Below are 113,348 nucleotides of genomic sequence, written 5' to 3'. Positions count from 1 at the left end.
GGCGCTCCTGGGTCTCAACGAGCTTCCCGTCCTGTTTCGCCCAATCAGCCGGGTTGATGGGTGTTTCCAGGAGACGCGTCAAGCTCTCGGTGGAGAGTGTGAAGGCTGTCGACGTGCCGTTGCTGCGGTTCAGGTTCAGCACGAGTTCGCCGTCCTCGGCAACGGAGGTCCACCCAGAAGGTGTGGTGATGGCGTCCTCGAGCTCAGGATCCAGCGCGACCGTGAGGGGGCTCGGTGCGGAATCGTTGAGGACATCCCGAAGCACCTGAAGACGTTCTCCAAGCGTGCGAGCTTGTTCCTCGGCGGTAGGTGTGGGGCGGCTTGCCGTTCGATACTCGTTCAGGCGGCGGGTCGCCAAAGGAATCGCCCGGGCGATGAGCGCGCGCCATGCAACGTAAAGGTGGTCCAGCGAACTGTCGCGGTGTCTGATGTTTTCGAAGTCTGCGAGATGCGTGTTCTTGAATAGCACGATGGCGAAGACCAGGTTGTTGTTGATGTCAGGAAGAGCGCGCTTCGCGACAACGAGCTCCTGCCGATACACCTCGAATTCGTTGCGGATGTTGTGAATCATTCGCATGTCGGCGACGTGCCTGGCGGCCAGTCGGATCAACGCCGGCTTGATCTTGAAGTCCGGGCTCTTCATCGCCTTTGACATGACGTCTCGCGCGTTGTCTGGGCTGATGAACGGCACGACAGGGATGACCACGTCAAAGAATTTGGTGCGACTGGCTCGCTTCAGTGCCTCCTTGACGCGGTCGGAGAGCGCAGCGTTGATGTCCAGCTCCGAGGCTTCGGCGCCAATCTTCTCGAACACGCTGTCGCGGATCGCGTAGACGAAGACAATGCGTCGCTTGAGCTGATGAGACTCATTCAGCAAGTTGTTAAGCGCGCGTAGGGTGTCGAAGATCTCGGCATCTTCGAACCGGTCGATGTCCTCGATGAGCACCAGGCTCGTCCCAGTCGCCTCAAAGAAGTAGACGATCTCATCTAGGTATGCGTCGAAATAGGTTTCTGATTTCTTGGCTAGTGTCACGGTCGTAATCGCCGCGTTCACGGAGGCGCTCATGAGCGGGCGCGAGCGTGCGACGAGCACAGCAAGCCACGTTGCGCCCACTATGAGGATCGCCGCGACCATGTATGCGAGAGCGTGGCGCCACCACCCATCGAACCAGCTTGTGATGAGGGGGTGCAGTGGGCCAAGAGCGAAGAGGACCAACGCGATGCTCAGCCCGATGACCAAGGCGCTTCGCAGTCCACGGAACCGGGGCGGCACGCTTGCACGGTGAAACCGAGTTCGCGGGACTTCGAGCACCGCGGTTCGGTAGAGGAGTTGCTTGACTATCTCCTTCTGGATGAGGTTCACCTGTGAGGTTGGCGACGAGGCATCCTCATCGTCGGGCACGCCCCGCGGAGCGATGGTGGAGAGCGCGAGGGTGACCGTCTGATCCCGATATCGGGGGTGAGTCTTGAGGTGCTCAAGAACGCTGCTCTTTCCCGTCCCGTAAGCACCAGTGAGCGCGATATTTCGGCTGCCGTCGTGAGCGATTGCGCGCTCGAGAAGGTCGAAGTACAGCTCGTGACGAGGGGGATCGAACATCGGCGCCAGGCTGCCCAAGCGCAGGGTCTGCCCAGTTCGAGGGAGAGCACCGTCGGCACGGTCATCATCGGCTGATGTCGAGATGAGATTGTCTGGCATGGCGACATCGTATTCTCAATGCGGCATGTCGAACGGAAGCGATCTGCTCAGGATCTACCCGTTGCGGACTGTCCGGCCCATTGCCCATCGCGAGTTCCCAGGCCCGTTGCGTCGCGCGCGGCATCGTGCGGTCGAGGGTTCCGGTTGAGCGTCGCCGAGCGCCTGGTGTACGTAGACAGAGACCCTGTTGTCGACTCGGAAGCAGAGATCAGAGCTGAAGTTCCTGTAGACCGCCGCACGCTCCGGTGCGCTTCAGCCTCTGACGGATCACGTACTCAACCTCCGCGAAACATCCGGTCTCGATCTACCCGCGTCCATTCGTTGCCACCCGAGCCGGGGTGCGTTTTGGGCCGAGGAGATTCGCATCGATGCGGAGCTTCTCCGCTCTAAGCCGCGTGCGGCGAGGTGAAGATCCGCGCCGATGAATAGGTCTTCCGCTGCTGGGTGTGGGGGAATGCCGTCGGGAATCAGTCACTGCTGCTTAACAATCAGGGTCGGCCTGAACTGGACCTGCATTTCGAGGCGATCCGGAGCCGAAGCGTAGCGGCACACGTGTAGGTCGAGACGCGGGTGGCGTCGGTCGATGAAGTGAATGTTTCGTACGGCTGAGCACGATTATGCGACATGAGAAAGGCCATAGTCGCATGGCTTCTCGCAAGGCTGGACACGTGGGAACAGAGCCGGCGACATGGACTGCGGAGTGGGAGAGCCTCGCAGTGGCGCTTGCTCACAACCTGTAACGAGCTCGTTTTGCGAAGGATCTGAGCCAGGAAGCTGTGGCTTATCAAGTGGGGCTCGCATGGTACACATACCAAGCTCGCGAACGCGGGCAGTCTCAGTCGCTTCACCGATGAATCCGACTCTGCGAGTGATGGTCGCGGTGTCTCAGGTGCGTGAGGTCCCCGTGAGTGATTTGCTTCCTCCGCAGGCCCCAGATGCGACGACCCCGGTAGCACATCATCGCTCCCGGGGCTGGCTTGCGGATTAGCGCTGGGTTCGAGCGCTAGAGCGCAAACGGCGGGACAAGCATGCGGTTCAACTCGGCAAGCTTGCGTCATGGTAGATAGCGGAGATGTCGAGGGCCGGTCCCAGCGACGCCGCTTCGGAGTCGAGGTGTTTCGGTGCGGAGGGCTTCACGGTCTTCATGGGCGTCGACGAGAACGCCGATGTCGGAGACCTGACGATCCGTGCGCTGGCAGGATGCGAGATCCGCGACGATCGACGTCTCGCGAAGAACGTCCGCAGCGTCTGGCTCCGCTTCCCGCAACCGCTGAAGCAGGGTGAGTCGGCGATGACGGAGACCGTCGTCACGCAGGATGATGGAGCGCCTCTCGATCTGGACACAGACTACGAGGTCGCCGCGGAGCAACGACTCGAGGAGATCCTGATCTGGGTGCGCTTCGCCCCCACTGAGGTACCGCGTCGATGCTGGGTCTATTTCAGCGAACGGGGCATGAGCCATGAGTGGCCCGTCGAGGTCGATGCCACCGCATCCGTGCACTACCGGCAGCGGGACTTCGGCCCTGGCGCCATCGGCATCCGCTGGGCCTGGTGAGCGGGCTCTCGATAGCAGCTCGTCGATGTCGCGACGATCCGCAGCGACGTGAAGCTGACCCCAGGATCCCTGTCTCCGATCGATTTTGACTCGCGGCGATCGGTTTTTCGCCAGTTTGCCCTCGGAGAACGGGTGGGGAAACCATGTCCGGTCTACTGGCTGCAAGGCGGTCCGATCCGGGCCGTTCTGACGCCACTGGGGAGTGCGTCGCGGGGGACGAAGACTCACGGTGTCATCAGCCGCATCGGCTGACGACCTGATCGAAGCATCACCACGGCCTTCCCTTGCCCGACAGCATGGAGATTGCAGATGACTTCGGAACATCCCACGAGCGCCCCGCAGCAGCGGATCACGCGCCGCACGATCGTGAAGGGCGCGGCCTGGTCGATCCCCGTGATTGCGGCTGCGACGGCCGCACCCATGGCGGCGGCGAGCGGCACGGCCTGCCCCTCTCTCAGCTATTACTGGGGAGGGACGGTCCACGACGACTGGACCAACCTGACCACCGGACGCGACAAGGACAAGACGACGTCCTCGACGACCGGAACGATGTATCTCAAGTTCGGAAATGACGCGCCGGGCGGCTGGCCCGCACTCTCGTTCTCGTCCGCGCAGACCGTCACCATCGACGTCCTTTCGATCACGTACAGCTACACCTTTCCCTGGAAGGTTGCGTCCTGGACATCCATCCCCGCGGGCTGGCAGCTGACCAGCAGCACGCATGTCGGCGCGAACTGGGTGTACGAGTTCACGCGCACAGGTCTTCCGGCCAGCACCGTTGTGACGTCCAACACCGCTCCTGGTACGACGGCGATCCCTTTGTCGGCTGCCGCGACGGGCACGACCGACATGTCGACGGTGCCGGTCGGGTACGACGTCAGTTCTGAGCCTTACTCGATCTCGATGACAGTGACGTACGTGCCGCACTTCACGCAGTCCCCGAGCTGCACGATGTCGAACGGGGAGAACGACGGTGTAGTACGCGTCCGGACGGGCCAGTTCAGCGGCATCATGGTGTAGTTCTCCCGGGAGTCGCGTAAGGGTGAGGCGATCAGGTTCTCGTAGAGCTTGACTCCGGCGCTCCAGCGCGCAGGATGTAGGCATCACCCGGCTTGCCGTCATGGCTGTCGTGTCGGCGCGTCCTGATACTCGTCCACCATGTTCGGTGTCTGCGCCGCAGACCTGCGGCTGAGCCGCATGGTCCGTCTGATTCGAAGGTCAAGATGTCCAGTCAATCGCCGCCAGGGGCGCCGACCGCAGCTCTCGAAGCTCTCGGTTGGCGCCCCGTGGGTGCGCCTCCGCTGCATGTGTCGGTGGAACGTACGGCTTCGACGACCTGGCTTGTCGCCCGGAGCCGGGTGACGCCGTGCTCGCTCGCCGCTCGCCCCCTCGCGTCAAAGGTGCAGAGGGTCCTCGTGTGCGTCGATGGCGAGGTCACGCTCACGCGCGGATCCGAGGATCCTTTCCGCTTGACGCGTCAGCAGATGGTGGTTGTCGACGGAGCAGGCCCGCTGACCGCCTCGGCTTCGGCGACGTGGGGATGGTTCGAGTGGCAACTGAGCACCCCTTTTCATTCGGTGAGGCGCCGTGATCTCTTCATGCAACCCCTCAGCCTCACCGACGACACCTTCACTCTCGTCGCCAACACCACGAACGTCTTCTGCGCGCAGCCTGGTCTCTCGAGTTCGCCGGGGGCACGGGCGCTGACGGGCGCGTTGAACACGACGTTGTATGCCGCGGTGCTCGACGGGCTCGGCTTGCCGATGTCTCTCTCTCTGACGAACTTCGAAGTGCTGAAACGAGCATTGGATCTCATCGAGGCCCGGCATCGCGATTCCACATTCACCATTCGTGAATTGGCGGCCGCCCTGTCCGTGCACCAATCATTCCTGAACCGGTTGTTCGCTCACATCGACACGACCCCGCGACGGGCGCTGGAGGCGACTCGGGTCGACTCGGCCCGGTCGCTTCTGGAAGGGACACCACAGCACAGCCGCGAAACCATGGACAACGTTGCGCATGTCGCCGGATTCGCATCCGTTCAGCAGATGAGATCGGCCCTGCGCCGATCTCATCTGGATCCGCCAGACGCCTAGCCGCCTACTGGTCGTTCCAGGTCGCGCTCAACCGCCCGCCACGGGCTGGGTCTCGTAGACGTCGATCGTGCCGCCCATGGCGGTGTGCGGGTGGCCTTCGAGCAGGGCGGCGATCTCGTCGTAGGAGTCCGCCTTGAGCAGGGAGTAGCCGCCCACGGTGGGGTCGGCGCCGGGGGAGACCGCCGCGGTCGGGTCGCCGAAGTTGACGATGGCGTCGCCGGCGCGTGCGGCCCAGCCGTTCCAGGCGTCCATCATCTCGGCGGCCTGCTCGGGCGTGGGCTCAGGCATCGCCGCCATCGCGGCGGGGTCAGCGCGGTAGATCAGCAGGTAATTGGTCATGGTGTGCTCCTCGAGTTCGGGTCGTGCGTTCCCGTGTCCGTCGTGATCGGCCACGGACACGCTGAGCATCCCGCAGACACCGGCGCGGCGGAAGATCCGGGCCTGCATTCATAGCGTTCTGCGAGGGAGCCTGCCGATCAGCTCATCCGGGTCCAGATGACGTACACCAGGATGGCCGCGACGATGGCGCCGCCGATGATCGCCGAGCGGGTCTTGGACGCCTGCTGCGCCGACGCCTTCTGCTTGGTCCGGGCGCGACGCACAGCGGCGGAGTCGGCGCCCAGCACCCGCTCCATGGCGGGGATGTTGGTGCGGTAGATCTTCAGCGCCTCGCGATGCCGTCCGAGCGCGATCAGTGTCTCGGCTCGATCGTCGGTCGCGTCGAGTGTGATCGCGTGCTCGGCGCCGATCGTGCGGGCGCCGGTCTCGGCAGCATCGTCGTAGGCGGTCAGAGCCTCCGGGAAACGCCGGGCCTCGGCCAGACGGCGGCCGAGCCAGATCCGCAGCTGCACGGCCCGTCCGGGGTCGGATCCGGCGCCGTCGGCGATCTGGATCGCCCGCTGCTGCACGGGGATCATCGCGTCCACGAGGCCCAGGTGCGAGAGGACGAGACCGTGGTCGTTCAGCGTGTCGGCGAGCGCCCAGTGGTCGCCGGGCAGGAGCCGCTCGATCTGCGGCACGATGCGCGCGTAGGCGTCGGCGGCCTCGCGGTACGCGCCGAGCCGCTTCGAGCACTCTGCGGCGCCGCGCTCGGCCCTCAACCAGTCGATGCCTGCGGTGTCGCTCAGCGCGTCGCGGGCGCGGCTGTACTCGACCAGGGCATCGCCGTAGCGGTTCTGCCGGGCGAGGTGGTCGGCATAGCGCAGCGCGGCGAGCCCGGGCGAGGTGGCGCCCTCATCGGTGGCTCCCTCGGCCGAGGCGAACCCGGCCCTGACCTGATCGGCGAGCGTGTCACGATCCTGCTGCGCGTCGCCGAGGCGCGCGAGGATGCCGTCCAGATCGCGGATCCGGCGCAGCGTCTGCGGATCCGTCTCGCCGAGGACGATGCGCGTCTCGGCGACGACCCGCTCCGCCAGCTCCCTGGCACGGGGCAGGTCGCCGGCGTCGGCGACGGTCCCGGCAAGGGCGGAGAGGGTGCTGAGGGTGTGCGGATCGTCCGCGCCGAGCGCGGCCGTGCGCCGCGCGAGAACCGACTCGAAGCGTCGCGCCGCCTCCGCGTAGCGGCCGAGGTGCCGCTCCTCCTGCGCGCGGTTGTGCAGGGTGATCAGGGTGTCGCGGTTCTCGGTCCCGAGGATGCGCGACTGCAGCTCGTAGAGCCGGTCGTAAGTGGCGGCGGCTTCGGCGTCCCGCCCGAGCTGGCACGCGGCCAGGGCGAGGTTGCCGATCACGCGGGAACCCTGGGCGGTCTCGGCGGAGCCCTCCGCCTCGAGCTGTGCGAGTACGGGTCGCAGCAGCGCCTCGGCCTCGGCCGCGCGGTCGCTGCGCAGATACACCGCGGCGAGGTCGATCGCGTGGCCGACGTCGCCCGAGGCGTCGTAGAGCGCGCGCATCTCGGCGGCCGCCTCGTCGCTGCGCCCCAGATCCTGAAGGGCGAGCGCGCGGGCGTCACGCAGCTCGGAGATGATCCGCGGTGAGGCGCCGTCGTGCTGCGCGATCTCCACGGCGTCGGCGAGCAGCGCCTCGCCCTCGGCGTTGCGCCCGATGCCGCGGAGCGTGGCGCCGAGCGCGTACCGGGACTGCGCGAGCCTGGTCGCCGCCGTGCGGCGGTCCTCCGGGCTGGACGCCTCTGCGGCCAGCCCGAGCTCCAGCGCGAGCGATCGCTCGAACTCCGCGAGCGCCTCGGATCCACGGCCGGCATCGCGCAAGTCGGACCCGAGATCGTCCCGCACGTCGATCTCGCTCCGGCGCCCCGCAGCACCGAGGTCGCGGAGACGGTCGGCACCCGCGCGCAGCGCATCCAGGGCTTCGGAAGAGTGCGGTGCGTGCCAGCGGGACAGGTCCGTCCAGGCGTGTGCGATCTCGTTCGCGAGGTGCTCGGGCGACGCGAGGGACGGATCCGGATCCGTGCCGGGCGGCTGGCTCGCGGCGGTCGCCTGATCGGCCGACGTCAGTCCCTCGCACGCGTGATCGACGTGCGAGCACCGTGCGACGGCGGTGGCGAGGCCCGACTCGGTGAGCGCGGGGGAGGGGACCTCTGCGCGAGCGTCGCCCAGCACGCGGGCGAGGACGTCGCGCGCGCGGAGTGCGAGCGTGGCGCGCGGTGCGCGATCCGCCGTGTCGTCGACGATCCCGCGGGCCTCCGCGATGAGCGCAGGCCACAGTCCTTCCCGGTTCTCTCGGTCGAGTTGCACCTCGACCGCCATCATCCGGGATGCGAGCACCTGGTCGGCGCCGGGGCCGAAGCGCGCGGTCTCCAGCACGGCGATCCGACGCACCAGCGGCAGCGGATCGTCTGCGGTCGCGCCGTCACGGGCCAGCACCCGCAGCGTCGTGGCGCGGAACTTCATGGCGTCCAGGGTGAGCGCCTCGTCCTCCCCGCGCTGCCGCTGCAGCGCGGGGATCAGCAGGGCGAGGTCGGCATCGGCTCCGGCGGCGTCGCCCGACCAGTACCTCGTCCTCGCACGCCACCACCACGCGTCCAGAGTCGACGGTGCGTCGAAGCCGAGGAGCGCCCGGCGGCCGTCCAGCACCTGACCCCAGAGCAGGGCGGACTGCTCGTCCTCGTCGATCCGGGACAGCTCCGTCGCCTTCGCCGCGAGCGCCGTCAGGTGGTTCTCGCCGCGCTCGTCCGCGGCCGCTGCGCGAGCGATGAGCAGGTCGTAGGCGTGCAGTCCCTCGGCGGGGTTCATCCGAGTGAGCAGCTGCGCCCGCCGGTCCAGCAGCCAGAGCACGCGGCCGTGCGCACCGCCGAGCGTCTGCTCGCCCTCCGCGATCAGCGCGTCCAGCGCAGCGACGACAGCGGAGGAAGCCGGCCCCTGTCCGACCATCTGCTCCGCGGCGCGGGCATACAGCCGGTCGTCGAGGAGCTGCTCGCGGTGCTCGTCCAGGTGCCCCTGGTCGGCGAGTGCGCTTTCGCAGACCTCCGCGAGCGTGCGGTACAGCTCCCTGGCCTCGTCCGAGCGGCCGAGTTCGTCCAGACCGTACGCGAGCCCGCGCAGTGCGCTGCGGTGGGCGTCCCCGCCCTCCCCCTCGGTCATCAGTGCCTCGGGGAGCAGCCCCCGGAATGCCTCGAGGGCCTGGGTGATGCGCACCGGATCCTGGCTCGAGACGTCGGACCACGCGGACTGGAGCGCATCTGCCATCACGCTCTCGACAGTAGAAGGCCGCGAGGCGGCGGGCAACTCGCCCACGCCGTGCGGAACCTGGGAGTGCGTCAGCCGAAGGATCCGACGACGATCGAGAGATCGTCGTGGATCTTGCCGTCGAAGTCGGATCGGGTGCGGAGTCCCTCTTCGCCGGCACGGATCTCGGCGGCCAGTCCGTCGAGTTCTCCGGATGCGGCTCTGAGAGCGAAGGAGGGCAGATCGTGCGCGTCCACGAGCTGGAACCCGCGCGTGCCACCATCGGAGGCGGCGATCACAGCCGCGGTGTCGTCGATGGCCTGACGCCCGATGAGGGCCTGCTCTGCGACCTTCGGATCCGTCTGCGCGCACCAGAACCCGTCAGGGGAGTTGCGGCACTCTTCGAGAGCTCGCCAGCGGAGCACTGCCCGTTCGTCCGGATGGGCATCTGCTGCAGCCGTGCGCGCGGACAGCAGCTCTCGGGTGCGCCGTGCCACCGAGCGTTCGATGCGGTCATCGGTGATCTCGTGCGCGCGGCCCGACACGTCCAGCACCACGATCGACGCATCGCAGAGCACGAGATGCTCGATCTCCGCGCCGTCGACGCGCCAGGCGGCGACCGTAGCGCTCGGCGAGCCGCCCTCGAACGTGCACGATCCGGCGTGCAGCGCGGTGACCTCGGCGATCGCTCCGGCAAGGGCGTCGCGCATCGGCGTGCCGCGATCGACCAGTCGCGCGCAGAACGCGTCGGCGAGGCGGCGCGCGTACCAGGCCACGGTGTGCGTGCAGCCGCGACGCAGGTCTGCCGGGATCCCGGCGCCGTCGACGACGACGCCGATGCCGGCGGCCAGCGCGATCGCATCCTCGTTCTCCCGGTCGGCAGAGGCGGGAACGGTGAGGGAGGTCGTTCGCACGGGCATTCCGATCAACCCTGCGGGTCGATCAGGACCAGGCCCTGCTTCGTGTCGGACACGGTCACCCACCCCGGACCGAACAGGTAGGTCATGCCGTAGCCGTCCTCGTCCTGGCTGAGCGAGGCACGCGGATCCGCCGTGATGTACACGCCGCGGGCGCTGTCCTCGCGGATCCAGCCCGACGCGACCAGTTGCTCCTGGCGGGTCTTCGCCTCGGCACCGGCGATCGGCGCCCAGCCGTAGAGCAGGCCGCGGTCGGAGGCGATGGCCGGATCCGACCACAGGCACTCGATGCCGCCGGGCACGGGGTCGGGGCCGAAGGCGAAGTCGCGCTTCATCGCCGCCCAGCCCTGCTTGTGCAGGGCGGCGACCGTGTCCGAGGGGATCAGGGTCTCGCAGCTCATCGAGGCCGGCGGCGTCGCCGGGGTGTCGGAAGAGGGCGGGGTCGTCGTCGGTTCCGGGGCGATGCTCTTCGCGTCGGACGTGGGCTTCGTGCTCGGGGCGGGGGAGGGGGCGCCCCCGCTGCACGCCGTGGCTGCGGTGAGCACGCCGACGGCGAGCCCCAGCGGCAGGATCACGCGTGCGAGGAGGCGCATCAGGGGCCGGCCGGGCTCTGCTGTCCGACCGTGTCGGGCTGCGCGGCCGGCGCATGCAGCTGATCCAGGAAGGCGGAGTGCAGCACGCCGTTGGTGGCGAGTGCCGAGCGGCCTGCCAGCGTGGGCGTGCCGTCGAACGCGGTCGCCGTGCCACCCGCCTCTGCGACGATCGCGAACGCCGCCGCGATGTCGTACTCCTTGACGTCGAACTCGGCCACCATCTCGAGGCGCCCCTCGGCGAGCATCATGTACGAGAACACGTCGCCGTAGGCGCGATCGCGCCATACCCGGCGGCTCAGGGCGACGAGCGCGTCGAGGTGCCCGGCCTCGTCCCACTGCGCGATGCTCTGGAAGCTCACGCTCGCATCATCCAGGCTGGCTACGTCCGAAACGCGGATCGCGCGCGGCTCGGCATCGGTCGACGCCCACGCGCCGAGGCCGGGGGCGGCCCACCAGCGCCGGCCGAGCGCGGGCATGCTGACGACGCCGATCTTGGCCACTCCGTCGATGGCGAGGCTGATCATGGTGCCCCAGATCGGCACGCCGCGCAGGAAGTTCGCGGTGCCGTCGATCGGGTCGATGACCCACTGCCTGTGGGCATCGCCGGACGTACCGAACTCCTCGCCGAGGATCCCGTCTTCGGGGCGCTCGGCCTGCAGGATCTCGCGGATGGCGCGCTCGGTCGCCAGGTCGGCATCGGTGACGTGGGAGCGGTCGGCCTTGAGCGACACGTTCAGGTCGGCGGCGTCGAAGCGCGGCAGCGACTGCGCATCGGCGGCATCGGCAAGGCGGAGAGCGAGGTCGAGGTCACTCTGGAAGTCTGCGTCGGCGCGGGTCTCAGTCACGTCTCAAGGATATGCGGCGTCAGGGTCCGCACCCGGGGCGAACGGGGCCCAACGCGCACTCCGGGCGGACGACACGCCAGGGATGCACACGGACGCGGCGTCGATTTCGCTTCCATCGGATCCGCTGGTAATGTGATTCCTCGGCCGGGGAACTGGCCCGCCACGCACCTCTAGCTCAATCGGCAGAGCAACTGACTCTTAATCAGTGGGTTCTCGGTTCAAGTCCGAGGGGGTGCACTGAATCGCCCTGATAGATCTCGCCATCTATCAGGGCTTTTCTGCGTCTGCGATCCGTTCGCATCCCCGTGGCCGCGTGATACCTGGGGGCACTGCAAGCGGAAGCCCCGCGATCCCGCGCCGTTCCCACGCGTGATCGCCTTCAGTCGTCCACGCCGCTCTTTGTTGAGGAGCGTCCGGCGCCTTCTTGCCCGGTGACGTTCAGCGTCCGTCGCCACAACCGCGTCATGGATCGACGAGTGGCGCGTCTTAGTACGTGCGAGAACTCTCGTGCCGTCCCGGTCACGGGCGGGAACTGGGGAACAACTGGGGAGGGCATGTGCCCATGAAGAGTGAGAACAACGCGCCGGAACGAGCAGGTGTCCCGCGCAGGACGGTCATCAAGGGTGCCGCGTGGGCGGTGCCCGTCATCGCCGCCGCCACGGCGCTGCCGCACGCGGCCGCCTCTACCGCGTGCGCCGTCACGGTGCCGGCGTGGTCCGGATGGAGCAGCGGCAACACCGGCAACTTCTCGGCGGGCACGTGCGGAAATCCGCAGCCCGAGTCGAACGGGATGTGGTGGCAGTGGTGCGATGCGAGCACGACGTCGAACTACACGCTGACCAAATGCGCCACCGTGACGATGGTCGCAGGAAAGACCTACACGATCACCTTCACGACCCAGGCCAACAGGTCGAACCCGCTGCCCGATTCGCCCGCCAACCTGGTCCTCGCCATCGGCGGAGCACAGGCCTGGGCGGGATACACGGTCGGCTCCACGGGAAAGAGCGCCAATCCCGGAGGCGCCAACGTCCACCAGCTGACCACGGCCGGCAACGGGAGCAACTTCACCAACCAGACCTGGACGGTCTTCTACACGGCTCCGACGAGCGGCGACGTGCTGATCTGCTACACCTGGACGGCGTTCCAGCGCACCTCCGCGAACGGAAGCGCGTCGACGGACGACATCGGAACCTCGCTGCCTGCGATCACCTGCAGCTAGCGCTCCAGAACCCGGTCGAAGAAACGCGAGAATTCGCGTCATCGATCGGGCTTCGCGGCGTCTTACCTGTGCATGGCTAGGGCGCCGTCGAGAATCCCAGAGTCTCGACGGTGCTTTCCCACTAGCCCTGCCGCCATTGGGGGATGGCGGGTGCGGCCGGACTGTCCCCCGGCCGCACCGTTCCCCGATCGCAGGACCGCTGCGGCCGGCGAGGATCGCGGTCGGCCCGAGACCTCGCCGTCGCCGGTCGCGCTCAGTAGACTCGCGCCATGACCGATGGGGATGGGACCGCCGAGAGCCCCTGGCAGCTGCACACGGCGCCGGGTTCGAGCGAATACACGATGCACCGCGCGGGCGACGAGCTCGTCTGCCAGGTGGGCTCGACCACGCTGCGCTACCAGTCGAGGGCGATCGAGGATCTGCACGCCTGGCTGGTGGCCCAGGGCGACTGGGTCGCGCTGGGCGCCGCGGACGAGCAGAAGCCCGCGGCCGAGGGAACCGTGGAGGCGTTCGGCCGCGCCGAGGACAATCCCGTCGGCGGATGGTACGGCCTCCGCAAGGGCTATCGCGGGCGTTTCGGCATGTACCTGCCGCCGCTGCTCGAGCAGCTCGGACTGGTGGAACTGGAGCACAACGCGCGGAACAACCGCGTGCGTGCGCTCTGAGCGCGCTCCCGCGAGTTCAGGCGACCCGCACGGACAGCAGCTGATATCCGTCCGGCACCTTCGCCTCGAGCGCGGCCATGTCGTCGGCTTCGATCTCCTGCACGCCGTCGCGGCGCACGATCGTGCCTTCCGCGGTGAGGATCGTGTCCTTCTTCGCCATCGCGACCGGGGCGGACGCGATCTGCCACCCCTCCGGAGTCTCGGCGGCGAGCAGATCCTGGATCTCGTCCAGCTCCTCGGCCTGCACGGTGTGGGTCTTGGACTCGACGGGGCGCATGAGACCGATCAGCATGTCTCCAGCGTAGAGCCCGCCGCCGACGACGAAGCCCGCCCCGCGCACCGTTGTGCGGGACGGGCCGTTTCGCGGCACCCGTTCGGGTCGGGTGCGGATCCTCAGGCGGCGTCGCCGATGAGGATCGCCTCCGCATCCTCCGCGGCGTCGTGCGAGCCGCGATCGATGTGCGCGAGCGCGCGACGGCCGAAGAGCACCACGAGCGCGGCGATCAGCACAGAGACCCCCGCGAACAGGTAGGGGACGGTGTCACCCCAGAGGTGCGACAGGAGCGCCGCGAGGGGAGGAGCCACGGCGCCGCCGATGAAGCGCACTGCGGAGTAGGCCGACGAAGCGACCGAGCGGGGCAGATCCGTCGCCTCCATGACAGCCTCGGTGAGCACCGTGTTCATGATGCCGAGCAGCAGACCGCCGACGATGATGCAGATCACGAGCGCCATCGGAATCGCCACCAGGATCCCGGCCACGATCAGATCGATCGCCAGCAGCGGCAGCACGAACAGGATGATCCGGGTGATCGGCATCCGGCGCAGCAGGATCGGCGCCACCCAGACGCTCGTGACCGCGAGCGCGATGCCCCAGCCGAAGAAGGTCAGGCCGATCCCGATCGCGCTGAATCCGAGCGGGAACGGGGAGAACGCCAGCAGCACGAAGAAGCCGATGTTGTAGAACAGCGCAGCGATGGCCAGCACGCCGAGCGCGGGACGTCCGAGCGCCTTGAACGGCGCTGAGAAGGGCACGGGCTCGCGCTTCTCGAACGGGCCGCGGAGCAGCGTCAGTACGGCGATGAAGCCGATCGCCATGAGCACGACGACGCCGAAGAACGGGCCCTGCCAGGCGACCTCGCCGAGGAGTCCGCCGAGCAGCGGGCCGATCGCGATGCCGAGGCCGAGGGCGGCCTCGTAGAGGATGATGGCGGCACTGGATCCGCCGCTCGCGGCTCCGACGATGGTCGCGAGCGCGGTCGAGATGAACAGCGCATTGCCGAGACCCCAGCCGGCGCGGAAGCCGATGATCATGTCGACGCTGCCGCTCAGGGCGCACAGCAGGGCGAACACCACGATGAGCGAGAGACCGATGAGCAGGGTCGCCTTGGCTCCGATGCGGCTGGAGATCCAGCTCGTGAAGAGCATCGCCACGCCGGTGACGAGCAGGTAGCTGGTGAACAGCAGCTCGGTCTGCACCGGCGTCGCCTTGAGCGATCCGGCGATCGCGGGGAGGATCGGGTCGACCAGCCCGATACCCATGAACGCCACGACGCAGGCGAAGGCGACCGCCCAGACCTGTGCGGGCTGTCGCCAGATCGATACCGAGGAACCGGTGGAATTCAACGTGCTGTCCTTTCCAGAAGCGAATGCGTGTGCAGGATCTCGGCGGCGCGGGAGAGGTGCTCCCAGTCCGCATCGTCGAGGTCGCTGAATCGCGGAGCGAGGATCCGCTGGATCTCGTCGCGCCAGGCGTGCAGGGCGGTGCGCCCCTCCGCCGTGATCGTGACGACCGTGGCGCGGGAGTCCTCGGGGTCGGGGGAGCGCAGCACGAGACCCTCGTGCTCGAGCTGGCCGAGCATCCGGGTCATCCCGGGCTGCGTCGTGCGACTGGCTCGCGCCAGCTCGCCGACCCGCTGCCCGTTGTCGCCGTCGAGCAGGCTCAGGGCCCGCCACTGCGCCGCAGGAGCATCGTTGCCGGCCTCCTGCGCGGCGATCCGGGTGAGCGCGTGCGTCGAGAAGACGATCGACTGCAGGATCTCTCCGTGATTCATACCAGAAGTATATATCCGCTGGTATGTAATTGGCAAGGGGCCACTCAGCGTGAGGCGCGGCCGGCGATCCGGGCGGAGAGCTGATGGGCGTGCGCGAGCAGGGTGCGCCCGAGCGTGGGCAGGCGATCGGGGCCGAACCGGAACTCCACACCAGTGAGGCTCAGCGCCCACTCCGGACGGCCGTCGCGGTCGAACACGGCGGCGCCCATGCCCCAGCTGCCCTCGACGATCAGGCCGGGGTTCACGGCGTACCCCCGCGCCTTCGTCTCCGCCAGACGTCGGCGCAGCGGAGTCTGGGCGTGCGTGCGCCCCCAGCGCTCGCCGAGTTCGGGGTGGCGTGCGAGGTACGCATCCACATCGTGGTCAGGCAGGAACGAGAGGATCGCGAGCCCGGCGCTCGCGACGCCGAGCGGGAACCGGACGCCCTCGCTGAGCACGAAGGAGCGGATGGGGAAGGCCCCCTCCTCGCGCAGCAGGCATACGGTCTCATCCGCCCTGCGCACCGAGAGGAACGCGCTCTCCTCGGTCTTCACGGCCAGGGAGCGCACGATGTCGCGCGCGAGCTCGGTGATGTCGTATCGCGCTGCGGCCACTGTTCCCATGAGATAGAGCTCCGGGCCGGGCATCCAGAGAGCGGTCTGCGGATCCTGATCGACGAGGCCCTCCGCGCGCAGTGCCGACAGCAGCCGGTGCACGGTCGAACGGCTGAGCCCCGAGGTCGCGGCGAGCCGCTGCAGCGCGGCGCCGTCGGGGGAGGCTGTGACGAGGCGGAGCAGCTCGGCGGCGCGCGCGATCGCCTGGGCTCCGGGGACGGAGCGCTTGGCCGAAGGGGTCTGTTCCATGATGTGGACGCTACCGACGGCGATGCCCACATCGCAAGCATGGGCTTGAACCCCCTGCCGACCGGGCGCACAGTGGAACGTATCCCACACGAAGGAGTGGCGCGTGATCGACAAGAAATGGGCTTCCGCGGCGGACGCGGTGGCCGACATCCCGGACGGGGCCTCGCTCGCCGTCGGCGGATTCGGGCTCTCCGGAAACCCGAGCGCGCTGATCGAGGCGCTGCTCGCGCAGGGCACGTCCGGCCTCAGCGTGGTCAGCAACAACTGCGGCGTCGACGACTGGGGGCTCGGGCTGCTTCTCGGCGCGCAGCGGATCCGCAAGATGACCTCGTCCTACGTGGGGGAGAACAAGGAGTTCGAGCGCCAGTTCCTGTCCGGTGAGCTGGAACTCGAACTCACGCCGCAGGGCACGCTCGCCGAGAAGCTCCGCGCCGGCGGATCCGGCATCGCCGCCTTCTACACGCAGACCGGCGTCGGAACCCAGGTCGCGGAGGGCGGGCTGCCGCGACGCTACGCCGCGGACGGGTCCGTCGCGATCGCGTCGCCCGCCAAGGACGTGCGCACCTTCGAGATGCACGGGCAGCCGCGCGAGTTCGTGCTCGAGGAGGCCATCACCACCGACTTCGCGCTCGTGCACGCCGCGCTCGGCGACCGGCACGGCAACCTGATCTTCAACAAGGCCGCACGCAACTTCAACCCCCTCGCCGCGATGGCCGGCTGCATCTGCATCGCCCAGGTCGAGCGGCTCGTCGAGCCGGGGGAGCTGGATCCGGATCAGGTCCACCTGCCCGGTGTATACGTGCACCGCGTGGTCGAGGTCGGATCCGACATCGAGAAGCGCATCGAGCGGCGCACCGTGCGCCCTTCGACCGGTTCCGGGAACGGGGAGGCCTGACATGGCGCTCACACGCGACGAGATGGCGGCGCGCGCCGCGCGCGAGCTGTCCGACGGCTCCTACGTGAACCTCGGCATCGGGCTGCCCACGCTCGTGCCCAACTACGTGCCGGAGGGCGTGACCCTCGTGCTGCAATCCGAGAACGGCATCCTCGGCGTCGGCCCCTATCCCGCGGAGGACGCGGTCGACCCCGACCTCATCAACGCCGGCAAGGAGACCGTCACCACGTTGCCCGGCGCTGCGTTCTTCGACTCGGGACTCAGCTTCGGCATGATCCGCGGCGGCAAGATCGACGCCGCGATCCTCGGCGCGATGCAGGTGAGCGCCACCGGTGATCTCGCGAACTGGATGATCCCCGGGAAGATGGTCAAAGGCCCGGGCGGCGCGATGGACCTCGTGCACGGCGCCGGCCGCGTGATCGTGCTCATGGAACACGTCGCCCGCGACGGCTCCGCGAAGATCGTGGACGAGTGCTCGCTGCCGCTCACGGGCCGCGCGGTGGTGCATCGGATCATCACGGATCTGGCTGTGATCGACGTCACGCCCGACGGTCTGCGGCTCGTGGAGCTCGCACCAGGGGTGAGCGTGCAGGATGTGAAGGATGCGACCCAGCCGACGCTGCTGGTCGCGGAAGGACTGGAGTGATCATGAGTGCAGACGACATCGTCATCGTTGCGGCGGCGCGCACGCCGCAGGGGCGTCTGAAGGGTCAGCTGGCCTCCTTCACGGCGCCGCAGCTGGGATCCCTCGCGATCCGCGGCGCGCTCGAGCAGGGCGGGGTCGACCCTGCGGAGATCGACGCCGTCATCGTCGGGCAGGTGCTGGCCGCGGGCTCAGGGCAGAACGCCGCGCGTCAGGCCGCGATCGGAGCGGGCATCGGATGGGACGTGCCATCGCACTCCGTCAACAAGGTGTGCCTGTCGGGGCTGACCGCCATCATCGATGCTGCGCGGATGATCCGCACCGGAGACGCCCTCACGGTGGTCGCGGCCGGCATGGAGTCGATGACGCGGGCGCCTCACCTGATGATGGGCTCGCGCGACGGCTGGACCTACGGATCCGTCGAGGTGCTCGACCACATGGCGTACGACGGGCTCACCGATGCCTATGACAAGGAGAGCATGGGTGCGTCGACCGAGCGCCACAACCCGCGCTTCGGGCTCACCCGCGAGGCGCAGGACGAGGTCGCAGCACGGTCGCACCAGCGCGCGGCCGCGGCTCGCGACGCGGGCGTTTTCGAGGGCGAGATCGTGCCCGTCAGCGTGCCCCAGCGGCGCGGCGAGCCGGTGGTCCTCACATCGGACGAGGGCATCAGGCCGGAGACGACCGTTGAGACGCTCGCGGGGCTGCGCCCGGCGTTCGCCGAGGGCGGCTCGATCACGGCCGGCAACTCCTCGCAGATCTCCGACGGGGCCTCAGCGGTCGTCGTGACCACGCGCGCCAACGCCGAGGCCAAGGGCTGGCCGGTGCTGGTCGCGGTCGGAGCCAGCGGTCAGACCGCCGGCCCCGACAACTCTCTCCAGGAGCAGCCGGCGAACGCCATCCAGCGGGCGCTGGACAAGCAGGGGATCACCGCCGCGGATCTGGACCTTGTCGAGATCAACGAGGCCTTCGGGGCCGTGGTCGCGCGCTCCGAGGCCGCGCTCGGCCTGGATCCGGAGATCGTCAACGTGCACGGCGGCGGGATCGCGATCGGCCACCCGATCGGCGCGAGCGGCAACCGGCTCGCGGTGCACATGGCGCACGAGCTCGTGCGCCGGGGCTCTGGAACCGCGGTGGTCGCGCTGTGCGGCGGCGGCGGTCAGGGTGAGGCGCTCATCCTCACGCGCTGAGGCGACAGCGCATGGCGGCGTCCGGTCCTCCCCGCGGAGCGCCGCCCCGTAGGATCGGCGCATGACGACGATCCGGGCTCTGACGGCGGCCGACCGCGACGACTGGCTGCCGCTCTGGCAGGCGTACCTGACGTTCTACGAATCGGTCCTCGCCGAGGACGTCACCGCGTCGACCTTCGCGACGATCGTGGATCCGGCGGGAGACATCCAGGGGGCGATCGCCCGCGACGACGACGGCCGCGCGGTCGGGATCGTGCACTGGTTCGCGCATCCGGCGACGTGGTCGAGGACGGGCTACACCTACCTCGAGGACCTCTTCGTGGATCCGTCCGTCCGTGGAGGCGGTGTCGGACGCGCGCTGATCGCGCATGTGACGGACGCCGCCCGCGCCGCCGGCAGCGACAAGGTCTACTGGCTCACCGCGGAGGGCAATGCCACCGCACGTGCGCTCTACGATCGGGTCGCCGAGCGCAGCGGATTCATCCACTACCAGATCGATCTCGGCTGACAGCCTCACCCGGTCCCTGAGCCCGCCCGATCCGGTCCCTGAGCCTGTCGAAGGGTGCTGCCGGGTCAGGCCTTGTCGGCCTTGCGCTGCGCCTTGAGCTCGGCCTTGAGCTCCTTCTTCGCGCGCTTGAACTGCACGGGTGCGACGGGGGAGTCGTAGGAGACGGACTCGCCGCGCTCGTCCCGGCGGTAGTCGACGATCGCGCCGACGGCGAGGACGATCGTGATGCCCCAGCTCAGCCACGCCAGCACGGCGCGCCAGGTGATCGGTGCGTCGCGCGTGCCGCGCAGCAGGGCGATCCCGCTGGTGATCGCGCTGAACAGGCCGCTCGCGAAGAGGTAGTTGCGCATGGGATCGAGTCTAACCAGCGCGCTTCGGGACCCGCAGGATCCGCTGCCCGGAAAGCCCGGCCGCTCGATACACTGGGCCGATCACCGTTGTGCATTACCGGCCGCCGGCTCTTCCGGCGGAAAGCGGCGGCACCTGACTGCGTCCCCCTCGTGCGGCGACGCCAGAGACCTGTTCCGCAATGACCACTTCGCGCACCTCGTCCATCCCCGCCGCCCCGAGCCTGTTCCGCAGGGTCGGGCTGCCCTATTTCGTCATCGCCTTCATCGCCCGGCTGCCGTTCGCGATGATGGTCGTCGGCGTGCTCACCGTCGTCGTCGCCGCCCGCGAGTCGGTCGCTCTCGGCGGGCTCACGTCCGCCGCCGTCGGCATCGGGACCGCGTGTTTCGGCCCGCTGCTGGGCGCCGCCGCCGATCGCCGCGGCCAGCGGATCGTCCTCGCCGTCGTCGCGGTCGCCAACGCCGTGGCGCTCGTGGGCTTCACCCTGGTCGTGTACTCCTCGGCCGCCGAGCCGTTCGTGCTGCTGAGCGCGTTCGCGATCGGCGCCACCGCCCCGCAGGTCTCCCCGATGTCGCGGTCGCGCCTTGTCACGATCATCGCCGAGCGCGTGCCCGCCGATCGCCGTGCGCGCACCACGTCGTCGACGATGTCGTACGAGTCCGCGGCCGACGAGACCGTGTTCGTCTTCGGTCCGTTCCTCGTGGGGGTGCTGGCCACCGCGATCGCTCCGTGGATGCCGCTCGTGATCGCCGCGGGCCTGATCCTGGTGTTCGTGGGCGCCTTCGCCCTGCATCCCACCGCCGCGCACGTCTCAATCCGGCGCGGCGCCGACGGTCGCGCCGGCTCGCAGGTCTCGGAGCTGTTCCGGCCGCGTCTCCTCGTCGTCGTCCTGGGCATGCTCGGCGTGGGCGTGTTCTTCGGCGCCATGCTCACCTCGCTCACCGCGTTCATGACCGAGCACGGCCGTCCGGAGGAGGCAGGACTGCTTTACGGCGCACTGGGCGTCGGATCCGCGATCCTCGCCCTCGGCGTCGCATTCCTGCCGGCGCGCTTTCCCCTGGCCGCCCGTTGGCTGTTGTTCGCGGGCATCCTCTTCGTCGGCAGCCTCGGGCTGCTCTGGGTGCGCGAGCCCTTCGGCATGTTGATCGCGCTCGCGGTGATGGGCTGCGGGATCGGCCCGACGCTGGTAACCCAATTCAGCCTGGGCGCGGCGTTCGGACCGACCGATCGTTCGGCCACGGTCATGACGATGCTCGGATCCGCGATGGTGGTGGGGCAGGCGATCGGCGCGGTGGCGACGGGCCAGGTCGCCGATGCGGCGGGCGCGCAGGCCTCCCTGCTGCTGCCCGTGTTCGCGGCGGCCCTTGTGCTGCTCGCCGGAGTGGTGAACGCCGTGCTGGCGCGGGGTGGACGCGCCGCGTCCTGACGCGGGACGACGCCGACGCTCGCCGGGTGACTAGCCTGGAGGAGGCATCCCCGCTGCCGTGAGGAGCGTTCCCATGACTTCGTCCACACCCACCGCCTCGTTCGTGATCATCGCGAACCGGCTGCCGGTCGACCGTGTGCCGGGCCCCGACGGCGAGGTGATCTGGCGGCGCTCACCAGGCGGGCTCGTGGCCGCTCTCGAACCCGTGATGCAGTCCGTCGACGGCGCCTGGGTGGGCTGGGCCGGACAACCGGATCTCGATCTCAAGCCCTTCACGGAGGACGGCATCCGGCTGCTGCCGGTGACCCTGTCGGCGCAGGACGTCGAGGAGTACTACGAGGGCTTCTCGAACGACACGATCTGGCCGCTCTACCACGACGTGATCTCGTCCCCGCAGTACCACCGCGAGTGGTGGGACGCCTACGTGCGCGTGAACCGCCGCTTCGCGGAGCGCGCCGCGAGCGCGGTCGCCGAGGGCGGCACGGTGTGGGTGCACGACTATCAGCTGCAGCTCGTGCCGGCCATGCTGCGCGAGCGCCGCCCCGATGTCACGATCGGCTACTTCCACCACATCCCGTTCCCGGCGCACGGGCTGTACGCGCAGCTGCCCTGGCGGGATCAGGTGCTGCAGGGACTGCTCGGCGCCGATGTCGTCGGGTTCCAGCGCGCTCAGGACGCGACGAACTTCCTCACCGCGGTGCGCCGAAGGCTGCGACTGGACGTCAAGGGCTCCACGGTCTCGGTGCCCTACGGCGGACCGCGCACCGTGGTCGCGCGGGCCTTCCCGATCTCGATCGACACCACGCCCTACACGGAGCTCGCTGCCCGCCCCGACGTGCGCGCCCGCGCCGCGGAGATCCGCGAGGGACTCGGCAGCCCGAAGAAGATCCTGCTCGGGGTCGACCGCCTCGACTACACCAAGGGGATCCGGCACCGCATCAAGGCGTTCGGCGAGCTGCTGGACGAGGGCAGGATCTCGGTCGAGGACGTCACGCTCGTCCAGGTCGCCAGCCCCAGCCGCGAGCGGGTGGATGCCTACGTGCAGCTGCGAGACGAGATCGAGCTGGCCGTCGCACGCATCAACGGCGATCACGACACCATGGATCACACCGCGATCCGGTATCTGCACCAGGGATTCCCTCGTGAGGAGATGGTCGCCCTGTACCTCGCCGCCGACGCGATGCTCGTGACGGCCCTGCGGGACGGCATGAACCTCGTGGCCAAGGAGTACGCGGCCGCCCGCAGCGATCAGCGCGGAGTGCTCGTGCTCAGCGAGTTCACCGGCGCCGCCGACGAGCTGCGTCAGGCGGTGCTCGTGAACCCGCACGACATCGAGGGGCTCAAAGACGCGATCATGCAGGCCGTGGAGATGCCGCCACGGGAGCAGTCCCGACGCATGCGAGCCCTGCGCAAGCGGGTGCTGGAGAACGATGTCAACGCCTGGTCGCGGGACTTCCTCGCGGCCCTCGAGAACGTACGGAGCGCACGATGACCCGCGACTGGACCGTCGCCGCAGAGACCGACCCCGCCCTCGCCGCGATCGCGGCGACCCCGCGACTGCTGGTGGCGCTCGATTTCGACGGCACGGTCTCGCCGCATGTGACCGACCCGATGTCCGCGCGGGCGCTGCCCGCGGCCGCGGCCGCCGTGAACCGCCTCGCCGCGTTGCCGGAGACGTTCGTGGCGTACGCGTCGGGGCGGAGCCTGCACGACCTGCGCGAGATCACCGAGCACGAGGACGGATCCCGGATCCTGCTCGCCGGATCCCACGGCGCGCAGTTCTGGTTCCCCGACACGGGGGAGGAGACCGACCTCTCCACCGAGCCGGTCGACCGCGCCGAGGTCATCGACGAACTGCGCGCGCTGATCGCGGATCTCGACGGCGTCGTGTACGAGCCGAAGACGTTCGGGTTCGGTGTGCACACCCGTACCGCCGCACCCGGGCAGGAGGAGCTGGCCTTCGTGCGCGTCGAGAAGTGGGCGCCCGATCGGATCCCCTCGTGGCGACGGCGCACGGGTCATCACCTCCGCGAGTACTCCTGGCGGGACGAGGGCAAGGATGCGGCGCTCTCGCGACTGCGCGCGCACGTCGGCGCCACCGCGGTGCTGTTCGCCGGCGACGACGTCACCGACGAGGACGGCATGCGCACGCTCGGCGGTGCGGATCTGGGTGTGCGGATCGGCGCGGGCGAGACCGCGGCGACGCTGCGGGTCGCGGATCCGGCGGCGTTCGCCGTGCTGCTGGACGCCCTGGCGGACGCCAGAGCAGCCGCACAATAGACTGCTTCCATGCGCGCGCAGCACGGATCCGATCGTCGGTCCGTCGTGCGCGCGGGCGGGCACGCCGTCGATCATGGGTTAGGCTTGATGCACGTTCGAACCGGGGCAGGCACAACCGGATCCCGGATCGGACGCAGAGCTCCGGTGGTCTCGCAGACCGCCGGGCGCGATGGTGATCTGATTCGGGTCGATATCGCGGCTCGCGCTCCCGATGCACTCGTCGAGACGCCTGAGCCGGGCTCATGCCGCGACGGCGTCCGTCGCGGATCAGAGCCGACTTCTCCGCGCTGCACCCGAGGCGTTCCAGCCCAGCATTCCCGACCCCTGCGCTCCGCCCCTCGCGGACCGGGTCGGAGAGTCGTCCGCGACGGGGCATCGTCCCGCCGCTTCCGTCGATCGTTCACCATCGCAAGGAACCTTCATGACCGCTGATACCGCTCCAGCCGTCCCGCGTCCGCCCGCCCGCCCGGCGGCGGCGCCCCTCCTCACCGGCGCCCAGGCCGTCGTGCGCTCCCTCGAGCTCCTCGGCGTCACCGACGTCTTCGGCATTCCCGGCGGCGCGATCATGGAGGTCTACGACCCCCTGATGGCGTCGACCGAGCTGCGCCACATCCTGGTGCGCCACGAGCAGGGTGGCGGCCACGCCGCCGAGGGGTACGCGACCGCGTCCGGCAGGGTCGGCGTGACCATCGCCACCTCCGGGCCCGGCGCGACGAACCTCGTCACCGCGATCGCCGACGCCTACATGGACTCGATCCCGATCGTCGCGATCACCGGTCAGGTGTTCTCCCGCCTGATGGGCACGGACGCGTTCCAGGAGGCCGACATCGTCGGCATCACGATGCCGATCACCAAGCACTCGATCCTCGTGAAGACGCCGGAGGACATCCCCGGCGCGATCGCCGCGGCGTTCGAGATCGCCTCCACCGGCCGACCGGGCCCGGTGCTCGTGGACATCACCAAGGACGCCCAGCAGGCCACGGCTCCGTTCGTGTGGCCGCCGAAGTACGACCTGCCCGGCTACCGTCCCGTGACCAAGGCGCACGGCAAGCAGATCCAGGCCGCGGCCACGCTGCTGGCCGAGGCCAAGAAGCCCGTGCTGTACGTGGGCGGCGGCATCATCCGCGGCCGCGCCGCTGCCGAGCTGCTGACGCTGGCCGAGCTCACCGGCGCGCCCGTGGTCACCACGCTGATGGCCCGCGGCGCTTTCCCCGACTCGCACCCGCAGCACGTCGGCATGCCGGGCATGCACGGCACGGTCCCGGCCGTGCTGGCGCTGCAGGAGGCCGACCTCCTGGTCGCGCTCGGCACCCGTTTCGACGACCGCGTGACCGGCAAGGCCGAGCTGTTCGCCCCGGACGCGAAGGTCGTGCACGTCGACATCGACCCCGCGGAGATCTCCAAGATCCGCACGGCCGACGTGCCGATCGTGGGCGGCGTCCGCGAGGTCATCACCGATCTGGAGGCGGCGTTCCGCGGCCTCCTGGGCGGCGCCAAGGGCGACATCGAGGAGTGGTGGGCCTACCTCGACGGACTGCGCGCGGAGTTCCCGCTCGGATACACGCAGCCCGAGGACGGCCTCATGTCCCCGCAGCACGTGATCCAGCGGATCGGCGCGCTCACCGGACCCGAGGCGGTCTACGCGGCCGGCGTCGGCCAGCACCAGATGTGGGCGGCGCAGTTCATCAAGTACGAGCGTCCCAACTCCTGGCTGAACTCCGGCGGCGCCGGCACCATGGGATACGCCGTTCCGGCGGCCATGGGCGCCAAGGTCGCGGAGCCCGAGCGCGTTGTCTGGGCGATCGACGGTGACGGCTGCTTCCAGATGACGAACCAGGAGCTCGCGACCTGCGTCATCAACGACATCCCGATCAAGGTCGCGATCATCAACAACTCCTCCCTCGGCATGGTCCGCCAGTGGCAGACCCTGTTCTACGAGGGCCGGCACTCGAACACCGACCTGAACACCGGTCACGGCACGATCCGGATCCCCGACTTCGTCAAGCTCGCCGAGGCCTACGGCTGCCTCGCGATCCGGGTGGAGAAGGAGGAGGAGATCGACGCCGCCATCAAGCTCGCGCTCGAGACGAACGATCGTCCCGTCGTGATCGACTTCGTCGTCAGCGCCGATGCCATGGTGTGGCCGATGGTGCCGCAGGGCGTGAGCAACAGCTACATCCAGTACGCGCGCGACCACGCGCCCGCCTTCGACGAGGAGGACTGATCCATGTCCACGCATGTGCTGAGCCTCCTGGTGGAGGACACCCCCGGCCTCCTGACCCGCGTCGCCGGTCTGTTCGCGCGCCGCGGCTTCAACATCGAGTCCCTCGCCGTGGGCGTGACCGAGGTCCCCGGGATCTCCCGGATCACGGTCGTCGTCGACGTCGAGGAGTTCCCGCTCGAGCAGGTGACCAAGCAGCTGAACAAGCTGATCAACGTCATCAAGATCGTCGAGCTCGAGCAGAACGCATCCGTGCAGCGTGAGCACATGCTCATCAAGGTGCGCACAGACAACAACTCCCGCTCGAACGTGCTGGAGGTCGTGAACCTCTTCCGCGCGTCGGTCGTGGACTACGCGCCCGAGGCGCTGGTGGTCGAGGTCACCGGCGACAAGGGCAAGGTCGACGCCCTGCTGCGGGCGCTCGAGCCGTTCGGCATCAAGGAGATCGCGCAGTCCGGCCTTCTCGCGATCGGCCGCGGCGGCAAGAGCATCACCGAGCGCGTGCTGCGCGGCTGACACAGAACCACCCCTGCTTCTTCGCCCGGTTGCTGAGCGAGCGAAGCGAGACGAAGTCACAACAAGGAGAAACACACAGTGAGCACCGAGATCTTCTACGACGCAGACGCCGACCTGTCGATCATCCAGAACAAGAAGGTCGCGATCGTCGGCTACGGCTCGCAGGGCCACGCGCACGCGATGAACCTGCGCGACAGCGGTGTCGAGGTCACGATCGCCCTCAAGGAGGGCTCCGCCTCGATCGCCAAGGCGTCCGAAGCCGGCTTCGCGGTCAAGACCGTCGCCGAGGCCACCCAGTGGGCCGACCTGATCATGATCCTCGCGCCGGACCAGCACCAGCGCGGCATCTACAGCGAGTCGATCGCGCCGAACCTGGCCGCGGGCAAGACCCTCGCCTTCGCGCACGGCTTCAACATCCGCTTCGGCTACATCGACGCGCCCGAGGGCGTCGACGTGATCCTGATCGCGCCGAAGGCTCCCGGTCACACCGTGCGCCGCGAGTTCGTCGCCGGCCGTGGCATCCCCGACATCATCGCCGTCGAGCGCGACGCCACGGGCACCGCGTGGGCGACCGCGCTGTCGTACGCGAAGGCGATCGGCGGCACCCGCGCCGGCGTCATCAAGACGACCTTCACCGAGGAGACCGAGACCGACCTGTTCGGCGAGCAGGCCGTGCTCTGCGGTGGCATGAGCCACCTCGTGCAGGCCGGCTTCGAGACCCTCACCGAGGCGGGCTACCAGCCGCAGATCGCCTACTTCGAGGTGCTGCACGAGCTCAAGCTCATCGTCGACCTGATGTGGGAGGGCGGCATCGCCAAGCAGCGCTGGTCGATCTCCGACACCGCCGAGTTCGGCGACTACGTCTCGGGCCCGCGCATCATCGACGCCGGTGTCAAGGACCGCATGAAGGAGGTCCTCGCGGACATCCAGTCTGGCGCCTTCGCCACCCGGTTCATCGAGGACCAGGACAACGGCGCGACCGAGTTCCTCGCCCTCCGTGAGAAGGAGCAGGGGCACCCGATCGAGGCCACCGGCAAGGAGCTGCGTGCGCTCTTCGCCTGGAAGTCGCAGGACGAGGACTACGTCGAGGGCAGCGCTGCACGCTGACCCGCGGTCCACAGGAGAACGGGCGTCCCTTCGTGGGCGCCCGTTCTTGGTCTCCGCCCCCAGGGTCGCCCCGAGGCGATCCCGGGGCGCGCGGCGCTACGCCGGAAAGACCACGCCCTCGCCGACCACGCGCAGGGCGATGCGCTGGCCGGGACGCGTGAGCGCGGCATTGGCGTGCCGGATCGTGATCAGCGGAGGCTCCGGATCGAGGCGCGGATCCGCATCGGCACGCGGCTCGAGCCTGATCCGCGCCGACGTCTCGGATCCGAAGTACACGCCTTTCTCGACCGTCGCACGGATCGGCGAGTCGGCGACGAGCTGCACCTGCTCCGGGCGCAGCATGAGCCGCACGTGCCCCCGCGCCGGAGGGTTGCGCACCGGGACGTAGCCGAGTGCACAGGACGCGAGGGATCCGTCCAGCCACGCGTCAAGGACGATCGCCTCGCCCAGGAACTCCGCCACGCCGCGATCCGCCGGGCGTGTGTAGACGACGAACGGGTGCCCCGTCTGCACCAGGCGGCCGTCGCGCATCACGGCGACCTGGTCCGCGAAGCTCAGCGCTTCGGACTGGTCGTGCGTGACCAGGATGGTCGTGGTCCCGGCATCGGTGAGGATTCGCGCGACCGCTTCGCGGGTCGCGGCACGCAGGCCCGTGTCGAGCGCGGAGAACGGCTCGTCCAGCAGCATCAGCTCCGGTTCGCGGGCGAGCGCCCGCGCGATCGCGACGCGCTGCTGCTGCCCTCCGGAGAGCTGGTCGGGGCGGCGCTCCGCGACGTCGTACGGGAGCGAGACGAGATCGAGCAGCTCGGCCACGCGCCGCGCACGTTCCGTGCGGCCGAGGTCGTCCAGGCCGAAGGAGATGTTGCGCGCGACGGTCAGGTGCGGGAAGAGCCCGCCATCCTGGGTGACGTAGCCGATGTCGCGGCGGTGCACGGGCACCCATGCTCCGGGACCCGCCACCGTGGCGGAACCGAGCACGACCTCGCCCTCATCGGGGCGTTCGAAGCCGGCGATGATGCGGAGCAGCGTGGTCTTGCCCGATCCCGAGGCGCCGACGACCGCGGTGATGCCGCCGCTCTGCACCGCGAGATCCACCCCGTGCAGCACCCTGTGACCGCCGTACGAGGCGGTGACGCCGGCGACCTGCAGGTGCGCGGTCGGCAGCGGGCCCGTGCCGGGGGAGGGCACGGCGCCGAGGGATCCGAGGTTGTGTGCGGTCATGCGGTCTCCGCGGTCGTGGGGGCTGATGTCGCCGGGGCGGGGCCGGCGGAGGCGTCCGCGCGGGAGAGCACGGTGGACTGCCGGAACAGCAGGTAGGTCATCGGCGCGGAGAGCAGGATCAGCAGCGTCGCATAGGGCGCTGCGCCCGCGAAGTCGATCTCGCTGGACAGGCTCCAGAACCGGGTGGCGAGGGTCTGCACGCCGATCGGCGAGAGCAGCAGGGTGGCCGTGAGCTCCCCGGCCACGGCGAGGAACACCATCGCCAGGGCGGCGGCCGTGGCGGGAGCCACGAGGCGCAGGGTGACGCCGAAGAAGGCCCGCAATGGGCGGCGCCCGAGGGCTTGGGCAGCCTCCTCCAGGCTCTGCGGCGCCTGGGCGATCCCCGCTTGCAGCGGCACCAGGGCGCGGGGCAGGAACAGCAGCGCGTAGGCGAGGAGCAGCAGCGCGGTGGTCTGATACAGCGCCGGCACGAAGAAGAGCGAGACGGTCACGAGCGCGAGGGCGAGCACGATGCCCGGCATCGAGCTCGTGATGTAGTTCGTACGCTCGAGCAGGCGGCTGAACGGTCCAGGATGCCGTACGGCGAGCCAGGAGAGCGGGAACGCCGCGATCACGGTGACGAGGCCGCCGCCGAGGGCGAGGCCGAGGGTCTGCAGCAGCGTCGGCACGAGATCGGGCGCCATCCAGACCGTGCCGCCGCCGTAGGCCAGCCATCCGCCGATCACGACCGCGGGCACTCCGAGCGCGGCGATCCCGAGTGCGAGCAGGCCGACCTGTGCGGGGAGCTGCCATCCGCGCAGCCGGATCCGCCGGGGCGGAGCCGCGGTGCCGGATCCGATCCGCGCGTAGCGCGCGCGGCCGCGGGCACGGCTCTCCAGCAGGAGCAGTGCGAAGCACAGCAGCATCAGCACGCCCGAGAGCATGCTGCCCGCGGAGCCGTTGAACGTGGACCGGTACTGATCCATGATCGCGGTCGTGAAGGTGTCGAACCGGATCAGGGCGAACGCGCCGTACTCGCTCAGCAGGTGGAGTCCGACGAGCAGCGCGCCGCCCAGCAGCGCGAGGCGCAGCTGCGGCAAAACCGTGCCGAAGAACACGCGCACGGGACCGCGGCCGAGGCTCGCGGCGGCCTGCTCGAGCGCCGGGTCCAGCCGGGCCAGCGCTGCGCGCACCGGCAGGTACACGAGGGGGAAGTACGACAGCGTCGCGAGCAGCACGCCGGATCCGAGTCCGGCGAGCGAGGGGACCGCCGAGACCCACGCGTAGGAGTTCACGAACGCGGGGATCGCCAGGGGCATCGCGAGCACTGCGCCCCACGCACCGGCGCCCGCGAGCGAGGTGCGCTCGACGAGCCAGGCGCCGCCGACGCCGATCACGGCGCACAGCGGCACGGTGATCGCGACCAGCAGCACGGTGTTCGTGAGCAGCTCGCCGACGCGGGGCCGGAAGATCAGCGCCGCCGATTCTGCCCAGCCGATCTGCGCCGCCGTCGTGACCACGAACAGCAAGGGCAGCAGCGACAGCGCGGCGACCGCGACGCCGGCGGCGATGACGACCCACGACCGTCCGCTCCGGGAGACGCCGCGGGGCGGCCGGAGCTGTCGCGCTCCGGCCGCCCGTCGGGAGGTGGTCGTCGTGGTGATCTCTGCGCCTTAGAGCAGGCCCGCCTGGGTCATCAGATCGGTGACCTGCTTGGAGTTCAGCGTAGCCGGGTCGATGGTCGGCGCCTGCAGGTCCTTGAGAGGAACGAGCTTCGGGTTGGCGGCGACGCCGGAACCGACCGGGTACTCGAACGACGTGCCGGTCTGCAGGATCTTCTGGCCCTCGGCGCCGGTGACGAACGCGAGGAACTTCTGCGCCGCGGCCTGGTGCTTGCTCGACTTCAGCACGCCGCCGCCGGACACGGACACGAATGCGCCGGGATCCTGGTTCTTGAAGTAGTGCAGCTGCACGTTCTTCGAGTTCTCACCCGTCTGCGCCTGGTCGCCGAACCAGTAGTAGTGGTAGATCACGGCACCGTCGATCTCGCCCGCGTTCACGGCCTTCATCGCGGTGGAGTTGCCCTTGTAGGCGACCGAGTTCGTCTTCATGGCCTTGAGCCACTCCTCGGCGGCGTCGGCGCCCTTGAGCTGCACGAGCGCGGAGACGATGGCCTGGAAGTCGGCGCCGGACGGGGAGGCGGCCCAGCGGCCCTTCCACGACGGGTCGGCGAGATCCATGAGGGACTTCGGCAGCTGCGCCTCCGTGAGCTTCGCCGTGTTGTAGGCGAACACGGTCGAGCGGGCGGCGATGCCGACCCACTTGCCGGAGGAGGGACGGTATTCGGTCGGGACGTTCTTCAGCGCCTCATCGCCCGGCGATGCGAACAGGCCGGCCTTCTCGACCGCCGACACCGAGGGCGAGTTCTCGGTGAGGAACACATCCGCGGGGGAGCGGTCGCCCTCCTGGATGAGCTGCTGCGACATCTCGGTGTCGTCGCCGTTGCGGACCTGCACCTTGATGCCGGTCGCCTTAGTGAACGCGTCGGTCCACGACTTCGTGAGCTCCTCGTGCTGCGCGTTGTAGATCGTGATGGTCTGGCCGGCGAGGTCGTCGCCGCCGGCCGTGCTCGACGTCGGCGTCGAGGAGCCGCTGCAGGCGGTGAGCGCGAGGGCGACGGCGGAGGCCGCCGCGGCAGCGGAGAGCAGTCGGAGGGAACGGTTCACGGAGAGTCCTTCGTGGAGGGAGAGGCGCGGAAGTCGCGAATCACATAATAGGTAAGGCAAGCCTCACTCAACAACTTGATGACCCTGCTGTGAACGGGACCCGGCTCGTCGCGGACGCGTGCGCCCGGCGCGGTTCACGCCACGCCGTAGAACCGGGCCGCGTTGTCCCAGAGGATCGCATCGACGTCGAGATCGCGCTCGACGGCCCACTCCGTCACCGTCCTGGCCCAGAGGCCGCGGCTCTCCGGGCGATACTCCTGCGGGTCGCCCGCGACGGCCGAGACGGGCCAGTCGCCGCCCCACAGCAGCCGCTCGGATCCGAACGCCTCGGCGGCCGCATCGAGGAAGGGGATCACCTGCGCCGGACTCCAGAACCCGCCGGCCTCCGCCGGCAGCCCGGACAGCTTGACGGACACCTGCGGATGCGCCGCGAGATCCCGCAGGTCGCTCAGCCATGCCGTGCCTGGGCGGAGCGGATCCGCCGCCGTCCCGATCGCGGGCTTCCCGAGGTGATCGAGCACGATCGGCAGTGCGGGCACCGCCGCCGCGAGATCGGAGACGTCGGAGAGCTGATGGGCGCGCACGCAGGCGTCGAAGCGGAGTCCGCGCGCGGCCAGCACCGCCGCGCCGGCCCGGAACGCCGCGCTGCGCGCCGTGCCGCCGGGCTCGTCCTGCAGGTTGTGCCGCACCCCGACGACCCCTTCGAGATCGGCGATCGCGTCGAGGTGCGCGATCGTCCGCTCCCCGCGATCGAGGCGCGCGCCCGCGACGATGCCGATGACGCCCGTACGCGCGGCGGTCTCGGACACCCAGCGCACCTCGTCGAGGAACTGCGACTCGACGCACTCGGCCTGCACGAAGATCGCCGCCGCGCGTTCGGCGCCATCGACGCCCGCCTGCTCGAGCTCTTCGGCGGCGAAACGCTGAGCCAGCGGGCCGGCGAGCCACTCGTAGTCGAGGCGGGACGGATCCCAGAGATGCAGATGGGAATCGAGGAGGCGCATGGTGACATCCTTTCGCAGATCAGGGCGCGAGCGGCGCAGACATCCGATGTTCGCAGAAGCCCATAGGATGACGCCATGGCAGTCACCGACGAGGCGATCGAGAAGATCAAAGCGATGATCGTGTCGGGCGAGCTCGGCCCCGGCGACCGGTTGCCCCCGGAGAAGGAGCTCGCGGAGCGGCTCGGCCTGAGCCGCAACTCGATGCGGGAGGCGGTCAAGGCGCTCGAGGTGATCCGGGTCCTCGATGTGCGCCGCGGCGACGGCACCTATGTGACGAGTCTCGAGCCGCACCTGCTTCTCGAGGCGATCAGCTTCGTCGTCGACATGCACGATGACGACTCGCTGCTCGAGCTGTTCGCGGTGCGCCGCATGCTCGAATCGCAGGCCACGGGGCTTGCCGCCACGCACGGAGACGACGAGGCGATCGCCGCGCTCCAGGCCGAGATCGACGGGATCGATGCGGGCGTCTCGATCGACGACCTCGTCGCGCACGACATCCGTTTCCATCGGGAGATCGTGCGGATGACCGGCAACGGCTACCTCGCGAGCCTCATCGACAGCCTCTCGAGCCAGACCATCCGCGCGCGGGTGTGGCGGGGTCTCACGGAGCAGGGTGCCGTGGAGCGCACGCTCTCGGAGCACCGCGCCATCGCCGACGCGATCGCGCAGCACGACCCGTCGCTCGCGACCTCGCTCGCCACGGCGCACATCGCGGGCGTGGAGCGCTGGCTGCGCCAGGCCACCCAGGGCTGAAGCCCGGCTCTAAGAACCGTGTCCCACTTTTGGCTCAGAATCGCCGTGTTCCGCAACCAGAAGCGGGACACGGATCAGCCAAAAGTGGGACTCGGTCTGTAGCCGGACAGGCGGGGCTACTCCGCCCGGAGGCGCAGCTGGGCCATGCCGCCGTCGACCTCGATGAAGGTGCCGGTGGTGGATCCGGACGCGGGGCTGACGAGGTACAGCACGGCGCCGGCGACCTCGTCCGGTGACACCAGGCGACCGTGCGGCTGGCGCGCGTTGAGCGCGGCGCGCTCTGCGGCGGGGTCGGCGGCGGAGTCGAGCAGACGGCCGACCCAGGGGGTGTCGGCGGTGCCGGGGTTGACGGCGTTCACCCGGATGCCCTCGCGGAGGTGGTCCGCGGCCATCGCCCTGGTGAGCGCCGAGACCGCGCCCTTCGACGCGGAGTAGAGCGCGCGCTGCGGCAGACCCGTGGTCGACGCGATCGAGGCGGTGTTGCAGATCGCCGCGGCGGGCGATTTCCGCAGCCACGGCAGCGCCGCGGCGGAGACGCGGGCGATGCCCGTCACGTTGATCGAGAGCACGCGGGCCCACTCGTCGTCGTCGTTCGCCGCGATGTCGCCCTGCGCGCCGATCCCGGCGTTGTTCACCACGATGTCGATGCGGCCGAAGCGCTCGCCGATCGCGGCGACCGCGGCGTCCACGCTCGCGCGGTCCGACACGTCGGCGGTGAACGCGGCGAAGCGCGGATCCGCGCCGGCCACGTCGCGGTCGAGCACCGCGACCTGCGCGCCCTGCTCGTGCAACTGCGCGGCGATCGCCGCGCCGATCCCGGATGCGCCGCCCGTGACGATCGCGACGAGACCTTCCAGCTGCGGTCCCTGAGCCTGTCGAAGGGTCATGCCTGTGCCTCCCATGCCTTGAACTCCTGACGCTGGCCGCCCAGTCCCTCGATGTCGATCTCCACGACGTCCCCCGCGCGGAGGTACGGGAACTTCCCGCCGAACGCGACGCCCTGCGGGGTGCCCGTGAGGACCAGGTCCCCTGGTTCGAGGGTGATGTACTGCGAGATGTGATGCACGATCTCGGCGACCGAGAAGATCATGTCGTTCGTGTTCGAGTCCTGCCGCGGCTCGCCGTTCACGAAGCTGCGCAGGCGCAGGTTCTGCACGTCGACCTCGTCGGGCGTGACCAGCCACGGACCGGTCGGGTTGAATCCGAAGGAGGCCTTGCCCTTCGACCACTGCCCGCCGGAGACCTCCATCTGGAACGCCCGCTCCGAGACGTCGTTGCAGACGACGTAGCCTGCGATGTGCGCGGCGGAGTCGGCGGGGGAGTCGAGGTAGGCGGCGCGGGATCCGATCACGATGCCGAGCTCCACCTCCCAGTCGGTCTTCTCGCTGCCGCGCGGGATGGTCACCGCATCGTCGGGGCCGACGACCGTGTTCGGCGTCTTCAGGAACAGGATCGGGACCGTGGGCGGCTCCGCACCGGACTCGCGGGCGTGCGCGGCGTAGTTCTGCCCCACGCAGATCACGGCGCTCGGGCGGGCGATCGGCGATCCGATGCGTCGCGCGTCCGCGTCGGCCAGCTCCGGCAGGGCGCCGGAGTCGAGAGCGGCACGCGTGCGCCCCACGGGGTCTGCGGCGAGGAAATCGCCGTTCACATCGGAGGTCACGGACCGAAGATCGTACGTACGGTCTTCGGCGATGACGACCGGGATCTCTGATCCGGGGTCGCCCAGACGCGCGAACTTCATGATTCTCCTGCCTTCTCACGGGGATGGGCGGATCCGCCGCCGGAACGACGTGCGCGGATGCATCCCGCGTTGACAGTATAGACATCCGATGTTTACACTCCAACTGTCGAGGGGTGGACGCCGTCTGTGCCGCAGCTCCCGACATCAGCCCCAGAACAGGAGAACCGTGAGCCGCATCGTCGCGCTGGAGACCAGCGACATCCGATTCCCCACCTCGCTCAGCCTCAACGGCTCAGACGCGATGAACCCCGACCCCGACTACTCCGCGGCGTACGTGATCGTGCGCACCGACGCGGCGGACGGCATCGAAGGACACGCGTTCGTGTTCACGATCGGTCGCGGCAACGACGTCCAGGTCGCGGGCATCGACGCGCTCGCCGGGCACCTCGTCGGCCGTGAGCTGGAGCCGCTGCTCGACGACATGGGCGGCACGTTCCGGGAGATCATCGGCGATTCGCAGCTGCGCTGGCTCGGCCCGGAGAAGGGCGTCATGCACATGGCGATCGGCGCCGTGATCAACGCCCTGTGGGACATCAAGGCCAAGCGTGCCGGGCTTCCGCTCTGGCAGCTGCTCTCCAGGATGACGCCGGAGGAGATCGTCGACCTCGTCGATTTCCGCTACCTCACCAACGCCCTCACCCGCGAGGATGCGCTGGCGATCCTTCGCGACGCCGAGGCGGGCCGCGCCGAGCGCGAGCAACAGCTGCTCGCGACCGGCTACCCGGGCTACACCACGAGCCCCGGGTGGCTGGGCTACTCGGACGAGAAGCTCGAGCGTCTCGCCCGGGAGGCGATGGCCGACGGCTTCACGCAGATCAAGCTCAAGGTCGGCGCCGATCTCGACGACGACATCCGTCGGTTCCGCAAGGCCCGCGAGGTGTGCGGTCCCGACTTCCCGATCGCGATCGACGCGAACCAGCGCTGGGAGGTGTCCGAGGCGATCGCCTGGGTGAACGCGCTCGCCGAGTTCCACCCCGCCTGGATCGAGGAGCCGACCAGCCCCGACGACGTGCTCGGGCATGCGGAGATCGCCCGCGGCGTCGCGCCGATCCGCGTCGCGACCGGTGAGCACGCGCAGAACCGGATGATCTTCAAGCAGCTGCTGCAGGCCGAGGCGATCCAGGTCATGCAGATCGACGCGGTGCGCGTGGCGGGCGTGAACGAGAACATCGCGAACCTGCTGCTCGCCGCGAAGTTCGGCGTCCCGGTGTGCCCGCATGCCGGCGGCGTGGGCCTCTGCGAGGCCGTGCAGCACCTGTCCATGTTCGACTTCGTCGCCGTCTCCGGGAGCCGCGAAGGGCGCATGATCGAGTACGTGGATCACCTGCACGAGCACTTCGTGGTGCCGACCGACATCCGCGGCGGTTCGTACTCCGCGCCGACCGCACCCGGCAACGGCATGGAGATGAAGGCGGCCAGTCGCGCCGAGTTCACCTGGACCGGCGAGCACCGCGAGGCGGGCGCGCATGTCTGAGCCCGTCGACACCGCCGCCCGGCCCGCGATCCCGGCCCTGGGCTACGGCGCCGCGAACGTCGGCAACCTGTTCCGCGCGCTCACCGACGACGATGCCTGGGCCGTGCTGGACGCCGCGTGGGAGAGCGGGATCCGCCTCTACGACACCGCGCCGCACTACGGGCTCGGGCTCTCGGAGCGCCGGCTCGGGGCGTTCCTGCAGACCAAGCCGCGGGATGAGTACGTGCTCTCCACCAAGGCAGGGCGGCTCCTGCGTCCGAACCCCGACCACGTCGCGGGCGGGCTCGACACTGCGAACGACTTCTTCGTCCCGGACGACCTGCAGCGGGTGTGGGACTTCTCGGAGGCGGGGATCCGTGCCAGCCTCGACGAGTCGCGCGAGCGCCTCGGCATCGAGCGCATCGACATCCTGTACCTGCACGACCCGGAGCGGCACGACCTGGATCTCGCGCTCGCCGAGGCGTTCCCCGCGCTCGAGTCGCTGCGCGCGGAAGGGCAGGTGGGACGGGTCGGCATCGGGTCCATGACCGCAGAAGCCCTCACCACCGCGGTGCGCTCGGCCGACCTCGACACGATCATGGTCGCGGGGCGCTACACCCTGCTCGAGCAGCCGGCGGCCGCCGACGTCATCCCGGCGTGCGCCGAGCGCAGCACCGGCATCGTCGCCGCCTCGGTGTTCAACTCCGGCCTGCTCGCGCAGAGCGAGCCGCGCCGCGATGGCCGCTACGAGTACGGAGCATTGCCGGAGGAGCTCTGGCAGCGGCTGACTCGGATCGCCGAGGTCTGCCGCGCGCACGATGTGCCGCTGCCGGCGGCCGCGATACAGTACCCGCTGCAGTCCCCGGTCGTGACCTCGGTCGTGGTCGGCGGGAGCCGTCCGGAGCAGCTCCGTCAGAACGCGGAGTTCGCCGCGCTCGACATCCCGGCGGATCTCTGGCGGGAACTCGCGGCCGAGGGCCTGATCCCCGCCTGAACGGCTCCCGCGACGGGAGCGAGAGCGACAGGGCAAGGACGACAGGGCAAGGACGAAGGGAACGACATGCTCGAAGGAATCGACCCTCTGCTGACGGGTGAGCTGCTGCTGCACCTCGACCGCATGGGGCACTCGGATGCGGTCGTCGTGGCCGATGCGCACTTCCCGGCGTGGGCGCTCGGTGCGCGCGTCGTCGATCTGCCCGGCACGACCACACCTGCGGTGGTCGCGGCCATCCGCTCGGTGCTGCCCCTCGACGACGCCCCCGGCATGGACCTCATGGAGTCGGCCGACGCGACCGTGCTGGATGTGCAGCGTGAACTCATGGCCGCCGCCGGCACCGACGAGGAGACCACGCGCTTCGTGGAGCGCTTCGCGTACTACGACGTGGCGAAGGGTGCCTACCTGATGGTGCGCACGGGGGAGACCCGCAAGTACGGCAATGCGCTGCTGCGCAAGGGCGTCGTCGGACACCCCTCCGCCTGAGCGGCACCCACCCGAGGATCGAGAAGAGGCAGAGATGCGACAGCAGTGGTTCGAGGAGGCCCGATTCGGGATGTTCGTGCACTTCGGCCTGTACAGCGGGGCCGCCCGGCATGAGTGGGTGCAGAACTACGAGCGCCTGACGGCCGAGGAGTACCGGGCCTACTTCGACCACTTCGACCCCGACCTCTTCGACGCGGCCGCGCTCGCGCGCCGGGCGAAGGCGACGGGGATGGGCTACGTTGTGCTCACCACGAAGCACCACGATGGGTTCTGCCTCTGGGACTCGGCGCTCACCGACTACACCTCCGTCACGGCGTGCGGACGGGATCTCGTCCGCGAGTACGTCGACGCCCTCCGCGCGGAGGGACTGCGCGTTGGTCTCTACCACTCGCTCATCGACTGGCATCACCCGGCCTTCACGGTCGACGCGAACCACCCGCGCCGCGACGACGCGATCGAGCACGAGCGCAACCGCGAACGGGACATGGATCGCTACCGCGCGTATCTGCACGGACAGGTGCGCGAACTGCTCACGCAGTACGGCGACATCGACTACCTGTTCTTCGACTTCACCTACCCCGAGGCGAAGGACGGCTGGGCCGGCAAGGGGCCGGACGACTGGGATGCGGAGGCGCTCCTGGCTCTCTGCCGCGAGCTGCAGCCGCAGATGCTCGTGAACGACCGTCTCGGGATCCCCGCCGACTTCGTGACCCCGGAGCAGTACCAGCCGACCGCGCCGATCGTCGTGGACGGCGTGCCGCAGGTGTGGGAGGCATGCCAGACGATCAACGGATCCTGGGGCTACCACCGCGACAACCACGACCAGAAGTCGGCCGTGCTGCTCGGGCAGATGCTCGCCGACTCCGTGTCGATGGACGGCAACATGCTGCTCAACATCGGACCGGACGGGCGGGGGAGCATCGCGCCCCGCGACGAAGCAGTGCTCGCCGATCTGGGCGAGTGGATGCGGCTGCACCGCGATGCGATCGTCGGCGCAGGACACGCCTCCTTCGAGGCGCCCCGTGAGGGCGTCTACACCCGGCGCGGCGATCGTCTCTACCTGCACCTGTTCTCCTGGCCGCTCGGCTACGTGCACCTCGAGGGGCTCGCGGACCGGGTCACCTATGCGCGCCTGCTGAACGACGGATCCTGGCTGAAGACCTCGGTGACGGATCCGGCCCAGGAGGCGACCCTGATGACGCCGGCAGGGGAGTCCGAGGGCACGCTCACGGTGCACCTGCCCGTGCAGCGCCCCGACGTGCTGATCCCGGTGATCGAGCTCACGCTCGCTCCCGGGGCCTGACCCGCCGCTTCCGGCGTCGCGTCAGGCGACGGGGTCGACCAGCTCCATCGCCAGGCGCGCGGCGCCGTACAGCGCCGCATCCGGACCGGTCCGCGCGGACTCGATCCGCAGCGTCTGCGTGGCGAGCGGATGGCACGCCTCGTACACGCGGCTGCGCACCGCGGCGAGGAAGGGCTCGCTCGCGCTCATGCTTCCCGTGAGGAACACGGCGTGCGGGTTGAAGAAGTTGACGACGCCGGACAGCACCTGACCGAGGTGCGTGCCGGCCGTGCGCACCAGCGTGGTCGCGATCGGATCTCCGTTGCGCGCGAGTTCCAGCACATCGGCGGCGACCGCGACGGGAACGCCGCGCTCGCGCATCTGGCGGACGAGTCCTGCGCCGCTCGCGATGGTCTCCAGGCAACCGTGGTTGCCGCAGGAGCACGGGATGTCCGCGGCCTCCGCGATGCGCGTGTGCGTGATGTCCCCGGCCGCGGCGGTGGCTCCGCGATGCACGGAGCCCGCCACGATGATGCCGCTGCCGATCGCGGTCCCCGCCTTGACCGTGATGCTGTGCTGGTCGCGCGTGAGACTGCGGTGGTGCTCGCCGAGGGCCATGAGGTTCGCGTCGTTGTCGACGACGGCGGGGACGCCGAAGCGGGCGGTCAGCGCCTCGCCGACGCGGAATCCGGGCCAGCCGGGCATGCGAGAGGGCTGATCCACGCTGCCGGTCTCGAAGTTGACGGGGCCGGGGAGCGCGATGCCCACAGCTCGGATGTCTGCGCCGTCGGCGAGCTCGCGCAGACCTGCTTCGACAAGGGTGAGCGTCGCCTCCGGGCCGTCCGCGATCGTGATCGGAATCGTCGCCGTCCGGTCGAGGTGGCCGCCGAGATCGAGCAGCCCGAGGCGCGCGTGCTCGCCGCCGAGTTCCGCAGCGAGCACGCGGTGCTGCGTGCCGCCGAGCGACAGCCGCCGGGCGCGCCGCCCGCCGGAAGACTGCGCCTGGCCGTTCTCCCGCAGGATTCCGGCATCCACGAGCTCCTGCACACGCAAGGACACGGTGGAGGGCGCGATGCCGAGCAGGCGGGCGAGATCCGAGCGGGACAGCGCCTCGCCGCGCGTCACCAGCTCGACGATCTGCCGGGCGTGGTCACCGGACGCCGAGGGTTCGCGGCGGTCGGGGGACCGGTCAGCCGAATGCGCCATGACACTTCCTTCGAGATCGAATGAAGATCACTCTAGTGGTCATGTCGCGACGGATCCGGATTCATCACGGAATTCTCACGATCCGGGCCAGACATCCGATGTTCGGCTGGAGTTTCACGCAGGCCTCTGGCAGGATGAAGGCATAACCCCGAATTACTTCGTTCGAACTCAAACGAAGCCAGGATCTGTTCGTGCCTGAGGAGGCATTTCAATGAAGAAGACTCACCTCGTCCTCGTGGCGGCGTTCACGGTGGGCGCCGCGCTCGTGCTGACCGGCTGCGGCGGTTCGAGCAGCAGCGCCGGCGCCGACGACAAGACCGTCGTGGTGGACATGTGGGCGGGATCCGCCGACGACACCAAGGCGCTCCAGGCGCAGATCGACGTCGCCAAGAAGCAGAACCCCGACCTGAAGATCGAGCTGCGCACCGCGCCGTGGAACGACTTCTTCACCAAGCTGACCACGAACATGGCCTCGGGCAACATGGCGTGCGTCACGGGCATGAACAGCGGAATGCTGTCCGGCTACACCTCCGGCTTCCAGAAGCTCACCGCGGACGACCTGAAGACCGCGGGCCTCAAGGAGGGCGACTTCGCCTCCGGCACCACCGAGATCCTGAAGAACAAGGGCGACCTGTACGGTCTTCCCTTCGACACCGCCACGATGCTCGTCTACTACAACGCCGACCAGCTCAAGGCCGCCGGCGCTGCCGACCCGAAGCCGGGCTGGACCTTCGACGACTTCGAGAAGACCGCCAAGGCGGCCACCCGCGACGGCAAGCAGGGCTTCGCCGTCGGCATGGGCGACTTCCAGTGGCAGGCGCTGCCGATCGCGAAGGCGGGCGTGCAGCCGGCCACGCAGGACGGCAAGCTGCAGCTCACGGACAAGAAGTTCCAGGACGCCGCGACCTGGTACGCCGGTCTCGTCACCGACCAGAAGGTCGCCCTCCCCGTCGCCAGCGCCTCGGACGGCGGCTGGGGCGAGGACCAGTACTCCAACGGCAACGCCGCGATGGCGGTCGACGGAACCTGGAACGCCGTCAGCTACCTGAAGAACGAGGCCGGCTTCACCGCCGGAATGGCGCCGCTGCCCGGTGAGGGCAAGGACTCGCTGAGCCTCATCCTCGGTTCCGGCTACGGAATCTCCAAGACCTGCGAGAACAAGGACGCCGCGCTCAAGGTGCTCGGATCCCTGCTCAGCAAGGACTCCCAGGACTACATCGCCTCCTCCGGCCGCAGCTACCCGGCGCGCACCGAGAGCCAGCCGCTGTACTTCGAGTCGATCGACGCGAAGTACCGTGCGCAGGTCGAGGAGGTCTTCAAGGCCGCTTTCGCGAACGTGCAGGGTCAGTACGTCACCGACAACTGGTCGAAGGTCGGCACCTACGTCCAGCCGCAGCTCGTGAGCGTCTACAACGGCCAGACCCCCATGGCCGACGTGCTCAAGAGCGCCCAGCAGCAGTTCGGCAAGTGATCCTCTCCCGGTCCGGCGGATCCGTCCGCCGGACCGGGACACCATTCTGGAAGAAGGAGGAACGGTGACCATCGCCGCATCCCGCCGCCGCGCGTCGCAGAGCCGACGCGGTGCTCCGCCCCGACGCGGATCCCTCATGCGTGCGGAGGGCCGTCAGGCGCTCGGCTTCGCGAGCCCCGCCCTGATCGGCCTCGCCGTGTTCACCGTCGTGCCGGTCGTGCTCTCCGTCGTGATGAGCTTCTACAACTGGCCCACGTTCGGCGACAAGACGTTCAACGGCATCGACAACTACATCAAGCTCTTCACGTCGAGCCCGGACTTCTGGCCGGCGATGCGCAACACCGCCGTCTTCACGATCGTCTACGTGCCGCTCAGCATCGTCTGCTCCCTGATCCTGGCGATGTCCCTCGGGCCGCGGATCCGCGGACGCGGTGCGCTGCGCGTGCTGTTCTTCATCCCCGTCGTCACGCCGATGGTCGCGAGCGTCCTGGTCTGGAAGATGATGCTGCAGCCGCAGGGCCTCTTCAACGGCATCGCGCAGGGCTGGTTCGGCATCAAGCTGCCGAACTTCCTCGCCGACCCGTTCTGGGCCATGGCGATGGTCATCATCATGAGCGTCTGGCAGGGCCTGGGCTACAACATGCTCATCTTCTCCGCCGCTCTCGAGCAGCTCCCCGAGTCGGTCATCGAGGCGGCACGGATCGACGGGGCCTCCGGCTTCCGCATGCAGTGGAGCGTCGTCGTCCCGATGATCTCGCCGTCGATCTTCTTCGCGACGATCATGACCATGATCACGTCGTTGCAGGTGTTCGCGCAGCCTCAGCTGCTCACTGGAGGCGGGCCGGGCAACGCGACACAGCCTCTGGTCCAGTTCATCTACAACCAGGGCTTCAAGTTCCAGGACCTCGGCATCGCCGCCGCCGGCGCATGGATCCTGTTCGCGCTCATCATCATCATCACCGCGCTGCAGTTCGGGGCGCAGAAGAAGTGGGTGCACTATGAGCACTGATCTGCAGCAGGCGGCCCTCGTCGAGTCCGGCGAGTCCGACGAGGTCGCGGCCGAGGACCGCGGCAAGCGATCGAAGGCGCCGCTGTCCGCGGCCGAGCGGACCCGCCTCATCATCGCCCACGTCTTCGTCTACCTGGCGGCGCTCGTCTTCGTCTCGCCGCTGATCTACTCGTTCTTCTCGGCCCTCAAGCCGAACAACGAGATGTTCTCGATGCCGCCGAAGCTGGTCGGCTCCGAGGTGCGCTGGTCCAACTTCGCCGACGTGTTCGCGTACGGCCCGTTCCTCACGTACATCGGCAACTCGTTCTTCGTGGCGATCGCCGGAACCCTCGTCGTGCTGATCGTCTCCACGACCGCGGGCTACGCCTTCGGCCGGCTGCGCTGGCGCGGCAGGGACGCGGTGTTCGTGCTGTTCCTCGCGACCCTGATGGTGCCCGCCGAGGTGCTGGTCATCCCGATGTTCCAGGTCATGCAGTGGCTGAACTGGGTGGACACCTACCAGGCGCTGATCTTCCCGTTCGCGTTCACCGCGTTCGGCACGTTCCTCATGCGCCAGTTCTTCCGCGGGATCCCGTACGAGCTCGAGGAGGCGGCCCGCGTCGACGGCGCAGGCCCCCTGCGCTCCTTCCTGCAGATCATCCTGCCGCTCGCGAAGTCCGCGGTGGCGGTGCTCTCCGTCTTCACCTTCCTCTCGTTCTGGAACAGCTACCTGTGGCCGCTGATCGTGACGGTCGACTACAACGCGCACGGCACCCTCCCGGTGGGTCTTGCGACCTTCTCCGGACTCACCGGCACGCGCTGGGATCTCCAGATGGCGGCGGCGATCATCTCGATGGTGCCGACGACGGTCCTCGTGATCGTGCTGCAGAAGCATCTGGTCAAGGGCATCGCGATGGCGGGGCTCGGCGGACGATGACACACGACGCAGGATCCGGTGCCGTGCAGCACCGGGAGACGAGTGCGCCCGTGATCGCGGGCATCGACATCGGCGGGACGAAGATCTCCGCCGTGCTGACCGACGAGACCGGCGCGGTCCTGGCGAAGGGCGTCGTGCCGGCGCCCGCCGCGGAGGGCGGGCCCGCGATGGCGGACGCCGCCGCGGACCTTGTCCTCCGGCTGTGCGGCGCTCTGGACGCGTCCCTGGCCGGCGCGGGCGTCGGCGCCGCCGGCGTGATCGACCAGGAGCGCGGCGTCGTCGTCGCCGCCTCGGCCACGTTCACCGATTGGAGCGGGTTCCCTCTCGCCGAAGAGCTCGAGGTCCGCCTCGACGCACCGGTGTGGGTGGAGAACGACGTGAACGCCTTCCTGCTCGGCGAGCTGCGCTGGGGCGCGGCCCGCGGGGAGAGCGACGTGCTCGGCATCATGCTCGGCACCGGCGTCGGGGGCGCGATCGCCCTCGACGGCGCGGTGCACCATGGCGTGCACGGCGCGGCGGGGGAGATCGGCCACACGCCGGGCTTCAGCGACCTGGTGTGCACCTGCGGGCAGACAGGACATCTGGAGACGCTCGCCTCCGGCACCTCGATCGCCCGCCGCTACCGCGCCGCCACCGGATCCGACGCCTCCGCCCCGGAGATCGCGGATCGCGCCAGGGCGGGGGAGACCGCGGCGCTGGCCGTCTTCACGGACGCCGCGCGTGCGACGGCTCTCGCCGCCTCGGTCGCATCGTCCCTGCTCGATCTCGGCATGGTCGTGATCGGCGGAGGAGTGCGCGAGGCATGGGACCTGCTCGAGCCCGGCATCCTCGATACGCTGCGCACCGATGCCCCGGTCTCGGGGTTCGCGCTCCGCATCGTGCCCGCCGAGATCTCGGCCGACGCCGTCGCCCGAGGAGCTGCCGCGCTCGCGTCCGCGCGACTCGCCGATTCCGTTCCCGCCACCGTCTGAACCGCCCGCACTGCCTGAGAAGGAACGAAAGCCGTCATGACAGCGCCCACCCCGAACATCCGCCCCGAGGCCGACACGGTCTGGATGGGGCCGCTCCCGGCCGTCGAGGATCGGGGGCTCGCCCGCCCCCGGATCGGCATCGCCGGGATCTCGATCGAGTCCAGCACGTTCTCGCCGCACATCTCCGGCGACGAGGCCTTCACGATCCGCGAGGGCGCCGACCTCCTCGGCTACTACCCGTTCCTCGACGAGGGCCGCGAACTGCGCGAGGCGGCGGAGTGGGTCCCGATCCATCACGGCCGCTCGCTGCCGGGCGGAGCAGTGGCGCCGGCCACCTATCTCCGGATGAAGGACGCGATCGTGCGCGGCATCCGCGCCGAGATCGCCGCCGGCGGTCCGTTCGACGGGTTCTTCTTCGACATCCACGGAGCCATGAGCGTCGTCGGAATGCAGGATGCCGAGGGCGACCTCGCGGCCGCCGTCCGCGCCGAACTCGGCGAGGATGTGCTCGTGTCGACCTCGATGGACCTGCACGGCAACGTGTCGGAGGTGCTGCGCGACGCGCTGGATCTGCTCACCTGCTACCGGATGGCGCCGCACGAGGACTGGATGAACACCAAGGAGCGCGCGGTGTGGAACCTGCTCGCGCGCCTGCGCGGTCCGCACGGATCCGATCCGCTGCGCCGTCGTCCCTACAAGGCGTGGGTGCCCGTGCCCGTGCTGCTGCCGGGGGAGAAGACGAGCACCCGGCTGGAGCCGGCACGCGGCATCTACGCGCAGGTGCCGGATGTCGAGGAGCTCGACGGCGTCGTGGACGCGGCGATCTGGGTCGGCTACGCCTGGGCCGACGAGCCGCGCAACATGGCGATCGTGATGGTGACCGGCGACGACCGCGCGGTCATCGCGCGGGAGGCCGAGCGCCTGGCCCGGCAGTACTGGGACGCGCGTGCCGACTTCGTCTTCGTGGGACCGACCGCGACCCTCGGCGAGGCGCTCGATCGGGCGCTCGCTCCGGAAGCCGCCCGCCCGTACGTCATCTCCGACTCCGGCGACAACCCCACGGCGGGCGGGGCGGGAGATGTCTCCTGGACGCTCGGCGAGCTGCTCGCGCGGCCCGAGCTCGCGGAGCCCAGACTCGTCGTCGTGCACGCCTCCGTTTTCGACGCCGCGGCGGTGGCGCAGGCGGTGGCCGTCGGCGTCGGCGCGACCGTGACCCTCGAGGTCGGCGGACGGGTGGATCCCGGACCCCGCGGCCCTGTGCCGCTCTCGGGCGAGGTGTTCTCGATCACCGAGGGCGACCCCGACGCCGGCACCCAGGTCGTGATCCGCTCCGGCAGCGTGCACGCGATCGTCACCGAGCGCCGCAAGCCCTTCCACCACCTCGACGACTTCCGCATGCTGGGAGTGGATCCCGAGACCGCCGACATCGTGATCGTCAAGATCGGCTACCTCGAGCCCGAGCTCTACGACCTCGCCGCCGACTGGACGCTCGCGCTCACCCCGGGTGGCGTGGACCAGGATCTGCTGCGTCTGGGCCACCACCGGCTCGCGCCCGGCGTCTTCCCGTTCGACACTGACGGCGTCCCCGCGCTCACCGCGCATGTGAGCCGTCGCGGAGAGGAGCTGCCCGCATGATGAACTTCGAGACGCGCACCGGACCCGACTTCGGATCCGCCGCGCCCGCATACCCGGCCGCCGGAGTGCCGGACTGGTACCGCGACGCCAAGCTCGGCTTCTTCGTGCACTGGGGCCTTTACTCGGTGCCCGCCTGGGCCGTGCAGCACGGCGCGGGCGTGAACATCCCGACCGAGGACGCGTACGCCTGGCATCAGTACGCGGAGTGGTACGGCAACACCGTGCGGATCGCCGGCAGCCCGACGTGGCAGCGGCACCAGGAGCTCTACGGACCCGGCACCTCGTACGAGGACCTCGCCGATCTCTGGGACGCGTCATCCTTCGACGCCGACGCCTTCGTAGGCGAGCTCGTGGACGCCGGAGCCCGCTACGTGATCCCGACGACCAAGCACCACGAGGGCTTCTGCCTGTGGGGCACCGGCACGACCGGTTTCAACGCGGTGGCCCGCGGGCCCCGGCGCGACCTCGTCGCGGAGCTCCACGACGCCACGCGGCGTGCCGGCGCGCGGTTCGGCGTGTACTTCTCCGGAGCGCTGGACTGGCACGCGAGCGACTTCCCGGCGATCGAGTCGGACACCGATCTGTTCCGCTACCGCCGCAACGACGAGCATTTCTCGCGCTATGCCGCGGCACAGCTCGACGAGCTCGTCCAGCGGTTCTCGCCCGACGTGCTCTGGAACGACATCGAGTGGCCCGACGGCGGCAAGGGCGATGACGACTTCGCGGTCGCCGCACTGCTGCGCCGCTACTTCGACCGCGTGCCGAACGGCGTCGTGAACGACCGCTGGGGCGTGCCGTACCACGGCTTCCTCACGCGGGAGTACACGCACATCCCCGGGATCCTGGATGCCCCGTGGGAGTCCACGCGCGGCCTCGGCTACTCGTTCGGATACAACCAGGCGGAGGACGAGCGCCAGACGTTGTCCGGGCCGGATCTGATCCGGATGCTCGTCGACGTGGTCTCCAAGAACGGGAACCTGCTCATCAATGTGGGCCCGGACGCGGCGGGACGGATCCCCGAGCTGCAGCGCCGGACGATGCGCGATCTCGGCGCCTGGATGCGCCGGAACGGCGACGCGATCCACGGGACGCGTCCGTGGGTGCGCTTCGGTGAGGAGATCGGCGCGCCGCGCCGCTACACGCAGTCGGCCGCCGGGGTGCACGTGCACGCCCTCGATCCGAGCACGGGTGAGTTCGGTCTTCCCGCCGAACTGGCCGACGGTGCGGCGCGCTGGACGGACGGCTCCGCGGTGGAGTCGGAGGCGTCGGGAGACGGCATCCGGATCGTGCGCATCCCCGCGGGGCTGCGCGCCGAGCCCGTCGCCACCCTCACGGTCGCGCCGTGACGCGCATCGCGCTCGAGATCGCCGTCGACGGGCCCTCCGGTGCGCGGACCGCGTTCGAGGGCGGGGCGGATCGCGTCGAGCTCTGCCAGGCGCTGGCGGCGACCGGGGGCCTCACGCCCTCGGGAGCGACGGTCGACGCCGTGCTCGCCGTGGCCGGTGATCCGGAGCGCGTCGCTGTGCTCGTCCGGCCCCGCGTCGGCGGGTTCGTGTACAGCGCCGAGGAGATCGACCTCGTCGCCGCCGATGTCTCCGACGTCGTCCGCCGTGGCGCGGGAGCGGTCGTGGTCGGCGCGCTGACCGCGGACGGTGCGGTGGACCTCCGCGCTCTCGAGCGCTGGAGGGACGCGGCGGGAGCCGCGGATCTCGTGTTCCACCGGGCGATCGACACGGTGCCAGAGCCCGCGGCCCTCGTCGGCGATCTCCTCGAGTCCGGGGTGAGCCGTGTGCTGACGAGCGGAGGCGCCGTGCGCAGCATCGACGGCGTCGACGCCCTGCGTGCTCTGGTCGCGGCATCGGCGGGACGGCTCGAGATCATGGCCGGCGGCGGGGTACGGGTCGAGGACATCCCCGCGCTGACCGCGTGCGGCGTCGACGCGATCCACCTGTCCGCACGGCACCCCTCGGGGGATTCCGCGCCCAGCGGGCCCGGCGGCGGGAGCACCGGCTACGACGTGACCGATGGCGACATCGTGCACCGCGCGGACGCCGCGGTGCGCGGGCGGAGCTGACCTCAGGCAGGAGTCCTGGACTCCGTGCCGTGGCACCGCGAGATGGAAAACGCTGCCGCGAGCGGCCGGCAAGCGGCGAAAGCCATCTCCACGTCGGCCGCATACGACCCTCGAGAACGAACGAGCGCGACGCCCTGAGGAGGACGTCGCGCTCGTCTGTTCTCCGCTGCTCAGCGGAGCGGGGTCACGGAGTGCTGGTCGGCGCCGGCTCGGTGCCCGACGACGAGGCGTCCGGGATCGGAGCGGGCGCGTTGGCGCCGTCGGCCCACACCGGGGCGGGCAGCGTCGTGTCGGTCTTGCCGTCGCGGATGGCACGCAGAGCGTCGGCGATGGCGGGGGAGTTCTCCGGAACTGCCAGCCCGCACTTGCGGAGCTCGGACGCGAACTCGAGCGTCAGGCGGGTCTTCCCGGCCTCGACGGCCTGGGCGGTCGTGCCGGTGCGCTTGTCGCTGCCGGTCTGGATCGCCGAGACCTGCTCGCACACGTGGTAGACGGTTCCGCCGTCGACCCAGACCACCTTGTCCTGCCCGAGCAGCTGGATGACCGTCGACTGATCGGCGGTGTACTGCTCGACGGAGGAGGGCTTGAAGTCGATGCCGAGCACGACGGCGAGCGCCGCCAGCACGATGCCGACGATGCCCGCCGTGGTCTTCTGGCCCTTGCTCATGTCCTTGTTCAGGAACACCATGATGATGAGCGGCACGAACGCGATGATCGCGATGATCGCGCCCAGTTGGTTCTGTACGAAGAAGCGCACGGTGTCGGAGCGGCGGGCCGGATCCAGACGGTTCGCCTTCTTCCACAGGAAGGATCCCGTGATCGACAGCGCGGCGATCACGACGAAGAGCGCGATGAGCGTGATGAACGCCCACTGCGGGAACGTCGCGGTCGCGCCCTGCTGCTCCAGCAGGCCGGTGTCGGGGTTGCGGACGAGCTTGCCGTCCTCGCCGACGTACTGGCGCTGACGCAGCAACCAGAAGATGCCGACGGCCTCCGCGGCGATCGCGACCGCCCAGAGCACGGCCGCGATCCAGCGGAACCGGGTCGCGGTGGCCTTGGCCTCGGGGGTGGGAGTCCAGCCGGCGGGGGGATCCGCGGGGCCGTCGGCGCCGGCCGCGGCTTTCGACGCGGTCGATGCGGGCTTGCTGGCCGCCGCTCGGGCGGGTTTGTGGCTGCTGTTCTCGGGCACGGTGGTCCTTTCCGCCTGGTGCTGGACCCGAGCCTAGCGGCGAGGGCCCGCGGATCCAGGGATATCGGTCGCTACGCTGGACACATGACGACCGATCCGGACGACGCGCTGCGCTGGGAGGGCGACGAGCCCGATGCGCCGGACGCTTCCGCGAAGAACGAGCCTCCCGCGGCGCCGGACGCCCAGACATCCGCGGATCCCGCTCCCGAGGTGGCACGGGCTGCGCAGAGCACGGCCGGGACCCCTGCCGCAGAGCACGTCGCGACGGCCGGGACCACGCCCGCAGCAGAGGCCGAGGCAGACGTCGATGACGAGCCTGCCGGGATCGGCAACGCCGCGCTCGTCTTCTACGGCATCATCGGCGGCGTGTACCTGCTCTTCGCCGTGGGCTGGATCGTGGGCGGCTTCCGGCTGCGTCCGCGCGCATCCCTCCTGCTCGGCGACTGGACCTACTTCCCCTGGATGTGGCTCGCCGCCCTCGCCCCGATCCTGTGGTTCGCCGCCGCGTGGGTGCTGACCCGCGGCAGCGCGACCTGGATCCGGATCGTGGCGTTGATCGCCGGCGCCGCGCTGCTGGTGCCGTGGCCCTTCGTGATGTTCGGGACGGTGGGAGCATGAGCGCCGAGTCGATGACGACCGCACCGCAGGCGGATCCGCGGCGTCCCCGTTGGATCTTCTACACGCTGCTGGGCGTGTTCGGCCTGCTCTACGCCTACGCGATCTGGAACGCGATCGGGTACATGATCCCGCTCGTCGGCCTCGCCGTCGGGGCGACGACCTGGGTGGCGCTGATCCTCGCGATCATCCTCCCTGCCGTCATCTACGTCGTCGCGATCGCCGTGACCAGGCGGCGCGGGCTCGGCACGGTGGCGCTCGTGCTGCTCGCAGGCCTGGGTCTGGTAGCCGTGTTCTGGCTCGACGTGGTCGGCTACACGCTCTCCGGCGCGCACTGACAGCCTCTGTCTCGGGCCGTCACACGGTCCTGGCGGCCCTGCCGTCTCGGGTAGAGTGTGGGCACTATCGCGCCCCGACGGTGCGGCGCATCGGCCCCCTCCCTCCTGTCCCGAAGGATCTCTGTGCCTGAGAACGCCGTGAACACGTCCGCCCGCAAGCCCGTCGTCCTGCTCGCCGAGACGCTGTCTCCGGCCACGGTGGACGCACTCGGCCCCGATTTCGACGTCCGCTCGGTGGACGGCACCGACCGGGAGGCGCTGTTCGCCGCTCTCGCGGACGCCGACGCCGTGCTGATCCGCTCGGCGACCAGGATCGATGCCGAGGCGCTCTCGCACGCGCCCGTGCTGAAGGTCGTCGCCCGTGCCGGGGTGGGCCTGGACAACGTCGACATCAAGGCCTCGACCGCCGCGGGCGTCATGGTCGTGAACGCCCCCACGTCGAACATCGTCTCCGCCGCCGAGCTCACGGTCGGCCACATCCTCAGCCTCGCCCGCCGCATCCCCGCCGCGCACGCGTCGCTGTCCGCGGGGGCGTGGAAGCGCAGCTCCTACACCGGCGCCGAGCTCTTCGAGAAGACCGTCGGCATCGTCGGCCTCGGCCGGATCGGCGCGCTCGTCGCGGCGCGCCTGGCGGCATTCGACATGCGCGTCGTCGCCTACGACCCCTATGTCACGAGCGCCCGCGCCCAGCAGCTCGGCGTGCAGCTTCTGAGCCTCGAGGATCTCGTCGCGGAGAGCGACTTCCTCACGATCCACATGCCGAAGACGCCGGAGACCACCGGCATGATCGGCGCAGAGCAGTTCCGCGCGATGAAGAAGACCGCGTACGTCGTCAACGTCGCCCGCGGCGGCCTCATCGATGAGGAGGCGCTCCTCGTCGCCCTGCAGAACGGCGAGATCGCGGGTGCCGGCCTCGACGTCTTCACGTCCGAGCCGCCCGTCGAGGGCAGCGCCGCTCACGCGCTCACCGCACAGCCGAACGTCGTGGTCACCCCGCACCTCGGTGCGTCGACGGACGAGGCGCAGGAGAAGGCCGGCGTCTCGGTCGCGCGCTCGGTGCGCCTCGCACTCGGCGGTGATCTGGTCCCGGACGCCGTCAACGTCGCCGGCGGTGTCATCGACCCGTACGTGCGCCCCGGCATCCCCCTCACCGAGAAGCTCGGCCAGATCCTCTCCGGCCTCGCGCACTCGCCGCTCACGAGCCTCGACGTCGAGGTGCACGGCGAGCTCAACGGCTACGACGTCGGCGTTCTGCGCCTGGCCGCCCTGAAGGGCGTGTTCACTCCGATCGTCAGCGAGACCGTGTCCTACGTGAACGCGCCGCTGCTCGCCGAGCAGCGCGGCGTCGCCGTGCGCCTCGTGCAGGACGACGTCAGCGAGGAGTACCGCAACGTGGTCACGCTGCGCGGCGCGCTCGCCGACGGCAGCCAGGTCTCCGTGTCGGGCACCCTGACCGGCCCCAAGCAGATCGAGAAGCTCGTCGCGATCAACGGCCACGCGGTCGAGCTGCCGATCGAGAAGCACCATGTCGTCATGCTGTACACCGACCGCCCCGGCATCGTGGCGGTCTACGGTCAGCGCTTCGGCGACGCCGGCATCAACATCGCCGGCATGCAGATCGCCCGTGAGACCGCCGGCGGCCAGGCCCTGTCGGTGCTCACCCTCGACTCGCCGATCCCCGAGACGCTCCTCGACGAGGTGCGCGAGGCGATCGACGCCGACCTGTTCCGTCAGATCGAGCTCGTAGAGGCCTGACCATCGCCCCGGCGGCCCCACGGGGTCGTCGAGCGAAGCGAGAGGAAACGCGGTGCCCTTGCGAGGGTGCCGCGTTTCGTCTCGGTCGCCTGGGGCGTGCTCGCTCGACGGCCGCGGCAGGGCGGTCGCCTGCGGCGTCCTCGCTCGTTGGCCGCGGGCGGGGGAGAGGTCAGCGCTCGACGGAGCGGAGCACCAGGGCGACCAGCGCGTCGAGGTCGGCCCCGGCGGGGACGACGGCACCCGCACCCTCCGAAGGGCCGTGCGAGTCCAGGGCGTTGTTGAAGAACAGCCCGTCGCTGAGCAGCATCACGAGGTCGAGTGCCGCCTGATCGCGCACGTGCGGGCGGATGGCGTCGGCCGACTCCTCGCGCATGCGGTGCATGGCCTCGGTCGCGGCTCTGCTGCCGCTCTGCGCCAGGCAGGACGCGGCGACGATCGCGCGGTCGAGGGCGTCGTCCATCATGACCGAGGTGCGCAGGTAGTACTCGACGGGTCCCTCGGGTGCGGAGCGGATCCGCTCGACGTCCTCGGTCGCGAGCGCGATGAGCCGCGCGATCATCGCTGCCGCAAGGTCGTCCTTCGAGGCGAAGTGATAGAGCAGGCCGCCCTTGGAGACTCCGGCTTCCCGTGCGACGGCGTCGAGGGTCGCGGTGCGCTCACCGCCGGAGATGAGCAGCGCCTCATAGGCGTCGAGAACGCGCTCACGGGCATGCGGAGGTCTGGCCATATCTGTTACTATACCATCCGGACGGTTAAGTAACCGGTCCTTTCCTGATGGATCCGAGAGGTGCAACATGTCCGCAACAGCGTCGATCTCCCTGCCGGGGACCGAAGACGGCCCCCGCGTCGGTGCACGCGGCTGGGCGGCGCTGGTCGTGCTCATGCTGCCTGTGCTGCTCGTCTCCGTCGACAACACCGTGCTGTCCTTCGCGCTGCCGGAGATCTCCACGGCACTGAGTCCCAGCGGCGTCGAGCAGCTGTGGATCATCGACGTCTACCCGCTCGTGCTCGCGGGCCTCCTCGTGACGATGGGCACGCTCGGCGACCGTTTCGGCCGGCGGAAGATGCTGCTGATCGGCGCCACCGGGTTCGCGCTCGTCTCCGCGCTCGCCGCATTCGCCCCGACCGCGGCGCTGCTGATCGCGGCCCGCGCACTCCTCGGATTCTTCGGCGCCATGCTCATGCCGTCGACGCTCTCGCTGCTGCGCTCGGTGTTCCAGAACCGCGAGCAGCGACGGCTGGCGATCGCGGTCTGGGCGGCGGGGTTCTCCGCCGGGTCCGCCCTCGGACCGATCGTCGGCGGCCTGCTGCTCGAGCACTTCGCCTGGGGTGCCGTGTTCCTCGTCGCCGTGCCTGTGCTCATCCCGCTGCTGATCCTCGCGCCGATCCTGGTGCCGGAGAGTCGCGACCCGAACCCGGGGCGGATCGACGTGCTCAGCATCCTCCTGTCGATGGGCACCATGGTGCCCGTGGTCTACGCGATCAAGGAGTTCGCGGTCCACGGCATCACGCCGCTCGTCGTGATCCTGTTCGTGCTCGGCGTGGGCATGGGCGTGCTGTTCGTGCGCCGGCAGCTGCGCGCGGAGATCCCGATGCTCGACATGGCGCTCTTCCGTCGCGGGATGTTCAGCGGCGCGATCCTGGTGAACCTGCTGAGCGTCGTCGCCCTGGTCGGCTTCCTGTACTACGTCTCGCAGCACCTGCAGCTCGTGCTCGGGCTCAAGCCCGTCGACGCCGGCCTCGCGCTCATCCCCGGGATGGCCGTGATGATCGTCTCGGGCCTCGTCGTCGTGCCGATCGCTCGTCGGGTGCGCCCGGAGATCCTGGTGCCCTCCGCACTGGTGTTCTCGCTCGCCGGTTACCTCGTCGTGGCCTTCACCACGCACGCCCACGGCGTCGCGCCGCTGATCGTCGCGTTCGTGCTGCTCGGCATCGGGATCGGCGCCGCCGAGACGGTCTCGAACGAGCTGATCCTCGCCGCGGCTCCGCCGGAGAAGGCCGGCGCGGCCAGTGCCGTGTCCGAGACGGCGTACGAGCTCGGCGCGGTTCTCGGCACCACGATCCTGGGCGGCATCATCACGGCGTTCTACCGGACGTCGCTGGTCGTCCCGGAGGGCGTGCCGGACGCCCTGGCCGACCGCGCCAGGGAGACGCTCGCCGGAGCGTTCTCCGCGGCGGAGCAGCTCCCCGCGGCCGTCGGACAGGCGCTGCAGCAGGCGGCCTCCGACGCGTTCGGCACCGGGGTCATGGTGACCTCGCTCATCGGCGGCGTCCTCGTGGTCGCCGCGGGCGCGATCGCGGCGCTGACCCTGGGTCGTCGCCTCCGCTGAAGTCCGCCAGAACCGAGTCGTCCCTCTCAGCGCACCCCCTGGGCTCCGCTGAGAGGGACGACTCGGTTGTGACATGCGCGCAGGGAGGGGCTCCGGTGCCCGATAGCCTGGGATCCTCCACCCGCAACGAATCGCAAGGAGCGCCCGTGTCGGAATCGTCGTCCCGTGTCGTGAAGCTGGCTGTCATCCCGGGGGACGGCATCGGTCCCGAGGTCGTCACCGAGGCGGAGAAGGTGCTCGACGCTGTCACGGCTTCGAGCCCCGTGACGTTCGAGAAGACCCGGTTCTCGCTGGGCGCCGCACGATTCCTCGAGACGGGCGAAACCCTGACCGACGAGGACCTCGACGCGATCCGCTCCCACGACGCGATCCTGCTGGGCGCCGTCGGCGGTCAGCCGGGGGATCCGCGTCTCAAGGATGCGAACATCGAGCGCGGCCTGCTGCTCAAGCTCCGCTTCGAGCTCGATCACTACGTGAACCTGCGCCCCTCCCGGCTGTACCCGGGTGCAGCCGGCCCCCTGGCCGACCCTGGGGAGATCGACTTCGTCGTCGTCCGCGAGGGCACAGAAGGGCCGTACGTCGGCAACGGCGGAGCGATCCGCAAGGGCACCCCGCACGAGGTCGCGAACGAGACCAGCGTGAACACCGCGTTCGGCGTCGAGCGCGTGGTGCGCTACGCGTTCGACCTGGCCGAGAAGCGGCGCAAGAAGCTCACCCTCGTGCACAAGACCAACGTGCTCGTACACGCCGGTGCGATCTGGAAGCGCATCGTCGACGAGGTGGCGCGGGAGCACCCCGACGTGGCCGTAGACTACCTGCACGTCGATGCGGCCACGATCTTCCTGGTCACCCACCCTTCGCGCTTCGACGTGATCGTCACCGACAACCTCTTCGGGGACATCCTCACGGATCTGGCCGGCGCCGTCACCGGTGGCATCGGCCTCGCCGCCTCGGGCAACATCAACCCCGATGGCGCGTTCCCGTCGATGTTCGAGCCGGTGCACGGCTCGGCACCCGACATCGCGGGTCAGCAGAAGGCCGACCCCACCGCAGCGATCCTCTCGGTCGCCCTGCTCCTGGACCACCTGGGGCTGAGCGACGAGGCCGCACGCGTGCACCGCGCGGTCGAGGAGGACATCGCTGCGCGGGACGGCGCCCGCACCACCGAACAGACCGGCGCGGCGATCATCGCCCGACTCCAGGCGTAATCTGAAGTCAGCGCACGACGCCGCACCCTTCGACCTGTCAGGACGCACTCATGACCATCGAACTCCCCCTTCAGGCCCCGTCACCCGCCGGACTCATCTGGCGCGTCACCCGCAATGAGGACGCGCGCTCCGAGGCCGACCGTGAGGAGATCCTCGCCGCACCCGGCTTCGGACAGCACTTCACCGACCACATGGTCGACCTGTGCTGGTCGGACAAGGGCGGCTGGCACCGTCCTCGCGTCTCGCCCTACGGGCCGATCGAGCTCGACCCGGCGGCGGCCGTGCTGCATTACTCGCAGGAGATCTTCGAGGGTCTCAAGGCCTACCGTCACGCCGACGGATCCGTCTGGACCTTCCGCCCCGACCGCAACGCCGCCCGGCTGCAGCGCTCCGCGCGGCGCCTTGCCCTGCCCGAGCTGCCGACCGAGCTGTTCATCGAGTCGCTCAAGCAGCTCGTCGCCGTCGACTCGTCGTGGGTTCCCAGCAACCCCGAGGAGAGCCTCTACTTCCGCCCGTTCATGTTCGCCAAGGAGGCGTTCCTCGGTGTGCGCGCGGCGAAGAAGGTGGCCTACTACCTCATCGCGAGCCCGGCCGGGGCGTACTTCCCCGGCGGTGTGCAGCCGGTGAACATCTGGCTGTCCCGCGACTACGCCCGCGCCGGCCACGGCGGGACGGGCGCGGCGAAGACGGGCGGCAACTACGCCTCGAGCCTGCTTCCGCAGGAGGAGGCGTACAAGAAGGGTTGCCAGCAGGTGCTGTTCCTCGACGGGGACTACATCGAGGAGCTCGGCGGCATGAACCTCGTGCTCGTCACCCGCGACAACAAGCTGATCACCCCGGCCAGCGACTCGATCCTCGAGGGCATCACGCTCGCCTCGATCCTGCAGCTCGCGAAGGACCGCGGGCTCGAGGTCGAGCAGCGCAAGCTCTCGATCCAGGAGTGGCGCGACGGCGCCGCGTCGGGCGACATCGTAGGCGCGTTCGCGTGCGGCACCGCCGCGGTCGTCGTGCCGATCGGATCCCTCAAGGCCGACGACTTCGAGATCGTGCACTCGGGCCCGGCGTCGACCGAGCTCGCGATGTCGCTGCGCGACGAGCTCACCGACATCCAGTACGGCCGTCGCGAGGACACGCGCGGCTGGCTCGTCCGCCTGGACGGCTGACCCCCGACGACCCTCGTCGCCTCCGACGCGGAGGCGGCGCACGAATCGCGATCTCTGACAGGAGAGGACCCCTGCTATGAAGCTGGCCATGGTCGGACTCGGACGGATGGGCGCGAACATCGTGCGCCGCCTGATGCGCGGAGGGCACGAGTGCGTCGTCTACGACGTCAACCCGGATGCCATCGCCGCACTCGTGGCGGAGGGGGCGATCGGCGCGACCGACTACGCCGACCTCGCCGCCAAGCTCGAGGGCCCGAGGGTCATCTGGCTGATGATCCCGGCCGGCCTCACCGGACGGGTCGTCGACGAACTCAGCGAGGTGCTGCAGCCCGGCGACATCATCATCGACGGCGGCAACTCGAACTACCGCGACGACGTGCGCCGCGCCAAGGCGCTGCGCGAGAAGGGCCTGAACTACGTCGACGTCGGCACCAGCGGCGGCGTCTTCGGGCTCGAGCGCGGGTACTGCCTCATGGTGGGCGGCCCGGACGAGGCGTTCGCCACCATCACGCCGATCCTGCAGACGATCGCCCCGGGCGTCGGCGACGTCGAGCGCACCCCGGGCCGCACCGGTGAGCTCGCTCCCGAGGAGCTCGGCTTCCTGCACTGCGGGCCGTCGGGCGCCGGGCACTTCGTGAAGATGGTGCACAACGGCATCGAGTACGGCGTGATGGCCGCGCTCGCCGAGGGACTGAACCTCCTCGAGAACGCCGACGCGGGGATCCGCGAGGCGGAGCACTCGGCCGAGGTGGCGCCGCTCGAGGAGCCGGAGTACTACCAGTTCGACATCGACACCCCGAAGGTCGCCGAGCTGTGGCGCCGCGGATCCGTGATCTCGTCCTGGCTGCTCGATCTGACCGCGGCCGCGCTGCAGGGGAACCCCACGCTGCAGGGACTCGCGGGGCGCGTCTCCGATTCCGGTGAGGGCCGCTGGACGGTCAAGGCCGCCGTCGACGTCGGTGTTCCGGTGCCGGTGCTCGCCGCCTCCCTGTTCGAGCGCTTCGCCTCTCGCGACGAGGATCTGTTCGCCAACCAGGTGCTCTCCGCGATGCGCCTGCAGTTCGGCGGGCACAAGGAGCTCCCGGCCGGCGATGTCCTCGAGGCCGGCGGCAACAAGGCCGACCACGCCTGACCCTTCCGGCTCCCGCAACAACCTGCAGTGGGACATGGTCCGCGTTTGACAGACCGTGTCCCACTTTTGGTGCCACCGTGTCCCGATTTCGGTCCCACCGTGTCCCCAATTCGGCGGGGTTGAGCCCCGAACTGCCGCCGAATGTGGGACATGGTCCGCTGCGACGGGCTGGGTCCTGACCGCTGGCATCACCGTGTCCCATTTCTGGTGCCAGCGTGTCCCGATTTCGGCGGGTTTAGGCCTGGTTTCACCGCCGAATGTGGGACATGGTCTGTCGCGCCGGACCACGTCCGACCGCTGGCATCACCGTGTCCCACTTTTGGCATCATCTTGTCCCGATTTCGGCGGGCTTGGGCCCGGTTTCACCGCCGAAAGTGGGACACGCACGAGGCTGACTCCGGGGAAGCCCGCCGTTGTCGCCCGTCGAGGGGCGGTGCTGGATAGGCTGAATCCGTGAAGATCGCTCGGTTCAGCCACAACGACGGCATCAAGTACGGGATCCTCGACGAGGGCGAGCTGGTCGTGCTGGCCGGCGACCCGATGTTCGCGGGGTATGAGACGACGGGGGAGCGGGTGCCGCTGGTGGATGCCGCGCTGCTCGCCCCGGTGATCCCGCGCTCGAAGGTGGTCTGCGTCGGGAAGAACTACCACGACCACGCGGCAGAGATGGGCGGCGAAGCGCCGGCCGAACCGCTGCTGTTCCTCAAGCCGAACACGGCGGTGATCGGCCCCGGCGACACGATCGTCCGGCCCGTCTCGCTCTCCGACCGCACCGAGCACGAGGGCGAGCTGGTCGTCGTGATCGGGCGCATCGCCAAGAACGTCGCCGCGGAGAACGCGCATCAGTACGTCTTCGGATACACGGTCGGCAACGACGTGACCGCACGCGACCTGCAGCGCAAGGACGGCCAGTGGTCGCGCGCGAAGGGCTTCGACACGTTCTGCCCGCTCGGCCCCTGGATCGAGACCGATTTCGATCTCGACGCGGCAGAGCTGACCACCCGCGTGAACGGCGAGGTGCGCCAGCACGCCCCGCTCACCGACATGATCCACTCTGTCGCCGACATCATCGCGTACGCCTCGGCCGTCTTCACCCTGCTCCCGGGGGACGTGATCATGACCGGCACACCGGCCGGCGTGGGCGCCTTCGCCGCGGGCGACGCCGTCGAGGTCGAGATCTCCGGAATCGGGACGCTGCGCAACGCCGTGCGCGACGCCCTGCCCGCCTCGTGACCGCGGCGACCCTGACCGAACTGGATCGCAGCAGGATCCAGCGCCGTACGGTCGGCATCCTCTCGCTCGGTCAGGTCCTCGGCGGGATCGCGTTCGGCGCGACCGTCTCGCTGGGAGCGCTGCTCGCGGCGGACATCTCCGGCAGCGACGCGCTGTCGGGCCTCGCCACGGCGTCAGTGACGCTCGGCGCCGCCCTCGCGGCGATCCCGCTCGCCCGCCTCGCCGGGCTCCGCGGGCGCCGCCTCGCGCTCACGGCGGGCAACCTGCTCGCCCTGGTCGGCATCGTCGTGGTGATCGGGGCCGCCGCGATCCGGGTGTTCCCGCTGCTGCTGGTCGGCATCATCATGATCGGCATGGGCAATGCCGGGAACCTGCAGTCCCGGTTCGCGGCGACCGACCTCGCCCAGCCGCAGCATCGAGGCCGGGATCTGTCGGTCGTCGTGTGGGCGACCACGATCGGCGGGGTCGCGGGGCCGCTGCTGCTGGGCCCCGGCGAACAGCTCGGCCGGGCGATCGGCATGCCGCCGCACACCGGCTCCTACCTGTTCTCCCTCGTGGCGCAGATCGCGGCGTTCGCGCTGTACCTGATCGCGCTCCGGCCGGATCCGCTCCTCACCTCGCGCACACTGCCGGAGACCGGATCCTTCGCTGCAGGCGTCGAGCGCGTCGATCGCCCGGTCGCCGCCCGCTACGCGATCTTCGCGATCGCGGGCTCGCACGTGACGATGGCCTCGGTCATGGCGATGACGCCGGTGCACCTGTCGCACATGGCCATGGCCGGCGGGGCGATGGGCGGCATGGACGGCATGTCGATGGAGCTCGACGTGACGGTGCTCGTGGGCGTGACGATCGCGATGCACGTGGCCGGGATGTACGGCCTCTCGCCGGTGTTCGGCATCCTCGCCGACCGCTGGGGCCGGCTGCGCACGGTGCTGCTCGGACAGGCGCTGCTCGTGGCATCGCTGTGCTTCGCGATGCTCGTGGGGGAGACCACCTGGGGCGTGATGGTCGCGCTCATCCTGTTGGGGCTCGGCTGGAGCGCTGCGACGGTCGCCGGCGCTGCGCTGCTCACCGAGGCGTCCGCGCCCGCGCTGCGCACGCGCCGCCAGGGCCGCAGCGACTCGCTCATGAGCCTGAGCGCGGCGGGCGGCGCGGTGCTGGCCGGCGTGATCCTGCAGTCGTTCTCCTACGCAGGCCTCGCCATCGCGGCCTTGGTCGTGGTCGCCGCGATCGTCGTGCTCTCGCCCTTCGGGAAGCGATGAGTCCTCGCCCGAACTCCTGGAGCGGAGTCGGCGAGGCCTACGCCGCGTCCTACGCGGAGCTCTGCGCAGGCACGGGCGCGACTCTCCGCGAGCTCCTCGGGGCGGGTGACGGACGCACTCTGCTCGACGTCGGCGCGGGAACGGGCGACCTCGCCGCGTCATTCGTCACGGACGGATGGATCGTCGACCCGCGCGAGCCGGAGGCGAGCATGAGGGCGGTCGCCCGGCAGCGTCATCCTGAAATCCGGATCACCGAAGGCGCGCTGCCCAGGCTGCCGGACGCGGACGGGGCGTTCGACGCCGTCGTGGCCAACTTCGTCCTGAATCACGTGCCGGATCCCCGTGCCGCTGCCGCGGAGCTGCGCCGTGTGACGAGGGACGCGGCTGCGGCGACGATCTGGATCCGATCGCCGTCGTGGCTCTGGGCGGAGGTGTGCGAGCGCGCCGGGCTGCAGGCCGCACCGGGCGGGCGGCTCCCGGAGGACAAGGACTTCGAGCGCACGGCAGACGGCTTCGCACGGATGCTTCAGGATGGTGGCTGGCACGCTCCCGACGTGGTCGAGAAGCAGTGGATCTGGAACGCACCGGCGACGGCACTGTGGGCGTCGGTCGAAGGCGGCGTGGCCGGCGCGGGCGCCTACTATCTCGGGCTCGACGCACCTGATCGTGCCCGCTTCCGGAGCGCATTCGACGCGCTGATCGTCGAACGCGCGTCGGACGGCGTACTGGCTCTCGAGCACGTCGCCGCGGTCGCGGTGATGCGCCGGGATCCGTCCTTATGAGACCGCTGAACATCCGGTATCAGAGCGCTGACGCGGGTGTAGCGTCATGGGCGGTCCCGCGCCGCTGACCCGGTGGCTCGGGTGATCCGTCAACAAGGAGGTTGGCATGTCACGTACCAGGACCCTCTTCGCCGCACTCGGCGTCTCGGCGATAGCGGGAGCAACGGCTCTCGCTCTCTCCCCGGTCTCGTCTCCACCTCCGGCGTCGGCGACCGTCGTAACGTTCGCGGCGCAGGCCCCGGACAGCGCGTTCACCTCCCAGGCCGATGCCGGCGGCGCGGCGATCGCCTGCCAGCGGCCCGCTCCGGACAACCGCGTGTCCACCACGATCCACTGCTACACGCCGGATCAGCTGCGCGCGCACTACGGCCTCGGCCCGCTCGCGTCCAGCGGCGACGGCGCCGGCCAGACGATCGTGCTCGTGGACGCCTACGGCAGTCCGACCGCCGCCGACGACCTGAACTTCTTCGCCCAGACCTTCGGCGGTCCGACGCCCGACTTCGAGTCGGTGGCGCCGCTCGGCATGCCCGACTACAAGAACCCGACGGGCAAGGGCGTCGGCCAGTCCGGCCCGAACTCCGCGGCCGGCTGGGCCGGGGAGGCGAACCTCGACGTGCAGTGGGCCTACGCGATGGCGCCCAAGGCGCACATCGTGCTGCTCGCGACGCCGCCCGCGGAGACGCAGGGCGTGCAAGGGCTGCCGAACCTGATGAAGGCCGTCGATTGGGCGATCCAGAAGTATCCGTCCGGCACCGTGTTCTCGATGTCGTTCGGCACCGACGAGCAGACGTTCGGATCCGCCAACGCGGCGAAGTCGCAGTTCACGAAGTTCGACCAGACCTTCCAGCGAGGCCTCGCGAAGGGCGACACGTTCTTCTCCTCCTCGGGGGACAATGGATCCACCGGATTCACGAACGTGAAGCGCAAGTCGACCGTCGGCACGACGCCCGAGGTCAGCTACCCGAACGTCTCGCCGTACGTGACCTCGGTCGGCGGCACCCAGGTGCAGGACGGCTGGACCTGGAACCCCACCCAGGATGTGCCCTACCTCGCTGACGGCAGCCGCAACCCGGCGTACTGGGCGTGGAACTCGGGTGGCGATACCGAGCCGGTGTGGAACGAGGGCGGTTTCCAGATCGGCACCGGTGGCGGTCTGTCGACCGTGTACCCGCGGCCGGCCTACCAGGACGGCGTCTCCGGCGTGGTCGGCGGGGCGCGCGGAGTTCCGGACATCGCGTGGAATGCCGCGGTGAACGGCGGTGTGCTGGTCTACCACACGTACTTCCCGAGCACCGAGGGCCCTGCGGCCTGGGGTGTGTACGGCGGCACCTCGGCGGCCTCGCCGCAGGCGGCGGCGGCGACCGCGATCGCGAATCAGGCCAGGGCGGCCGCGGGCAAGGGCCCGATCGGCGACCTGAACAACGCGCTCTACAGCGCGTCGTTCGATCGCTCCTCGGCGTTCGACGACATCGTTCCGCGGACGTACGGGACGACGCCGAGCGGTGTTCTCGACAGCAACCGGATGTGGGCGCTCGCCGATGACGGCTCGCTGACCCCGAACGCGGTTCCGGGCTACTCCACGACGGCAGGCTACGACCTGACCACCGGCTGGGGTGCGCCCATGGTGCCGGGGTACGTCGCACAGCTCGTCGCGCAGTGATTCCAGGATCCGGGGCCGGGCGGGGATCCTCCGTCCGGCCCCCGACCCTGCTCGGGGGACGCGCCGCGCGCAACTAGAATCGAAGGGCTATGGCTACTCCCGATCCCCGCACCACGACCGCCTCCGGATCCGACGTCCGCGTCCGGTTCTGCCCTTCGCCGACCGGCCTGCCGCACGTCGGCATGGTCCGCACCGCGCTGTACAACTGGGCGTACGCCCGGCACACCGGCGGCAAGCTCGTCTTCCGCATCGAGGACACCGACGCCGCCCGCGACAGCGAGGAGAGCTTCCGCCAGCTCGTCGACGCGCTGACCTGGCTCAAGATCGACTGGGACGAGGGCGTCGAGGTGGGCGGCCCGCATGAGCCGTACCGCCAGTCGCAGCGCGGTGACATCTACCAGGGCGTGATCGCCAAGCTGGTCGAGTCCGGCGCCGTGTACGAGAGCTACTCGACGGCGGAGGAGATCGACGCCCGCAACGAGGCGAACGGCCGCGCGAAGCAGCTCGGCTACGACAACTTCGACCGCGGCCTGACCGCGGAGCAGCGCGCCGCGTTCCGGGCCGAGGGCCGGCAGCCGGCGCTGCGCCTGCGCGTGCCGGACGAGGACCTCACGTACGTCGACCTCATCCGCGGCGAGGTGACGTTCCCCGGCGGATCCTTCCCCGACTTCGTCGTCGTGCGCCCGAACGGCGCCCCGCTGTACACGCTCGTGAACCCGGTCGACGACGCGCTCATGGGTATCACGCACGTGCTGCGCGGCGAGGATCTCATGCCGTCCACCGCGCGTCAGCTCGCGCTCTACGGGGCGCTCATCGACGCCGGCGTGACGACTTTCGTCCCGCGCTTCGCGCACATGCCGCTCGTGCTGGGGGAGACCGGCAACAAGAAGCTCTCCAAGCGCGACCCGCAGGCCGACCTGTTCCTGCACCGCGACCGCGGCTTCATCCACGAGGGGCTGCTGAACTACCTCGCATTGCTCGGCTGGTCGATCGGACCCGACCGCGATGTCTTCTCGCTCGACGAGTTCACCGCGGCGTTCGACATCGTGAACGTGAACCCGAACCCGGCGCGCTTCGATCAGAAGAAGGCCGAGTCGATCAACGGCGACCAGATCCGGATGCTCGAGGCGAAAGACTTCGCCGAGCGGATCCTGCCGTACCTCGCCGCCGCCGACGTGTTCGAGGGGGAGCCGACGCACGAGCAGATCGTGCTCGCGTTCCGCGCCGCGCCGCTCGTGCAGGAGCGCGTGCAGCTGCTGGGTGAGGTGCCGGGCCTGCTCGGTTTCTTGTTCTCCGACCGGGTGTCGTACGACGAGGACGCGCTCAAGGGCCTCCCGGCGAACGCCGCCGAGGTGCTGAACGCGTCCGCCGCCGCGCTCGAGCCGCTCGAGACGTTCACGACCGAGGCGATCCAGGATGCCCTCGCGGCCGCCCTCGTCGACGGCTTGGGCCTGAAGCCCCGTGTCGCCTACGGTCCGCCGCGCGTCGCCCTGACCGGCCGCCGGGTGTCGCCGCCGCTGTTCGAGTCGATGGAGCTGCTCGGCAAGGACGAGACGCTGCGCCGCCTGCGTGCGCTGGCGGAGTTCCTTGGCTGACGCTGGTTTTCCGGGTGTGCCCGCACGGTTTTGGGGCGCGCTCACTCGTTTTGGGGCGCGCTATGCCCGGATTTCCCGGCATAGCGCGCCCCAAAACGTTGGATCCCGCCCCGAAACGGGAGCGTGATTGCCCCGGTCCCGGTCATCCATCGAGGCCGAGGCCGAGGCCGTACTCCCAGGCGTCATCGGGGGCCGAGATGACCGCGGGATCGGCCGCGGGGCCGGCGCTGGGGGACGACATGCTCAAGCCGTCCACGCCGAGTGCGATGCCGTAGGCGACCACGGTGGCCAGCGCCGACAGGCCGAACCACGCGAAGGTCTGCCGCGCGGCGCCCCGCGGAGGGGAGGAGGCGCTCCGACGCGGTGCGGGCCTGCCTCCGCGACGCTCCTGGAACCGTTCGAACAGCAGGTCCACCTGGGATGCGGTGAGGGCGGAGAACGCCTCGACCTCCGCGACGGTGACCACGCTGCCGTGCGCAGGCCGCGGCGCTTGCTCATAGGCGGTCACGGCCGCCTCGTCCTTGCGGCGGGGGTGCCGGCGGAACAGCGCGTCAGAGAACACCCTGACCACCGCCGTCCGCCAGATCAGTGACTTGCACGAGGCGAAGACCGCGCTCGTCGAGCTGCGCAGTGATGTGCGCGGCGTACCACTCTGGCCACTGCTCGTCGTAGACGCCGCCGAGGTCCTGCTCCTCGTGCACGCCGTGCGCCTTGGCCGCGGCACGCAGCAGCTCGAGGATGACGGGCGTCGTATCTGTCGTTCCCATATTCCTGGTTCCTGTCCGTTGCGGTCGTGTGTTCGTCGCGCGGCGGATCAGCGTCCCGGCAGGCGGTCGATCACCTGCTGGATGATCCACTCGTTGCCGTCCGGATCCTCGAAGGACACGTAGGAGGAGTAGCTGTGGTGCGCCGTGCTGGGGCCGTCGACCCGGTTGGCGGTGCCGGCCCAGTGGAAGACGCCGTCGGCGTCGTGCCAGATCTCGCTCACGGCGGCACCGCCGTCGATGAGCTCGGCGCGAGCGCCCGCGAGGTCAGGCGTGACCAGGTGCAGGCCGCGCACCGAACCGGGCACGGCATCGGTCAGCTTCTCGCCGAAGATGATCGATGCGGCTCCGGGCCCAGGAGGCGTCACCTGCACGACGCGCAGGCCGCGCTCGGTGGCGAAGTCGGCGTCGAGCCGGAAACCGAGGCCGGTGTAGAAGTCCTTGCTGCGGTCGACGTCGGCGACGGGGAGGACGACGATCTCGAGATTGAGTTCCACGTGTGCTGCTGCCTTTCGAGGAGTAACTTGTTTGACTGGTTATGACCCTGCCAGAGGATGAATAACCTGTCAAGCAAGTTATTCACACTCTTCCGCCGCGCCGGATCACCTGTCAGACTGGTTACATGTTTCACGCCTTCCCCTGCGGAACGCCCGCGCTCGACTTCGTCGGCACCCTGCGCGCCCGCCGCAACGAGCGACCTGCCGAGAAGCTCGACAGCGACACCGCGCTCGATGCCTGGTTCGTCGAGGCGGGGCTGGTCGATGCGGCGCCCGATTCACGGGGGGCAGACCTCGGGGACGCCATCGCGCTCAGGGAGGCGATCTACGACCTCGTGAGCGCGCGCCGGCGAGGGGAGGAGTTGCCTGCTTCCGCCAAGGCGCTCGTCAACGCTCGTGCTGCCGAGATGCCGATCGGCCTGACCCTCGACGGCGCGACGGAGGCCGGGATCCGCGTGAGCCGCGTCGGCACCGTCCGTCAGGGGCTGGCGACGCTCGCGCGCGAGACGGTGGAGATCGTCGGATCCGCCGATGGTGCGCTGCTGCGGGAGTGCGCGCGTCCGGAGTGCACGCAGGTGTATCTGGATCGGTCGCGAGGTGGACGCCGGGAATGGTGCGCCATGAAGACCTGCGGAAACCGGGTGAAGGCGTCGAAGTTCCGTGCGCGGCATCGTGCCGAGCAGGAGGGGGATGAGGGTGGGGATGACTGAGCGACGCGCCCGGGTGTGACGTCGGCCCGGTCGTTTTGCGCTTCCGGTGTCCGCTCGGGTAAGCTTGACTCTCGGTGCGAGGCTCAGGTTTCGCCCTTGGGGTATGGTGTAATTGGCAACACGGCGGTTTCTGGTACCGTTGTTCTTGGTTCGAGTCCAGGTACCCCAGCTTTGAAGAATCCCCCGCTCCGGCGGGGGATTCTTCGTTTCTCCGGCCGTATGTCGCCCGCTACGGGGCTACCTGCAGCTCACCCCGACTCACTTTTCGTCGTCCTCGACTTGCTCGCACAGCTGTTCCGCGAGTTCACTCGCCATGCTGAGCAGCAGGCGAACCACCCGCTGGTGGTCCTCCGATGCGGTACTCGCCAGAGCGACGCTGACAGAGGCGAGGATGCTGCCGCCTGGTGCGGCGATCGGCGCGGAGATCTCGGTGGTGCCGTGCTCGAACTCTTCTACTGCGAGGACGAACCCGCGCTCTCGATCCATCTGCGTTCTCTCGGACAGTTCCTGCAGGTCGTGGGCGGCGCGCGGACCCCCGTTGCTCAGGGCGACGGCACCGAACAGAGTGCCCAACTCCAACGCGGAATGCTCCAGGAGGAGTGCTCGACCGGCTCCGGTGCACCACAGGGGGACTCGTCTTCCCTGCGCCGCGGCAACGTACTCGAACCCGTTGCTGCGCTCAGACGCGACGGAGAGCGCCGAAGTATGGACGGGGACGGAGATCCACGCGGGGCAGCCGAACTCGACGACGAGCCGGCGGAGCTGCCATCGGGCGAGTAGGGGGAGCTCCGCGCCATTCGTGCTGCGGGCGTAGCGGAAGTGCTACAGGTCCGATTTCAGTTCAGATCGCACTGTTGCGGGCACGACCGGGAGCTGCGGCTCAGCAAGAGCTGTCCAAGCAATGCCGAATGGACCGATTCGAATGGAATCCATCAATGCGCCGGGCGGCTCAGCAAGAGTCAACGCCGCCGCAGTCACTGCTCCGGTGATTGAGCCATCAGCCACTTCCTGGCCGGATGTGAAAACTCGCCCCAATAATGTCCCGTGGTCATCCCGCGGCTGTCGGAAGAGCACAACCGCAGAGCGGTCACTACGATCCCATGCGGCTTCAATTGTCACGTCGGAAGACCAGTGGAGGGCGACCTCTCGACGTATGAGCTTACTCAACGGCTCGAGCTGACCTGTGGTCACAGCATCCTCCTATCTCTCGTCAGATGCGACAGTCCAGGATGACCGTCGCACCTGATGAGAGTACAAAGCTCAGCGTACAGAGATCTCGGTGGGAAGAGCCTCGTAGGAGAACGAGACAACCGTCTCGCCCGATGAGATATCGCCGCTGAGTTCCTGAATCTCTGCACTGTCGAGAATCTCAGCTTGTTCTGCAGCCTGCTTCGTGGTCAGCATTCGCGAATCCGAGGATAGTTCGGAAGCAATGGCGTCGTCCGGAGACGGGGCAGCTCCTCGGTTGGTGTAAGGATTGTTCACACCGGGATACAGGATTGCGAAGGTCACCCAGTTGGGGCACCGCCACAGCCCCTGTTGCTCGCAGTACATGGTCTGCAGGCCCATTTTCCCGCCTACAGGCCAGTTGTAGTAGTTGGTATAGCTCGTCAGATTCACGACGGCATTGATCTCGCGCTGGTCCTTGAGCTGACAGATCCTCGGCGTGCCTGTGCAATAGTACATTCCGGCGTAGGCCTTCAAGAGATGCTGCGTGCCCTGAGGTGTGATGTTGTTTGAGAGCAGCACAGCTTTCATTGCCTGAGCGCTCCAGATATTGTGCTTGTTCCAGGCCTTGTCTATGCCCCAACCCTGTAGTTCGACGGCGAGACTGTCTTGTTCAAACCATCTGGACGGCTCCGAAGAACCGCGAGTTTCCGTGGAACGACATGGATCAGGCCGCTCGCTGAATTGTTTGGACAGAGGTCGAGCGTTTCAGCCAACAGAGAAGGCCCGGAAGCACTGAGGAAATTAGCGCTCCGGGCCTCTGTCGTTCCCGGTGCGGGCTACTTCTGTAGATTGATGCCGGGTTCGGCGGGCTTGACTCCATATGCCGCGAAGAGCTTGGTGGTGGTGCCGTTCTTGTACAGCGTGCTCATCGCGCCGTGCACGGCGTCGATCAGGTCCTTCTTCGAGCTGTTCATCATGCTGCCGACGTAGAAGCCTCCGTCGAAGGGGGTGCCGACGAGCGCGCGGTTCGAGCCCTGGGTGATGGCGAACTCGGCGGCGGGGACACTCTGGATCCCGAGGTCTGTGCGGCCGGACTCGAGCGCCAGCTCCGCGTCCTGCTGCGTCGGATATTCGGTGATCGTCAGGGGCTTCTTCCCTTCCTTCGTGCACTGATCGGAAAGGGTGCCCGCGTAGGTCACGTCTGTCGTGCCGCGGATCGTCGCCACCGAACGGCCGCAGGCGTCCAGTTGGGTCGAGAACTCTGCCGCGCGGTCTTTGGTCGTGATGAGCGTCGCCTGCTCCTTCATGAAGTCGATGAAGGTGCCGGCGGCCTGCCGCTCTGTCGTGTCGTAGAGGCTTCCACCGAAGATGTCATAGCGTCCCGCCGCGATGCCGGTGATCCCGCCTTCCCAGGCGACGGGCACGTAGGTGACCTTGACGCCCAGTTCCTTGCCGACGGCGTCCAGGAGGTCCTTGGTGATGCCGGACGTGGGGACGTTGTTGGCGTCCGCGACGTAGTACGGCGCGTCGGGGAGGACGAGTCCTACCGTGAGCTGGCCGGGCGTGATCAGCTCGGACAGTCCGGCGCCAGCGCTGGAGGGCTGCTCTTCGCCGGCAGCGGCACCGCAGCCGGCGAGGGCGAGCGCGAGCGCCGCGGTCGACGCGGCAACAGCAAGACGGGCACGGGTGTTCATTCAGGACTCCTTCGTTCTGACGGTGCATCGGGTCCTGCCAGCGTAGGAATCGGGCGGCACCGCAGACGATGGATCCGCGCCGGGAGGGATGGCACATTTCGCGGGGCGACCGCGCGTGGGCAGGCCACGCGCGCGCAGACCACGCGCGCGCAGACCGCGCGTGCGCAGACCGCGTGCTCAGGCCGCGTGCGTGTGGTTGCGGTGCAGGTCCCGGAAGCGCGAGGGCGTCATGCCGGCCTCGCGGCGGAAGAACCTGGAGAAGTAGGACGCGTCGTCGAAGCCGAGCTCATGCGCGATCTGGGCGCAGCTGAAGTCCGAGCGGGCAAGGAGGCGCTGGGCCTCGTGCATGACCGCCTCTCGCAGGATCTCGCCCGGCGGCCGTCCGGTGGCGGCGGAGACGACCTCACTGAGATGGCCGGGAGTGACCGAGAGCTCCCTCGCGCAATCGGCCACCGTGCGGAGCTCGCCTCGGCTCTGTCTCGCGAGTCGTTCGAACTGCGCCGCGAGCCCGTCGCCCGCCCCTCCCGGTGAGACGAAACGCCCGCACAGCACCAGAAGTGCGGTCAGCAGGCTGCGGATGGCGAGTTCATAGCCGACCGCGCGCTGCCGCTGCTCGGTCTCGAGCTGCGTGATGAGCGCCTCGATGCGCAGGGCGGAGGCCGGATCGGGGTGCCATTTTCCGGAAAGGGGCACCCAGTCCCCGGGGCCGCCCTTTCCCAGCAGCAACTCGGTGCGGAACAGCACGAGCGCTCCGTCCACCTCGATCTCGCCGGGCACCCAGTGGTGCATCTGACCAGCGGCCACGATGAAGAGGTCACCCGGTTCCGCCGCATGCTCCTGGAGATCGATGACGTGATGGCCGGATCCTGCGCGCAGCCAGGCGAGCTCGACGAAATCGTGTCGATGCGGCACGTACGCTGTGGGCCCCGGGCCCTGCGTGCGCAGATCGCCCAACAGGAACAGCCCGCCCGCGGCCGCCATCGTGGCATCCAGCGAGTGCATCGGCGGGCGTCCCTGCGCCGCGGTCATGGTCGGGCCCCGGCCTCTTCCGCGCGGAGCGACAACGTGCCGGTGCTGCGCAGGAAGGACGCGGTACGCACAGACGACGGGCTCGTGAGCACCTGTGCCGCGGGCCCCTTCTCGACGATCACGCCGCCCTCCATGAACACCACCGTATCGGCAACCTCTCGCGCGAACGAGATCTCATGCGTCACCACCAGCATCGTCATGCCGGCATCGGCGAGCGACCGCATCACCTGCAGCACCTCGCCGACCAATTCCGGATCCAGCGCCGATGTCGGCTCGTCGAACAGCATCAGCGAGGGTCGCATCGCGAGGGCGCGGGCGATGGCTACCCGCTGCTGCTGGCCGCCGGAGAGCTGGGCGGGGTACTTGTCGGCGTGCTGACCGAGCCCGACCCGTTCCAAGAGCGTGCGGGCATGCTGCTCCGCGTCTCTGCGACCTTCGCGTAAGACGGTGATCGGGCCGATCGTCACGTTCTCGAGCGCCGTGAGATGGGGGAACAGGTTGAACTGCTGGAAGACCATCCCCATGCGGCGCCGCACGCGGCTGGTCTGCCGATCGCCGGTCTCGACGAGGTGCTCGTCCTCCACGACGTATCCGACGAGCTCGTCCTCGACGAGTACGATGCCGGCATCGAGAGGCTCGAGGTGATTGATGCAGCGCAGCAGGGTGGATTTCCCGCCGCCGGAGGGTCCGATGATGCAGACGACCTCGCCCTGGGTCACATCGAGATCGATGGATTCGAGGATCACGTTGCCGTGGAAGGCCTTCCGCAGCCCGCGCAGGGTGAGGGCGTTGACGGTCACAGTGCCGCCTCCTTCGCGACGACCACACGTCGTCTGGATCGATCGGCGGAGCGTTCGAGGAAGTGCTGGCCGATGCTGGCGAGAGTCACCAGCAGCAGGTACCACAGCGATGCCACGACCAGGAGCGGGATCACCTGGTAGTTCTGGCCGTAGATCTGCTGGGCCTGGGTCATGAGGTCACCGCCGCCGATCACCGAGACGATCGATGTCGCCTTGAGGATGTCGATGAACTGATTGCCCAGCGGGGGCAGGATCACGCGGATGGCCTGGGGGATCACGATTCGGCGCTGGGCGCCGAGAGCCGTCATGCCGAGAGCCTTCGCGGCATCCGTCTGCCCCGGCGGAATCGCGAGGAATCCTCCGCGGACGACCTCTGCCATGTAGGCCGCCGTGTGCAGGACGAGTCCGATCAGCGCGGCCAGGAATGGAGTGACGATGGCGTTCGTCTCCCCGCCGATGACGATTCCCCAGGCGGGGATGCGGATGCCGATGAATGGCAGCAGCAGGGCCAGGTTGAACCAGAACACGAGTTGCACGAGCAGGGGAGTCCCGCGGAACACCCAGACGTAGCCCGTGACGATGATGGTGAGGACCGGGTTGCCGGCCTGTCGCATGACGGCGAGGATCACGCCCAGCAGAAGCCCGATCGCGAATGTCAGCACCGTGAAGACGACGGTGAGGAGCACGCCGCTCAGGACGCGCGGGTTGACGAGGAACTCGCCGACGACGGCCCAGCGCAGCGCCGGCGCCGTCACGATCGTCCCGCCGATGCCGAGGCAGATCGCGCCGAGGACGAACGCCGGAACCCACCGGCTCAGGATGCGGGGCTTGCGGCGCAGCGGCAGACGGATGAGCCGCTCCAGGTCGGTGCGGGGGCGCTGCGCGTCATCGGACAGCACGTTCAGTGAGGTCATGCCGATCATTGTCACGCGGCCGAGGACACGGCGGGGAAGCTTCCCCGCGGACGTGCCAGAACAGGCGAAGGAAGTCCCTGGCTCGACTCTCGAAGCCTTCCCTAGCGTCGAGGCAGCGGCCTCCGCAGCCGTCCCCAGAGAGGTGCGGGGGCCGCCCCATCTGAAAGGAATCAGTCGTGATCGCGAAGTACGAGCATCTGTTCGTCCGGCATATGCAGGACTCCACCGACGACCTCGTGAACGAGGGCGCCATCGGGACGGGCGAACCCCGCCCCTCCCACATCGGCGACGCGTTCGCCTTGATGCGGGCGGCGGACGTGCCCGGATCCAAGATCCACATGACCTATTCGTGGATCAACCCGACGGACGAGCCCAGCCACTGGGTGAACGAGCATGAGCACGACTACGACGAGGTGCTCATCTGGACCGGGTCGGATCCGGAGAACCCGCACGATCTGGGCGGCGAACTGCTGATCGATCTCGACGGGGAGACGTACTCGGTGACGACCTCGGGAGCGCTGTACATCCCGGCGGGCCTGCGTCACTGCCCCCTCGACTTCAAGAGCGTGTCGAGGCCGATCCGGTTCAGCGCGCTCTCGCTGTCGGGCGACGGGCACTACCACTCCGACGAGAACGTCCCGAAGGGCTGAGCGCCCTCGGACCCTGCGACCGGAGGGAGGGGCCAGGAAGCGCTCCGGCTTCCTGGCCCTGTCTCTGCCCGACAGGTCCGCGAGCTCAGAACAGCAGGCCCGCGACTCCAACCCGGCACGGCTGAACGTCCCCGGCGCCGCCCCGATCGCGGCGTAGGGCTCGTGCCGTTCGCGGCCTAACGGGAGCGCAGGAACACTCCGATGACGATCGCGGAGAGAAGCGCTACGCCGGCGTTGATGCCGATCGCGAGGTGCAGTCCCGGGAGAAGCGTCGAGGCTGCGACACCGGTCGCGACGGCGGACATCACCGGTGTGCCCAGGGTGATGCCGACCTGTTGGCTCATCGTTACCAGACCGGTCGCGAGTCCTTGCTGGTCGCTGGGCACGCCCGCGGTCGAGGCGACCGCGTAGCCGACGATCGCGACGAGGTTCGCGATGCCGCCGAGGAACGTCAGGACCAGCAGCGGGAGCAGCCAGGCGCGGTCGTCGCCGGCGAAGGCGAGGGGAGCGACGACGGCAGCCTGAACCAGGAGGCCGCCGACGATCGCCGTCTTCGCGCTCGTCTTTCCGGTGACCTTCGGCGCGATGAGGCCTCCGATGACGGTGCCGACACCGAGGACGCCGAGGAAGAGACCGGCAGCGAGGGACGTGTAGCCCAGGATCTCCTGCAGATAGAGGGTGAGCAGGAACACCAGCGAGGTGAAGGTCGCGAACGCGAGGAACCCGGCCGCGTTGCCCCACCCGACGTTGCGCCGCCAGAGAAGGCCCGGTGCGATCAGCGGCTGCTTCGTGCGACCCTCGACCGCCACGAAGATCACGAAGAGAACGAGCGCGCCGAGCATCGGCGCCCAGGTGCCGGGGGCGGCCCATCCCGCGCGGCCCGCGTTGTCGATTCCGAAGACCAGCGCGACGAGTGCCCCGGTGACGAGGACGGCGCCTGGCACATCGAGGCGGGGCCTGCTGCGGCGGGAGGATTCGCGGAGCACGAACGGACCGACGGCGAGCACGGCGAGGGCGACGATGACGTTGATGAAGAACGCCCACCTCCACGAGATCGCACCGGTGAGGATGCCTCCCAGCACGGCTCCGACGGTGAAACCCGCCGCCATGAGCGCGCCGTTGAGACCGAGCGCGCGAGATCGGACCGGGCCGTCGGGGAACATGGTGGTCATCAGCGAGAGTGCGGCGGGAGTGACCATCGCGGTGGCGAGTCCCTGACCCACCCGGGCCGTCAGCAGCAGGGCGGGCTCCTGCGCAAGGCCACCGGCGGCAGACGCCAGTCCAAGGAGCACGATGCCGGTCAGGAAGAGCCTTTTGCGGCCGAACAGGTCAGCGACTCGGCCGAAGAGCAGCGTGAACCCGGCAGCGCACAGCGCGAACGCGGTGACGATCCACTGCAGGGCGTCGGTGGCGAACCCGAGATCGCTGCCGATGACCGGAAGCGCGACGTTGAGGATCGAGAAGTCGACGGCGAGGGTGAAGTTCGCGGCCAGGAGGACCGTCATCGCGGTCCGCTGAGAGGGCGTGAAGCGCTCGGCGCGCTCGGGCTGCGGGGGAGTGCAGGGCTGGTGAAACATCGGTATCGCTCATGGGATCCAGGGTCAGTCCTCGCGAAGGGGACAGCCAGATCCCTGCTCAGACGCGTCCAGCGATGCCTAGCACTCGCAGGGACAGGCACGCCGGCGGGGAGTACGCGAGACTGGACGCGTGAATGGACGCCCTTTCGACACCGCGCCCGATCTCGGCGACCTCGCGCAGCCGGTGACCGAGCTGGGCGAGTTCCTGCGCTCCCGCCGGGATCGGATCAGCCCGGAGCAGGCCGGAGTCGCCAGCTACGGCAGGCGACGCGTGCCCGGCCTGCGCCGCGAGGAGCTGGCCCTTCTCGCCGGAGTGTCGGTCACCTATCTGACGAGGCTGGAGCAGGGACAGTCGCAGAACGCCTCTGACGCGATCGTCGGTGCACTCGCACGCGCGTTGCAGCTCGACGCGGACGAACGGGTACACCTGCACACGCTCGCGCACTCCGCCCCCGTCAGGCGACCTCGGGCCGGCGCACCCGAGATCGCCAAACCGGGTGCCGAGCAGCTGCTGCACTCGATGAGCACCGTGCCGGCCGTGCTCCTCGGGCGGTTCAACGACATCCTCGCGTGGAACGATGCCGGTCATCGTCTTCTCGCCGGTCACCTCGACGTCGACGCGCCCCGGAGCATCGACGATCGTCCCAACCAGATCAGACTTCTGTTCCTCGACGAGCACACCCGCGATCTCTACATCGATCGCCGCGATGAGGCCGCCAGGGCTGTCGCATCGCTGCGATACGTCGCCGCGCAGTTCGCGGATGACCGCGGTCTTGCGGAACTCGTGGGCGAACTGAGCGTGAAGAGCGCCGAATTCGCAACCCTCTGGGCGGGCCACGACGTGCGCCTGTGCACGAGCGGGAGCAAGAGGCTCCGCCACCCAGAAGTCGGGGAACTCGAGCTCGGCTACGAAGTCCTGCACCTGCCGGAAGGCAACGGCCAGCGCATCCTCACCCACACCGCTGAACCGGGCAGCGCATCGGCTGCGGCCCTGCGATTGCTCGGCTCCACGATCTAGCGGCCGTCCACGCGTCGCCGAGCTGACCTCGATCAACGCCCCGTGGCACTGTCCCCGCGAAGGGTCATGACGACGCTGGTGACGGTCGCGACCGGCTTGCCGTCGCCGCGAGTGATCTCGCGCTGGTAGTGGCTCACGGCACGTCCCGTGTGGGTCGCGTATGCGGTCGCCCGCAGCCGCCCGTACCACACGGGCCGCAGGAAAGTCGCCCTGAGATCGATGCTGGTGAACGACTCGTCCGGGTCCATCGCCGTGGACTGCGCGGTGCCGATCGCGGCATCGGCCAGTTCGACGAGCATGCCGCCGTGCACTGTGCCCTGCTGGTTGCCGTGCAGGGCGACGTCCGCATCCATCTCGACCACGGCGCGACGCAGGTCGATCGCGGTGATCGTGAACTGCAGGAGTCTCGAGATGGCGGTCGGGTAGAGCATGTGGGTGCGATCCGTCGGGCCCAACGTTCCGTCCAACTGCTTGCGCAGGTACTCGAGCACAGGCAGGTCGTGAGCGGCTTCCCGCACGGGCTCCTCCTCGATGGCGGTGATGCCTGCGACGCTAGCGACCTAGGGTAGGACGATCCAGTTATTGTCCTAGATACAAGCCCCCTCTCTCGTCTCCGAGGTCCGGAAATGACTGCTGCCTACAAATCGATCGTGGATCGGTTCGCGACCTCGATCCGAGACGGGCGCGTGCCCGCGGGCACCCGCCTGCCCACCCATCGGGCGCTCGCGCGGGAGCACCGGATCGCGCTGGCGACGGCATCCCGCGTCTACGCCGAACTCGCCGCGATGGGTCTGGTCGCCGGTGAACCAGGACGCGGAACCTTCGTCCGTGACCAGCGCGGTCACGACGGCGTCGAACCATCCCGGCGTCTTCCCGTTCCGCGGATCGCCGACCTCTCGTTCAATCAGCCCCTGGCCGCCGAGCAGACCTCCCAGCTGCGCCATGCGCTGAGGGAGTTGTCCACCTCCGGCAACCTCGAAGCCGTCCTCCACCAGCAGCCGCCGGGTGGCCGGAGCCGTGAACGGGCCATCGTCGCCACACACCTCCTGGACCGCGGCATCGATGTGCCGCCCGCGCGGGTGCTCCTCGCCAACGGCGCTCAGCAGGCCCTCGACGCCGTCCTGACGGCGACCACCCGCCCGGGCGATGTGATCGCCGTCGATGCCCTCACCTACCCTGGCTTCGCGTTGCTGGCCGCCGCGCACTCGCTCGAGATCGCACCGATACCGTCAGGCGCAGCAGGCCCGGACCTTCAGGCCCTCGACCGGCTCTGCGCCGCGCGACCGGTACGCGCGATCTACACGATCCCCACCGTCCACAACCCCCTCGGCTGGACACTGGACCGGCCGACCCGCGAACGGCTCGTCGCGATCGCCCGTGCCCGCGACGCATGGATCATCGAGGACGGCACCTATGCGTTCCTCGACGAAGCGCCGCCACTGCCGGTGCAGGCCCTGGCCCCCGAACGCACCTTCTACGTCGCCAGTCTCTCCAAGAACGTCGCCACCGGCCTGCGCTTCGGATTCCTCGTCGCACCCGGCGCCCACGAGCAACAGATCGTCCGCAGCCTGCGCACATCCACCTGGGGCGTCTCGGGCCTCATCACCGCCCTGGCTACCGGCTGGATCGCGGACGGGACCGTCGCTCGACTCGAGAAGACCCGCCGCGACGATGCCACCGAGCGCCAGCAGATCGCTCGCGCGGCCTTCCGTCAGCTCGACTACACCGCCCACCCCTCGTCGTACTTCGGCTGGCTGCGCCTCCCACCCGATCTTCGGGCGGACCAAGCCGCGTCGCACCTCGCCGACGTCGGCATCCTCGTCACGACCGCCGATGCCTTCGCCTCGACCGATCACGCGCCGCACGCCCTCAGACTCGCCCTCGCGACGCCGGCGATCGATCAGCTCGCCGACGTTCTCGAACGGGTCAGCAGGACCGTCGATTCGATGCCTCGGTGACGCGCGCCGTGTCGGGGGAGTCCGTCACAGAGCTGAGGACCAGACTCCCTTGCCTCGCGAAGTCGGATCCGATTCTGGCAATCTTTATGGCACAAGAATCTCGGACGAATTCGCAGAATGCCCGGTGTTCTCAAGGATCGAGGGCGAACTCCGGCAATGAGTTGGCACATCTCTTGTCGGGACGTCAGCCGATTCCTACAGTTTTCCGTACCTGGGGCACCAATGCCCCGGAGAGCAGATCAGCAGGCCCCGCATCCGTTCGCAGCGAACGACTCCCGACCGCCGGGCCTTCCTGAGATAACGCCAATGGAGGCGACATGACGAATTCCGTGGCTCCCAAGAAGACTCCGGCGAAAGCCGCGATAGCCTCCTGGGTCGGCACGACGCTCGAGTACTACGACTTCGCCGTGTATGGCACGGCGGCGGCGCTGGTGCTGAACGTCCTCTTCTTCCCGCCAGAGCTGCCCGATGGGGTCAAGGTGCTGCTCAGCATGGCGACGTTCGCCATCGGCTTCGTGGTCCGCCCTCTCGGCGCGCTCATCCTTGGCCCCCTCGGCGATCGCTTCGGCCGAAAGTTCGTGATGATGATCACGCTGTTCGGGATCGGTGCGTGCACCTTCCTGATCGGATGCCTGCCCACCTACGACCAGGTCGGCATCCTCGCACCGATCCTGCTGATCGTCATCCGCATCATCCAGGGGCTCTCGGTCTCGGGGGAGCAGGCGAGCGCGATCACGATGACCCTGGAGCACGCACCGGAGCGACGCAGGGCGTTTGCGACGAGCTTCGTGACCAGCGGATCCGCATCGGGCGGTCTTCTCGCGACGGCGGTGTTCATCCCGTTCGCCGCCCTTCCGCAGGAGCAGCTTTTGGCCTGGGCGTGGCGCATCCCGTTCTGGCTCTCGGCTGTCGTCGTGGTGGTCGCGTACGTGATCCGCCGAACCCTGGAGGAGCCGCCGGCGTTCCTCGAGACCCAGGCCATCAAGGTGCAGCTGTCGCCGCTCAAGCAGGCCACCCGATTCCACTGGGGGACCATCATCCGGATCGCCGCCTGCGCGATGGTCGCCGGCATCAGTTACCTGTTCGCCGCCTTCTCGGTGTCGTTCGCCACCGTCGGCTACGGGCTCGACAAGCCGACGATCCTGTGGGTGCCCGTGTGCGCGAGCTTCCTGGCGATCCTGTACACACCGCTCGCGGGGATGCTCGCCGACAGGATCGGCCGCAAGACGGTGTTCATCATCGGCGCCGTGGGCGCGGGACTCAGCACGGCGCCCTACCTGTGGGCGATCACGCAGGGCGATTGGCCGCTGATCTTCGTGCTCGGCATCCTCTGCAACGGGCTCTTCTACTCGACCGCGAACGCCGCGTGGCCGGCCTTCTTCGCCGAGATGTTCCCTGGACGCGTGCGCGTCTCCGGGCTCGCGGCGGGCACGCAGATCGGCTTCGCGATCGCGGGCGCCATCGGTCCCGTCGCATCGACGGCTCTCGCCGGTGCGGACCTCAAGGGCTGGGTGGGACCGGCCGCTCTGGCCATCGGGCTGATGGTCGTGGCGACGATCTCGGCGCTGACCGCGAAGGAGACCCGCGGCTACACGCTCGACGAGATCGACGAACTGCAGCAGAGCGAGCAGGAGAAGGAGGCCGTCACCGCCTCCATCCTGCTGCCGAAGGCGGTCTAGCCGCCTCGGTGCCGACGACTGACCCCTGGCCCGCAGTCGCGGCCAGGGGTCAGTCGTCCTTGCGAGGCCCCGTCGACGCGCGCACGGTGAGGTGTGCCGAGATGTGGTCGATGCGGTCGGAGCGATCCCGGGTCGCGAACCGGCCGATGAGCATGTCCACGGCCGCTCGGCCGGCGCTCTCGCCAGGAGACGTGACCGTGGTGAGCGGTGGATGCGAGAACGATGCCCCGAAGATGTCGTCGCAGCCGACCACGCTGAGGTCGTCCGGTATCGCGACGCCGAGTTGATGGAAGCGGTCCAGGGCGCCGATCGCCAGCACGTCGTTGAAGAAGATGCAGGCTGTGGCGCGGGTGAGGACGACGGCGTCTGCGGCCGCGGCGCCGTTGGCCAGGGTCGGCTGATACCTCCCGACCGCGACGATCTCCACGTCGCTCTCGCTCGCCGCTGCGGTGATCGCTTCGAAGCGCGTACGGTCCGTCCAGGATGCGTGGGGACCGCGCACATACGCGATGCGCGTATGACCCAGCGAGTTCAGATAGTGGACGGCCTGCCCGAGCCCGGCAGGGGTGTCGATCACGACACCAGACAGGCCGGGAGCTGCACGATTGATGACCACCGTCGGCGCGACCTGGGAGACCGCACGCAGGGCCTCGTCGTCGATCCGCGGGGACGAGACGACGATGCCGTCGACCGTCCGTGCCATCTCCCGCAGCCACTGTTCCTCCATCGGCAGCGACTCCTCCGTGCTGACGAGGAGATGGAGGTAGCTCGCAGCGCGGATCTGCGCCTGCGCGCCACGGATCACGTCCAGGTTGAACGGGTTCGTGAGGTTGGGCAGCACGAGGGCGATCGTCCCGCGGGCCAGTCGGTTGTCGGCTGCGGGCAGCAGTGCCGAGGTGTAGCCCATCTCCTGCGCCTTGCTGGTGATCCGCTCATACATGACGGTGCTCACGCGGTTCGGGTTCGAGAGCGCGCGGGACACGGTGGAGGGCGCGACCCCGCAGGCCTCGGCGATCTCCGTGAGCGTGACACGACGCTGGACGCGACGACCAGGAATGACCATGGCGGACTCCTCGGGCAATGAGTTTGCCAGTCGTCCCGGGCATACGCACCGGATCGACGGGGTTCATCGATGCTATCGAACTCGGTGGGCACGCGCGGATGGCACAAACGGCAAAGACGCTTGCCGAACCGGCCAGGAGCAGGGACTCACCCTCCGACGCCCGCGTGCTCGGCCAGCACTCGTGACACCAGACGGCGGAGCACGCGTTCGACCGCCACGGCAGCTTCGCTGAGCGGCTCGTTCGCCGAGATGCAGAAGGCGAGCCTGATGGGCATGGGCTCGGCGAAAGGAAGCCGGACCAGCGTCGGATGCTGTGCGAGGTCGGGAATCGAGGCGCCCGGGAGCACGGTGCATCCGATGTCCTTCTCGACCGCGCTCAGCAGGCTCGGAACCGACTCCAGCTCACCCGCGATGCGGGGGAAGAGGTCATGGCGCTGGAAGCCGGCATCCACGGCCAGACGGATCGAATGCTGCCGGGTCGGCACGAGCATCGGCACGTCGGTGAGCTCCGCGAAGCCGATCGGCGACGGGAGCTTCCGCTTCTGGTGGGCGAGCACGGACAGCTCGTCGACGAACAGCGGCTCGACATGCACCGCGCGCAGCGACACGGGGGAGTACATGATCCCCATGTCGATCTGCCCGGTCGCGATCCCCTCGCTGATCAGGCCGCCGAAGTTCTCGCGGAGGTGCAGGACGATGTTCGGGTACTCCCGGCGGACGGTCTGCAGGAGGGGAACCGTGAGCGATTGCGCAAGGCTGTACGGCGCCAGTCCCACCGAGACCCGTCCACTCGGTCCGTCGCCGCGGGCGCGCACCTCCATGAGTGCCTCATCCATGCCGCGGAGGAGGTGCTGGGCATGCCGGTACAGGACGCGGCCGGCCTGCGTCGGGAAGACGCCCTGCTTGGAGCGGGCGAGGAGCTGGACGCCGACCGACGCCTCCAGCGATGTGATCTGCTGGCTCAGCGCCGACTGCGTGAGATGCAGTGCGATCGCCGCCCGGGAGATGCTGCCGAGGTCGACGGCCTTGACGAAGGCCTCGAGCTTCTTGCCGTCCATGTTCCTCCGCCTCTTCGCGTCCTCGACCCTTTCCTGATGATAACCAGGGCCGATGCGGTGCGATCCGCGATCGGGAGAACCACGATGGGGGTATCGACGATCTGCGGATCGAACCCGTTCCGGACGCCATCGGCCGAAACATAGTGTGAGCCGCATCCCGGAACCCGTCGGGGAAAACCCCACGGTGACAGCCAAGGAAGGCGGTACCACCGATGAAGAGATCCTCCCGAACACATGCGGTCGCGGCGGCGGCAGGAGCAGTGCTGCTCCTCGCTCTGACCGCCTGCTCCACCGGAGCAGGAACTGTCGCGACGACGACGTCGGCGGCCCCGGAGAAGGACGACGGCAAGCCGCTGGAGGTCTGGTCTCGCAGCGGTCCGGAGGCGGCGAAGACGTACAAGGCGGTCTTCGACGCCTTCACGAAGAAGACGGGCATCGAGGTGAACTATCTGGCCACGGTGGAGTTCGAGACGCAGCTCCGCGCTCGTGCTTCCGCCAAGGATCTCCCCGATGTCCTGATCTACGACCAGGCCAGCATGGCCGGCTATGCCGACGACGGCATGCTGCTACCGGTCGACCGCGCGGCGATCAAGGGTTCCAAGGACCTCTCGAACGAGTCCTGGAACTCGGTGAAGCTCACGGACGGCGAGTACTACGGGGTGCCGTTCAGTCAGCATGCGCAGGTCACCTTCATCCGGAAGGACTGGCGGGAGAAGCTCGGATTCGAGGTGCCGAAGACCCACGACGATCTCGTGAAGCTCGCCACGGCATTCGCCACCGAGGATCCCGACGGCAACGGCGTCGATGGCGACACGTACGGCATGGCAGTCCCCGGGACGACGGACCGCGGGTTCTTCGCCTGGTGGTCCGCGCCGTATATCTGGCAGCGCGGCGGCGAGATCGTCTCCGGCAAGGACGGTGCGTACAAGGCCGAGATCGACAGCGCCAAGAGCGTCAAGGGCGTCCAATGGCTGGAGCAGTTCTTCTGCACGCCGAACCTCATCCAGCCGGGCGCGCTCACGAATGCCTCCGCCACGCCGTTCTTCGCGGAGGGCAAGGCGGGGATCTATCAGACCGGCCCCTATGCCTTCGCCAACTTCGACAAGGCGCCGGGCAAGGACAAGTACGAGGTGATCATGGCCCCTGCAGGCCCCGCGGGATCCACGACCCTGCAGGAACGCACCAGCATCTACTTCGGCGCGACGACGACCAAGCCCTCGAAGCAGAAGGCGCTCGCCGAGTTCCTGATTTCGGCGGAGGGTCAGAAGCTCGCGATGACGGCGCCCGGTCAGCCGGTGGTCCGTCTTCCCGTCAACACGACGGTGGACGCGGTCGCGGTCTACGGCGATGCGCGCTGGGGCGTGGTGCAGGACCAGCTGAAGAAGTCGAGGATGTTCCCTTCCGACATCGACTTCACGACCGCCCGGCAGGACGTGGCGGAGACCCTGAACTCGACGTTCTCGCAATGTCCGAAAGACGTCTCCGGCGACATGAAGGAGCTCGCGGATCGGATCGACGAAGAGCTGGCGTCCCCGTGACCACCCTCGCGAAGCCCTCTCGTGCGACCCGCAGCGATGCGGGTCGCCCGAGAGGGGCGTCCGCACGGCGGGCGCGGATGAAGCGGGGTGCGATCGTCTGGGGCTTCTTGGTTCCGGCTCTGCTCGTCTTCGCGTATTTCAAGTTCATCCCGATGGTCACGGGGATCCAGATGAGCTTCCACGAGGTGCGTCCGTTCCTCGGCGACGTCTGGGTGGGCCTCGACAACTACGTCGCGGTGCTGAACGACCCCAAGTTCCACGCCGCGATCTGGCACACGCTCGTCCTCGGTTTCGGTACGGCTGCGGGTGCGGTCATCGGCGGCATCGTCCTCGCGCTGGTCCTCGAGGGTGCGAGCAGGTACCTCTGGTTCGTCCGGACGGCGGCGTTCCTCCCCGTGGTCACGGCCACCGCCGTGATCGCCGAGGTCTGGCGGATCATCTACTTCCCGGCGCAGGACGGCTTCCTCAATTCCGTTCTCGGCACGTTCGGCGCCCCGCCGGTGCACTGGCTCGAGGACCCGAACACCGCCCTTCTCTCCGTCATGGTCGTCGGGATCTGGCAGGGCGCCCCGTACAACATGGTGATCGTGCTCGCCGGTCTCGCCGCGGTCGACCGCTCGCTCTACGAGGCCGCCGCCATCGACGGCGTGAACATGATCCAGCGGCTCTGGTTCATCGTTCTCCCCGCATTGAAGCCTGCTCTCGCCATCGTGCTGGTCCTCGCGGCCATCCGCAGCCTCCGTGTCTTCACCGATGTCTGGGTACTGACCAAAGGCGGCCCATCGGGAGCCACGGACGTCTGGATGACGCGGGTGTACTCCCTGGGTTTCGAGCGCAATGAGGTGGGCGTCGCTTCTGCGGCCTCGATCATCCTGCTCGTCGTCACGGTGATCATCACGCTCGGCACCGCGGCGCTGCTGCGACGAGGAAAGGACACGTGATGTCCCTCACCGACGGAACGAGCACGGCGACAGAGGCGATCGTCACGGCAGGCGCCAGACGCCCGAGACGCCGGCGCGGCGACGCCTCCGAGCGCTTCGACACCGCGCTCGGCTGGCAGGCGGGCCGGACGGCCTCACTCGTCCTCCGCATCGCCATCTGCATCGTCATCCTCTCCGTGTTCGCCGGGCCGATCGTCGCGATCATCGCCGGTGCGTTCGACCTGAACTCGGATCCGACGAGGCTGACTCTGATCCCGGCGAACCCCAGCATGAAGAACTTCGAGGTCGCCGCCGATCGCGGGATCTGGTCGTTCTTCTGGAACTCGATCGTGATCGCGGGAGGCGGACTCCTGCTGCAGACCCTGCTCGCCGTCACCGCCGGCTACGCGCTCGCCCGGCATCGCTTCCGCGGGCGGGCGCTGATCCTTGGTCTCTTCCTCGCGACGATGATGCTCCCCGAAGAGCTGGTGGCGGTGCCTCTTGCGGTCGTGCTCGGTGACATCCCGCTGACGGGCCTGAATCTCCGGGGCACGGTCTTCGCCGTCATCCTCCCGGTCGCGGCGTCGGCATTCTCGATCCTGGTGATGACGGCGTTCATGCGCGACATCCCGGACGAGATCGAAGAGGCCGCCCGCATCGACGGGGCAGGCGATCTGCGGCTGCTCTTCCAGATCATCCTGCCGCTGTGCAAGCCGGCCCTGGGCGTCGTGACGATCTTCGGCTTCATCGGCATCTGGGACCAGTACCTGCTGCCACTGGTCGGAGCCAACAACACCACCAACTACACGATCACGGTCGCGCTGACGAGCTTCCGTGCGGATGTGCAGGTCGGCACCGGCGTGCTTCTCGCAGCGGCGTTCCTGGCTCTCATGCCGAGCCTGATCGTCTATCTGCTTCTGCAGAACTCGCTCGTCAAAGGCATCACGACCGGTGCGGTCAAGGGCTGAGCGCGCATCACCATGAGAAGAGGAGAAACAGAATGATCCTGTCCACCGTCACCGACGAGGTGACCCCCGATCGGTCGGTGGGAGCCTTCCGCAAGATCTTCACGATGGCCACGGAGCAGGGCGTGCGGAACTTCGAGATCCGGATGGTCGAGGCCAAGCGCTTCCCGGTCGTCGAAGCGGCGGCCTGGGGGCGGCTCAAGACGATCGCCGCGGAATACGGCATCCACTACTCCGCCGTCTCGCCCGGCCTGTTCAAGGCCGACCTGCACAGCGATCTGATCGGATTCCATTCGACCGAGATCCTGTCGATGAGCCTCGATCTGGCGGAGCGCATCGGTGTCGACACCCTCATCACCTTCGGTGTCGACCGCAGTCCGCTCGACGATGAGGGCGACTTCGCCCGGGTCGTCGACCTGCTGGGCGAGGCCGCCGATGTCGCGGCTGCCCGTGGGTTCCAGCTGCTGCTCGAGAACATCCCGGGGTCCTGGGCCGACACCGGGGAGAACTGCCTGCGGTTGCTGGAGGGCATCGGCAGGTCCAACTTCGGCTACGTCTGGGACACCGGGAACCTCTACGAGGCGGAGCATCGGCACTTCCGCGGGAGCTATGAGCTGCTGAAGCCGCACATCCGCAACGTCCATCTCAAGGACGGCCGCGTCCTCGACGACCGGATGGTGTGGCAGCGCTTCGGCACGGGCGAGACCGACATCGCCGGTCAGATCGCCGCGCTCCAGGCGGACGGCTATCAGGGGACGCTCACGGTGGAGGCGAAGTGCGAGCCCCACGAGGACGATGACTTCATCGAGTCGATGACCTATCTGCGCGGCGTTATGAATGGCAAGGAAATTGCCAAGCGTGGTCGCCTCGGCCACTGAATACCCGGCGCATCCCGCGCAGTTCGGCACGAGCTGGGCACATGGTTGCACTGCGTGATGCCACCCGTTCTAGCCTGATCAATGACAGCGGAATCACGATGAGGAGAGGAGCTGACGATGACCCGGACGATCGATCTGGTCGCAGATCTCGGCGAGGGCTTCGGCCCCTGGAGCATGGGAGATGACGCCGCGCTTCTGGACATCCTCACGTCGGCGAACGTCGCCTGCGGCTTCCACGCCGGTGATCCGCGGATCATGGACCAGACGGTCCGGGCGTGCAGGCAGCGTGGAGTCGGCATCGGCGCTCACCCGTCCTTCCCCGATCTGCAGGGATTCGGCCGTCGCGACATGGGCCTGACGGCCGAAGAGGTCCGCACCGACGTGCTGTATCAGTTCGGAGCTCTGCAGGCGATCGCCACCTTCCACGGCGCGAAGATCTCCCACCTGGCGCCCCATGGGCGGCTGGGCAACCTGGTCGCGGTCCGCGAGGACTACGCGGATGCCGTCGCCACCGCGGCGTGGAGGCTCGACCCGGAGCTCATCGTCCTCGCTCAGGACGGCAAGCTCGCCGACGCCGCCCGCGCGGCCGGTCTGCGCGTCGGGATCGTCGGAATCGCCGACAGGGCGTACGAGGATGACGGCACGCTCGTGCGGCGCACCGAGCCGGGCGCCGTGATCCATGATGCGGAGGAGATCCGGCGTCGGACCGTGCGGATGGTGGTCGACGGCGTGATCGAAAGCCGCAACGGCGTCCCGATCCCTGTCGCGTGCGACACCGTCCTCGTGCACGGCGACACGGCAGGTGCGGTCGTACTCGCGCAGCAGATCCGGGACGGCCTGGAAGCTGCCGGCGTCGTGATCGCGCCTCTCGCGGACTGGCTGGAGTGAGTACCGTGCCGAACGCATCCGTCATCATCTCGCCCAGCGGGAATTCCGCTCTTCGGGTCGCGAGCACCCTGGCCGACAAGGAGGCCGGCTGGCGACTCGTCCATCACCTGGCCCGACTCGTCGACTCCTCGCGCGTGCCGGGAGTCGAGTGCGTCATCCCGACCTACGACGCGGCGTTGATCGAGATCGACCCGATCGACGTCTCGCTCGATCGCCTGCGCGACTACCTCGAGCACGTCGTCGAGGATCTGGACGCCGACCAGCCGCTCACCCAGACCCCGCGCACGTTCGACGTCCCCGTCCTCTACGACCTCGACGGGGAGCTCGACCTTCAGGACGTCGCCGACGCGCAGGGCCTGAGCGCGGCGGAGATCGTCCGCCTGCACAGCGAGCCGACCTACGTGGTGCGCTGCCTCGGCGCGCCGGGCGGTTCCCCGATGCTCGACGGCCCCCCGTTCCCGCACCCGGTGCCGCGTCTGGCGAAGCCTCGCCCGCACGTCCCGCAGGGCGTGGTCTCGGTCGCCGGACGGCAGGCCACGATCACACCTGCGGCTGCGCCCGGCGGCTGGCGGCTGGTCGGCAGGACGCCTCTGACCGTGCTCGATCTGAAGGCCGAGCCGTTCGTGCCGTACGAGCCAGGAGATCTCATCCGCTTCCGTCCGATCGGCAGGGACGAGTACGAGGCGCTGCGCGGAACCCGGATGGTGGCACGATGAGCGCCGGCACGCTGACCTTCACCGAGGCGGGCTCCACCCAGGTGACGGATCTCGGACGCCGCCGCGGACCGCGCTACGGCGTGCCGGTGAACGGCGCCCTCGACCAGCGCTCGGCTCGGATCGCGAACATCCTCGTCGGCAATCCCGACGAAGCCCCGCTGCTGGAGATCACCGCTCTCGACATCGAGTTCGTCGCCGGAGTCGACATCCTCCTGGCCGTCGCCGGAGCGGATGGCCACCTCACCGTGGACGGTGTCGGGCGCCCGTCGAACCAGCCGGTCTCCGTGCGTGCGGGGGAGACCGTCGCCCTGCGTCATCTCCAGGGCGGGCTGCGCGCCTACCTCGCCGTCCGCGGCTCGTTCGACGTGCCGCAGCTCCTCGGCAGCTGCGCGCCCGATTCCGTTCTGGGCTTCGGAGGGCACCTCGCCGGTGGCGCCTCGATCACGGTGCGACGCTCGACGGACGCGATCTTCAACGATCACTTCGCCGCCGAGCTGTACAGTCTCGACGTTCCGCGACCGTCGACGGGCTTCATCGTCGACGTCACGGACGGCCCCGACCTCGACGACTTCGCCGACACGGCCGACCGCCTGTTCGCACAGCCGTACCTCGTCACCCCGACCAGCAATCACATCGGGTTGCGGTTGGTCGGCCCGCTGCCCGAGCGCCGGACGCACGGCGAGGTGCTGTCCCGAGGCGTGCCCGTGGGCGCCGTGGAGGTCCCGCCGGGGGAGGAGCTCCTCGTCCTGCATCGTGGGCGCGGCGTCACGGCGGGATATCCCGTGCTCGCGGTCGTGACCTCGGGTTCGCTCGACACTCTCGCCCAGGTGCGTCCGGGGGAGCGCGTCCGCTTCCGCAAGGTCTCATCCTCGGACGCCGCGGCGCGTGCACGCGCCGACCGCGTCGAGCTGGAGGCTCTTCGTCTTCGTGTCCGGTCCGTGTTCTCGGCCCTGGACGCTCTCTCCACCTCAATCACCGGAAGGACCTTTTCATGACTTTCTCCGACTACCGTGTCGCCCTCGTCACCGGCGCGACCAGTGGCGTCGGCCGCGGCGCGATCGACCTCTTCCTCGCGAAGGGCCTCACCGTCCACGCGATCGCTCGTGACGAGTCGCGACTCGCGGCGCTGGCGGAGAGGGGCGTGATCGCGCATGCCGTCGACGTGCGCGATACCGTCGCCCTCACTCGCGAACTGGAGGGCATCGAAGCCGACATCGTGCTCAACAGCGCGGGTGTGAGCCGCCCGGGCAACCTCCTGAGTTCGTCGGCCGAGGACCTCGATGACCTCGTCGAGGTGAACCTGACAGCGGTGATGCAGATCCTTCGGCTCGTGTACCCGGGCATGGTGGAGCGCGATCGCGGCCACGTCCTCAACATCTCCTCGATCGCCGGGCACTACAACTTCTTCGGACACACGGCCTATCACGCGACGAAGGCCGCGATCCATCAGCTCTCCCGTCAGTTGCGCAACGACGCACTCGGCAAGCGGGTCCGCGTGACGGAGCTCAGCCCGGGACGCATCGAGACGGAGATCTTCTCGCGCAACCTCGGGGGCACGCCGGAGACCGATGCCGCCGCCTGGGCGGAGTTCTACGAGGGCTTCGAGTCGCTCACGGTCGACGACGTCGTGTCGGCGATCGAGTTCGCGGTGGACGCGCCGGCTCACGTCAACATCGGGCTCATCGAGCTCATGCCGACATTCCAGGTTCCGGGCGGTCTCACCTTCGACCGCCGCCCGCAGGACGTGCTCACGCAGGACGCAGAGTAAGGACGACACCATGGTTCACGTCACCACGAAGATCGAGCGGGCGAATGCGTCCGACATCGCCCGTCTCGGCGAGTTCACCTCGGCGACGATCCACGAGGCTCAGGGACGTCGCGGGGCTCTCGACTCCCGCATCAAGCCCATCGATCGCGACACGTCGTTCGTCGGTTCCGCGTTCACCGTGGTCTGCGCGCCGCGCGACAACCTGATGCTGCAGGTCGCGATCCACTACGCGCAGCCGGGGGACGTGCTCATCGTGGCCGCCGGTGGCTTCCCGGAGGCAGGGATGTTCGGCGACGTGCTGGGCAATGCCTGCAAGGCGAAGGGCATCGCGGCTCTCGTCACAGACTCCGGAGTCCGGGACACCCAGGAGCTGCGTGCGCTCGGCCTTCCCGTGTTCTCCGGGAGTGTGTCGATCAAGGGCACGGTCAAGGAGACCCTCGGTGCGCTCAACCAGCCTGTGGTGTTCGCGGGCGAATCCATCCGTCCCGGAGACGTCGTCAAGGGTGATGCGGACGGTGTGGTGGTCGTCCGGCGCGAGGAGGTGTGCGAGGCGGCGGAGCTGTCCGCAGCACGTGACGCCCACGAGGCCACGCTGATCGAGCAGTACTGGGCCGGGTGCACGACCATCGATCTCTGCAATCTGACCGAGGTGCTGAAGGCCAAGGGACTCACCACCGACATCGAGGACGAGTCGTGAGCGACACCGTGACCTCCTCCTTCCGAGGAGCGGAGCGACTCGCGAGGATCGCGCCGTCGCCGAGCACCGCCGCGGCCGCCCGCGTGCGCGAGCTGAAGGCGGCCGGACGCCGCATCTTCGACCTCACCGTCGGCGAGCCCGACTTCGACACCCCTGACCACGTCAAGGAGGCGGCGATCGCCGCGATCCGGCGGGGGGAGACGAAGTACACCCCGGTCAACGGCACGCCGCGTCTGCGTGAAGCGATCAGGGGTTCGCTGCTGCGGACGCACGGGATCGAATACTCGGATTCGGAGATCACCGTCGGCGGCGGGGGCAAGCAGGTCATCTTCCTCGCGCTGATGGCGACCGTGGATGCCGGCGACGAGGTGCTGATCCCGGCGCCGTACTGGGTCTCGTACCCGGACATGGTTCGCGCGAACGACGGCCGTCCTGTCATCCTTCCGACGTCGGCCGATGCCGGGTACAAGCTCACGGCGGATGAGCTGGAAGCGGCCATCACCGACCGCACGACGTGGTTGATCCTGAACAGCCCCGGCAATCCCAGCGGTGCCGTCTACACGGCGGAGGACCTGTCGGCCCTCGCGGAGGTCCTGCGTCGGCACCCGGCCGTGTCCGTGCTGTCCGACGAGATCTACAGCGAGATCTCCTTCACCGGTGCGCCGGCCCCCAGTCTTGCGTCCGTCGCACCCGACCTCCGGCACCGCGTGCTCGTCGTTTCCGGGGTGTCCAAGTCTTTCGCGATGACGGGGTGGCGGCTCGGCTATGCGGCGGGGGATCCGTCGCTCGTCGGCGCGATCAACACCCTCCAGTCGCAGACGTCGTCGTGCCCGTCGTCGATCAGCCAGGCCGCCGCGGCCGCGGCGTTGGAGGGCCCCCAGGACTTCATCGCGGAGACCGTTCCCGTGTATCGGGAACGACGCGATGTCGCCGTGGCGGGTCTCGCGGCCATCGACGGGCTGAGGCCGATCGCGCCCGACGGCGCCTTCTACGTCTACGTGGACTGCGCGGGTCTCATCGGCAAGACGACGGCGGACGGTCGCACTCTCGAGAGCGATCAGGACGTGACGCTGCACCTCCTCGAGCACGCCGGCGTCGCTGTGATCCAGGGATCCGGGTACGGGCAGTCGCCCTTCTTCCGGATCTCGTTCGCGACGGACACCGGCACCATCACCGCCGCGCTCGCCGCGATCGGCGCCGCCGTGGGAGACCTCCGGTGAGCGCGCGTCTGCGGGCGGTGGTGGCTGCGCCGCTGGCGTCGGAGTTGTGCGAGTTGATCGTTTCGCTGGAGCCGCGGGTGGACCTTGTGGTGGATCCGTCGTTGGTGGCGCCGATGCGTCATCCGGCGGATTTCTCGGGGGACCCGTCGTTCCGCCGGACGGCGGAGCAGCAGTCGATGTTCGAGGGGATGCTGGATTCGGCGGATGTGCTGTACGGCATCCCGGATGTGGATCCGGTGGCTCTGGCGCGCACGGTGCGCGCGAATCCACTGCTGCGGTGGGTGCACACGATGGCGGCCGGCGGCGGCGGTCAGGTGCGCGCTGCGGGGCTGACGGGCGAGGAGCTGGGGCGGGTCGCCTTCACGACGTCGGCCGGCGTGCATGGGGATGCGCTCGCGGAGTTCGCGGTGTTCGGGGTGTTCGCGGGCGCGAAGCATCTTCCGCGGTTGCTGGGTCAGCAGCGGGAGCGGGTGTGGAGCGGGCGCTGGGTGATGGGGCAGGTGTCGGATCTGACGGTGCTCGTGCTGGGGTTGGGCGGGATCGGCGCGGTGGTCGCGGCGAAGCTGTCTGCTCTGGGGGCGACGGTGATCGGGACCTCGCGCAGTGGCGCATCTGTGCCGGGGGTGGCCCGCACGGTCCATCCGGACAACGTCGGCGAGGTGCTCGCGCAGGTGGATGCCGTGGTGGCGACGCTGCCGGGCACGGATGCCACGCATCATCTGATCGGGCCCGAGTTCCTGTCCGTGTTGAAGCCAGGGGCGACGGTGGTGAACGTGGGACGCGGCACGGTGATCGACGAATCCGCACTGCTCGCGGCGTTGGACGCCGGGGTCGTGGGTTTCGCGGCGCTGGATGTGTTCGAGGTGGAGCCGCTGCCGGAGGCAAGCGCCCTGTGGGGGCATCCGCGGGTGCTGGTGAGTCCGCATACGGCGGCGTTGGACGTGCGGGAGGACCGCCGGATCGCGGAGCTGTTCGCCGAGAACGCGACCCGGTTCCTGGACGGGCTGCCGATGCGCAACGTGGTCGACACGGTCGAGTTCTACTGAACGGGAAAGGGAACAGACGATGAGCAGTCCTTTTGATCTCACGGGGCGTCGTGCCCTGGTGACGGGCTCCAGCCGGGGCATCGGCCTCGCGATCGCCCGGTCGCTGTTGGGCGCGGGCGCGCAGGTCGTGATCCACGGCCGCAACGCAGAAGCCGCCGAGACGACCGCCGCGGCGCTCGCGTCGGAGTTCGGTGCGGGGGCGGTCTCGTCTGCCGGGTTCGACGTCACGGATGAGGCGTCGGTTCTGGAGGGGGTCGCCGGAGTGGAGGCGGTGGGCCCGGTCGACATCCTGGTGAACAATGCGGGGCTCCAGCATCGGGAGCCGATGCTGGAGGTGAGCGTGCAGGACTGGGAGCGGGTGATCCGCACGGATCTGACCAGCGCGTTCCTCGTAGGGCGGACCGTCGCGCGGGGGATGATCGGGCGGGGTGCGGGTGCGATCGTGAACATCTGCTCGGTGCAGACGGATCTTGCCCGTCCCACGATCGGTGCGTACACGGCCGCGAAGCACGGGCTTCGGGGCCTCACCCGGGCGATGACCGCGGAGTGGTCGGGCAGTGGGGTGCGCGTGAACGGTGTCGCCCCCGGGTATATCCGCACCGAGCTGACCCAGGCTCTCGTGGATGATCCGGCGTTCAACGCGTGGGTGCTGGGACGCACCCCGATCGGCCGGTGGGGTGAGCCGGAGGACATCGGCGGCGCCGTGGTCTGGCTGTCCTCGGACGCATCCCGGTTCGTGACCGGGCAGGTCGTATTCGTCGACGGTGGAATGACGGCGGTCGTCTGATGGCCGGCACGCTGCACTCGATCGTGATCCACGAGGCCGGGGATCTGCGCATCGATGAGGTCCCGGAACCGGTGCCCGCCCCGGATGAGGCGGTGATCGATATCGTCTACGGAGGCATCTGCGGATCCGACCTGCACTACTGGCAGCACGGCGCGGCCGGGGAATCGATCCTGAAGGCGCCGATGGTCCTCGGTCACGAAGTCGTCGGCATCGTGCGCCGGGCTGCCCCCGATGGCACCGGCCCCGCGGAAGGCACCAGGGTCGCAGTGCACCCGGCGACCCCGGCCAGGGAGTATGTCCGCCACCCCGCTGACCGGCCGAACCTGTCCGGGGGTGGCTACCTCGGATCCGCGGCCCGGTTCCCGCACCGCGACGGCGCGTTCGCGCATCGTGTGACGATGCCCACCCGGATGCTGCGGGCCCTGCCGGCCGGGATCGATCTGCAGGAGGCCGCGCTGATCGAACCTGCCAGCGTCGCCTGGCACGCCGTGACACGCATCGGCGACGTCACCGACCTGTCTGCGCTCGTCGTCGGGTGCGGTCCGATCGGCCTGCTCACGATCGCGGTCCTCAAAGCCCGCGGCGCCCGCCACATCACCGCGATCGACCTGCACGATCGGCCCCTGCAGATCGCCGCCGAGCTCGGCGCGGACACCGTCTTGAAACAGCCGGATGACGCCGACATCGCCGCGATCGACGCGGACGTCGTCGTCGAATCTTCCGGAAGCCACCGGGGCCTCGACACCGCGATCCGCGGCGCCACCCGGGGAGGGGTGATCGCGATGGTCGGGTTGCTGCCCGCAGGCCCCCAGCCGGTGCAGATCGCGCTCGCGATCGCCCGCGAACTCGACCTGCTCGGATCGTTCCGGTTCAACGACGAGATCGATGACGTCATCCGCGCCCTCGCCGACCGGAAACTGCACATCGCGCCCGTGATCAGCCACGTCACACCCTGGCGGCAGGCGGCCACCGCGTTCGAGATCGCGGCGGATCCCACCGTGTCCAGCAAGGTGCTCCTCAAGTTCGGCCCGGAACGAGGCAGAAAATGACTACTCCCGCGGCGGCACCGGTCATCGTGGTCATGGGCGCTTCCGGATGCGGGAAGTCCACGATCGGACAAGCCCTCGCTGAACGGCTCGGGGTCGCGTTCGCCGACGCCGACGACTTCCACCCGCCGGCCAACATCCAGAAGATGTCACAAGGGACACCCCTCACGGATGAGGACCGCGCCCCGTGGCTGACCGCTGTCGGCGAAGAACTAGACCGGAACACCCTGACCGGCATCGTCATCGCGTGCTCCGCCCTCAAGACCGCCTACCGCGACCTGCTCCGCGCCCACGCGCCTCGCGTGTTCTTCGTCCACCTCGACGTCACCAGGCAGGTCCTCGCGAACCGTATGGTCGTCCGCTCCGAGCACTTCATGCCCCTCACCCTCCTCGAATCCCAACTCGCGACCCTCGAACCGCTCACCCCGGACGAGACCGGCCTCACCGTGAACGCCGATCAGCCCGTGGAACACATCGCCACCCTCGCCGAGCAGGCCATCCGCACCCGCTGAGCACCCCATGCACCCCCACAACCCCGCCCCGCATGGCAGCCCCGCCGGCTATAGCCAAGGCTGCCGCACCCGTGCGATGTGCCTGCACGGGGAAGGATCCGAGTTCCTCTCCTGCGCCGAAGCGGCCATTCGCCGACGCGGCGACTACCGGCTCTCACGCCTCCCCGCCCACCAGCCGCTACCCCGACACGTGCTCGCCGAACCCGCGACGCCATCGGACCCCGCCGTGCGCGAGGTGCACGGCACCCCCTGGGGATACGCCCGCGGCTGCCGAGACACCAGAGCCTGCCCGAACTGGGCCCGCGGCGGCATGACCTGCCCCGAAGCACGCCGCCGCTACATGCAGACCTACACCGCCCGCCGCTCCGCGGGAACCGGCACCCCCATCGAACACGGCACCTCCAACGGATACCTCCTCGGATGCCGCAACCCCGCAACCTGCCCCGGTGACCGCACCGGCCTCACCTGCACCGACGCGCGGTCGCACTACCGGCAACAACTCGCCAGAGCAGCCGGAATCGCCCCACGCACCGAGAGCATCGACGCCCGCGCCGCGGCCACCAGAATCCGCGAACTCCGAGCCCTCGGCCTGTCCCTCCGCCACATCTCCACCCTCACCGGGACAGGCCGCACCACCATCGCTCAGCTCACCGGCGAGGGCAAGACAGTGAGGACGCGCATCACGCCCACCACCCTCGACCGCATCCTCGCCATCGACGTGACCACCCTCACCACATCAGGCATGCTGACGGACGCACACGAGCGAACCCAAGCCCTCGCGTCCTGAACGCACCACAAACCCCGGGCAGGCTGCAAAACCCTGGCTGAGTGACACAGCCTGCCCGGACCCCCACGATCTGCGGGCGGCCCGGGCGTCGCGGATCAGTTCGGATCGCGTCTTGTGCGCTCGCGCTGCGCGCAAGAGGTCATGACTCGCCAGCGGTCGTCGCGGCGTGAAATGGCTCGGCGCCACGGCCGGGACGACCTCGTCCACGCTTCTTGAGCGCGTCGACGTCGTAGCCGGCTTCGGTCTCCGCAGCCCATGCTGCGATCTGCTCTTCCGTGATCTGCACGCCGTTGATGCTCTCGCTGAGGCCGCTACCCGGGACACAGACCGATTCCCGCAGGAGCACGACGAGGGCATCGTCGTGGGTCAGCTGCGGATGGTGACCGGCGCCCGGGATCGATATCAGCTTGACGTCCGGGAGGGACCTGAGTAGGGCCACAGCATCCGGAGCCAAGGGGTCTTCGCTCCCGGTGATGATGCGGACCGGGCCGCGGAATCGTCCCAGCGCTTCCCGGAGCTCGGCGCGCCACCGGCTCGATCGCGCACGGGCGAGCTGGGCGGCCGCCCTCTTCGCACTGCTCCGCTTGAGGTCGCTGCGACTCGAAGCGAGAGCGGTCGCGCTCGTCTCGGATCCGGTCAGCGTGCGTGACAGGCGAGCCGCGTCCGTGTGCCGCAGGTAGGCGGCGACCAGCGGCCGAAGTCCGGTCGAAGTGCCGGCCGGAGCTTGGAGGAAGAACGGCGCGATCAGAGTGAGGGACCTGATCTTCTCCGGGAAGCGATCTGCCGCGACCACCGCGGTGGCAGCGCCGATCGAATGGCCGATGAGATCAGCGGGCTCCTCGCCCAGCACGGCGGGTAGCCATCGTTCCCAGTCCCGAACGCCCGTGCCGCCGCTGAGGCCGAGTCCGGGCAGGTCGACGGCGCGCGCGCCGATGCCCGACGCCACGTCGGCCCAGGTGTCCGCGTTGACCGGCAGACCGGGAAGGATCAGCCGGGAGGATCCTGAGTCGCCGAGCTCGAAGGTCCTCAGACCGCCGGCATCGACGAATCGACGGCCGGCCGTCATGTCGGCGCCGAACCGATGCGCGGCCAGGTGGTCGGCCCAGCGTTCGAGTGACACCCGCACGTCGGGCATCCGGATCCCGTGTCGGTCGGCGAACTCGACGGCGGACCCGGTCGGATAGCGGTCGGCGGACATGAAGGTGAGCGTTTCGGGATCCGCCTTGGTGATCCGCTGGGGGAGCCGCGTGATGACACTGACCGGGATCCGCAGCCACGGCACCTTCGCGCCGAGATGCCGGCCGACGTGCGTGAGGAGGTCAGCCAGCGGCGGAGTGTCATCGTCGAGAATCCAGTAGGCCATCCCGGCAGCAGCCGGATCGACCGCCGCTGCGGCCATGAAACCAGCCAGGTAGTCGACTGTCACGACCGGGAGGAATGTCGATCCGCCTCCGGGAAGCGCAGCTGCGGTGCCATCCCAGATCTGCTCGATGGTGGTGGCCAAGCCGATGAGCTGGTCGGACTCCCCGGTGACGCTGTCGCCGATCACGCTGGACGGATTGACGATGGTCCAGGGGATTCCGCGTTCCAAGGCGCGGGTCTGGAAGATCGCGTCGGATTCCACCTTCGATGCTTCGTAGGCGCCGAGTTCCTCGTAGACCGCGGCGCGGTGATCGTCCGACCACGGAATGGTCGCGGGGTTCTGCCCGCCGACACGGTAGCCCGACACATGGACGACGCGCTGCAGGCGGGGGAGGTCCGCGGCGAAGTCGATCAGCTTCTCGACGATGCCGACGTTCGCGCTACGTGCCTCCTCGGCGGTCATCCCGAATCGGTAGGACCCGGCGCAGTTGTGGATCTCCGTGATGGAGGCGAACGCGGTGGGGCCGCCCTCGAAGATCTCGGGGGCGTCGAAGTCGACGATCGCCGTGCTGATCCGCCGTGTCAGGCCGTGCTCCTCGAGCCACCGCTCGAGCCGAGCTCCGGACTCGGCGGTTCGAACCGCCGCCGTGACATGCGCACCGGCCTCAGCGAGAGTGAGGACGAGGTGCCGGCCGACCAGGCCCGAGGCCCCGAAGACCAGGGCATGACGGGAGTCGTCGTGAGGGGTCATCGCGTCTCTCCCGCCCCGCAGCGCTGCTCGATGAGCATTGCCACAACGTCGGCGGCCGAGGCCAGAGGCTGGACGCTCCGCATGGCGCGGGACACGATGACTGCCCCTTCGATCGTCGACACGACGACGGTTGCAAGAGACCCGGCTTCCTCAGCGTCGACGCCGCTGGCCTCGAGGAACGTGGCCGTCGCGGCGATCCACGACTCGAAGGCAGTGACGCACGCCTGCCGCAGCCGCTCGCTCTCGGCGCCCATCTCCAGGGTGACGACGGAGACCGGGCAACCCAGCCGGAAGTCGCTCTCGCTGACGATGGTCGAGAGGGCCACGATCACGGCCCGGGCGGCGTCTGCCGCGTTTCCTGCGGATGTTGCCGCCTCGGCGATCAGCGCCTCGAACTGCTTCGCGGCGAGTTCGATCGCGGCGATGCCCAGGCCCTCCTTCCCATCGGGGAAGTGGAAGTAGATCGAACCCTTGGGAGCCGCAGCGTGGTCGATCACGGCGTTCAGGCCCGTGCCGCTGAAGCCGCTGGTCTGGATGAGCTCGAGCATGGACTCTGCGAGCCGTGCCTTCGTCAGGTCCCCTTTGGATGTCATGTTCTCAGAATAGACCGGTCTATATATTTTGCAAATCGACCCAAGGGTGGACTGATTCCTCGTCGCGCGAACGCCGAAGACTCCTTGCGCCCTCTGGGGTTGGGACGCAAGGAGTCGGCTCATCGGCTTCGGGTGCCGGATCCTGCGGTTAGGCGCACCACTCGATCGTGATCGTGCCGCCCTGACGCCCGGTCGTCGACGCGGAGTGTTTCCAGTTGGACATCGTCCCGATGACACCGGACGCGGCGTCGAGGTAGCTGGTGCCGCCGGCGCCCCCGGCGCCCTGCACGGTGTAGATGCCGTCTGCGCCCGAAGCATCGCCGCCTCTCGCCCCGCTGCCGCCACCGGCGAAACCGCCGCCGCCGGCACCGGCACCGGAGCCCAAGCGCTGACCCGCGTATGAGTGCGAGACGCCCGCGCCGACGGCGCCGTCTCGCGCGGAACTCGTGGCGAGGCCAGGCAGGAGGAAGTAGGACCCACGGGGCGTCGCGGATCCGGACCCGGCGGCGCCGCCGCCGACGAGTCCGCCGGGATTGTCCATTCGTCGACCATCGGGGACGTTCGCCCAGTTCGCCTCGCCGGCAACTCCCGCGTTGCCGCCCCTCCCGCCGTAATAGTAGGTGTAGCCGGCACTGTAGAGACCAGCCGCACCACCTCCTCCACCTGCCACGACAAGAGGCTGGGTGCCGCGCAAGATCGCCGATCCTGCACCACCGGCTGCGCCTCCCCACCAGCTTCCGGGGCCGTTGTTCGGGTTGTCGGCTGCTGGATCCGAGTCTCCGCCGTTTCCGAACCCCTGCCCGCCAGTGAGGATCGAGGGGTTTGCCGTGAGTGCGGTGCGGGAAGCGCCGCCCTGGCCGACGAGGAGGTCCAGCGTTTCACCGGGAACGACAGGGACGGTCGCTGTGACGAGTCCACCGCGACCGCCCCAGACCGTGGTGGATCCGAATGTCGCGCCACCGGCGCCGCCGGTCACAGTCACGGTGAGCGACTTCACCTTGGCGGGAACGACGAACACCGTCGTGATCCCCGCCGCGCTCGGCGAGTCCGGAAGCGTGAAGAACGTCTTCTGCGTCGCGCAGGCGGGGGTGCCGGACGCCGACGCCATCGGCACCGCGACGGCCGCGGCGAAGACCGGGAGCGACCACGCGGCGCCCTTCACGATCGTCCTGCGCTGGATGGTGCGGCTCGTCGATCCCCCCGATCGAATGCCGATCTCTTTCTGCTGCTCGCTGCTGTTCGAATCGTCCATAGAGTCCCCTTCGCACAATGTCGTTTCGGCCTCGCCGGCGTTGGCCGCGAGGCAAAGAGTGCATTTGCTCCATTCCATCGCCTGGAATGTTTCGGAACCGTGGTGAAACCGAAATCAGAGAGCAATTCGCCGAAAGTGCGAGAGGAAGTCGTCGGGTCTTCGATGACTGCTGCCCGCGCCGTGCTATTCCTTTGTCGTGCCGGTGATTCGGGTGCGGGTTCGGGCGCGGATCACCGGCACGGGGGCGGGTGTTCGGAGGTCAGTGATCTTCGAACACTCGTGGCCCCGGACTATGGGAGTCCCGGGGTGCCGCCGGGCTACCGGCGGGTCCGGGTGGGGTGGCGGCTAAAGGCCCGAGCATGCCGCCCTGCCCGGGCTTCATCCGGCTCCGACGAGGGGTAGGTCTGCGCTAGGCGCCCAGGGACGTCGCGTTGTCTTCTTCGAATCGCTGGAGCGCGTCACGCATGCGGCGCGTCGAGGTGAAGCCGGAGAGTCGCGCGACGGCTTCGGCGGAGTGCCGCCCGCTCCGCTGCCGGGACGTGATGAGGGCGTGCGCCGAGAGCACGCGCTGGCGTTCGATCTCCCGTCCGGGAGTGGTGTCCTGCGCGGCGAAGATCCGGTGCAGGTGGGGGATGGAGACGCCGAGCAGGCGCGCGAGCTGCGCGACGTTGAGCGCGCGATCGGAGTGCCGGGCCTCGATCAGCTGGATCGCCTCGAGGAAGCGCCGCGATAGCTCGTCGCTGCGCAGGTTCTCCACCGCGAGGGAGTTCACGATGGCGGCCGAGAACAGCGTCAGCACGGACTCGTTGAGGAACGGATCGTCGAACCGGTTGTCGTTCTGCTCGGCCCTCGTGACCACGGTGTTGGTCGTCGCCGCGATGAGGTTCCAGTACAGGTCGGGGAGCAGACGCGGGCCCTGCAGCGCGTGCAGCAGCAGGCTGTCCCCGCGCTCCAGGTCATCGAACTCCCAGTAGAAGCGCGCCCAGCTCTTCTCGCATGAGATGACGACGGGGGAGTCGGAGCGGACCACGAGGATGTGTTTCGGCGGCAGCTCATAGGAACGGTCGCGGACCGCCACGCGCCCCGTCCCCTCGATGCCGACGACGATCCGTGCTGCGCGCCGGCGAGGCGCCGTCGTGCTCGTCAGGTGCGACGCCGACGACCAGATGCGGCTCGCCACCCACTTCTGCGAGATCGCCGAGTGGGCGACGATGCGGGGAAAACGGCGGTCGAGGGCCTTCCAGCCCAACGACCGCAGGTGCTGCTCGTCGACGAAGACATCCCTGCCGTTCTGCTTGTTCATGGTCCCCCAGTCCTTGAAAACGCACTGACCAGGAATAGCACGGGATCAATGAGAATCGATCCAGCATGCGATTTTCTCTCGTCATAAATGCGAATAGATCTCTTGTCCCGATTCACGCCCCCTTCGGGTTCCCCGTGCGATCCTCGCGATTTCTGGTGCGTCTGTACCAAAGTCGACGCGGAAGAGACGAATTGCGATTGCGTAGACGATTGTCTTGCGATACGAATGCGGGCCGAGCCAGGGTCAGCGCGTCGAGGATCCGCCCGATGCGAGCTGTCCCTGCTCCGGCCACAGTGCCCGCCGTGCGCCATAGGGATCGTCGACCGGTGCAGAGTGCTCATCGAGCAGCAGCGTGCGACGCGACTCAGGATCGAACGGCGGCCAGTCCGCGACGCCGGTGCGGGCCAGGGCCACCCAGCCTGCGCCGATCCGGTCGGCGAGCGCAGCGGGCGCGTCAGAGCCGGCGAAACGGCGCGCGGCATCCGTGTCGAGCTGATCGAAGACGAATGGGATGTCGAGCGAGTGGCAGGCGCCGAGCGCACCGTCGCGGACCGGTGATCGGTAGCGGAACTCGTAGCGCCAGGTCGGATGGCCTGCATGAGCGTGGGCGATCGCGAGTCGCTCGGTCGGGGCGGCGAAGAGGCGGTCGCCGAGGACCGCGGCGAACAGATCGCCCGGTGCCGTGCGCTCCTCGAGCGCGGCGTAGCCGGAGCGGGCGGCCGCAGGGTCGGGATGGTCCGACAGCAGAGCGAGGAGATCGTCTTCGCCGAGGTCCGGGCCGGGCAGCAGCTCGGTGAAGAGGCGGGCCTCGTCCCTGGTGCTGCCCAGGATGAGCGGGACGGGCGCGCCGCGTCCGGCGGACACCGCGTCGAGCGGACTCTCGCTCAGGAGTACTCCGTCGACGACCGGCAGGAAAGCGGCGAGTTCTCCGCGCTCCTCCATGATCGCGTCGAACCGCTCCTGAGCCGCGAGCAGGTCTTCGACAGGGACGGCGCGCAGGCGATCGAGATCCTCCGGGACGGTGCCGAGCAAAGCGGCGAACTCGACGGCGCGGGCTGATGCCTCCTCGGCCGACAGGACCATCTCGCCGCTTCCGCTCTGCAGGATGGCCTGGTGGAAGAGGCCGCGGGAACGCGGAGCGGCGAGGTGTGCGGCGGTGCTCACCGCCCCCGCGGACTGCCCGAAGACCGTGACGTTGGCCGGGTCGCCGCCGAACCCGGCGATGTTCCGACTCACCCAGTGGAAGGCCGCGAGCTGGTCGAGGAGTCCGGCGTTGCCGGATCCCTGCACTCCGGGGAGGCTCAGGAACCCTAGTGCCCCCAGTCGGTAGTTCATCGTCACGACCACGACATCGCGCCGGGTGCTCAGCCGGTGGCCGTCATAGACCGGGTCGGATCCGGATCCCCAGGAGAACGCGCCCCCGTGGATCCAGACGAGCACCGGGCGGCGGGCGTCGTCGACCGCGGGAGTCCAGACGTTGAGGGTCAGGGATCCGGCCTCCGACGTGACGTAGTCGGGGAGGCCGAACATCTCGCGGCGCCCGAGATCGACGGTCTGCGGCACCGCGGGGCCGAACTCCTCGGCCGGGCGCACCCCCGACCATGGCTCGGGCTCGACCGGCGGCGCGAAGCGGAGGTCACCGACGGGATCCTGGGCGTAGGGGATCCCGCGGAACACGAGACCATCCTCGAGAGCGACGCCGCGGACCCGGCCCAGGCTGGTCTCGGCGATCGGAGAGGCGGAGGCCGTCACCTCACACGACCTTGCGCACCGGGAGGATCGCGAGGGCGCCGATCACCGCGATCACTGCGGCGATCGCGAACAGACCCGCGTAGCCGACGAGGGAGACCACGATCGCGCCGATCGAGGCGGAGAGCACCTGCGGGATCACCATGCCGAGGTTCATGATCCCGAGATCCTTCGCCGCGTCCTCCGGGCGGGGCAGGACGCGGTTCACGAGGGCGGTGTCGACGGACATGTAGATGCCGAACGCGATGCCGTTCACGACCGCGAAGACGTACATCGCGGCCATGCTGGCCTGCACGAGCGGGATCACGAGCGAGACGGCGAGGCCGGCGCCGGCGATCAGCACGAAGACCTTGAGGCGCCCGGTGCGGTCGGCGATCGGGGCGGCCAGGATCGATCCGACCACCGACGCGGCGCCGTTGATCGCGAACAGGAGAGCCGCCTGCGGGACGGCCTGGTCCTGCGCGAGCCCGACGTAGTCCTGCAGGGCGAACATGAGGAACGCGAACAGGAGGAAGTAGCCGAGCATGAGCAGCACGCGCGCGATGAAGACCCAGGCGAAGTCCGGGTAACGGCGCGGACTGACCCAGAAGGTCGCGAAGAACTCGCGAAGGCGGAAGGGCTCGCGGGGCAGCGCCCGGGAATCGGTGTCGGGGCTGATCGTGACGAACAGCACGGCGACCGCAACGATGAGGATCGCGAGCAGCACGTAGCCGCCGGATCCGGCGAGCCCGGGGAACACGACGAACATGAGTGACCCGACGAGCACGCCCGCGTTGAGACCGGTGCCGACGAGCGACGACGCGAGGCCGATCCGCGCGGTGGGCACACGATCGGGGATGACGGCCATGAACGGAGCCTGGAAGGCGTTGAGCGTCAGGCACGTCGCGGCCCAGCACAGCCCGAGTACGGCGATCGACGGTGCCGCGATCTGCAGCAGCAGCACGGCCGCTCCGCTCACCGCGCCGACCACGATCCAGGGCGCGCGTCGCCCGAACCGCGAGCGGGTGCGGTCGGAGAGGTGACCGAAGACCGGGTTCGCGATCGCGGCGGCCACGGTGCCCAGCACGCTCGCGATCGCGAGGGCTCCGGCGTCGGTCGATCCGGTGAGGGCCTGCACCTGCACCGGGAGGAGAATGCTCGGCACCGCGGTCCACACCATGAACAGGACGATCATCGTCGTCGGAAGGGTGATCGCGAGCGTGCCGAGTCGCGGGCGGGACGGCGCGGCGGTCGCCGCGGGCGCGAGGGTCGGAGCGGAGGCTTCGTCGTTGAGAGCCATGGGTTCGCCTTTCGGGTGGGTGGAGCTCAGGTGCGGGGGAGCGCGATGTCCAGGGAGAGGACGGGGATGGCGAGGGAGCGGTTCACGGTCATGCGGAGGGGACCCTCCGGCACTCGCCAGCCGGAGGCCGTCCAGCGCCGGAGCGCTTCGGGCCAGATCCGGACGTCGACGAAGGCGGTGGCGCCGGCGTCGGCGGTCACCGGAGCGAATCCGAGCAGCCGCGGCGGCGCGCCGACCTCGTCGAGATACACCTGCACGATGTCGCGGCCGGGGCGCGTGCCGGTGTTGCGGACGCCGACCGTCACGATGACCTCGCCGTCTCGCGTCGTCGCCTCAGCTGTCTCGTACTCCCAGTGGGTGTAGCCGAGGCCGTAGCCGAGCGGGTAGCGCGGCGCGACCTCCGCCCGGGAGCCGAAGCGATCGCGCTCGCCGTAGTCGAGGACGCCATCGACGGGGGTGACAGAGGGGAGTCCGCTCTCTCCGGCCGGGATGGCGACAGGCAGGCGTCCGCCGGGCTCACGCCGTCCGAGCAGGCAGTCCGCGAGCGCGCGGGCGCCTTCCTGCCCGGGGAACCAGGCCCACAGCATGGCTGCGGGCAGCTCGGCCCAGGGGAGCAGGACCGGCGAGCCCGCGTTCACCACGACCACGGTGCGGGGGTTCGCCGCGCACACCGCGCGGACGAGTTCGTCCTGGCGGCCGGGCAGTGCAAGGCTCTCGCGGTCGACGCCCTCGGTCTCGTGCTCGGCGGTCGTCCCCACCACGAGGATCGCCACGTCGGCGTCCCGCGCGGAAGCGACGGCGCGGGCGATCAGGACATCGTCCTCGGGCGTGGGCGGCAGATGTCCCAGATCGATGAGGTGCCAGTCGGCCTCGGCATCCCACTCGTGCACGACGGTGAGGCGGACCTCGCGGTCGCCCGCGACGTCGATGCGGCGCTCGTACGGTTCGACCAGAGGTGAGAGCGGATCTCGATCGGGCACCGCCAGAGCGAAGGTCTGCGGGATCCCGTCGTCGACGCGGACGGAGTAGGTGCCGTTGCCACGCACGGACAGCCCGTGCATCCCCGCCTCGGTGAGACGGACCGTGGCGGACACGACGACGCGCGCGGTGCCTGCGGGGACCGCCTCGTCCAGGACGAGATCGGCGTGCCGGCGGTGCTCGGTGAGAAGCGTCGTGCCCGCGGTGTCCTCGAAGCGCAGCGTGATCCCTGCGGGGATGCGCTCGTCCGCGAGCGGGGGCAGATTGCGGTGGATCGCGACGCCGGGCTCGACCGTGATCGTCGTGCCGTCGCCGAGAGCGTGCCGCAGCCGCTCCTCGAGCCCTGGCCTCGGCATCGGGCGCACCTTGGCGCTGCCTCCGCCCTGCAGCGTCAACCGCTCGGCGAGCGGGCCGATGAGGGCGATTCGGGCCGGTGCGTCGAGCGGGAGCGTCCCATCGTTCTCGAGCAGCACCATGCCGGAGGCCGCCAGGTCGCCCAGCGTCTCATCGAGGTCGGCGGCGGCGTCCGGATCCCCGGACGTGGTCGCGCGGTCGCGGCGTCCGGCGAGCCTGGACAGGGCGGCGAGCTTCTCATCGATCGCCTCGGCGGGCACCTCGCCGCGGACGACGGCGTCGACCAGTGCCGGCCCCCAGGGGCCGTCGGGGCCGGGCATCGACAGGTCGAGGCCGGCCAGTGCGGTGGCCGCAGCCGCACGTGCGGCGCCCCAGTCGGAGACGACCGCGCCGCGGAAGCCCCACTCCTCGCGCAGGATCCGGTGCAGGAGTTCGTCGTTCTCGGTGGCAGTGACGCCGTTGAGGCTGTTGTAGGCGGCCATGACCGCGTCGACATCGCCGCGGCGCACGGCGGCCTCGAAGGGGACGAGGTAGATCTCGCGCAGCGTCTTCTCGTCGATCAGGGCGTCGTAGCTCAGCCGCTCCGTCTCCGATTCGTTGGCGACGAAGTGCTTCGCGGTCGCCACGACGCCTGCCGACTGGATTCCGCGGACGAGACCGACACCGATTCGTGCGGTCAGCTGCGGATCCTCGGAGAGGCACTCGAAATGGCGACCGCCGAACGGTGTGCGCTGCAGATTCAGGACGGGGGCGAGCAGCCAGTCGACGCCCGCGCGACGCGCCTCGGCGCCGAGCAGCCGCCCTGCTCGCTCGGCCGCTCGTTCATCCCATCCCGCCGCGACCGACGTCGGATTGGGGAGTAGCACACCTTCGCTCTCGATCCCGAAGGCGCCGCCGCGGACCCCCGCCGGGCCGTCGGAGAGGCTCAGCGAGCGCAGTCCGATCGCGGGGAGTGCACGGGTGCGCCAGCCGTCCTGGCCGGTCAGCGATGCGACGCGGTCGTGCAGATCGGCCTGGATCGTCGTTCGCGGACTCGCGGTCGCGGTCACGGTCGCGGGGGTTTCGGGCACCAGTGCCCCCTTCGCTCGGGTTGGCCACGAGCGTAGACGTAAAAACCGTGATGCTTCGTGGTTTGTTACCGAAACGAGATTGTTGGGTCCCCTAGACTCGCTGTCATGCCCGCAGAAGAAGCCCAGGCCTCCGCGGAGCCGCGGGCGCACGGCTATGCCGTCGGCCAGCGCACACGAGCCAGAATCCAGGGCGCGGCACTGCGCGAGTTCGCCGAGTACGGGTACCGCGGATCGACGATGACCCGCATCGCCGAGCGGGTCGGGATCTCCGAGGCCGGCCTGCGTCACCACTTCCGGTCGAAGGACGAGCTCCTCGTCGAGATCCTGCGCGATCGCGACCGCGCGTCGGATCGCAACTGGGAGGCGGCAGGGCGGCCCGTCGGGAAGGCGGATCTGGCGTACAACCGTCGGCTGCTCGAACTCAACGTCACGGTGCCCGACCTGGCCAGGCTCTTCGCCGTGGTCGTCGGGGAATCCGTGACGGTCGAACACCCCGCCGCGGAGTGGGCCCGAGAGCGGTATCGGAGCATCAGCACGACGATGGCCTACAGCGTGCGCGGTGGCATCGAATCGGGCGAGTACCGCGCGGACATCGATCCCGACCAGATCGCGCGCCAGATCATCGCTGTCATGGACGGCCTGCAGACCCAGTGGCTGCTGGATCCGGAGCGCATCGACCTCGTCGCGGACTTCGAGGCGTACGCGACTGCCCTGATCCGGGATCTGCGAGTCGACGGCTGATCTGAGGCTCGCTCGCGGCGGCGGTGTCGCGAAACAGGTCGATGAGGATCGCAGCCTAGGCTGGCGATGGAGAGGATTGCTGATGGCGCGTGGAAAAGACGGGCAGCGAGGCGCGGGTCGCATCACGCTGACCCAGGTCGCGCAGTTGGCAGGCGTCTCGCGGTCTGCGGCATCCTTCGCCCTCAATGGCCGCACGGATCTGCGGATCTCCGAGGAGACGTCGGAGCGTGTCCGTCGCGCGGCCGAGGAGCTCGGCTACAGCCCGAACGCGACGGCCAAGACGCTTCGCACGGGGAAGTCGGGAACGGTCGCGCTCGTGTCGGACTTCGTCGGCACGACGTCGGTCGCGAATGCGATGGTGCGGGGAGCGCTCCAGACCCTGCGGGACGCCGACACCCTGCTCTACACGGTCGACACCCAGGGGGATCCGGAGCTCGAGTCGCGGTTCCTGCAGAACCTGCGGAGCCGGGACATCGACGGATTCCTCTACGCGTCGATGTTCACTCGAACGGTCGCCGTGCCGGCGCTGGTTCGGGGTGCGCCGTTCGTGCTGTTGAACTGCGTATCGGAGGGCTCTGACGCGACCGCGGTCGTCCCGGACGAGTTCGCCGCGGGGGAGACGGCGGCGGCGGCCTTGCTGTCGGCCGGCCACCGGGGCGACATCTGGTTCGTCGGCGATTTCCCGTCCGGGTTCACGGGTGGCGTGGAGTGGCACGGCTGGCGCCCCCTCGCGCTCAGCGAGCGTCTGGAGGGGATCGAGGCGACTCTCGCGGCCGCCGGCACCTCACTCGCGGGCAGAGTGCCGATAGACAATGACTGGGACATCGCCAACGGCCGGGACGGCGTCGCGCGGCTCCTGGGCTCCGGCGTCACGCCGTCCGCGCTGATCTGCGTGAACGATGCGGTCGCTGTCGGCGCCTACCACGCGCTCCAGCACGCCGGTCTGCGGGTGCCTGACGACATCTCGGTCATCGCGTTCGACGGCAGCCCCCTGACGGCGGCCGTCGTCCCGACGCTCACCTCCGTGGCGCTGCCGCATCAAGAGCTCGGTCGCCTCGCGGCGCAACTGCTCGTCGACGAAGTAGCGACGACCGCTGTGCACCGGGTGCCGATGTCGCTGTCCCGCGGGGCTTCCGTCGCCGCTCCTGCGACGACCCGCTGACCGGGTTCGGGGCGATTGGTCTCCTTTCTTTGACAGAAGCTATACCCGTATAGCAAGATGACACCGATGTCGGAATCGTGCCGTCGCGCGGTTCTGCAAGCCCGAATACGAGGGAGTATTTGCATGTCCGAGCTGCGAACCACATCCAGGCCGGCCCCGAACTCATGGTGGGTCGGCTTCGTCTGCGGAATGGCGACATTCGTGGACACCGGCGTCACGACCGGCGTGCCGATCGCGCTGGTGCTGTTCCAGGCGTTCAGCCCCGGCGCACCGGGCCTCACCGCGAACGAGGTCGGCCTGCTCACCGGCGCCCTCACCGCGGGCGTGGCGATCGGCTCGCTCCTCGGTGGACGGCTGGGCGACCGATGGGGCCGGCGCACGGTGTTCATCGCGACCATGGCCCTGATCCTGGTCGGTGCGGTCACGCCCTTCATCGGCGTGAGTCTCCTCAGCCTGGTGATCGGCATCTCGCTGATCGGCATCGGGGTCGGCGCCGATCTTCCGGTCGCGCTGGCGACGATCTCCGAGGCTGCGAAGGATCGCAATCGCGGCAAGATCCTCGTCTTCTCCAACCTGCTCGGCGGATTCGGCATCCTCCTGGCTGTGCTGCTGGCCATCAACTTCGGCGCCTCCGGCCCCACGGGCGGCCTGATCATCTTCGGCACCTTCGGGGCGATCGCGCTCGGCGTGCTCCTGCTGCGGCTCACCATTCCCGAGTCCGCCGTCTGGCTCGCCGCACGAGATGAGCGCCGTGCCGGGATCCACACCGTGCGCGCCGAGCGCGGTCGCCTGCGCGACTTCGGCCGTGCCCTCTACCGTCGTCCGTTCCTCACCCTGATCGGCTACTACACGCTCGCCGCCATGGCGACGAGCGTCGCGGGAAGCTTCGGCACCTTCGTCGCCGTGAACGTCACGGGCGCCTCGATCGCCGAGTACAACTCGTGGACGATTCTCGCGATGCCGGCCGCGATCGTCGGTGCCCTCTGGTTCATGGCGGTGGTGGACACCAAGCTCCGGATGTCGTACTACGTGATCGGCGCGATCGGCGTGGTGGTCGCGAACCTGCTTCCCGTGTTCTTCGGGTTCAGCCTCCCCGCGCTCATCGTCTCCACCGTGGCCACCGTGTTCTTCGGCGCCTTCTGCTTCGAGACGATCATGAAGGTCTGGACCCAGGAGTCGTTCCCGACCATGCTGCGCGCGACCGCGCAGGGCACGATCTACGCCGTTTCAAGGTTCGCGACGGCCGGCCTCAACGTGGTCACCCCGGCCCTCGTCGTCCTCAACCCGGGAGCGCTGTACATCGGCGTCTCGATCCTGGCCGCCGCCGGGTTCCTCGTCGGATGGCTGGGTTTCCGCCGGAACGCCCGCAACGAGTTCGACCTGGAATCCGAGCTCGTGACAGCGCCGACCGTCGCCGGCTCGGCGGCGCGTGCCGCTGACCAGCCCAACCCCGCACACTGATCACGAAGGTGGACCGATGACCTCGATACTCCCGTTCCTGGCTACCGCAGAGGGGTTTTCACTTCGCGGTACGCGATACGTCCCCGCCCGACCGGGGCCGATGGCCGTGCTCCTGCACGGCTTCGGAGCGGTGCGGACGGAGTACTCCGCCGTTTTCGCTGCCCTCGCGCGGCGGCTCGTCGCCGCGGGAATCGGCGTCATCGCCTACGACCGGGCCGGACACGGGGAGAGCGACGGGGACTTCTTCGAGACCTCGGTCTCGCGGGATGTCCGCCACGCGCACGAGGTGCTGGCGGCCGTCGCCGCGCTCGACGGGGTCGATGCCGACGACCTGCATCTGGTCGGGATGAGCCTGGGAGCGGTGATCGCCTCCGTCGTCGCGGCGGAGTCCGCGCTGCCCATCCGATCTCTGACGATGTGGTCGACCGCAGCCGTCTTCGCGGACGAGATCCGGGGCGGGACGCTGCAGGGGAAGTCCCTGGCCGAGCTGGACTCGGTCGGATACTTCGACTTCCTCGGCATGCGACTGGGTCCGGCGATGCGCGAGGATGCGATGTCCTTCGACGTCTACGGTCGCGCGACGGGATACACGGGGCCGGTCCGCCTGCTGCACGGGACGGATGACTTCGTTCCGGTGTCGTATGCCGAGCGCTACCTGTGGGGCTACGGCGACCGTGGCGAGCTCATCGTCGTGGACGGGGCCGACCACGGCTGGGCGCAGTTGCCCCAGCGCGACACCGTACTCGATCGCACGGTCGAGTTCGTCGTGGCGAACTCCGGCCTCGAGGCGGCGAAATGAGCGCCGCTCACGGGGAGACGGTGATGCTGCCCGGCGGAGGCGTGCGCGTGGAGGGCGCACTCGAACTGGTTCCGGTGCCCGGAGGCGTGCGGCCCGTGCGGCTGCCGGTGCGGCAGTGGGCGCATTTTCCCCCGGCCGCGGAGATCCTCCGTGCCGTCGTCTCGAACGCCAGCGGGGTGCGCCTGCGCGTGGACACCACCGCGACGCGCCTGACGCTCCGCGTGCGATGCGCCCGCATCCAGATCGGGGACTTCCTGAGGCCGCTGAACAGCTTCGTCGCCCAGGTCGAGGGCGTCACGGTCGCCACCGCCGAACCGCCGGCCGATCAGACCCTGCAGATCTCCTTCGCCGGCGACGAGGCGACGACCGTCGTGCACAGCGACTCCTCGCTCGTCGAGCTCGCCCCGCTGCCCGCGGGCCGCAAGACCGTGACGGTCTTCCTCCCGCAGAGCATGAACGTGGATCTGCTCGACATCGTCGGCGATGCTCCCGTCTTCCCCGCCGAGCCCACCGGTCGCCCCCTCTGGATCCATCACGGCAGCTCGATCAGCCACTGCGCCGAGGCGGAACTGCCGACGAGCGTCTGGCCCGTCGTCTCCTCGTCGATCGCTGACCTCGATCTTGTCAACCTCGGCTTCGGCGGGCAATGCATGCTCGATCCGTTCGTCGCGGACGCGATCGCCGCGACGCCTGCGGACGTCATCTCGATCAAGGTCGGCGTCAACATCGTCGGCGCGCGATCGATGGACCAGCGCACCTTCGTCCCTGCCCTGCACGGATTCCTGGACCGCATCCGCGAGGGACATCCGCACACGCCGATCGTGCTCTGCTCCTCCATCCTGTGGCCGGGCAGCGACGACACCCCGGGGCCGAGTGACGTGGAGTTCCTCGACGACGGTGGCATCCGCTGCTTCACGGCGGGCGACCCGGCCGACATCGGCAAGGGGGCCCTCACCCTCGCCGAGTCCCGCAGGCAGGTCGCTCACGTCGTCGATGTGCGCCGCGCGGCGGGTGAGGACATCGTGTACCTCGACGGGCTCGATCTGTACGGTCCTGCCGACGTGCCCGCCCACCCGCTGCCGGATTCCCTGCACCCCGATGCGGAGCTCTACGAGGAGATGGGCCGCCGATTCGCGCAGTCCGTGTTCGGCGAGCACGGCCTGGTGCCGCGTGCGGTCCTCCTGAAAGGCCGGTCGGCGGGGCTCGCTGCGCTCCAGAATCACACCCCGGATGAGGTCGCGATCGCGTCCCACTGAAGCTCGGGATGCGCGCTGTGCCCATCCTGTTCTCGGCGGGGCGCGCACAGCTGCGCCGGGAGCGGCTTGAATCGCCCTTACCTGTTGGTACGTTTCCCAGCTTTTGGGGCGCGTCCTGTCGTTTTGGGGCGCGCTCTCACCGGGTCTGCGGTCGTGGTGCGCCCCAAAACGGGGGAGCGCGCCCCGAAACCGGGGATCCGGGACCCGGGATGCGGGATCTATTGAGAATAGAAATCAATAGTGAGATCGACGTGGTGAGCGAGCGCGCCACGGGATTCCCCCTGGTGGCGCGCCCGCTCCGCGTTACTCGCCGGCCGGCATGTCGGGCTGCAGGATCGAGAAGAATCCGCCCTGCGGGTCGTGCAGAACTGCGGCACGGCCGACCGTGGGGATTTCGAACGGCGCGACGATCACGGTGGCACCCAGGGACTCGGCCTTCGCCGCCGAGTCGTCGGCGCTGTCGACCGCGAAATAGACGTGCCAGTGGTTCGGGGCCTCCGGCATCGGCGGCCGGGTCGCGCCGCCCACATCGACCCCGTCCACGCGAAGGATCGTGTACTCGCCCTCACCCATCTGCGTCGTGACGGCATCGATGCCGAGCACGCTCTTGTAGAACGGCAGCGCGGAATCGAGGCCCGTCGTGATGAGCTCGTTCCAGACCGGAGCTCCGTGTTCGTTGACCAGGCGGGATCCGATGTGTCCTGTCGCCTGCCAGAGCCCCACATCGGGACCGGACGGATCGGCGATCCAGGCCATCCGCCCGGCTCCGGGGACGTCGAAGGCGGGGAGGACGACTGTGCCGCCCGCATCCGCGGTCGCTGCGACGACGTCGTCGATGCGATCGGTGGCGATGTACGTGTTCCAGCGTGCGGGGGCGTCAGGGGCCGTGTTCTCCGGGTTGTGGCCGCCGATCGCGGCGACGGGGAGGTCGCGAAGGCTCGACATCCAGTACTCGCCCTCATCGCCCATCGCGTTCTCGAACGCCCACCCGAAGAGGGCGCCGTAGAACGTGCGCGACGCGGTGACATCGGGGGACTGGAGGTCGATCCAGTTCGGGGTGCCGGGCGTGTAGGAGGTTCTTTCAACCATGGGAGTGTCCTTTCTGGACCCTGTGGGGTAGCGACGGATCGCGGCGGACTCCGCAGTAGGCGGGTCACGATCGGAGAGACGCCACGAACCGGCGATCATGACGCACCGGTCCGCCTGGAACGTCGCGAACGGCGCGCTCGAGATCCGACGTGACTTTCGCGTCATAGAAGGGTCATTCCCGCGTCTCTCCATCAGCAGAGCTCTATGGGAGGGCTCCGCACCCTGGGGAACACATCTGGAGCGCTACACCGTGTCACGCCTGCAGGACTTGACGAAGTCCGTTGACGCCTCATCCGACACCGAACTCGTGGACCGTACGCGAGAAGGAGATGCCGCGGCATACGCGGAGCTCTGGAGTCGGCACTATCGTGCCGGTCTCGCCGTCGCGCGCTCGTTCACCGGGACCTTCGACCCGGACGATCTGGTGTCGGAGGCCTTCACGAAGATCTACAAGACGATCTCCCGTGGTGGCGGCCCGACTGCCGGTTTCCGTCCGTACCTCTTCACCGCGATCCGGAACACCGCGTCCAGCTGGGGGCGGGTATCCCGCGAGATACCGATGGAGTACGCCGAGACCATCCCCGACGTCCGGTTCACCGAGGAGAACCAGCTGACCGCGCTCAACGGATCGCTGGCGGCTCAGGCGTTCCGCACGCTGCCCTCGCAGTGGCAGGAAGTCCTGTGGTACACCGAGGTCGAAGGCATGCCGCCTCGCGATGTCGCCCCGCTCATGGGCATGAGGCCGAACGCGGTGGCGGCTCTGGCGTACCGGGCGCGGGAAGGGCTACGGGCATCCTGGATCCAGGTGCATCTCGCCTCGCTTCCTGCGGAGTCCGACTGCAGGTGGACGATCGAGCATCTCGGAGCGAGCTTCCGGAAGAGGCTGACGAAACCGAACCAGCGCCGCGTCGACGAGCACCTCGACACCTGCCCCACGTGCCCGATCGTCGCCGACGAGGCCGACGAGGCCAATCGTCACATCGGCTTCGTGCTGCTTCCGCTCGCCGCCGGCGTCGGGGGCGCTGCCGCCTACACGGCGTGGATGGCGACCGCGGGCGGGGCATCCGCCTCCGCGACCGAGGGAGCGCTGGCCGGCCAGGCCTTTCTCACCCCGTCGGTCCCGATCGCGTCCACCGGCGTCGCGCTCAAGGTCTCGGCCCTCGTCCTGGCCGGTGCGGTCGCGGCTTCGATGGCGGTCACGCTGGTCGGGGCGCTCGCGCCGGAGTCCGCGCCTCCGACCGTCGCCATGAGCGGCCCGGCGGCGGTTCCGCCGACATCTCGGCCGGGCGTCGTCGCATCGATCCCGGTCGGACCGGCGGCAGGAGCCCCGACGAAAACAGCGCCGCCGATCGTGGCGCCCCAGACCGCCCCCGCCTTGCCG

The 113,348-nt window shown here is 69.1% G+C and carries 104 protein-coding genes, 2 tRNA genes and 2 pseudogenes (1 of these 108 running past the window's edge); 67 read left to right on the top strand and 41 right to left on the bottom strand.

The window, feature by feature from the left end:
* Positions 1-1,696 carry the 5' portion of a hypothetical protein gene (locus RS86_RS18530; RefSeq protein ID WP_045273758.1) on the bottom strand. The gene continues 2,039 nt to the left of window position 1, outside the view, so only the first 1,696 of its 3,735 coding nucleotides appear in the window; the start codon lies at positions 1,694-1,696; its stop codon lies beyond the left edge, outside the window.
* Between the two features lie 1,072 nt (positions 1,697-2,768).
* Here RS86_RS18530 and RS86_RS18525 point away from each other — a divergent pair.
* The 3 genes from RS86_RS18525 (at position 2,769) to RS86_RS18515 (ending at position 5,347) form a co-directional block, all read left to right on the top strand.
* Positions 2,769-3,251 carry a hypothetical protein gene (locus RS86_RS18525; protein ID WP_152642233.1) on the top strand — a complete coding sequence of 161 codons (483 nt, stop codon included), beginning with the start codon at positions 2,769-2,771 and terminating at the stop codon, positions 3,249-3,251.
* Between the two features lie 309 nt (positions 3,252-3,560).
* On the top strand, positions 3,561-4,271 hold the full coding sequence (locus RS86_RS18520; RefSeq protein ID WP_045273756.1) for a hypothetical protein: 711 nt from the start codon (positions 3,561-3,563) through the stop codon (positions 4,269-4,271).
* Between the two features lie 449 nt (positions 4,272-4,720).
* Positions 4,721-5,347 (top strand): helix-turn-helix domain-containing protein, encoded by a 627-nt coding sequence (locus RS86_RS18515; protein WP_160299711.1) that lies wholly within the window; start codon positions 4,721-4,723, stop codon positions 5,345-5,347.
* 27 nt (positions 5,348-5,374) lie between these two features.
* Here the strand turns inward: RS86_RS18515 and RS86_RS18510 are convergent, their stop codons facing one another.
* The 5 genes from RS86_RS18510 to RS86_RS18490 all read right to left on the bottom strand — a co-directional run bounded on the left by RS86_RS18510 (position 5,375) and on the right by RS86_RS18490 (position 11,322).
* The gene (locus RS86_RS18510) at positions 5,375-5,686 is read right to left on the bottom strand and encodes a YciI family protein (RefSeq protein WP_045273970.1); all 312 of its coding nucleotides are present in this window, start codon (positions 5,684-5,686) and stop codon (positions 5,375-5,377) included.
* A 137-nt stretch (positions 5,687-5,823) separates the two neighbouring features.
* A complete protein-coding gene (locus RS86_RS18505; RefSeq protein ID WP_045273754.1) occupies positions 5,824-8,988 on the bottom strand; it encodes a tetratricopeptide repeat protein in 3,165 nt (1,054 codons plus the stop codon).
* 71 nt (positions 8,989-9,059) lie between these two features.
* A complete protein-coding gene (locus RS86_RS18500) occupies positions 9,060-9,881 on the bottom strand; it encodes a hypothetical protein (RefSeq protein ID WP_152642231.1) in 822 nt (273 codons plus the stop codon).
* 11 nt (positions 9,882-9,892) lie between these two features.
* Positions 9,893-10,477 (bottom strand): hypothetical protein, encoded by a 585-nt coding sequence (locus tag RS86_RS18495; protein ID WP_045273753.1) that lies wholly within the window; start codon positions 10,475-10,477, stop codon positions 9,893-9,895.
* Positions 10,477-11,322: an inositol monophosphatase family protein gene (locus RS86_RS18490; RefSeq protein ID WP_045273752.1), complete on the bottom strand. Its 846-nt coding sequence runs from the start codon at positions 11,320-11,322 to the stop codon at positions 10,477-10,479. The genes RS86_RS18495 and RS86_RS18490 overlap by 1 nt, the downstream gene beginning before the upstream one ends.
* A 164-nt stretch (positions 11,323-11,486) precedes the next feature.
* On the opposite strand from RS86_RS18490, the gene RS86_RS18485 reads away from it, so the two are divergent.
* The 3 genes from RS86_RS18485 (at position 11,487) to RS86_RS18475 (ending at position 13,206) form a co-directional block, all read left to right on the top strand.
* Positions 11,487-11,559 (top strand) — tRNA-Lys (locus RS86_RS18485).
* 325 nt (positions 11,560-11,884) lie between these two features.
* Positions 11,885-12,541 carry a hypothetical protein gene (locus RS86_RS20690; RefSeq protein ID WP_045273751.1) on the top strand — a complete coding sequence of 219 codons (657 nt, stop codon included), beginning with the start codon at positions 11,885-11,887 and terminating at the stop codon, positions 12,539-12,541.
* 269 nt (positions 12,542-12,810) lie between these two features.
* Positions 12,811-13,206 (top strand): DUF6855 family protein, encoded by a 396-nt coding sequence (locus RS86_RS18475; protein ID WP_045273750.1) that lies wholly within the window; start codon positions 12,811-12,813, stop codon positions 13,204-13,206.
* Between the two features lie 16 nt (positions 13,207-13,222).
* Here RS86_RS18475 and RS86_RS18470 read toward each other — a convergent pair whose 3' ends face one another.
* The 4 genes from RS86_RS18470 to RS86_RS18455 form a co-directional block, all read right to left on the bottom strand.
* Entirely contained in the window at positions 13,223-13,498 is a 276-nt protein-coding gene (locus RS86_RS18470; protein WP_045273968.1) for a hypothetical protein, read from the bottom strand.
* Positions 13,499-13,599: 101 nt separating this feature from the next.
* Positions 13,600-14,829 (bottom strand): MFS transporter, encoded by a 1,230-nt coding sequence (locus RS86_RS18465; protein ID WP_045273749.1) that lies wholly within the window; start codon positions 14,827-14,829, stop codon positions 13,600-13,602.
* Positions 14,826-15,257, bottom strand: coding sequence for a MarR family winged helix-turn-helix transcriptional regulator (locus RS86_RS18460; RefSeq protein WP_045273748.1), 432 nt, complete (start codon positions 15,255-15,257; stop codon positions 14,826-14,828). The genes RS86_RS18465 and RS86_RS18460 overlap by 4 nt, the downstream gene beginning before the upstream one ends.
* A gap of 44 nt (positions 15,258-15,301) precedes the next feature.
* Positions 15,302-16,099, bottom strand: a complete 798-nt coding sequence (locus RS86_RS18455; protein ID WP_045273967.1) for an IclR family transcriptional regulator — start codon at positions 16,097-16,099, stop codon at positions 15,302-15,304.
* A 103-nt stretch (positions 16,100-16,202) separates the two neighbouring features.
* Between RS86_RS18455 and RS86_RS18450 the strand changes: the two genes are divergently transcribed.
* The 4 genes from RS86_RS18450 to RS86_RS18435 all read left to right on the top strand — a co-directional run bounded on the left by RS86_RS18450 (position 16,203) and on the right by RS86_RS18435 (position 19,335).
* Positions 16,203-16,994: a CoA transferase subunit A gene (locus tag RS86_RS18450; protein ID WP_045273747.1), complete on the top strand. Its 792-nt coding sequence runs from the start codon at positions 16,203-16,205 to the stop codon at positions 16,992-16,994.
* 1 nt (position 16,995) lies between these two features.
* A complete protein-coding gene (locus RS86_RS18445; RefSeq protein WP_200892844.1) occupies positions 16,996-17,640 on the top strand; it encodes a 3-oxoacid CoA-transferase subunit B in 645 nt (214 codons plus the stop codon).
* A gap of 2 nt (positions 17,641-17,642) precedes the next feature.
* Positions 17,643-18,827 (top strand): acetyl-CoA C-acetyltransferase, encoded by a 1,185-nt coding sequence (locus RS86_RS18440; protein ID WP_045273746.1) that lies wholly within the window; start codon positions 17,643-17,645, stop codon positions 18,825-18,827.
* A 61-nt stretch (positions 18,828-18,888) separates the two neighbouring features.
* On the top strand, positions 18,889-19,335 hold the full coding sequence (locus tag RS86_RS18435) for a GNAT family N-acetyltransferase (RefSeq protein WP_045273745.1): 447 nt from the start codon (positions 18,889-18,891) through the stop codon (positions 19,333-19,335).
* Positions 19,336-19,400: 65 nt separating this feature from the next.
* On the opposite strand, the gene RS86_RS18430 is transcribed toward RS86_RS18435, so the two are convergent.
* Positions 19,401-19,685, bottom strand: a complete 285-nt coding sequence (locus RS86_RS18430; protein WP_045273744.1) for a hypothetical protein — start codon at positions 19,683-19,685, stop codon at positions 19,401-19,403.
* Between the two features lie 179 nt (positions 19,686-19,864).
* Here RS86_RS18430 and RS86_RS18425 point away from each other — a divergent pair, with 179 nt between their 5' ends.
* From RS86_RS18425 to ilvC, 6 genes and pseudogenes are all read left to right on the top strand, one after another.
* Positions 19,865-21,109, top strand: coding sequence for an MFS transporter (locus RS86_RS18425; RefSeq protein ID WP_045273743.1), 1,245 nt, complete (start codon positions 19,865-19,867; stop codon positions 21,107-21,109).
* Between the two features lie 73 nt (positions 21,110-21,182).
* The gene (locus RS86_RS18420) at positions 21,183-22,601 is read left to right on the top strand and encodes an alpha,alpha-trehalose-phosphate synthase (UDP-forming) (RefSeq protein WP_045273742.1); all 1,419 of its coding nucleotides are present in this window, start codon (positions 21,183-21,185) and stop codon (positions 22,599-22,601) included.
* On the top strand, positions 22,598-23,389 hold the full coding sequence (gene otsB, locus RS86_RS18415; protein WP_045273741.1) for a trehalose-phosphatase: 792 nt from the start codon (positions 22,598-22,600) through the stop codon (positions 23,387-23,389). Before RS86_RS18420 ends, otsB begins: the two co-directional genes overlap by 4 nt.
* 421 nt (positions 23,390-23,810) lie before the next feature.
* The gene (locus RS86_RS18410) at positions 23,811-25,613 is read left to right on the top strand and encodes an acetolactate synthase large subunit (RefSeq protein ID WP_045273740.1); all 1,803 of its coding nucleotides are present in this window, start codon (positions 23,811-23,813) and stop codon (positions 25,611-25,613) included.
* Between the two features lie 3 nt (positions 25,614-25,616).
* Entirely contained in the window at positions 25,617-26,126 is a 510-nt protein-coding gene (ilvN, locus tag RS86_RS18405) for an acetolactate synthase small subunit (protein ID WP_045273739.1), read from the top strand.
* Between the two features lie 69 nt (positions 26,127-26,195).
* Positions 26,196-27,233, top strand: a pseudogene (gene ilvC, locus RS86_RS18400) (ketol-acid reductoisomerase); the annotation flags it as partial.
* A gap of 96 nt (positions 27,234-27,329) precedes the next feature.
* Here ilvC and RS86_RS18395 read toward each other — a convergent pair.
* The 4 genes from RS86_RS18395 to RS86_RS18380 form a co-directional block, all read right to left on the bottom strand.
* Positions 27,330-28,454 (bottom strand): ABC transporter ATP-binding protein, encoded by a 1,125-nt coding sequence (locus RS86_RS18395; protein ID WP_082076896.1) that lies wholly within the window; start codon positions 28,452-28,454, stop codon positions 27,330-27,332.
* A complete protein-coding gene (locus RS86_RS18390; RefSeq protein WP_082076895.1) occupies positions 28,451-30,097 on the bottom strand; it encodes an ABC transporter permease in 1,647 nt (548 codons plus the stop codon). The genes RS86_RS18395 and RS86_RS18390 overlap by 4 nt, the downstream gene beginning before the upstream one ends.
* 9 nt (positions 30,098-30,106) lie before the next feature.
* A complete protein-coding gene (locus RS86_RS18385; protein WP_045273737.1) occupies positions 30,107-31,159 on the bottom strand; it encodes an iron ABC transporter substrate-binding protein in 1,053 nt (350 codons plus the stop codon).
* Between the two features lie 134 nt (positions 31,160-31,293).
* A complete protein-coding gene (locus tag RS86_RS18380; RefSeq protein WP_045273736.1) occupies positions 31,294-32,163 on the bottom strand; it encodes an amidohydrolase family protein in 870 nt (289 codons plus the stop codon).
* A gap of 75 nt (positions 32,164-32,238) precedes the next feature.
* On the opposite strand from RS86_RS18380, the gene RS86_RS18375 reads away from it, so the two are divergent.
* Positions 32,239-32,916 (top strand): FadR/GntR family transcriptional regulator, encoded by a 678-nt coding sequence (locus tag RS86_RS18375; RefSeq protein ID WP_045273735.1) that lies wholly within the window; start codon positions 32,239-32,241, stop codon positions 32,914-32,916.
* A gap of 116 nt (positions 32,917-33,032) precedes the next feature.
* Here the strand turns inward: RS86_RS18375 and RS86_RS18370 are convergent, their stop codons facing one another.
* Both RS86_RS18370 and RS86_RS18365 read right to left on the bottom strand, forming a co-directional pair.
* Entirely contained in the window at positions 33,033-33,803 is a 771-nt protein-coding gene (locus tag RS86_RS18370) for an SDR family NAD(P)-dependent oxidoreductase (protein WP_045273963.1), read from the bottom strand.
* The gene (locus RS86_RS18365) at positions 33,800-34,660 is read right to left on the bottom strand and encodes a fumarylacetoacetate hydrolase family protein (protein ID WP_045273734.1); all 861 of its coding nucleotides are present in this window, start codon (positions 34,658-34,660) and stop codon (positions 33,800-33,802) included. The genes RS86_RS18370 and RS86_RS18365 overlap by 4 nt, the downstream gene beginning before the upstream one ends.
* Before the next feature lie 166 nt (positions 34,661-34,826).
* Between RS86_RS18365 and RS86_RS18360 the strand changes: the two genes are divergently transcribed.
* The 4 genes from RS86_RS18360 (at position 34,827) to RS86_RS18345 (ending at position 38,896) form a co-directional block, all read left to right on the top strand.
* Positions 34,827-36,134 carry an L-fuconate dehydratase gene (locus tag RS86_RS18360; protein WP_045273733.1) on the top strand — a complete coding sequence of 436 codons (1,308 nt, stop codon included), beginning with the start codon at positions 34,827-34,829 and terminating at the stop codon, positions 36,132-36,134.
* A complete protein-coding gene (locus RS86_RS18355) occupies positions 36,127-37,107 on the top strand; it encodes an aldo/keto reductase (protein ID WP_045273732.1) in 981 nt (326 codons plus the stop codon). The genes RS86_RS18360 and RS86_RS18355 overlap by 8 nt, the downstream gene beginning before the upstream one ends.
* Positions 37,108-37,173: 66 nt before the next feature.
* Positions 37,174-37,593 carry an RbsD/FucU family protein gene (locus RS86_RS18350; protein ID WP_045273731.1) on the top strand — a complete coding sequence of 140 codons (420 nt, stop codon included), beginning with the start codon at positions 37,174-37,176 and terminating at the stop codon, positions 37,591-37,593.
* Complete coding sequence (locus tag RS86_RS18345) at positions 37,550-38,896, top strand: alpha-L-fucosidase (protein WP_082076894.1); 1,347 nt, start codon at positions 37,550-37,552, stop codon at positions 38,894-38,896. Before RS86_RS18350 ends, RS86_RS18345 begins: the two co-directional genes overlap by 44 nt.
* Before the next feature lie 21 nt (positions 38,897-38,917).
* Here RS86_RS18345 and RS86_RS18340 read toward each other — a convergent pair whose 3' ends face one another.
* Positions 38,918-40,081 carry an ROK family transcriptional regulator gene (locus RS86_RS18340; protein ID WP_045273729.1) on the bottom strand — a complete coding sequence of 388 codons (1,164 nt, stop codon included), beginning with the start codon at positions 40,079-40,081 and terminating at the stop codon, positions 38,918-38,920.
* A gap of 211 nt (positions 40,082-40,292) precedes the next feature.
* On the opposite strand from RS86_RS18340, the gene RS86_RS18335 reads away from it, so the two are divergent.
* From RS86_RS18335 to RS86_RS18305, 7 genes are all read left to right on the top strand, one after another.
* Positions 40,293-41,552 (top strand): ABC transporter substrate-binding protein, encoded by a 1,260-nt coding sequence (locus RS86_RS18335; RefSeq protein WP_045273728.1) that lies wholly within the window; start codon positions 40,293-40,295, stop codon positions 41,550-41,552.
* 64 nt (positions 41,553-41,616) lie between these two features.
* Positions 41,617-42,561 carry a carbohydrate ABC transporter permease gene (locus tag RS86_RS18330; protein ID WP_235281830.1) on the top strand — a complete coding sequence of 315 codons (945 nt, stop codon included), beginning with the start codon at positions 41,617-41,619 and terminating at the stop codon, positions 42,559-42,561.
* Complete coding sequence (locus RS86_RS18325; protein WP_045273727.1) at positions 42,551-43,477, top strand: carbohydrate ABC transporter permease; 927 nt, start codon at positions 42,551-42,553, stop codon at positions 43,475-43,477. Before RS86_RS18330 ends, RS86_RS18325 begins: the two co-directional genes overlap by 11 nt.
* Complete coding sequence (locus tag RS86_RS18320; RefSeq protein WP_045273726.1) at positions 43,474-44,448, top strand: ROK family protein; 975 nt, start codon at positions 43,474-43,476, stop codon at positions 44,446-44,448. Before RS86_RS18325 ends, RS86_RS18320 begins: the two co-directional genes overlap by 4 nt.
* A gap of 84 nt (positions 44,449-44,532) precedes the next feature.
* Complete coding sequence (locus tag RS86_RS18315) at positions 44,533-46,083, top strand: M81 family metallopeptidase (protein ID WP_327037109.1); 1,551 nt, start codon at positions 44,533-44,535, stop codon at positions 46,081-46,083.
* Entirely contained in the window at positions 46,080-47,429 is a 1,350-nt protein-coding gene (locus RS86_RS18310) for an alpha-L-fucosidase (protein ID WP_045273724.1), read from the top strand. The genes RS86_RS18315 and RS86_RS18310 overlap by 4 nt, the downstream gene beginning before the upstream one ends.
* Positions 47,426-48,157: a copper homeostasis protein CutC gene (locus tag RS86_RS18305; RefSeq protein ID WP_045273723.1), complete on the top strand. Its 732-nt coding sequence runs from the start codon at positions 47,426-47,428 to the stop codon at positions 48,155-48,157. The genes RS86_RS18310 and RS86_RS18305 overlap by 4 nt, the downstream gene beginning before the upstream one ends.
* A 184-nt stretch (positions 48,158-48,341) precedes the next feature.
* Here the strand turns inward: RS86_RS18305 and RS86_RS18300 are convergent, their stop codons facing one another.
* On the bottom strand, positions 48,342-49,346 hold the full coding sequence (locus RS86_RS18300) for a hypothetical protein (protein ID WP_045273722.1): 1,005 nt from the start codon (positions 49,344-49,346) through the stop codon (positions 48,342-48,344).
* 84 nt (positions 49,347-49,430) lie between these two features.
* Here RS86_RS18300 and RS86_RS18295 point away from each other — a divergent pair, with 84 nt between their 5' ends.
* From RS86_RS18295 to serA, 3 genes are all read left to right on the top strand, one after another.
* Positions 49,431-49,964, top strand: coding sequence for a hypothetical protein (locus tag RS86_RS18295; protein WP_045273721.1), 534 nt, complete (start codon positions 49,431-49,433; stop codon positions 49,962-49,964).
* A complete protein-coding gene (locus RS86_RS18290; RefSeq protein WP_052680382.1) occupies positions 49,961-50,299 on the top strand; it encodes a hypothetical protein in 339 nt (112 codons plus the stop codon). Before RS86_RS18295 ends, RS86_RS18290 begins: the two co-directional genes overlap by 4 nt.
* Before the next feature lie 123 nt (positions 50,300-50,422).
* Positions 50,423-52,054 (top strand): phosphoglycerate dehydrogenase, encoded by a 1,632-nt coding sequence (serA, locus tag RS86_RS18285; protein WP_235281829.1) that lies wholly within the window; start codon positions 50,423-50,425, stop codon positions 52,052-52,054.
* Positions 52,055-52,223: 169 nt separating this feature from the next.
* On the opposite strand, the gene RS86_RS18280 is transcribed toward serA, so the two are convergent.
* Positions 52,224-52,781, bottom strand: coding sequence for a TetR/AcrR family transcriptional regulator (locus RS86_RS18280; RefSeq protein WP_045273720.1), 558 nt, complete (start codon positions 52,779-52,781; stop codon positions 52,224-52,226).
* 67 nt (positions 52,782-52,848) lie between these two features.
* Between RS86_RS18280 and RS86_RS18275 the strand changes: the two genes are divergently transcribed.
* The 9 genes from RS86_RS18275 to gltX all read left to right on the top strand — a co-directional run bounded on the left by RS86_RS18275 (position 52,849) and on the right by gltX (position 64,419).
* Positions 52,849-54,384 (top strand): MFS transporter, encoded by a 1,536-nt coding sequence (locus tag RS86_RS18275; RefSeq protein WP_045273719.1) that lies wholly within the window; start codon positions 52,849-52,851, stop codon positions 54,382-54,384.
* Positions 54,385-54,530: 146 nt separating this feature from the next.
* Positions 54,531-55,592, top strand: a complete 1,062-nt coding sequence (locus RS86_RS18270; RefSeq protein WP_045273718.1) for a 3-isopropylmalate dehydrogenase — start codon at positions 54,531-54,533, stop codon at positions 55,590-55,592.
* A gap of 50 nt (positions 55,593-55,642) precedes the next feature.
* Entirely contained in the window at positions 55,643-56,755 is a 1,113-nt protein-coding gene (locus tag RS86_RS18265) for a branched-chain amino acid aminotransferase (protein ID WP_045273717.1), read from the top strand.
* Between the two features lie 76 nt (positions 56,756-56,831).
* Positions 56,832-57,887, top strand: a complete 1,056-nt coding sequence (gene gnd, locus RS86_RS18260; protein WP_045273716.1) for a phosphogluconate dehydrogenase (NAD(+)-dependent, decarboxylating) — start codon at positions 56,832-56,834, stop codon at positions 57,885-57,887.
* A gap of 453 nt (positions 57,888-58,340) precedes the next feature.
* A complete protein-coding gene (locus RS86_RS18255; RefSeq protein WP_045273715.1) occupies positions 58,341-59,120 on the top strand; it encodes a fumarylacetoacetate hydrolase family protein in 780 nt (259 codons plus the stop codon).
* A complete protein-coding gene (locus RS86_RS18250; RefSeq protein ID WP_045273714.1) occupies positions 59,117-60,382 on the top strand; it encodes an MFS transporter in 1,266 nt (421 codons plus the stop codon). Before RS86_RS18255 ends, RS86_RS18250 begins: the two co-directional genes overlap by 4 nt.
* Positions 60,379-61,164 carry a class I SAM-dependent methyltransferase gene (locus tag RS86_RS18245; protein ID WP_045273713.1) on the top strand — a complete coding sequence of 262 codons (786 nt, stop codon included), beginning with the start codon at positions 60,379-60,381 and terminating at the stop codon, positions 61,162-61,164. The genes RS86_RS18250 and RS86_RS18245 overlap by 4 nt, the downstream gene beginning before the upstream one ends.
* A gap of 106 nt (positions 61,165-61,270) precedes the next feature.
* A complete protein-coding gene (locus RS86_RS18240) occupies positions 61,271-62,824 on the top strand; it encodes a S53 family peptidase (protein WP_045273712.1) in 1,554 nt (517 codons plus the stop codon).
* Positions 62,825-62,913: 89 nt separating this feature from the next.
* Positions 62,914-64,419, top strand: a complete 1,506-nt coding sequence (gene gltX / locus RS86_RS18235; RefSeq protein WP_045273711.1) for a glutamate--tRNA ligase — start codon at positions 62,914-62,916, stop codon at positions 64,417-64,419.
* A gap of 142 nt (positions 64,420-64,561) precedes the next feature.
* Here gltX and RS86_RS18230 read toward each other — a convergent pair whose 3' ends face one another.
* From RS86_RS18230 to RS86_RS18220, 3 genes are read right to left on the bottom strand one after another with little or no spacing between them, the layout of a single operon-like run.
* Positions 64,562-64,981, bottom strand: a complete 420-nt coding sequence (locus tag RS86_RS18230; protein WP_045273710.1) for a hypothetical protein — start codon at positions 64,979-64,981, stop codon at positions 64,562-64,564.
* Positions 64,971-65,186, bottom strand: a complete 216-nt coding sequence (locus tag RS86_RS18225) for a hypothetical protein (RefSeq protein WP_045273709.1) — start codon at positions 65,184-65,186, stop codon at positions 64,971-64,973. Before RS86_RS18225 ends, RS86_RS18230 begins: the two co-directional genes overlap by 11 nt.
* Before the next feature lie 47 nt (positions 65,187-65,233).
* Positions 65,234-65,680, bottom strand: a complete 447-nt coding sequence (locus RS86_RS18220; RefSeq protein WP_045273708.1) for a VOC family protein — start codon at positions 65,678-65,680, stop codon at positions 65,234-65,236.
* Between the two features lie 125 nt (positions 65,681-65,805).
* Here RS86_RS18220 and RS86_RS18215 point away from each other — a divergent pair, with 125 nt between their 5' ends.
* Both RS86_RS18215 and RS86_RS18210 read left to right on the top strand, forming a co-directional pair.
* The gene (locus RS86_RS18215) at positions 65,806-66,390 is read left to right on the top strand and encodes a CGNR zinc finger domain-containing protein (RefSeq protein WP_045273707.1); all 585 of its coding nucleotides are present in this window, start codon (positions 65,806-65,808) and stop codon (positions 66,388-66,390) included.
* Between the two features lie 97 nt (positions 66,391-66,487).
* A tRNA-Gln gene (locus RS86_RS18210) sits at positions 66,488-66,559 on the top strand.
* 89 nt (positions 66,560-66,648) lie between these two features.
* Here the strand turns inward: RS86_RS18210 and RS86_RS18205 are convergent.
* The 6 genes and pseudogenes from RS86_RS18205 to RS86_RS18185 form a co-directional block, all read right to left on the bottom strand.
* Positions 66,649-67,149, bottom strand: a pseudogene (locus RS86_RS18205) (IclR family transcriptional regulator domain-containing protein); the annotation flags it as partial.
* Between the two features lie 501 nt (positions 67,150-67,650).
* Positions 67,651-68,148 (bottom strand): hypothetical protein, encoded by a 498-nt coding sequence (locus RS86_RS20505; RefSeq protein WP_152642229.1) that lies wholly within the window; start codon positions 68,146-68,148, stop codon positions 67,651-67,653.
* Positions 68,149-68,396: 248 nt separating this feature from the next.
* A complete protein-coding gene (locus RS86_RS18200) occupies positions 68,397-69,254 on the bottom strand; it encodes a transporter substrate-binding domain-containing protein (protein WP_052680380.1) in 858 nt (285 codons plus the stop codon).
* A gap of 177 nt (positions 69,255-69,431) precedes the next feature.
* Positions 69,432-70,283 (bottom strand): helix-turn-helix domain-containing protein, encoded by an 852-nt coding sequence (locus RS86_RS18195; RefSeq protein ID WP_045273706.1) that lies wholly within the window; start codon positions 70,281-70,283, stop codon positions 69,432-69,434.
* On the bottom strand, positions 70,280-71,083 hold the full coding sequence (locus RS86_RS18190) for an amino acid ABC transporter ATP-binding protein (RefSeq protein WP_045273705.1): 804 nt from the start codon (positions 71,081-71,083) through the stop codon (positions 70,280-70,282). Before RS86_RS18190 ends, RS86_RS18195 begins: the two co-directional genes overlap by 4 nt.
* Positions 71,080-71,997, bottom strand: coding sequence for an amino acid ABC transporter permease (locus RS86_RS18185; protein ID WP_052680379.1), 918 nt, complete (start codon positions 71,995-71,997; stop codon positions 71,080-71,082). The genes RS86_RS18190 and RS86_RS18185 overlap by 4 nt, the downstream gene beginning before the upstream one ends.
* A 176-nt stretch (positions 71,998-72,173) precedes the next feature.
* Between RS86_RS18185 and RS86_RS18180 the strand changes: the two genes are divergently transcribed.
* Positions 72,174-72,647: a hypothetical protein gene (locus RS86_RS18180; RefSeq protein ID WP_045273704.1), complete on the top strand. Its 474-nt coding sequence runs from the start codon at positions 72,174-72,176 to the stop codon at positions 72,645-72,647.
* A gap of 176 nt (positions 72,648-72,823) precedes the next feature.
* Here RS86_RS18180 and RS86_RS18175 read toward each other — a convergent pair whose 3' ends face one another.
* Entirely contained in the window at positions 72,824-74,152 is a 1,329-nt protein-coding gene (locus RS86_RS18175; protein ID WP_235281828.1) for an MFS transporter, read from the bottom strand.
* A 202-nt stretch (positions 74,153-74,354) separates the two neighbouring features.
* Between RS86_RS18175 and RS86_RS18170 the strand changes: the two genes are divergently transcribed.
* Positions 74,355-75,242, top strand: a complete 888-nt coding sequence (locus tag RS86_RS18170) for a helix-turn-helix transcriptional regulator (protein WP_045273702.1) — start codon at positions 74,355-74,357, stop codon at positions 75,240-75,242.
* A gap of 32 nt (positions 75,243-75,274) precedes the next feature.
* Here RS86_RS18170 and RS86_RS18165 read toward each other — a convergent pair whose 3' ends face one another.
* Positions 75,275-75,760: a PaaI family thioesterase gene (locus RS86_RS18165; RefSeq protein ID WP_045273701.1), complete on the bottom strand. Its 486-nt coding sequence runs from the start codon at positions 75,758-75,760 to the stop codon at positions 75,275-75,277.
* Between the two features lie 108 nt (positions 75,761-75,868).
* Between RS86_RS18165 and RS86_RS18160 the strand changes: the two genes are divergently transcribed.
* Positions 75,869-77,200 carry a PLP-dependent aminotransferase family protein gene (locus RS86_RS18160; RefSeq protein WP_045273700.1) on the top strand — a complete coding sequence of 444 codons (1,332 nt, stop codon included), beginning with the start codon at positions 75,869-75,871 and terminating at the stop codon, positions 77,198-77,200.
* Positions 77,201-77,517: 317 nt separating this feature from the next.
* Positions 77,518-78,879 carry an MFS transporter gene (locus RS86_RS18155; protein ID WP_045273699.1) on the top strand — a complete coding sequence of 454 codons (1,362 nt, stop codon included), beginning with the start codon at positions 77,518-77,520 and terminating at the stop codon, positions 78,877-78,879.
* 49 nt (positions 78,880-78,928) lie between these two features.
* Here RS86_RS18155 and RS86_RS18150 read toward each other — a convergent pair whose 3' ends face one another.
* Together RS86_RS18150 and RS86_RS18145 are read right to left on the bottom strand one after the other, a co-directional pair.
* Positions 78,929-79,942: a LacI family DNA-binding transcriptional regulator gene (locus RS86_RS18150; RefSeq protein ID WP_045273698.1), complete on the bottom strand. Its 1,014-nt coding sequence runs from the start codon at positions 79,940-79,942 to the stop codon at positions 78,929-78,931.
* A gap of 146 nt (positions 79,943-80,088) precedes the next feature.
* The gene (locus RS86_RS18145) at positions 80,089-81,000 is read right to left on the bottom strand and encodes a LysR substrate-binding domain-containing protein (RefSeq protein WP_045273697.1); all 912 of its coding nucleotides are present in this window, start codon (positions 80,998-81,000) and stop codon (positions 80,089-80,091) included.
* A gap of 212 nt (positions 81,001-81,212) precedes the next feature.
* Here RS86_RS18145 and RS86_RS18140 point away from each other — a divergent pair, with 212 nt between their 5' ends.
* The 15 genes from RS86_RS18140 (at position 81,213) to RS86_RS20855 (ending at position 94,768) form a co-directional block, all read left to right on the top strand.
* Positions 81,213-82,538: an extracellular solute-binding protein gene (locus RS86_RS18140; RefSeq protein ID WP_082076891.1), complete on the top strand. Its 1,326-nt coding sequence runs from the start codon at positions 81,213-81,215 to the stop codon at positions 82,536-82,538.
* Positions 82,535-83,479, top strand: a complete 945-nt coding sequence (locus RS86_RS18135) for a carbohydrate ABC transporter permease (protein ID WP_045273695.1) — start codon at positions 82,535-82,537, stop codon at positions 83,477-83,479. The genes RS86_RS18140 and RS86_RS18135 overlap by 4 nt, the downstream gene beginning before the upstream one ends.
* Positions 83,479-84,426, top strand: coding sequence for a carbohydrate ABC transporter permease (locus RS86_RS18130; protein WP_082076889.1), 948 nt, complete (start codon positions 83,479-83,481; stop codon positions 84,424-84,426). The genes RS86_RS18135 and RS86_RS18130 overlap by 1 nt, the downstream gene beginning before the upstream one ends.
* Before the next feature lie 32 nt (positions 84,427-84,458).
* Positions 84,459-85,301, top strand: a complete 843-nt coding sequence (locus RS86_RS18125; protein ID WP_045273694.1) for a sugar phosphate isomerase/epimerase family protein — start codon at positions 84,459-84,461, stop codon at positions 85,299-85,301.
* Between the two features lie 117 nt (positions 85,302-85,418).
* Entirely contained in the window at positions 85,419-86,189 is a 771-nt protein-coding gene (locus RS86_RS18120) for a LamB/YcsF family protein (protein WP_045273693.1), read from the top strand.
* A gap of 5 nt (positions 86,190-86,194) precedes the next feature.
* Positions 86,195-86,905 carry a 5-oxoprolinase subunit B family protein gene (locus tag RS86_RS18115; RefSeq protein ID WP_235281827.1) on the top strand — a complete coding sequence of 237 codons (711 nt, stop codon included), beginning with the start codon at positions 86,195-86,197 and terminating at the stop codon, positions 86,903-86,905.
* The gene (locus RS86_RS18110) at positions 86,902-87,900 is read left to right on the top strand and encodes a biotin-dependent carboxyltransferase family protein (protein WP_045273692.1); all 999 of its coding nucleotides are present in this window, start codon (positions 86,902-86,904) and stop codon (positions 87,898-87,900) included. The genes RS86_RS18115 and RS86_RS18110 overlap by 4 nt, the downstream gene beginning before the upstream one ends.
* Positions 87,897-88,673, top strand: coding sequence for an SDR family oxidoreductase (locus tag RS86_RS18105; protein WP_045273691.1), 777 nt, complete (start codon positions 87,897-87,899; stop codon positions 88,671-88,673). The genes RS86_RS18110 and RS86_RS18105 overlap by 4 nt, the downstream gene beginning before the upstream one ends.
* Positions 88,674-88,683: 10 nt before the next feature.
* Entirely contained in the window at positions 88,684-89,370 is a 687-nt protein-coding gene (locus RS86_RS18100; RefSeq protein ID WP_045273690.1) for a 4-carboxy-4-hydroxy-2-oxoadipate aldolase/oxaloacetate decarboxylase, read from the top strand.
* Positions 89,367-90,590, top strand: a complete 1,224-nt coding sequence (locus tag RS86_RS18095; RefSeq protein WP_235281826.1) for an aspartate transaminase — start codon at positions 89,367-89,369, stop codon at positions 90,588-90,590. Before RS86_RS18100 ends, RS86_RS18095 begins: the two co-directional genes overlap by 4 nt.
* Positions 90,587-91,636, top strand: a complete 1,050-nt coding sequence (locus RS86_RS18090; RefSeq protein WP_045273689.1) for a D-2-hydroxyacid dehydrogenase — start codon at positions 90,587-90,589, stop codon at positions 91,634-91,636. Before RS86_RS18095 ends, RS86_RS18090 begins: the two co-directional genes overlap by 4 nt.
* 19 nt (positions 91,637-91,655) lie before the next feature.
* Entirely contained in the window at positions 91,656-92,423 is a 768-nt protein-coding gene (locus tag RS86_RS18085; RefSeq protein WP_045273688.1) for a glucose 1-dehydrogenase, read from the top strand.
* Positions 92,423-93,472 (top strand): L-idonate 5-dehydrogenase, encoded by a 1,050-nt coding sequence (locus tag RS86_RS18080; protein ID WP_045273687.1) that lies wholly within the window; start codon positions 92,423-92,425, stop codon positions 93,470-93,472. The genes RS86_RS18085 and RS86_RS18080 overlap by 1 nt, the downstream gene beginning before the upstream one ends.
* A complete protein-coding gene (locus tag RS86_RS18075) occupies positions 93,469-93,981 on the top strand; it encodes a gluconokinase (protein WP_045273686.1) in 513 nt (170 codons plus the stop codon). Before RS86_RS18080 ends, RS86_RS18075 begins: the two co-directional genes overlap by 4 nt.
* Before the next feature lie 190 nt (positions 93,982-94,171).
* Positions 94,172-94,768, top strand: a complete 597-nt coding sequence (locus RS86_RS20855; protein ID WP_200892843.1) for a helix-turn-helix transcriptional regulator — start codon at positions 94,172-94,174, stop codon at positions 94,766-94,768.
* Positions 94,769-94,907: 139 nt separating this feature from the next.
* Here RS86_RS20855 and RS86_RS20210 read toward each other — a convergent pair whose 3' ends face one another.
* From RS86_RS20210 to RS86_RS18035, 7 genes are all read right to left on the bottom strand, one after another.
* Positions 94,908-96,881: an alpha/beta fold hydrolase gene (locus RS86_RS20210; protein WP_235281825.1), complete on the bottom strand. Its 1,974-nt coding sequence runs from the start codon at positions 96,879-96,881 to the stop codon at positions 94,908-94,910.
* Positions 96,878-97,474 (bottom strand): TetR/AcrR family transcriptional regulator, encoded by a 597-nt coding sequence (locus RS86_RS18060; RefSeq protein WP_045273684.1) that lies wholly within the window; start codon positions 97,472-97,474, stop codon positions 96,878-96,880. The genes RS86_RS20210 and RS86_RS18060 overlap by 4 nt, the downstream gene beginning before the upstream one ends.
* A gap of 148 nt (positions 97,475-97,622) precedes the next feature.
* Entirely contained in the window at positions 97,623-98,726 is a 1,104-nt protein-coding gene (locus tag RS86_RS20020; RefSeq protein WP_052680376.1) for a hypothetical protein, read from the bottom strand.
* Between the two features lie 409 nt (positions 98,727-99,135).
* Complete coding sequence (locus RS86_RS18050) at positions 99,136-100,029, bottom strand: hypothetical protein (RefSeq protein ID WP_045273683.1); 894 nt, start codon at positions 100,027-100,029, stop codon at positions 99,136-99,138.
* Positions 100,030-100,272: 243 nt separating this feature from the next.
* Complete coding sequence (locus RS86_RS18045) at positions 100,273-101,781, bottom strand: carboxylesterase/lipase family protein (protein ID WP_052680375.1); 1,509 nt, start codon at positions 101,779-101,781, stop codon at positions 100,273-100,275.
* Position 101,782: 1 nt separating this feature from the next.
* On the bottom strand, positions 101,783-103,057 hold the full coding sequence (locus tag RS86_RS18040) for an MFS transporter (protein ID WP_052680374.1): 1,275 nt from the start codon (positions 103,055-103,057) through the stop codon (positions 101,783-101,785).
* 26 nt (positions 103,058-103,083) lie between these two features.
* Positions 103,084-105,459, bottom strand: coding sequence for a glycoside hydrolase family 3 C-terminal domain-containing protein (locus tag RS86_RS18035; RefSeq protein WP_052680373.1), 2,376 nt, complete (start codon positions 105,457-105,459; stop codon positions 103,084-103,086).
* A 105-nt stretch (positions 105,460-105,564) separates the two neighbouring features.
* Here RS86_RS18035 and RS86_RS18030 point away from each other — a divergent pair, with 105 nt between their 5' ends.
* The 5 genes from RS86_RS18030 (at position 105,565) to RS86_RS18010 (ending at position 110,878) form a co-directional block, all read left to right on the top strand.
* Positions 105,565-106,200, top strand: a complete 636-nt coding sequence (locus RS86_RS18030) for a TetR/AcrR family transcriptional regulator (RefSeq protein ID WP_045273682.1) — start codon at positions 105,565-105,567, stop codon at positions 106,198-106,200.
* A gap of 82 nt (positions 106,201-106,282) precedes the next feature.
* The gene (locus RS86_RS18025; RefSeq protein ID WP_045273681.1) at positions 106,283-107,362 is read left to right on the top strand and encodes a LacI family DNA-binding transcriptional regulator; all 1,080 of its coding nucleotides are present in this window, start codon (positions 106,283-106,285) and stop codon (positions 107,360-107,362) included.
* A gap of 123 nt (positions 107,363-107,485) precedes the next feature.
* Positions 107,486-108,823, top strand: coding sequence for an MFS transporter (locus RS86_RS18020; RefSeq protein WP_045273680.1), 1,338 nt, complete (start codon positions 107,486-107,488; stop codon positions 108,821-108,823).
* A gap of 100 nt (positions 108,824-108,923) precedes the next feature.
* Positions 108,924-109,622 (top strand): alpha/beta hydrolase, encoded by a 699-nt coding sequence (locus RS86_RS18015; protein WP_235281824.1) that lies wholly within the window; start codon positions 108,924-108,926, stop codon positions 109,620-109,622.
* Positions 109,619-110,878 carry an SGNH/GDSL hydrolase family protein gene (locus RS86_RS18010; protein WP_052680372.1) on the top strand — a complete coding sequence of 420 codons (1,260 nt, stop codon included), beginning with the start codon at positions 109,619-109,621 and terminating at the stop codon, positions 110,876-110,878. Before RS86_RS18015 ends, RS86_RS18010 begins: the two co-directional genes overlap by 4 nt.
* Before the next feature lie 303 nt (positions 110,879-111,181).
* Here the strand turns inward: RS86_RS18010 and RS86_RS18005 are convergent, their stop codons facing one another.
* The gene (locus RS86_RS18005; protein WP_045273678.1) at positions 111,182-111,967 is read right to left on the bottom strand and encodes a VOC family protein; all 786 of its coding nucleotides are present in this window, start codon (positions 111,965-111,967) and stop codon (positions 111,182-111,184) included.
* 268 nt (positions 111,968-112,235) lie between these two features.
* Here RS86_RS18005 and RS86_RS18000 point away from each other — a divergent pair.
* A partial coding sequence (locus tag RS86_RS18000) for a sigma-70 family RNA polymerase sigma factor (RefSeq protein WP_160299710.1) occupies positions 112,236-113,348 on the top strand: 1,113 nt, incomplete at its 3' end.

The organism is Microbacterium azadirachtae, from assembly GCF_000956505.1.
Classification (GTDB): domain Bacteria; phylum Actinomycetota; class Actinomycetes; order Actinomycetales; family Microbacteriaceae; genus Microbacterium; species Microbacterium azadirachtae_A.
This window is presented reverse-complemented; position numbering and strand designations above follow the sequence as displayed.

What these genes read in the sequence shown, in the direction of transcription:
- RS86_RS18195 (WP_045273706.1), bottom strand. Translation starts at nt 70,283, where the DNA reads ATGACCGCGGCGCAGGGACGCCCGCCGATGCACTCGCTGGATGCCACG.
- RS86_RS18350 (WP_045273731.1), top strand. Translation starts at nt 37,174, where the DNA reads ATGCTCGAAGGAATCGACCCTCTGCTGACGGGTGAGCTGCTGCTGCAC.
- RS86_RS18145 (WP_045273697.1), bottom strand. Translation starts at nt 81,000, where the DNA reads ATGGACGGCAAGAAGCTCGAGGCCTTCGTCAAGGCCGTCGACCTCGGC.
- RS86_RS18320 (WP_045273726.1), top strand. Translation starts at nt 43,474, where the DNA reads ATGACACACGACGCAGGATCCGGTGCCGTGCAGCACCGGGAGACGAGT.
- RS86_RS18200 (WP_052680380.1), bottom strand. Translation starts at nt 69,254, where the DNA reads ATGAACACCCGTGCCCGTCTTGCTGTTGCCGCGTCGACCGCGGCGCTC.
- RS86_RS20210 (WP_235281825.1), bottom strand. Translation starts at nt 96,881, where the DNA reads ATGACCCCTCACGACGACTCCCGTCATGCCCTGGTCTTCGGGGCCTCG.
- RS86_RS18125 (WP_045273694.1), top strand. Translation starts at nt 84,459, where the DNA reads ATGATCCTGTCCACCGTCACCGACGAGGTGACCCCCGATCGGTCGGTG.
- RS86_RS18120 (WP_045273693.1), top strand. Translation starts at nt 85,419, where the DNA reads ATGACCCGGACGATCGATCTGGTCGCAGATCTCGGCGAGGGCTTCGGC.
- RS86_RS18215 (WP_045273707.1), top strand. Translation starts at nt 65,806, where the DNA reads ATGTTTCACGCCTTCCCCTGCGGAACGCCCGCGCTCGACTTCGTCGGC.
- RS86_RS18525 (WP_152642233.1), top strand. Translation starts at nt 2,769, where the DNA reads ATGTCGAGGGCCGGTCCCAGCGACGCCGCTTCGGAGTCGAGGTGTTTC.
- RS86_RS18010 (WP_052680372.1), top strand. Translation starts at nt 109,619, where the DNA reads ATGAGCGCCGCTCACGGGGAGACGGTGATGCTGCCCGGCGGAGGCGTG.
- RS86_RS18130 (WP_082076889.1), top strand. Translation starts at nt 83,479, where the DNA reads ATGTCCCTCACCGACGGAACGAGCACGGCGACAGAGGCGATCGTCACG.
- RS86_RS18290 (WP_052680382.1), top strand. Translation starts at nt 49,961, where the DNA reads ATGAGCGCCGAGTCGATGACGACCGCACCGCAGGCGGATCCGCGGCGT.
- RS86_RS18340 (WP_045273729.1), bottom strand. Translation starts at nt 40,081, where the DNA reads ATGGCGCATTCGGCTGACCGGTCCCCCGACCGCCGCGAACCCTCGGCG.
- RS86_RS18040 (WP_052680374.1), bottom strand. Translation starts at nt 103,057, where the DNA reads ATGGCTCTCAACGACGAAGCCTCCGCTCCGACCCTCGCGCCCGCGGCG.
- RS86_RS18460 (WP_045273748.1), bottom strand. Translation starts at nt 15,257, where the DNA reads ATGAATCACGGAGAGATCCTGCAGTCGATCGTCTTCTCGACGCACGCG.
- RS86_RS18410 (WP_045273740.1), top strand. Translation starts at nt 23,811, where the DNA reads ATGACCGCTGATACCGCTCCAGCCGTCCCGCGTCCGCCCGCCCGCCCG.
- RS86_RS18100 (WP_045273690.1), top strand. Translation starts at nt 88,684, where the DNA reads ATGGTTCACGTCACCACGAAGATCGAGCGGGCGAATGCGTCCGACATC.
- RS86_RS18080 (WP_045273687.1), top strand. Translation starts at nt 92,423, where the DNA reads ATGGCCGGCACGCTGCACTCGATCGTGATCCACGAGGCCGGGGATCTG.
- RS86_RS18355 (WP_045273732.1), top strand. Translation starts at nt 36,127, where the DNA reads ATGTCTGAGCCCGTCGACACCGCCGCCCGGCCCGCGATCCCGGCCCTG.
- RS86_RS18015 (WP_235281824.1), top strand. Translation starts at nt 108,924, where the DNA reads ATGGCCGTGCTCCTGCACGGCTTCGGAGCGGTGCGGACGGAGTACTCC.
- RS86_RS18455 (WP_045273967.1), bottom strand. Translation starts at nt 16,099, where the DNA reads ATGGAACAGACCCCTTCGGCCAAGCGCTCCGTCCCCGGAGCCCAGGCG.
- RS86_RS18495 (WP_045273753.1), bottom strand. Translation starts at nt 10,477, where the DNA reads ATGCGCCTCCTCGCACGCGTGATCCTGCCGCTGGGGCTCGCCGTCGGC.
- RS86_RS18265 (WP_045273717.1), top strand. Translation starts at nt 55,643, where the DNA reads ATGACCATCGAACTCCCCCTTCAGGCCCCGTCACCCGCCGGACTCATC.
- RS86_RS18150 (WP_045273698.1), bottom strand. Translation starts at nt 79,942, where the DNA reads ATGGTCATTCCTGGTCGTCGCGTCCAGCGTCGTGTCACGCTCACGGAG.
- RS86_RS18030 (WP_045273682.1), top strand. Translation starts at nt 105,565, where the DNA reads ATGCCCGCAGAAGAAGCCCAGGCCTCCGCGGAGCCGCGGGCGCACGGC.
- RS86_RS18140 (WP_082076891.1), top strand. Translation starts at nt 81,213, where the DNA reads ATGAAGAGATCCTCCCGAACACATGCGGTCGCGGCGGCGGCAGGAGCA.
- RS86_RS18275 (WP_045273719.1), top strand. Translation starts at nt 52,849, where the DNA reads ATGTCCGCAACAGCGTCGATCTCCCTGCCGGGGACCGAAGACGGCCCC.
- RS86_RS18240 (WP_045273712.1), top strand. Translation starts at nt 61,271, where the DNA reads ATGTCACGTACCAGGACCCTCTTCGCCGCACTCGGCGTCTCGGCGATA.
- RS86_RS18310 (WP_045273724.1), top strand. Translation starts at nt 46,080, where the DNA reads ATGATGAACTTCGAGACGCGCACCGGACCCGACTTCGGATCCGCCGCG.
- otsB (WP_045273741.1), top strand. Translation starts at nt 22,598, where the DNA reads ATGACCCGCGACTGGACCGTCGCCGCAGAGACCGACCCCGCCCTCGCC.
- RS86_RS18430 (WP_045273744.1), bottom strand. Translation starts at nt 19,685, where the DNA reads ATGCGCAACTACCTCTTCGCGAGCGGCCTGTTCAGCGCGATCACCAGC.
- RS86_RS20505 (WP_152642229.1), bottom strand. Translation starts at nt 68,148, where the DNA reads ATGAAAGCTGTGCTGCTCTCAAACAACATCACACCTCAGGGCACGCAG.
- RS86_RS18365 (WP_045273734.1), bottom strand. Translation starts at nt 34,660, where the DNA reads ATGAAGTTCGCGCGTCTGGGCGACCCCGGATCAGAGATCCCGGTCGTC.
- RS86_RS18005 (WP_045273678.1), bottom strand. Translation starts at nt 111,967, where the DNA reads ATGGTTGAAAGAACCTCCTACACGCCCGGCACCCCGAACTGGATCGAC.
- RS86_RS18395 (WP_082076896.1), bottom strand. Translation starts at nt 28,454, where the DNA reads ATGACCGCACACAACCTCGGATCCCTCGGCGCCGTGCCCTCCCCCGGC.
- RS86_RS18155 (WP_045273699.1), top strand. Translation starts at nt 77,518, where the DNA reads ATGACGAATTCCGTGGCTCCCAAGAAGACTCCGGCGAAAGCCGCGATA.
- RS86_RS18420 (WP_045273742.1), top strand. Translation starts at nt 21,183, where the DNA reads ATGACTTCGTCCACACCCACCGCCTCGTTCGTGATCATCGCGAACCGG.
- RS86_RS18345 (WP_082076894.1), top strand. Translation starts at nt 37,550, where the DNA reads ATGCGCTGCTGCGCAAGGGCGTCGTCGGACACCCCTCCGCCTGAGCGG.
- RS86_RS18510 (WP_045273970.1), bottom strand. Translation starts at nt 5,686, where the DNA reads ATGACCAATTACCTGCTGATCTACCGCGCTGACCCCGCCGCGATGGCG.
- RS86_RS20690 (WP_045273751.1), top strand. Translation starts at nt 11,885, where the DNA reads ATGAAGAGTGAGAACAACGCGCCGGAACGAGCAGGTGTCCCGCGCAGG.
- RS86_RS18225 (WP_045273709.1), bottom strand. Translation starts at nt 65,186, where the DNA reads ATGGGAACGACAGATACGACGCCCGTCATCCTCGAGCTGCTGCGTGCC.
- ilvN (WP_045273739.1), top strand. Translation starts at nt 25,617, where the DNA reads ATGTCCACGCATGTGCTGAGCCTCCTGGTGGAGGACACCCCCGGCCTC.
- RS86_RS18025 (WP_045273681.1), top strand. Translation starts at nt 106,283, where the DNA reads ATGGCGCGTGGAAAAGACGGGCAGCGAGGCGCGGGTCGCATCACGCTG.
- RS86_RS18470 (WP_045273968.1), bottom strand. Translation starts at nt 13,498, where the DNA reads ATGCTGATCGGTCTCATGCGCCCCGTCGAGTCCAAGACCCACACCGTG.
- RS86_RS18110 (WP_045273692.1), top strand. Translation starts at nt 86,902, where the DNA reads ATGAGCGCCGGCACGCTGACCTTCACCGAGGCGGGCTCCACCCAGGTG.
- gltX (WP_045273711.1), top strand. Translation starts at nt 62,914, where the DNA reads ATGGCTACTCCCGATCCCCGCACCACGACCGCCTCCGGATCCGACGTC.
- RS86_RS18020 (WP_045273680.1), top strand. Translation starts at nt 107,486, where the DNA reads ATGTCCGAGCTGCGAACCACATCCAGGCCGGCCCCGAACTCATGGTGG.
- RS86_RS18440 (WP_045273746.1), top strand. Translation starts at nt 17,643, where the DNA reads ATGAGTGCAGACGACATCGTCATCGTTGCGGCGGCGCGCACGCCGCAG.
- RS86_RS18160 (WP_045273700.1), top strand. Translation starts at nt 75,869, where the DNA reads ATGACTGCTGCCTACAAATCGATCGTGGATCGGTTCGCGACCTCGATC.
- RS86_RS18280 (WP_045273720.1), bottom strand. Translation starts at nt 52,781, where the DNA reads ATGGCCAGACCTCCGCATGCCCGTGAGCGCGTTCTCGACGCCTATGAG.
- RS86_RS18370 (WP_045273963.1), bottom strand. Translation starts at nt 33,803, where the DNA reads ATGACCCTTCGACAGGCTCAGGGACCGCAGCTGGAAGGTCTCGTCGCG.
- RS86_RS18435 (WP_045273745.1), top strand. Translation starts at nt 18,889, where the DNA reads ATGACGACGATCCGGGCTCTGACGGCGGCCGACCGCGACGACTGGCTG.
- RS86_RS18060 (WP_045273684.1), bottom strand. Translation starts at nt 97,474, where the DNA reads ATGACATCCAAAGGGGACCTGACGAAGGCACGGCTCGCAGAGTCCATG.
- RS86_RS18520 (WP_045273756.1), top strand. Translation starts at nt 3,561, where the DNA reads ATGACTTCGGAACATCCCACGAGCGCCCCGCAGCAGCGGATCACGCGC.
- RS86_RS18075 (WP_045273686.1), top strand. Translation starts at nt 93,469, where the DNA reads ATGACTACTCCCGCGGCGGCACCGGTCATCGTGGTCATGGGCGCTTCC.
- RS86_RS18175 (WP_235281828.1), bottom strand. Translation starts at nt 74,152, where the DNA reads ATGACGGTCCTCCTGGCCGCGAACTTCACCCTCGCCGTCGACTTCTCG.
- RS86_RS18505 (WP_045273754.1), bottom strand. Translation starts at nt 8,988, where the DNA reads ATGGCAGATGCGCTCCAGTCCGCGTGGTCCGACGTCTCGAGCCAGGAT.
- RS86_RS18050 (WP_045273683.1), bottom strand. Translation starts at nt 100,029, where the DNA reads ATGAACAAGCAGAACGGCAGGGATGTCTTCGTCGACGAGCAGCACCTG.
- RS86_RS18105 (WP_045273691.1), top strand. Translation starts at nt 87,897, where the DNA reads ATGACTTTCTCCGACTACCGTGTCGCCCTCGTCACCGGCGCGACCAGT.
- RS86_RS18445 (WP_200892844.1), top strand. Translation starts at nt 16,996, where the DNA reads ATGGCGCTCACACGCGACGAGATGGCGGCGCGCGCCGCGCGCGAGCTG.
- RS86_RS18325 (WP_045273727.1), top strand. Translation starts at nt 42,551, where the DNA reads ATGAGCACTGATCTGCAGCAGGCGGCCCTCGTCGAGTCCGGCGAGTCC.
- RS86_RS18425 (WP_045273743.1), top strand. Translation starts at nt 19,865, where the DNA reads ATGACCACTTCGCGCACCTCGTCCATCCCCGCCGCCCCGAGCCTGTTC.
- RS86_RS18245 (WP_045273713.1), top strand. Translation starts at nt 60,379, where the DNA reads ATGAGTCCTCGCCCGAACTCCTGGAGCGGAGTCGGCGAGGCCTACGCC.
- RS86_RS18315 (WP_327037109.1), top strand. Translation starts at nt 44,533, where the DNA reads ATGGGGCCGCTCCCGGCCGTCGAGGATCGGGGGCTCGCCCGCCCCCGG.
- RS86_RS20020 (WP_052680376.1), bottom strand. Translation starts at nt 98,726, where the DNA reads ATGGACGATTCGAACAGCAGCGAGCAGCAGAAAGAGATCGGCATTCGA.
- gnd (WP_045273716.1), top strand. Translation starts at nt 56,832, where the DNA reads ATGAAGCTGGCCATGGTCGGACTCGGACGGATGGGCGCGAACATCGTG.
- RS86_RS18185 (WP_052680379.1), bottom strand. Translation starts at nt 71,997, where the DNA reads ATGACCTCACTGAACGTGCTGTCCGATGACGCGCAGCGCCCCCGCACC.
- RS86_RS18375 (WP_045273735.1), top strand. Translation starts at nt 32,239, where the DNA reads ATGGCAGTCACCGACGAGGCGATCGAGAAGATCAAAGCGATGATCGTG.
- RS86_RS18475 (WP_045273750.1), top strand. Translation starts at nt 12,811, where the DNA reads ATGACCGATGGGGATGGGACCGCCGAGAGCCCCTGGCAGCTGCACACG.
- RS86_RS18335 (WP_045273728.1), top strand. Translation starts at nt 40,293, where the DNA reads ATGAAGAAGACTCACCTCGTCCTCGTGGCGGCGTTCACGGTGGGCGCC.
- RS86_RS18380 (WP_045273736.1), bottom strand. Translation starts at nt 32,163, where the DNA reads ATGCGCCTCCTCGATTCCCATCTGCATCTCTGGGATCCGTCCCGCCTC.
- RS86_RS18295 (WP_045273721.1), top strand. Translation starts at nt 49,431, where the DNA reads ATGACGACCGATCCGGACGACGCGCTGCGCTGGGAGGGCGACGAGCCC.
- RS86_RS18085 (WP_045273688.1), top strand. Translation starts at nt 91,656, where the DNA reads ATGAGCAGTCCTTTTGATCTCACGGGGCGTCGTGCCCTGGTGACGGGC.